Origin of the sequence: Actinomadura mexicana, from assembly GCF_900188105.1 — a bacterium.
GTDB classification, from domain to species: Bacteria; Actinomycetota; Actinomycetes; order Streptosporangiales; family Streptosporangiaceae; genus Spirillospora; species Spirillospora mexicana.
Window position 1 is genome coordinate 1 of sequence record NZ_FZNP01000018.1, and the last position, 115022, is coordinate 115022.

The window sequence follows — 115022 nt, forward strand, 5'->3', positions numbered from 1 at the left end:
GGTGGAGCGGATGATGCGCGACGCCAAGATCACCCAGATCTACGAGGGCACCAACCAGATCCAGCGCATGGTCATGGCCCGCCAGCTCCTGAAGTAGCACGCGGCGGCGCGGTCGAGGGGCGGGCCGTGCGGCCCGCCCCTCGGTTTCAGCGCCGTGAGTCGGATCAGTCGTGCGAGATGTCGAGGATCATGGCGCCGTTCTTGGCCCGGTGCGGCCGCAGCGTGAGGTTGTTGTAGGTCGCGTTGGAGCGGGACCAGGCCGCGTCGATCGAGGTGATCATGACCCCGTTGCGACCGCGCGAGGAGAAGGTCACCCGGCTGCCGTCGATCTTGATGTGCAGCGGGTCCAGCCCCAGCTTGCGGTCGAACGTGATCGTCTGACCGTCCTTGATCTCGACCTGGCACTCCGCGTCCTCGCAGGCCTTCAGGTCGGTGCCGTCCTTGGCCTCGGACCTCCCCCTGGGCGGCGACTCGGGCGCCGCGGCGTTCGGTTCCGGTGCGGTGTTCGGCTTCGGCTCGGCGTTGGCCGCCGCATTCGGGTCCGGCGCCGGGTCGGACACCGAGTTGATGGTGAACGGATCCATGTCGAACGCCGGGTTCGTGCCGGACGGGGCGTTCGCCTGCGGCGGGGCCGGCGGCGGCGCGGTGCGCTCGACGCTCGCGGCGGCGACGCCGCCGCTGAGCGCCACCGAGATGGCGGCGGTCGTGGTGAGCAAGCCGAGAATCCTTGTGGACATCTCTGCACTCCTGACGAGGTGGGAACTCTGCTCTCTGTGCTCTCTGACGCCCGGGCGCTACCCACCGTAGCAGAATGATGACACAGGGTGTTGACCAGGCCATTCTCGGCCGTGTCCGGCCGGGCCGCGCTCAGCCGGGCGGGCGCTCGTCCACGAGGAGGGTCTGCAGGACGCGGCCGAGCTCGCCGGAGCGGTCGGCGAGCGTCCCCTGGCAGAGCGCGCTGCCGCCCGGGGCGGCGTCCAGGGACGCGGCGAGGCACAGCCACTCGCCCACGGGGTCGCGGTGCAGCGCGACGGTCATGTCGGTGTTGATGATCAGCCACTCGGCCACATCGAGCTGGCTGCCGACGCCGGACGCGCTGTCGGCGAGCGTCAGCGCGCGGACGAGGGGCGTGTCGGCCTCGCCCGCCACCAGCGGTATCCGCGGCCGCGCCCAGACCGTCCCCGGGCCGGGTTCGCCGAAGGCGCCGCGGACGAGCCGCCACTCCATCGCGGACAGGTAGCCGTCCCGGTGCATGCCCGCCCACTCGCCGAAGGGTTCCGGCGTCCCGGGCAGGTCCGGCGGCGCGGCGGCGTGCACGACGGGCTCCAGCCGGGAGGGGGCCGCCATGATCCGCCAGGCGCTCGCGCGGACGACCGGCCGCCCCTCGTGCGTGATCTCGCCTTCGAGGAAGGCGACCCGCCTGCCGGGGCGGACCACGCGCACGCCCACCTCCAGCTCCGCCACGGGCACGGGGCTGAGGATCTCGACGGTCACCCGCGCCAGCCGGGTGCCGGGGACGGGTTCGTGCCGCTCGAAGGCACGCCCGATGAGTGCCGAGAACGGCCCGCCGTGCTGGAGGCCCGGCGACCAGGGGCCCGCCGTCGCGGGCGTGGAGGCGAACCTCCCGCCGCCGAGCGGCTCGTAGAACGATCCGGCCGGCACGTCCTCGCCCATGCTGCTTCCTCCCCGCTCGCGACTAGAAACGCATTCTAGAAGGCGGGGCGGCGGCGCGGACGCCCCGGCTCAGCCGCAGAGCTTCTGGGTGGCCGTGCCGGTCTCGATGGCGGACCCTCCCGACGGCGGCGCGCTCGGCGACTCCTTCACCTCGACCTCCTTCACGCCGGCCCAGTCCGCGCCGTCCCAGTCGGCACCGACCATCACCTGCACCTGGGAGCCGAGCGAGGAGACCTTCTTGCGCTTGGCGTCCGGGATCGCGGCGGCGAGGGTCCGGGCCGAGTCCTCCCGCCCCGGCCCGTAGAGGATCTGCGTCGTCTGCTGCCCGCGCCGCGCCACGCCCGGCACGACGGTCACCTTGAAGCCGGCCTCGCGGAGCTCGCCGCCCGCCTTGGTGGCCAGGCCGCGGGTGCCGATCGCGTTGAGGACGCGGACGGAGATGTCGCCCGGCGGCACCGTCGGCTCGTCCCCGGTCTTCTTCGTCGGCGTGGAGCTCGGCTTCGGGCTCTGCGTCGCGAGCGGCTGGTCGCGGCGGAGCCGGGTGAACAGGTCGCGCGCCTTGTGCTGGTCCCACTGGACGGTCGACTGCGGCGACGGCGCGTTCCACAGCACGGCGTCGTAGGCCGGGTTCGACAGCGGCACGTTCGCGAACGTGAGGTCGTCGGTCGACAGGTTCTTCATCTGGTCGGCGAGCCCCGGCAGGTCGTCGGCCAGCTTCTCGTCGACGCGCAGCGACTTCAGCGAGGCGTTCAGGAACCTCGTGGACTTGACCGGGTCGCCGAGCGTCTTCGTCGACAGCGCCTGCTTCATCATCGCCGCCATGAACTGCTGCTGCCGGTCGATGCGGCCGAGGTCGCTGCCGCCCGTCAGGGAGTAGCGGGCGCGGGCGAACGCGAGCGCCTTCAGGCCGTCCACGTGCGACTTGCCGGCCGGGAGCCGCAGTCCGCTCTTCTTGTCGTCGACGGCCTGCTCGGTGCACACGTCCACGCCGCCGATCGCGTCCACCATGCGCACGAACCCGTAGAAGTTCACCTCGACGTAGTGGTCGATCGACACGCCGGTCGCCTGCTTGACCGTGCTGACGGTGAGGTCGGGCCCCCCGAACTGGTAGGCCCAGGTCAGCTTGCCCGGACGGGCCGGGACCCGCGTCCCCTTGGCGCCCTCCGACCCGTTCGACCGGTGCCCCGGGATCGTCACGTAGGAGTCGCGGGGCAGGCTCACGACCGACACGCCGTCGTGGTCGCGGGACACGTGCACCAGCAGCATCGTGTCGGAGCGCTCGCCCGCCTCGTGCCCGAGCTTGGCCGCCTTCTGCTGTTCCTTCGTCAGGCCCTCGCGCCGGTCGACGCCCGCCACCAGGATGGTCATGGCGCCCTTCGGCGTGTCCCGGCCCTTGCCGAGCCCGCCGACCGACACCTTGTCGATCATTCCCGTGACGTAGTTCTGGAACGCCCACGCGCCGCCCGAGGTCAGCAGCACGAACGCCGAGGCCGTCCCGGTGAGGGTGAGGAAGCGCTTCTGCCGCCGCGCGCTCGTCGCCGCCCGCGGGCTCAGCCCCCGGCCGGGCCGGCGCGGCCCGCGCGGGCTCTCCACCGGGACGCGCGGCGCGGGCATCCCGTCGATGGTCACGCCCTCGATGTCGCCGTCGTCCTCGGCCGCGTGGGCGCCGGGACGCGGCCGGAAATAGCGCTCCAGGGGGTCGGCGTCGCCGCGACCCGAGTCGTGCCCGTCTGCCATGCCGGCCGCCGCCTCCCGATGATCACGTGCTGACGCGAGTCCACACCACTCTAAAGTGGGGGACACCCGTCCGTTCGCTACCTGGACCTCGTGTCCTTGCAGTAACGTGGCGCCGTCTTGACCACACCCCGGCGGCCCGCACGCAAACCTGGGTGGCGTGGGCTGCGTCAGACAAGCGAGCAAGAGAGAGGAAGGGGCGCCTCCCTCCGGTCCGCCGGACGGGTGCGCCCGCGAGCCCACATGAATTCGTCTCCCCATGCCCAGCGCGCCATGAACCAGGAAACCCGCTACGCCGTGAAGCCCCTTCCCGACTCCGGTCAGCGCACGTGGCCCGCCGTCTCGGTGGTGATGCCGGTCCTCAACGAGGAGCGCCACCTGACCGACGCCGTGCGCCGCATCCTCAGCCAGGACTACCCGGGCGAGCTGGAGCTCGTGCTCGCCATCGGGCCGTCCCGGGACCGCACCGAGGAGATCGCCCGCAAGCTGGCCGCCGAGGACGCGCGCGTCATCGTCGTCGCGAACCCGACGGGGCGCACCCCGCAGGGCCTCAACATCGCGATCAAGGCGTCGCAGTACTCGATCATCGTCCGGGTGGACGGGCACTCCCTGCTGCCCGCCGACTACGTGCGCGCCGCCGTGGAGACGATGGAGGAGACCGGCGCCGACAACGTCGGCGGGATCATGGCGGCCGAGGGCGTCACCCCGTTCGAGAAGGCCGTGGCGCGCGCGATGACCTCCAAGCTCGGCGTCGGCAACGCCCGCTTCCACACCGGCGGCGAGGCGGGCGAGGTGGAGACGGTCTACCTCGGCACCTTCCGCCGCAGCGCGCTCGACCGCGTCGGCGGCTACGACGAGACGTTCACCCGCGCGCAGGACTGGGAGATGAACCACCGCATCCGGCAGACCGGCGGCCGGATCTACTTCACCCCCCGCATGCGCGTCACCTACCGGCCCCGGCCCAACCTGCGGGCCCTCGCCCGGCAGTACTTCCACACCGGGCGCTGGCGGCGCGTCGTCGGGCGCGAGCACCAGGGCACGCTCAACCTGCGCTACCTCGCGCCGCCGATCGCCGTCGTGGCGATGGCGGCGGGCGTGGTCGCGGGGCTGTTCGGTTTCTGGCCCGGCTGGATCCTGCCCGGCGGGTACGCGGCCGCGATGATCGCCGGTGCCGCCGTGGAGGGGCGCGGGCTGCCCCCGGCCGCCTGGATCCGGCTCCCGCTCGTCTTCGCCACCATGCACGTGACCTGGGGTGTCGGATTCCTGACCAGCCCGCCTCGGCTCGGTCAGCCCGCTCCGATCAAACCCGGCGAATCCATCCAGTAGCGGGACAAAAAAGTACGACCACCACCGAACCGCCATGGTGCGCGGCCCGTCCGACCGTTAGGTTTGGCGGGATCTCGCCCGCCGCAGTACGGAGGTGGCCATGTCCAACGGAGCGCGCCACGGCCTGGGCGTGTTGATCGGGCTCGTGGTGACCCCCGTGATCGCGCTGTGCCTGATGTACAGCACGACCAAGTTCACGGAGTACTTCCGGTACTTCTTCACCCGGGGCGGCGAGGACCGCTGGATCGGCGCCGCGGTGGTCCTGGTGGCGGCGGTGCTGGTGGGCCTGGCCGCCGGGTCGCGCGTCTCGCCGCTCGCCTCGCTGATCCCGGGAGCCGCCTACACGGCGATCGGCGTCCTCTGGCTCGCGTCGCCGCGCTTCGCGGTCGGGCACTCCGGACGCGATCTGCTGGGCCGCGAGCTCTACCTCGGCTACGCGACGCTCGCCCCCTACGGGATCTTCCTGCTGCTGGGCGTCGCGCTCCTGGTCGCCTCGCTCGCGCCGTCGCGGTGGAAGGCCCGCACGGCCGCCGCGCCCCGCTTCGGCGGACCGCCGCCCGCGCCGATGGGCCCGCCGCCCATGCACGGCGCCCAGGCGCCCATGGGAGCGCCGCAGCCGCCTCCCTCGCCCGGACAGGGCCCGCCCTGGCAGGGCGGGCCGCAGTACGGGCAGCCGCCCGCTCAGCCGCACGGGCGGCCGTCCGACTCGAACCCGCCTCCACTGCCGCCGGCCCGGCGCGCCGAGAACGCCCGGCCCGAGCCGCCCGCCAGGAGCGGCTCGGACGACGACGAGCCCCCGGGCGAGTGGACGCAGATGTACGGCGGCAACCGCCCGAGCTGACCTCCCGCCACCGGCGCCTTGCCGCCGACGCCTCAGACGGCCGCGAGCACGCCGGGGACGTCGTTGACCACCATCGCGTCGAACCCGGCCGCCGCGTAGGTCGGGGCCGCCTCGGCCGACGGGCACCAGGCGACCGCCTCCAGGCCCGCCTTGTGCGCGATCTCCACGCAGTGCTCCAGCGGCCGCAGCCGGGTGTCGGGGTGCTCGGTGCCGCACGACCCGGTGTGCACGGCGACGACGTCCATGCCGAGGCCCGCCGCGGCCGGGACGGCGTGCCACAGCGGGAACCGCAGCCACGTCAGCAGCCCGAGCGGGACGCCCGGCGCCTCCTCGCGCAGGAACATCAGCAGCGACGGGTCGAACGAGGTGACGAGCAGCCGGCGCCGCTCCGCCTCCCGCCTCAGCACCGGGGCCAGGAGCGCCCCGGTGCGGCGGGACGGCTCGTCCAGCGCGTCCTCCAGCACGGTCTTGACGTCCACGTCCACCGCGACGTCCGCCGGCAGCGCGTCGAAGATCTCGGTGAGCCGCGGCAGGCCGCTCGCGGTCGCGGGCAGGTCGACCAGGTGGTCGCCGTCCACGGTCGTCGGGTCGTGCCGCAGGACGAGGACGTCGTCGGCGGTCCGCGTCACGTCGATCTCGATCCAGGACAGGCCCGCCTCCACCGCGGCGAGCATCGAGGGCAGCGTGTTCTCGGCGACGGCCTCCCGCGCCCCGGGCGGGGTGACCTCGCCCGAGCCGAAGCCGCGGTGGCCGATGACGGTGGGGGTGTTCTCGAAGATCACGGTGCTTCCTCGCTGGCGAGATGTTCGGCGATGACGGCGTCGAGCGGCTGGGTGACCTTGAGATTGCGCTCGCTGCCCGCCACGACCCGGATCGGGACGCCCGGCAGGTAGCGGTGCACGATCCCGCAGTCGTCGGTGGCGCGCAGCCCCGGGTCGGCGAGGGCGAGCTCGTAGGCCTTGCGGATCGTGCCGAGCCGGAACCCCTGCGGCGTCTGGAACCGGGTCAGCGTCTCGCGCGGCGGCATCGACGCGACCGTCCCGTCCTCGACCACCACGATCGTGTCGGACGACGGCACGCCGACCGCGACGGCCTCGCAGGCGTCCAGCGCGCCCAGCACGCGGTCGATGACCGCGCGGTCGACGAACGGGCGGGCCGCGTCGTGGAACAGGACGCGGACGTCGTCCGGACGGTCGTCCAGCAGGCGCAGCGCCGCCACCGTGGACGCGGTCCGGGTCGCGCCGCCCTCGATCACCGCCGCCGTCTTGGCGAACGGCGCGGTGATCGCGGCGGCCTCGCGCAGATGCCCGGGCGCCATCACCACCACGACCTCGCCGATGCCCGGATGGGCGTCGAACGCGCCGACCGCGTGCGCCAGGATCGGCCGCCCGCCGACCTCCATGAGCTGTTTGGGGCGCCCGGCGCCCATGCGCTCGCCGACCCCGCCGGCGAGCACCACCGCAACCGTCCGCGTCGCCATCTCTTCCCGGTTTCCATGACTCGACGTAGTCGATCCACTACGCTTTGCACTGCTCCAGCTTCTGTGACCGGCCCGGAGGCACCGATGGATCAGGCGCCCGCGCGTGAGCGGCCGGTCGCGCTCAACGTACCGGACCACCCCGCGATCACCCGCCCGGATCGAGAGGCCGCCGATGCCGTGGACACCGTGGATGCAGATGAGGAGGGCGCGCGCCCGCGCGGCCGCGCCGAGCCCGGCGACGGCCTCGTCGCCGCGTACCTGACCGGACCCTGCGCCGCGGCCGTCGCCCGGTGGGCCGGCGAGCGCGGGGTCACCGCCGGCGCCGTGTCGGCGTCCTCGCTCGCGCTCGCGGGCCTGGCGGCGGTGTGGTTCTCCGCCGGCGCGCGGAGCGGCCTCGTCGCCGGCGCGCTGATGCTGGCCGCCTCGCTCGTCCTCGGGCAGGCGGGTGCGGGCCTCGGCCGCCGGGCGAGCCCGTTCGCCGTCCGCCCGGACGCCGTCCTCGACCGCGCGGGGGAGCTCGCCGTCTACGCGGGCCTGGCGGCCGGGGCCGCGGCCTCCGGAGGGAGCGCGTGGTGGCCGGCGGTGGGCGCGGCGGCGCTGCTGTCCGTCCGCCACACGGTCTCGGCCTCGTACGCGGCGGGCCGGCACGCGCGCCGCCCCCGTCCGTCCCGGCGCGGCCGGTCCCTGCGGGGCGCGGTCGCGCGGCGGGCCGCCAAGAGCCTGCGGCTGCCGCTCGGCGAGCGGTTCGCGCTGATCGCCCTCACCGCCGCCCTCGCCGACGCGCGGCTGACGTTCGCCGCCCTGCTCGCGTGGGGCTCGGCCGCCGCCGCGCTGACCCTGGGCGGACGGGTGGCGAGGTCGCTGGCGCCATGACGACCGTGCGGACCCACCGCGACGACGGCCCGCTGTCGCACGCCCTCGGCCGGGTGGCGGGCGGGAGGCTCCCGCCGCTGCCGGTCGCCGTGCTCGCGGCGGCCGCCGCGGGCGTCCTGCTCGCCGCGGGCCCGCAGCCCGGAACGCGGCTCGGGCCCGAACCGGCGGTGTTCGCGCCGCTCGTCGTGCTGCTGCTGGCCGGGCCGGCGTCCGAGAACCCGCACGCCGGGCGGCTGGACTGGCTGGTTCCGCCCATTCTGCGCGGGATCGAGTATGGTTACCTCGCCGTGTTGGGGGACGCGCGGGCAGTCCCGGCGCCGCTCGTCTACGTGCTGCTCACGGTTCTCGCGCTCCACCACTACGACGCCGCCTACCGCACCCGCCAGGGGCGCCGGCCGCCGCGGTGGGTCCGCCTCGCCGGGCTCGGCTGGGAGGGCCGGATGCTGTTCACGGCCTTCGCGGGGGTGTTCGCGCCGCTTCCGTTCGCGTACGCGGCGCTGGCCGCCTACCTTGGCGTGTTGTCCGGCGGAGAGAGCGCCGCCACGTGGGCGCGGCACGGCCGCGCCGGCGGAGTGACGATCGACCTGACGAAGAAGTTGTCCGGGGGTGTGGGGGACGGTCCCCACGGCGAGAGGGAGAAGAGAGCATGATCGGCATGGTGCTGGCGGCGGGCGCGGGCCGGAGGCTGCGGCCGTACACCGACACCCTCCCCAAGGCCCTGGTCCCCGTGGACGGCGAGACCACCATCCTCGACATCGCCCTCGGCAACCTCGCCGAGGTCGGGCTGACCGACGTCGTGATCGTCGTCGGCTACCGCGCGGAAGCGGTGCGCGAGCGCAAGGCGGCCCTTGAGGAGCGGTACGGCGTGTCGCTCACGCTCGTCCACAACGACAAGGCCGAGGAGTGGAACAACGCCTACTCCATGTGGCTTGCTCGGGAGCACTTCTCCAAGGGCGTCCTGATGGTCAACGGCGACACGGTCCATCCGGTGAGCGTCGAGAAGACCCTATTGGCGAACCGCGGACCGGACATCCTCCTGGCGGTGGACGACGTGAAAACTCTCGCCGACGAGGAGATGAAGGTGATCCTCGACGGTGAGGGCCACCTGCGGACCATCACCAAGCTGATGGACCCCGCCACCGCGAACGGCGAGTACATCGGCGCCACCCTGATCGAGCCGGCCGCCGCCGGGCCGCTGGCCGACGCGCTCAAGGCCACCTGGGAGGGCGACCCCGACCTCTACTACGAGGACGGCTACCAGGAGCTCGTGAACCGAGGCGGCCGCATCGGCGCCGCGCCCATCGGCGAGGTCGCCTGGGTCGAGGTCGACGACCACGACGACCTGGAGAAGGCCCGCCGGATCGCCAAGGGCTACTGACCGCACGCCCGGCACGACGCGAGGAGGCCCATGCCCCTGCTGACGCGGATGCTGAACGCGCCGCTGTCCATCGACGTGCGGCGCGGAGCCGTGGCGACCCTCGGCGAGCTGCTCGCCGACAGGCGGATCGTCACCGAGGGGCGCGTCGCGATCGCCGTCGGCCCCGGCCAGGGCGACCAGATCGCCGAGCACGTCCGGCCGTCCCTGTCCGCCTGCGAGGTGTTCCACGTCGAGGGCGGCACCGTGGACGCGGCGGTCAGCCTCGGCTCCCGGCTGCGCGCCGGGTCCTACGAGGCGGTCGTCGGCATCGGCGGCGGCCGGACGATCGACGCCACCAAGTACGCGGCGACGCTGTCGGGCATCCCGATGGTGTCGGTCGCCACGAACCTGTCGCACGACGGGATCTGCTCGCCGGTCGCCTCCCTCGTCCACGACAAGGGCAAGGGCTCGTTCGGCGTCGTGATGCCGCTGGCGATGATCGTCGACCTCGACTACGTGCGCGCCGCGCCCGACCGGCTCGTCCGCGCCGGGATCGGCGACGTGGTGAGCAACTTCTCCGCCGTGGAGGACTGGCTCCTCGCGGCCGACGAGTGCGGCGAGCGGGTCGACCGGATGGCGCTCACCGTGGCGCGCACCGCCGCCGAGGCCCTGCTGCACCAGCCCGGCACGATCGACTCGGACCGGTTCCTGACCGTCCTCGCCGAGGGGCTCGTGCTGTCGGGGATGGCGATGGCGTTCGCCGGGGACTCCCGCCCGGCGTCCGGCGGCGACCACGAGATCCTGCACGCGATCGACCACCTCTTCCCCGACACCGCCAACCACGGCGAGCTGGCCGGGATCGGCGCCGCGTTCTGCTACCACCTGCGCGCCACCCGGCTCGGCACGGGGCACGAGCGGCTCGAAGAGATCCTCACCTGCCTCGGACGGCACGGACTGCCCCGGTTCCCGGCCGACATCGGGCTGTCCCCCGAGCAGTTCGCGGAGGCGGTGCGGTACGCCCCGCAGACCCGTCCCGGCCGCTATACGATCTTGGAACACCTCAGCCTCGACGAGGACGAGACGCGCAAGGCGGTGCACGAGTATGTCCAGGCCCATGGAGGCTGAGCTGTCCGGGCAGAACCCTTCCACGCAGCCCCCCGGCTCCCCCGAACCGTCCGGTGCCGCGGAGCCCCCGGGCGACGACCACCGGCCGCACCGCAAGGGTGCGAGGATCGCCGACATCCGCCGGTACGGCCAGCCGCCCGGTCTGAAGGACCGGCGCAACGAGGAGCACTGGGCGGGCCGCCTCTACATGCGCGACCTGTCCCCGTTCTTCGGGTGGATCGCGCTGCGGCTCGGGTTCAGCCCCAACCAGCTGACCTACCTGATGATGCTCAGCGGCGTCCTCGCCGGCGTCGCGGTGTCGCTGCCCGCCGACCCGCTGTGGACGGCGCTCGCCGGCGCGTTCCTCATCCAGGTCTACCTGCTGCTCGACTGCGTCGACGGAGAGGTCGCCCGCTACCTGCGGCAGACGTCGGTCGCCGGGGTGTTCCTCGACCGGATCGGCCACTACCTGTCGGAGGTGTCGCTGCTCGCCGGGCTCGGCTTCATGGCGCAGGGCGGCTGGGAGAACGGCGGCTGGGTCGAGCTCGGCCTGCTCGCCGCCCTCGGCGCCGCGCTGATCAAGGCGGAGACCGACAACGTCGTCGTCGCCCGCGCCAAGTCCGGGCTGCCCGCCGACCCGACCGGCGGCGACCGCGCGCTGCGGCCCCGCTCCACCGGCATCGCGCTGGCCCGGCAGGCGGCGTCCATGCTGCGCTTCCACCGCATCATCGGCGCGGTCGAGCTGTCGCTGCTGATCCTCGCCGCCGCCGTGATCGACACGCTCACGGGCGCGGACGACCCCGTCGCGGTCCGCGTCCTGATGGCCGCGGTCGCCGCCGTCGCCGTCCTCCAGACCCTGCTGCACCTGGTCAGCATCCTGGCCTCCCGGAGGCTGAAGTGAAACTGTCCGTCGTCGTCCTCACCATGGGCAACCGGCCGCAGGAGCTCGCCCGCGCCGTGCGCAGCGCCCTGGAGCAGGAGCACGTGGACGTCGAGGTCGTCCTCGTCGGCAACGGCGCCGACCCCGTCGGCGAGGCGGCGGGCGCGCCGCCGTTCGACGACGAGCGCGTCAAGACCCTCAGCCTCCCGAAGAACCTCGGCATCCCGGGCGGCCGCAACCGCGGCGTGGAGGCGTCCTGCGGCGACGTCATCCTCTTCCTGGACGACGACGGCTGGTACCGCTCGCCCCGCCTCGGCGCCCACCTGCGCGACCGGTTCTCCGCCGAACCCGACCTCGGCGTCGTCTCGTTCCGCGTCCGCGACCCCGAGGGCGGGCGCGGCGAGCGCCGCCACGTCCCCCGGCTGCGCGCGGGCGACCCGGAGCGCTCGTCCGCCGCCACCACGTTCCTCGGCGGCGCCTGCGCGATGCGGCGCGCCGCGTTCGACGCCGGCGGCGGCCTCCCGGAGGACTTCTTCTACGCCCACGAGGAGACCGACCTCGCCTGGCAGATCCTCAACGCCGGCTACCGCATCGTCTACGACGCCTCGGCGGTGATGTTCCACCCCGCCGTCCTGCCCACGCGGCACGCGATGTTCTACCGCTACAACGCCCGCAACCGCGTGTGGCTGGCCCGCCGCAACCTGCCGTGGCCCCTGGCGCTCACCTATCTCACCGTGTGGGTCGGCATGACCGTCCTGCGCGAGCGCAAGCCGAGCGCCCTCAAGCCCTGGTTCAAGGGCTTCCTGGAGGGCTGGCGCAAGCCCGCCGGCCCCCGCCGCCCCATCTCCTACCGCACCGCCTGGCGCATGACCCGCACGGGCCGCCCCCCGATCATCTAAGGGGTGGTCACGGCCGCCACGATGAGGTGGGTCAGTTCGGTCGTGATGTCGTCGAGGGGGACGTTCTGGTCGCGGGCCGACCAGTGGTGGACGAGGTTGTTCACGGCGCCGATGACGGCGATCATCGTGAGGCGGTGGTCGCGGTCGACGGCCTCGCCGCGGGCGGCGGCCTCGCGGACCAGCGCGAGCATCGCGTCCTCCCACTGGCCGCGCCAGCGGAAGCGGTGCCGCTCCAGGCCGGAGCTGACGCCGATCACCTCGACGAACGCGATGCGGGCCCAGCGCGGGTCGCTCGCGGTGACGGTGACGAACGCGCGGACGGCGCCCTCGACGCGGGCCGGGAAGCCGGCGCCCGCCGCCTGCGCGTACGCGGCGGAGACGGCCTCGGCGGCGCGCTCGTTGATGCCGCGGTGCAGCGCGGTGAGCAGTTCCTCGCGCCCGGAGAACTCCTCGTAGAAATTGCGGGTCGACACGCTCGCCGTCGCGCACAGCCGCTCGATGGACGTCGCCGCGTAGCCGCGCGTCCCGAACAGTTCGAGCCCGGCGGCCAGCAGCCGGTCGCGCCGCTCCGCGCGGCGCTCCTCGGCCGACCGGCCCGCGTAGCTGCGCCTGGGTGCGGGATTGCGGCCGCTCATCGATCTCCGTTCACCCGTGCGGATGGGGCAGCGCCAGCCTAACCCCGAGCAGATCGGCGGAGGGTCCCGTCAGCCGGTGATCAGCGCGTCCCTCCACTGCGGGTCGGCGGTGAGGACGGTCAGGCGCTGCGTGGCCCGCGACACCGCCACGTACAGCACGCGCAGCCCGCGCGGGGACTGGGCGGCGACGGTCTCGGGCGCCACGATGACGGCCGCGTCGAACTCCAGGCCCTTGGCCTCCAGGACGTCCAGCACCTGGACGCGCTCGGGCAGTCCGGCGCCGAGCCGGTCGCGGTCGGCGGCGTCCCAGGCGGTGGCGGGCTCGCCGAACAGCGAGGCCTGGCCGCCGGACTCCGCCAGGCAGAGCGGGACGATCAGGCCGATGGTGCCCTCGACCTGGCCGAGCAGCTCCTCGACGGCGGCGCGGGCGGCGGAGCCGAGACCGGGTTCGGGGACGACCTGGACGACCGGCTCGATCCCGGACGTGCGGACGGCGCGGGCCGGCCTCGCCTCCGGCAGCGCGCGGGCGAGCACCCGCGCGGAGACCGCCGCGATCTCGGTGGAGTTGCGGTAGTTCGTGGTCAGCTCGTACTCGTGCCGGGCGCGGGGCGGGGACGCCTTGCGGTTCCGGCGGCGGCCCCGGGACGAGGGGCGTTCGCCGCCGAGCGCGGCCTCCATCGCCCGCCGGGCGGCGGCCAGGTCCTCCCAGGCGCTCTGGGCGGGGTCCTCGACGATCGTCCAGCTCGCCTGGCGGCCGCGGCGGCCGAGCATCCGCCACTGCATGGGGGACAGGTCCTGCGCCTCGTCCACGACGAGGTGCGCGTACTCGGGGCGCTCCTCGACCACGCCGTCGTCCACCCGCCGGGAGCGCTCCAGCCGCTCCATGGACGTGGTGAGCTCCTGCATCTCCGGCTCCCACGTCTCGTCCGCGACCTCCTCGCCGGTGAGGATGTTGACGCCGTCCACGACGAACGGGTCGTCCTCGGACGGGGCCCTGCGGCGGCGGGACGGGCGGGGCGGGGAGCCGAGCAGCGCGTCGAGTTCGTCCAGCAGCGCGACGTCCTGGTAGCTGAGCGGCGCGCCGTCGCCGGCCCAGGACGCGGCCAGCGGCCCGACGTCGGCGCGGTCGAGGTCGCGTCCGGCGGCGGCGCGCAGCCGGGCCGGGTCGCCGAGCGAGCGCAGCACGTCCAGCGGGCCGCGGATCGGCCACCAGGCGACGAGGAAGTCGGTGAACGCGCGCTGCTCGCGGACCCGCGCGTCGAACCGGGCGCGCTTCGGGTCGCCGTTGCCGCCGCCGCTCCCGCGCGCGGGCTCCTCGTCGAGGGAGCCCAGCCCGTCGGCGGCGAGGATCGCGTTCCACAGGCCGGCCTCGGCGCCCTCCTCGGCCTCGGCCGCCTCGGGGCCACCGATCTCGCCGAAGCGGTGCCAGAGGGCGTCCAGGAGCATCTCCGCGGCCCTGCCGCGCGCCGCGTTCACGCTGCCGCGGCTGCGCCGGTGGACCTCGTTCCTGATGCGGTCGAGGCGGGCGCGGTCGAGGGTGACGACGACGCCCCTGAACACCACGCGCAGCTCGTCCGGGGCGCCGGGAGCATGGTCGGCCACGGCGCGCCGCAGCACCGTCACCATCGCCTCCGCGCCCTTGACGCGGGCGAGCCGCGGCGTGTCGTGGACGGTCGCGGTGACGCCGTCGACGAGGTCGCCGAGCGAGCGGAGGGTCGCCGAGCCCTCGCCGAGCGAGGGCAGCACCCGCTCGATGTAGGCGGTGAACCGGCGGTTCGGGCCGACGACGAGGACGCCGCGGGATCCGAACCGGCGGCGGTGCCGGAACAGCAGGTAGGCGACGCGGTGCAGCGCCACGGCGGTCTTGCCGGTGCCGGGGGCGCCGCGCACGAGGACCGTCCCGTCGGCGGGCGCGCGGATCACCTCGTCCTGCTCCCGCTGGATCGTCGCGACGATGTCGCGCATCGCGCCCTCGCGGGTGCGGGCGAGCGAGGCGAGGAAGGCGCCGTCGCCGATGACCGTCATCCCGTCGGACGCCTCCGGGTCGAGCAGGTCGTCCTCCAGGTCGACGACGGTGTGGCCGCGCGAGTGCAGCACGCGGCGGCGCACGACGCCGCGCGGGTCCTCGGGGGTGGCGCGGTAGAAGTCCTCGGCGGCGGGCGCCCGCCAGTCGATGACGAGGGAGTCGTGCTCGCCGGTGCGGACGCCGACGCGGCCGACGTAGCGGACCTCGCGGGAGGCGAGGTCGAGCCGGCCGAACACCAGGCCGTCGTCGGCCACGTCGAGGGCCTGGACGCGCAGGGCCGCCTGGTGGACCATCGCGTCCCGGTCCACGAGCGAGCCCTTGGTGCCGGCGAGCGACTGGCGGTAGCCCTCGCGGATCATGGCCTGGGCGTCCGCGCGCATCTCCTCCAGTCGCGCGTAGGCGGTGTCGACGTAGCGCTGTTCGACGGCGATCTCCCGATCCTTCACCGTGCCGCCGGGACCGGTCGGCCGCCCGTTGACCTGGGACGACATGCAGGCTGCTCCTCGCGCGTGTGTCATGCCGGGGACATCCCCCCGGCACCCCGAAGGCGAAAGAGACAGCTTATGCGGTTCCGGCGGCGCTCAGCGTCGGCCGAGCGTCGCCAGGAGCGGTCGGCGCGCCTGCCCGACCCGTACGTGGACGCCCTGGGCGGGGCGCGCGAGCGAGCGGTCCATCGCGTCGAGGACGAGGCCGTGCGGTGTGCCGGCCGCCGCGTGGACGCAGCGCAGCGTCACGCCCCGCCCGCCGTGCTCGGCCCACAGCGCGTCCGCGTAGGCGGCCACGGCCGCGGCGGACGGGCTCGCGGGCGGGCCGGAGGCGTCCGGGCAGAGGAACAGCTCCCCGGCCCGTCCCCGTGGGGGGCGACCCCCGGCACTCCCCGGCGAGGGCGGGTCCGACCCGGGCTCCTCCGCTCCGCCGGCGCTCCGCTCCGGGGACCGGGTCGAACGTTCCAGCATCCCCGGCAGCGTGGCCTGGACGACGTTGACGGTGCCGAGGACGTTGAGCCGCAGGACGTCCTCCACCTCGCCGAGGGGCTGCGCCAGAACCGGCCCGGACGGCGCGGCCGAAGCGGCGTGGACGACGCGGTGCACCGGGCCCGTCATCGCCAGCACCTGCGCCAACGCGTCGGGGTCGGTGACGTCGCACACCCGCACGTGCGTGTTGGGGGAGCGATGCGCCGTCTTGGCGAGGCCGATCTCGTCCACGTCCAACGCGACGACGTCCCACGCCGCCGCGGCCAGCCGGCGCGCCGCCACGGCGCCGAGCCCGTGCGCGGCGCCCGTCACCAGAGCCGTCCGCTTCACGTGCGCACCTCCTCGGCGCCCTGGAAGACCATCTGCAGGTGCCCGACCGTGCTCGTGGTGAGCGCCCGCGCCCGGTCGAGCCCGAGGCCGCGCAGATCGTCCGCCACCGGATGGTCGCCGAGGACGACCGTCGCGCCGCCCGGACGGGTCCGGACGGCGGACGGCGTGAGCGTCCAGGGGGTCCGGCGCGTCACACCGTCCAGGCAGGAGTAGGCGTCGACGCTCGGGGCGGCCGAGCCGGCCGGCATCGGCACGCCGGGGCGGATCGCCACCTCGATCGCCGTCCGCCCGCCGATCCGCACCGCGCAGCGCTTCACACGCCCGGCGAGGTCCATGGGGATGTCGGCGATCTCCTTGGGGAAGCCCCAGATCGACCGTCCGGCCTCCAGGGTGAACTCCTGGTTGACCGGCAGCCAGTGGATGAACGCCCCGATCCCGCGCATCCGCCCGAGCACGCCCGGCGACGGGGCCGCGTCGGGCGGGCGCACCAGGAACGCGACGGCGAACTCGTGGTACGGGCCGAGGTCGCCCTCGGCGTACCGGACGAACGCCAGCGAGCAGACGGCCCTGCCGGGCAGCGGCTCCGCCACGGCGAGCCCGGAGTAGGCGATGACGTCCTGGGCGGCGCCGGCGGGCACGGCGAACATCGCCGAGCCGACGGCGGCGTCACGGATCCTTACCGGGAGGGTGACCCGCTCCCCCTGGATCGCGTGCGCCTGCGCGGTCGTTGTCACACCGCTAAGTAGAACAGGTTCTTGTTTTGCTGCCAAGCGCCGGAGCCGGGGAAGGGGGGTCACCCCTTCTCGACGGCCGTCCGGATCCGGTCGAGCGTGGCGCGCATCCCCTTGCGGTTCACCTCGGCGCGCCCTTCGGCGGGGACGCCGGTGAAGAGCTTGCCGAGCAGCGACACGAACCCCGCGCCCCGGTGGTCGCGGCGCTGGTCCTCCCAGTACTCGGTGAGCCGGGTGCGGGGCGCGGACGGGTCCTGCGCGACGTCCTCGAAGCGGTATCCCCACAGCGCCACGGGCACCCCGAAGCTCGACACCCGGAAGGCGAACACCTCACCGGGCACCGCCGTGCTCACCTGGCACGTGGTGAACCACACGCGCCAGCCGATGCGGTTGAAGCCGACGAACCTCGTCCCCGGCCCGACGGCGCGCCCGCGCACCCACGTGGCGAACACCTCGGGGCTCCACTCGCCCATCCGCCGCAGATCCGCGACGGCCGCGTAGACGTCACGCGCCGGCGCGGCGACGACCACGCTCTCCTCGACGACCCACTCGCGCTCCATGGCTCCGCATCCTCCCACTTCATGACCGGCGGGTCACTGGAGGTGGGCGAAATGCCGCCGCCAGTCCGCGAACCAGGCCCTGAACCACGGCTCGGGCTCGGCGAGCGGGGCGATGTAGGTGAGGGTCTCGGCGTAGTAGCGGCGCTGGAAGTCCGGCGCCATCCGGTCGAGGGTCTGCACGTTGCTGGCGCGGTCGGCGAGCTTGACCAGGACCGCCTCGCGCGGGGCCTCGCCCAGACGCCGCAGGTAGGCGGCCCTGGCGGCGCGCTTGGCCTGGCGCCCGGCGCCGGCGGCCGGCGGCTTGGTGACCCAGTCGACCAGCTCGGTCACCTCCGGGCCGAACTCGGCCTCCACGTCGGCGAGGGAGGCGGGCGTGTCCTCGACGACGTCGTGCAGGACCGCGGCGGACAGGACGGCGGGCGCCGTCACCCCCGCCCCCCGCACCAGCACTTCGAGGGCTTCCAGCAGGTGCTCGACGTAGGGGGCGCCGGTCGGCCGCCGCTGGTCGCCGTGCCAGCGCAGGGCGGCGGCGACGGCCCGCTCCAGGCCGTCCAGCCCGACGGGCGCGCCGGACGCGGTGATGTCCGCGCGGGCCGTCTCCCAGGAGTGCCAGCGGGTGAAGACCTCCACGGGTTCGCTCCGTTCTTCCCGGCCGTGTCGCGCGGGAGCCCCGCACAGGGCATGGTGGGTGTCGTCCTTGTGGTTCACCGTACGTGGGGGGAGGCGGCGCGGTCGTGGTCGGGAGCCGGCAGCGGCCTGACGGCCGACCGGAGTCCGTGGGCAGGGTCCGCGTCACGCTCGGTCTGCTGTCCGGGGCGGTCGCCGTCGCGCTCTGCGTCGTCCTCGTCGACACCTATGTGCTGCGCGCCGAGTGGTGGCAGGTCCGCCACACCGTGACCGGGGAGCCCGTGGCGCCGCAGAGCGAGGTGGGCCCGCCGCCGGGCCCGCTCGCGGTGAGCTGGGAGCACGCGACGCGGACGCACCGCGGCTCGGTCGCCGGCTACGACGGCGTCGCCTACCAGGTCGCGCGGGGGCAGGTCGTGACGGCGTCCGGGCACGGGATCGAGGCGCGGGACGCGCGCACCGGCCGGGCCCGCTGGAGCTACCGCCGCGCCGGGTGGTCCCTGCTCGGCTGGACGTCCACGGGGTCGCGCGTCGTCGCCTACTTCGAGCGGGACGGCGACCGCGGCGCCCGGATGCTCGTCGCGTTCGACGCGCTGTCGGGCGGGCTGCTGTGGCGGCGCGAGGACGAGCGCCCCGCCGCGGTCTCCCGGACCACGCTGCGCTGGCCCGCCGGGTCCGACGTGCTGCTCACCGCCGACGAGGGGCGCCGGACCCTGTTCGGGGTGTCGGCCGTGACGGGGAACCGGGTGTGGCGGCTGGCGCTGCCGCGCGGCTGCCGCCTGTTCGAGGGCGGGGCGCACCCGTCCGACGGCCGGGAGGACCTCGCGGCGCTGGGCCTGCGCTGCGCGGGCCCCGGCAGCGACAGGGGACGACGAAGCCGGCTGCTGGCCGTCGACCCGGCGAAGGGCATCGTGCGCTGGGAGCGGTGGCTCGGCTCCCGGGAGTCGCCCGAGGTGTCGATGCTGGACGGGGTGGCGCTCGTCTCGGACGGGACGGCCCTGCGCGCGTTCGACGACGGCGGCCGCCAGTTCGGCGTCTGGAAGGGCGACGACGTCTGCGGCGACCTGATGTGCCCGGGCGTGCTGGCGCCGGGCCGGCTCGTGGTCGTCTACCACCCGGACGGGGCGGGCACCGACGGGGCGGGAACCGGGGGAACGGGCACCGAGGGCACGGGCACCGACGGGCCGGGCGAGGCCCGCATGGAGGCGGTGGACGTTCCGTCCGGGCGGGTCGGGTGGAGCCGCGACGTGCCCGCCTACACCGCGCTCGCGCAGGCCGGCGGGCAGGTGTTCGCGCTGCGCCCCCGGCTGTCGGAGGGGCTGCTGCCCGCGGGGCTCGACATCGTCGAGCCCGGCGACGGCAGCGCCACGACCGCGCCCGCGCCGTTCTCGATGGACCCGGACCTGCCGGGCGTCCGGCCCTGGCTGGCGGCCGCCGGAGGGCTGCTGTACGCGGCGCTGCCGCAGGCGGCGCCGCGCCCGGACGGCGGGGCGCGGCTGGTCGCCCTGCGCGGCGGGCTCGCCGGCGCCGGGCCGCCGGAGCTCGGCGGCGTGCCGGAGAAGGACTGGCCCGACGCGTGCTCCCTGCTCAGGAAGCCCGATCTGGCCGCGGCGCGCATGACCGGCTACGCCACCGAGCCGCGCCGCGCGTCCGCCGGGACGGTGCGCCTTCCGCAGCCGGTGTCCTGCACGTACATGCCGCGCGGCGGCAGGCGCGACCCGGCCGGGTCCGGCGCCCGGAGACCGCCCTCGCCCGAGCCGGGCGCGGCGGGTTCGGCCACGCCCGATCCCTCGGCGGGGCCGCGGGAGGGCGGCCCGGAGCAGGACGACGGGCCGGAGGCCGCCGTCACCGGCCTCACGGTGAGCGTCCGCTGGGTGGCCGACACCGACGCGGCGGCGTCGCGGATGCTGGAGACGCTGCAGGCCGCGCAGGCGCAGGCCCGGCGGCGGCGCGACATCGGGGGCGACGAGGCCTACGAGATCGGCCCGACCGCCGGGATGATCGCACTGCGGGTCGGCCGGTGCGTGGTGATGGTCGAGGCGAACCGGCCGCCGGGAGCCGCCGCCCGCCTCGCGCGCTCCATCGCCTACCGCCTGCGCCACCTGTCCCAGGCCCGCTCCTGACCGGGCCCGCCCCCGGTCCCGGCCGGCTCAGAACTCGGAGACCGGTTCGGCCTCCGGTTCGGGGACGGCGATGGGGGTTCGGCCCGCCCATGCCTCCAGCTGGGCGACGAAGCGTTCGGCGTGGACGGGCCAGTGGAAACGCTCTCGGGCGGCCTCGTGGCCGCGCCTGCCGAACGCGGTGCGCAGGACGGGGTCGTCCCGCAGCCGCAGGACCGCCTTGGCCGCGGCCTCCGGGGCGCGGAACGGGACGATCAGGCCGCACTCGGCGGGCTCCACGATGTCGACGGCCGGCGGGTTCGGCGTGCTGATCACCGGGATGCCGCGGGCCATGTACTCGACGATCTTCGTCGGCATCGAGTGCCGGTAGTTCGGCTCGTCGTGCAGCAGCGCGAGCCCGGCCATCGCGCCCTCGGCGATGCGCAGCGCACGGTCGTTCGGGACGAACCCGTACCAGCGCACGATCCCCTCGCGCTGCGCCGCGCGCAGGGCGTCCCGGACGTCGGGGTCGGCCGCGCCGATCAGCTCCACCAGCACGCCCGCGGCGGCCAGCGTCCGGGCCATCTCGATCATGTCGAGGGCGCCGCGGGCCCGCGAGAGCTGCCCGACATAGACGGCGCGGCGGTTGTCCGGCGGTCCGGGCGGCAGGTCGGACACGTAGGTGGTGTTGGGCACGACCGGGTGGTCCTCGCGGAACCGGGACCGGTAGCCCTCCTCGGCGAGCAGCAGCCGGTGCCGCCGCTCGCTGCGGCGCTCCAGGCGGCGCACGGCCGGGCGCAGGAGGGGGCGGGCCGGCCCGGGGACCCAGCCCTTGGCGGAGAGGGCGGCGGCGGTGTCCTCGTGGACGTCCCAGACGACCGTCCGCCCCAGCAGCTCGCGCGGGAGCGACACCAGCAGTTCGGGATCGTGCAGGAGGACCACGTCGGCGTACGCGGCGTGCTCGGCGAGCGCGCGGTGGGCGGCGCGCAGGGCCCGGACCCGGTGCCGTCCCGTGGCGCGCGGGACGTCCACCGGGCTGATCTGGCGCCACGGGGTCGCGTTACACGCCCGGAAAGGGGCGATGTAGGTGACCTCGTGACCGGCGTCGAGCAGGGCGCGTATCTGCCGGTGCAGAATGCGCGCGTCCTCGGGGTGGTGCACCACCGTGCAAACGCAGACCCGCATCACACTCACTCCGCAACGTCCGATTCGTTCATCACCGGCGAGTCTCGGGTGCCGATGGAAATTGCCGATGAATTCCCGTTGTCCGGGGCGTGGACGCTGCCGGGCGACTCTTCCCTGACTGAAAGGGAAGGCCGTCGGTCAGGCAAGCCCCACCGGATGGAGAAGTTTCGTCAAAGAAGCCCGCCACGGAAAGGAGCCCGCCGTCAGAGGAGCTCGACGGTGTCCTGCTGGACGTTGCGCGTCCGGCCGCGGGTGTCGAACAGCAGCCGGGCGTGCCGCGCCAGCGTCGCCGCGTCGTAGGCGGCGTGGTCGGCCAGCACGATCGCCAGGTCGGCCGCCTCCAGGGCCGCGGTCAGGTCGTCCCCGGCGGAGGCCACCGGCTCGCCGTCCACGTCCCACGCGGCGACGAACGGGTCGTGGAACGACAGGTCGGCGCCGAGGCGGGCCAGCCGCCGCGCCACCGGGCGGGCCGGCGACTCGCGCTGGTCGGCGATGTCGGCCTTGTAGGTGACGCCGAGCAGCAGGACCCGCGCGTCCTTGAGCGCGCGGCCCTCCCGGTTGAGCAGCTGCTGGGCGCGTTCCGCCACGTACCGGGGCATCCGGTCGTTGATCTCCTGGGCCAGCTCCACGAACCGGAACGGGTATCCCAGCGAGCGGACCTTGTAGGACAGGTAGTTCGGGTCGATCGGGATGCAGTGCCCGCCGACGCCCGGCCCCGGCCGGAACGCCTGGAACCCGAACGGCTTGGTGGCCGCGCAGTCGATGGCGTCCCACAGGTCGATGCCGAGCTCGTTGCAGAACACCGCCATCTCGTTGACCAGCGCGATGTTGACGTGCCGGTAGGTGTTCTCCAGCAGCTTGGCCATCTCGGCCTCGCGCGTCCCCTTGGCCTCCACGACCCGGTCGACGAACTTGCCGTAGAACGCCGAGGCCGCCGACGCGCAGGCCGGGGTCAGCCCGCCGACGATCTTCGGGGTGTTGCGGACGCCGTAGACCGGGTTGCCGGGGTCGATCCGCTCCGGCGAGAACGCCAGGTGGAACTCCTCCCCTGCGACCAGGCCGGACGTCTCCAGGATCGGCCGCACGACCTCCTCGGTCGTGCCCGGGTAGGTGGTGGACTCCAGCACCACCAGCGTCCCGGGCTCCAGGTGGCGGGCGACCGTCTCGGCGGCGCCGCGCACCGCGGTCAGGTCCGGTCCGCCCTCCGGCGAGAGCGGCGTCGGGACGCAGATGACCACGGTGCGGGCGCCGTCCAGGACGTCCTCGTGCAGGCTCGGGGCGAACCCCGCCTGCAGCATGTGCTCGACCTCCGCCGGCGCCACGTCGTCGACGTGCGACATCCCGGCCTTGAGGCCGGCGACCACGCGGGCGTCCCGGTCGAGCCCGCCGGCCCGCAGGCCGGCCCGGCAGGCCTCCCGCGCGAGCGGCAGCCCCACGTAGCCGAGTCCGATGACCACGAGATCCACGCGGCAGGCTCCCTTCGATCTATGTGCTCTGGCGTGTCGGGAAGCGATAGGCGGCCCGGTATCCGGTCGTCACGGCGCGCCAGGTCCGTTCCGCCGCGACCCATTCACGGGCCGACCGCCCGATTTTCTGTCTCCATTCGGGACTGTAAGCCAGATCTTCCAGACAATTCGCCCAGGCTTCCGGGTCTTCCGGAACTGTTAACGCCCCCGTCACGCCCGGTTCCACGATTTCGCGGAGAGCCTTGACATCACTGGCTATAACGGGGATTCCCCCCGCCATGGCCTCGATCGGTTTCAGAGGCGTCACCAACTGGCACACCCGGTCCGCCCGGCGCGGAACCGCGAAGACATCGAGGACGGCGTGGTACTGGCGAACGGACTCCATCGGCACCCGGCCGGTGAACACGGCGTGGACGCCGCGTTCGGCCGCGCGCCGTTCGAGCGCGCCCCGCTCGGGGCCGTCCCCGACCAGCAGCAGGGTGACCGGCGCGCCGCGGTCGCGCAGCAGGGCGGCCGCGTCGATGAGCGTGTCGATGCCCTCGTAGCCGTAGAACGAGGACGTGAGGCCGGCGACGGTGGCGCCGCGGTCGATCCCGAGCCGCTCGCGCAGCCCGGAGCCGTCCGGGAGCGGCGCGAGGAACGCCTCGTCCACCCCGTTCGGCACCGTGAAGATCTTCTCCTCGGGGACGCCGCGGGAGGCGATCTCCGCGCGCATCGCCTCGCCGAGCGTGACGACCGCGTCCGCCTCGGCCATCCGGCGGGTCTCCAGCTCGCGGGTCAGCCGGTAGAACTCGTCGTCCTCGCCGTGCGCGGGATCGCGGGAGAGCCAGGAGTCCTCCAGGAAGCCGCGCACCTCGTAGACGACCGGGACGCCGTGGCGGCGTCCGAGCTCCAGCGCGACGGCCGCGTTCAGGTGGTTGCTGACCGCGTGCAGGACGGACGGCCGCAGCTCCTCGACCAGCCGTCCGGCGAGGTCGGCGCTCTTCGCCACGGTGTCGCGCGGATCCGTCCGCGGGAACCAGGGCAGCAGCCGGTGGTAGGGGACGCCGTCCACGTCCACGCGCGCCCGCGCGTCGCCGATGCCCTGGCTGAGCGGGTATCCGAGCCGCGTCACGATGTGGGGGTCCAGCCCCATCCCGCGCTGGGCGAGGGCGATCCGGTGCGTCCGGACGGTGTAGCCCGCGTTGGTGCGCGGCAGAGCGTTGGTCACGAACTGCAGGACGGTCGTGCCCTGCCCGGCCCGGCGCGTGCGCGGCGGCGCGGGCTCGGCGAGCAGGAGCCGCAGGTCCCGCGTCTCGCGTCCCGCGTTCCGGGGCCTCGGCACGACGAGGCGGGAGCGCCGCAGCCGGGCGCCGAGCGGGGTCCGGGCGGCCAGCCGCACGGCGAGCCGCGACGCCCGTCCGGGGTCGTCGCGGAGCTGGCGCCAGGCGAGTCCGGCCAGGTAGACGGTTTTCTTCACGGGTTCGTCGGCCACAGGCCGGACGGTAGGCAACCCCGATGAACAGAAGGGAAATTGTGTTGGCACCCATCGTGCACGTCCTCGGGGCGAGGCCCAACTTCGTCAAGGCGGCGCCGGTGATATCGGCGCTCGCCGCGGCGGGCGCCGAGCAGGCGGTGATCCACACCGGCCAGCACTACGACGCGCGCATGTCGGAGATCTTCTTCGACCAGCTCGGGCTTCCCGAGCCCGACGTCAACCTCGGCGTCGGGTCGGGCGGACACGCCGAGCAGACCGCCGCGCTCATGATCGGGCTGGAGAAGGAGTTCACGGGTCGTTCACCCGCGCTCGTCATCGTGTACGGCGACGTGAACTCGACGATCGCCGCCGCCCTCGTCGCGGCCAAGCTGCACATCCCGGTCGCCCATGTGGAGGCCGGGCTGCGCAGCTTCGACATGACGATGCCGGAGGAGGTCAACCGCAGGATCACCGACCAGCTCTCCGCGCTGTGCCTGGTCACGAGCCCGGAGGGGATCGGCCACCTGGCCGCGGAGGGCGTCGCGGTGGAGCGGGCGCACCTGGTCGGCAACCCGATGATCGACACGCTGCTGGCCAACCTGGACCAGTTCGACACGGCCGCCGTGCGGGCGGCGCACGGGCTGCCGGAGCGCTACGTCCTCGCGACCGTGCACAGGCCCGCGAACGTCGACGCGCCGGAGACGGCCGCGGCCCTCGTCCGGCGCCTGCACGGCGTCGCCGACCTCGCCGACCTGGTCATCCCCGTCCACCCGCGCGGGCGGGCCAACCTGCTGGCCGCCGGGCTGGACGGGCACGACCGCGTGCACATCCTGGAGCCGCTCGGGTACATCGACTTCATCGCGGCCGTGCGGGGGGCGGCGGCGGTCGTCACGGACTCGGGGGGCCTGCAGGAGGAGACGACGATCCTCGGGGTGCCGTGCCTGACCGTCCGCCCCAACACCGAACGGCCGATCACGATCACCCACGGCACGAATCGGCTCGTCACGTTCGAGGAACTGGTGCCGGGGGTCCGCAAGTGCCTGGAAGGGGGATCGGCGCCCGGGGGCGGGCCGGGCGAGCGCAGGCCGCCGCTGTGGGACGGCCACGCCGGCCCCCGCATCGCCGAAGTGATCATGGAGTTCCTGGGTGAGTGACGAGGAGCGGAACGTCAAGGCCTACCAGCAGCTCGGGCGGCTGAAGTCCACGCTGCGCGAGCGCGAGGCGCGCCTCGACGAGATGGAGAGGCGGCTCGCGGCCCTGGAGGCATCGACGGCCGTCCAGTTCGGGCGGCTGGTCGCCGGCGCGGCGCGCAACCCCAAGCGCGGCAAGCGGCTGCCGAGGGAGCTGTACCGGCTCTGGCGCAAGCGCAGCGCCCCGGTCTCGGCGAGGGCGGCGCGCACCGGCGGCGGCGGCGTGCAGCCGGACCGCGTGAACCGGCCGGAGGACCGCCTGCTCGTCGCGGGCCCGTCCGACGTCCCGATCATCGCGGGCGTGCTCGCGCCCGGCACGGCCGCCGTCCTCGCCGAGCACGCCAAGGTCGTCGCCCTCTACCCGCACGACGCCGCGATCGCCCTCGAAGCCGCCGACGTGGACGCGCTCGTGGTGGACGCGGCGGCCGGCGAGCCCGGCGGGCCGTGGGCCTACCTGGGGGTCCCCGGCATGTACGACCGCGATCTGGCGCTGCACGAGATCCGCCGGATCGCCGCGGCCCGCTCGCTCCCGCTCGTCCTGTGGGGCGAGGCGCCGCCCGCCACCCTGGCGTCCCTGCACTGGGACGCGACCGCCACCGCGCCCGCCGGGCTCGCCCGGCTCCTCGACCCGGCGCCGCCGGACGGCCCGGGAGACCGCGCCGCCCCGAGCACAGCCGTGCCCAGGGGTCCGGCCCGTTGAAAGGAACCACAGTGCGACCACGTGCTCTCGTATACGGCGATGTCGACCTCAACATCATCGACGGCTCGGCCATCTGGGCCCAGGGCATGGTGCAGGCCCTGGTCCGGGCGGGTTGCGAGGTGACCCTGGTCCTCAAGGCCCCCGTCCGGACCGGCCGGCTCGTCGACCCGCTGCGCGCCCTGCCCGGCGTCACCGTCCGCAGCCCGCACGCCGAGGGCCTGTTCGAGGGCGCCGCCGGCATGGCCGCGCGGCAGGCCGCCGCGGTGCTCGCCCGCGTCGACGAGGAGGACCCGTACGACCTCGTCGTCGTGCGCGGCCGCCTCCTCGCGGGCAAGCTCGCCGCGGGCCCGATGGCCGGGCGGCTCTGGACGTACCTCACCGACGTCCCGCAGTCGGCCGCGGAGTTCACCGCCTCGGCCAAGGGCGACCTGCGCCGGATCGCGGACGCCTCCCGCATGCTGCTCTGCCAGACCGAGGAGCTGCGCGGGTTCCTGGAGGGCGCCGTCCCGGCCACGGCCGGCAAGAGCGTGCTGTTCCCGCCGGTGGTCGTGCTCCCGGACGGCCTGGAGACGCGCCGCCCCGGCCCCTCCGACGGCCCGCTCCGCCTCGTCTACACCGGCAAGTTCGCGCCGCGCTGGAACACCTACGAGATGACGTCCCTCCCGCGCCTGCTGGCCATGCGCGGCGTGCACGCCGAGCTGCACATGGTCGGGGACAAGATCCACGACGACCCGTCCGACCCCGGCTTCGCGTCCCGGATGAGGACCGCGCTGGAGACGGGCGAGGGCGTCGTCTGGCACGGCGGCCACCCGCGCGCCGAGGCGATGCGCCTGACCGCCGCCGGCGACGTGGGCCTGTCCTGGCGCGACGCCTCCATGGACGCCAGCCTCGAACTGTCCACGAAGGTGCTGGAGTGCGGGACGCTCGGCGTCCCGGTCGTCCTCAACCGCACCCCGATGCACGAACGGCTCCTCGGGACCGACTACCCGCTGTTCGCCGCCACCGAGGACGACGTGCTCGACGCCCTGACGCTCATCGGCAAGAACCCGGAGGTCTTCACGCTCGCCGCGGACCGCTGCCGCGCGGCCGCCGCCGGATTCACCCTCGACGCGGCCGCCGCCCGCCTCCGCGACCACCTGGCGCAGGCGTTCCCGGAGCCGTCCGAGAGGGTCCTCGCCGTGAAGGGGCGCCGCCTGCGCGTGGGGGTGGCGGGCCACGACCTGAAGTTCTTCTCCCGCCTGCTGGACTACCTGCGCTCCCGTCCCGACCTGGAGGTCCGGGTCGACCACTGGGCCGCGCTGAAGGCCCACGACGAGGAGCGCAGCCAGGCCCTGGTCGACTGGGCGGACGTCATCGTCTGCGAGTGGTGCGGCCCGAACGCCCTCTGGTTCGCCCAGCGCAAGCGCCCGGACCAGCGCCTCGTCGTGCGCCTGCACCGCTTCGAGCTGTACGCGGCCTGGCCGAAGCAGCTCGACATCGGCGCCGTCGACCAGGTCGTCTGCGTCAGCCCCCACTACAGCGCGCTGACCCGCGAGATCACCGGCTGGCCCGCCGAGAAGGTCGTCACGGTCCCGAACTGGGTGGACGACGCGCAGCTCGACCGCGCCAAGCTCCCCGGCGCCGAGCACCACCTCGGGATGATCGGCATCGCCCCGTCCCGCAAGCGCCTGGACCTGGCCCTGGACGTGGTCGAGGAGCTCCGCCGCGACGACCCCCGCTTCACCCTCTTCGTCAAGTCCAAGCTCCCCTGGGAGTACTGGTGGATCTGGCAGAAGGACGAGGAGCGGGCCCACTACGAGGAGGTCTTCCGCCGCATCCGCCGCTCCCGCCTACTTTCCGGCGGCGTCGTGTTCGACTCCTACGGCCGCGACGTGCCCTCCTGGCTGCGCCGCATCGGATGGGTCCTGTCCACCAGCGACGACGAGAGCTTCCACCTCGCCCCCGCCGAGGGCATGGCCTCGGGCGCCGTCCCGGCCCTGCTGCCCTGGCCCGGCGCCGACACCATCTACGAGCGCCGCTGGATCCACGACGACACCTCCGCCATGGCCGCGTCCATCGCCACCACGGTCTCCCTGAACCGCTGGCGGGACGATGCCGAGCAGGCCCGCGCCCAGGTGAAGGCCGCCTACGGCCTGGACGAGGTCTGCCGCCAGTGGACGGACCTCCTCACCGGCTAGACCGCTCCTCCCGTCCGGGCGGCACGGGGGACGGCGGCGAAGGGAGGGAGGGTGAACCACGTCGGGACGCCGCGGCGCAGGTGCTCCGGCCCGTGCAGCTCCACCGTCCCCGCCCGCAGGGCGTCGGACCAGGCCAGGTCGCCGCGCCAGATCTCGACCAGGGCGCGCAGGGGAGCGGCCACGGTGACGGAGACCTCGTGCCCGGGGTCCTCGTCGCAGAGGTCGGCCGTGCCGGAGTCCAGGACCAGCCACCAGTGGCGGGCGGCGGGCGGGACGTCCGGGAAGCCGAACAGGACCACGGTGCGGCCCTCGGGCGCCGCGCCGGCGTCCACGTGCCGGCACATGTCCCAGAGCAGGAGCTTGGGGTCCAGGTCGCGCTCGCCCAGCTCGCCGATCCAGCGCACGCCCCAGACGGCGAGGGCCTCCACCACCGGGCGCAGCTCCACGCCCGCCGGGGTCAGGACGTAGCGGTCGTCCCGCTTCTCGACGACCCCGGCGCGCACGAGCTGGTTCAGGCGCTTGGCCAGGAGGGTGGGCGACATGCGCGGCACGCCGCGCCGCACCTCGTTGAAGCGCTCGCTCCCCGACAGGAGCTCGCGGACGATCAGCAGCGTCCAGCGCTCGTCGAGCAGCTCCATCGCCTTGGCGACGGGACAGAACTGGTAGTACGAAGCCCCCATGACGGGCAGGCTAGGCGGCCGCGGCGCCGGCTGCCAGGGCCGGTACAGATCCTGTACTAGGAGCGCGCCCGGCCGATCCCTAGCGTGGACGTCCACGACACGAGGGGAGATGTCATGGGGGATGCGGTGAAGGCCGCGCATCGGGCGATGTGGGCGTCGGGCGACTACCCGGCGCTGGCGGACGAGGTGATCCCGGAGCTGGGGGCCGCGCTGGTGCGCGCCGCCGGGATCGGGCGCGGGCAGCGGGTCCTGGACGTCGCGGCGGGGACCGGGAACGCCGCCGTCGCGGCGGCGCTGGCGGGCGCGGACGTGGTCGCCGGCGACCTGACGCCGGAACTGCTCGACGCCGGGCGGGCCGCCGCGGCGCGGCGGGGCGCGGAGCTGGAGTGGCGGGTGGCCGACGCGGAGGCGCTGCCGTTCGAGGACGGGGAGTTCGACGCCGTGCTGTCCTGCGTGGGGGTCATGTTCGCCCCGCACCACGAGGCCGCGGCGGCCGAGCTGGTGCGCGTCTGCCGGCCGGGCGGCACGATCGGGCTGCTCAACTGGACGCCGGAGGGGTTCATCGGCCGGATGTTCGGCGTGATGAGGCCCTACGCGCCGCCGCCCCCGCCGGGGGCCCAGCCGCCCCCGCTGTGGGGGAGCCCCGAGCACGTCCGGGCGCTGCTCGGCGAGCGCGTCACCGACGTCGGCTTCCGGCGCGACGCGCTGCGGGTCGACCTGTTCGACAAGCCCGGCGACTTCCGCGACTACTTCAAGGGCCGCTACGGGCCCACGATCAGCGTCTACGACCGCATCGCCGGAGACCCGGGCAAGGTCGCGGCGCTGGACGAGGCCCTCGCCGGCCTGGCCCGCGAGCACGACCGGGGGGCGCCGACCCTGTCCATGGACTGGGAGTACCTCCTGGTGACGGCCCGCCGCGCCGGCTGAAGGGCGGCCCGGGAAGGCTCCGTCCATGAGAAAGGTCCCCGCGGCGCCGCCGCGGGGACCTTCCGGAGGTACGGGTCAGCCGGAGCTGCCGACGGCGGCGCCGGCCTGGACGGGCTCGGCGGGAAGCGCGGCGCGGTGGGTCTCGATCTTGGCGTTGAGCTTGGCGAGGCTGCGGCTGTAGTCGCGGCTGGAGAGCCAGAACTTGTAGATGATGATCAGCTCGAAGGCCAGCAGGCCGATGCCGCTGAGGATCACCACGGGGATGATGGCGCCCGGGACGATCGCGGCGGCGATCGGGGCGACGATGAAGACGCCCATCTGGAACTCGATGCCGCTGATCAGGTGGGGGCGGATACGGCCCGTCATGAGGACGTTGCGGATGCGGGCGTACCAGGGGAAGCGCTGGTTGAAGCCCGCCTGGAGGACCGCCGCGTTGGGGTCGTCGCCGACGACGCGGTTCTCCGCGTCGGCCTCGGGGTCCTCGGTGAGCGCTTCGGCGGAGCGCAGGTCCTCGTCGGCGTCCGCCAGGTCGCCGTTGGCGCGGCGGGCGGCGAGCTCCAGCGTCCGGGCCTCCTCGCGGGCCGCGGTGAGGGTCGTCCGCATCTGCGAGCGGACCTTGTATATCTCCAGCGCGTCCATGTAGCGCAGCATGTCGAGGAAGACGACGCCGAGCGCCGTCCAGACGTAGGCGACGTTGCCGGTGGCGGCGTACTGGCCGGCCATCAGGGCGATCGCGCAGGCCAGGACGCGGACGCGGTCGAAGATGTAGTCGAGCCAGGCGCCGAACACCGAGCCGGTGCCCTTCAACCGGGCGATCTTGCCGTCCATGCAGTCGAGCGTGAACGACAGGTGGTACAGCAGCGCGCCGGCGAGCAGCCACGGCCAGGACGCGACGGCGAAGCAGGCGCCGGCGGCGAGGCCGAGGACGAGCGCGCCGACGGTGAGCTGGTTCGGCGTCACGCGCGTCCGGTTGGCCGTGAACTTGACCAGCCTTGCGGCGAGGGGGTCGACCAGCAGCACGGTCCACCAGGCGTCACGCGCCTTGTACGTCCGTTGCCGAACGTCGTCGAGCGTGAAGTTCGCCATGGGGTTCCTTTCGTTCGCGGAGCGGTCTGATCGTATCGGCTGTCCGGTTCCGGTCACTGGCGATCTCCCGGATCGTGATCGTCCGGTCACTTGACGATCACCGCCGTGGGTGCAGGGGGCGGGGCGCGCGTACGTTCCGTCCTGCCCCACGTCCGGGCCGTCACCGTCCTCGGCCATCCGGCGCCGCAGTGGTTCGGCGATTCGCCCGGGTACTGGAGGCCGCGATCGGGTTCCGGACGACACGCGTCCCAGTGGATATCCGATCATGCTGTGGCCGCTCAACCCGTTCCACGGTTTCAGCCTGATCGTCCCGTTCGCGTGCGCCGCGCTCGGCCTGGCGTGCCGGCGGTCACCGGCCTCCGCCGTCCGCGCCGAAGACGCGGTCGACGGCGCGGGAGGCGGCGTGCCCGTCGTCGAGAGGGCAGAAGCGCGCGACGAAGTCCTTGTAGCGGTCCCGGTAGCCGTCCATGGCGGACTCCGCGTCGCGGACCGCCTCGATGAGGTCGTCGGAGGTCTCCACGAGCGGCCCGGGGGCCTCGGTCTCGAAGTCGAAGTAGAAGCCGCGCAACCGGTCCCGGTAGTCGGCCAGGTCGTAGGTGAAGAACAGCATCGGCCGGCCGGTGTTGGCGTAGTCGAACATCACCGACGAGTAGTCGCTGACAAGCACGTCGGAGATCAGGTACAGCTCGGTGATGTCGGGATAGGCCGACACGTCGCGGACGAAGCCGTGCCCGTCCTCGCGGACGCCGTCCACGACATTGGTGTGCAGCCGGACCAGCAGGACGTGGTCGTCGCCGAGCGCCGCGCGGGCCCGCTCCAGGTCGATCCGCATGTCGAACCTGTAGCGGCCCCGGCTGTAGTACTGGTCGTCGCGCCACGTCGGCGCGTACAGCACGACCCGCTTGCCCTCGGGGATGCCGAGCCGGGCCCGCACCCGCGCGGCGACCGCGCCGGCCTCCGGGCTGTACAGCAGGTCGTTGCGGGGGTAGCCGACCTCCAGCATCTCGCCCCTGAACGCGAACGCGCGACGGAAGATCTCCGTGCTGAACGGGTTGGGGGACAGCAGGTGGCTCCACTCGGGCAGGGCGGGCCCGGGGTCCATCGAGCGCGACTGGAGCGCCTTCTTCATGCCGGGCGCGTAGGCGAAGTGCACCTCCCTGATGTCACCGCCGATCTTCTTCAGCGGCGTGCCGTGCCAGGTCTGCAGGACGATCTGGTCCGGGTGCCGCCGGAACGCGTCGCCCAGCCGGTGGTTCGTCACGATGTAGCGGGACGTGGCGAGCGCCTCGTGCCACTCCCTGCCGTGCAGCCGGACGGGCCGCAGCGTGCCCGGCAGCTCCACCTGCGCGTCGTTGACGACCCAGAGCTGGTCGAGGTCCGAACCGCGGCGCATCAGCTCCTCGTGGACGGCCTTCGGGCTGTCGGAGTACTGCCGCCCGCCGAAGCAGGAGAACAGGACCGCGTCGCGCAGCCCGTCGCGGTCGACGCGGCGGCGCGCCTCCTCCCGGTACCTGGTGCCGGCGCTCTTCTCCTCCGGCGGCACGTCGCCCGTCACCGCCACGGCGAGCCGCCCGTCGCGCGCCTCCAGGGCGTAGCCGCGCCGCGCCGCCTCCAGCGGTCCGGGCAGGTCACGCTGCGCCTCCGGCGACAGCCGGACGGTCAGCGCCCGCCCGCCCGGGGGCCGGAACAGCACGTCCCAGCGGCCGGGACGCAGCGGCAGGACGCCCGCGACGCCCGGCACGGCCGCGACCGGGACCCGCCCGTGCAGGACGCCCGACGCCGGGTCGGCGACGAGGTCGAACGCGTACTCCTTGCGGTGCCACCGGCCGCGCAGCACGATCTGGCCGCCGCCGTGCGCGGGGTGCGCCGCGGTCAGCACGAGGGTCCCGTCCGGCCGCCAGGCGCAGGCGTCGACGGAGAGCCGCGCCGTGGTGCGCCGGACGCGCAGATAGCCGCCGGGCCCGCGCCCCGCGGCGACCTCCAGCGGGCCGAACGCCCGCCGGACGTCCTCGACCCCTTCGGCGAGCACCAGGGGGCGGCCCGCGACGCGGACCGTCCAGTCGCGGGTGTCGTCGATCTCCTCCGGCGGCGGCGGGGACCCTTCGAGGGCCTCCGGGGCGACGCGGGCGACGTACCGGCCGCCGGACGCCGTGACCGGGACGTCGACGCGGTCGTCGCCCAGCGTCAGCGACAGCCCGTCCGGCGCCTCGTCCGCCCGCACCTCGACGACCAGCGTGTCGCCGTCCCAGGACAGCGCGACGGCCGCCGCCCCGACCCGCTCGACCTCGATGACGAGGCGGCCGTCGTCGATGCGCGGGACGACGCGCACGCCGTCGGCGACGTAGCGGTAGGGCGGGTGGGCGCCGCTGCCGGAACTGCCGCCGCGCAGCGGCCCCCGCCGGAACACGCCCGCGTTCAGCACCGACGCCTCGACCGTCCAGACGCCCTCGACCCACCTCCCGTGGTCGCGGAGGCGGCTCACGTCGAAGGCGAACTCGAAGCCGGACCAGCCCGACCGCTTGCCCGGCGCCGGCACCTGCCGCGCCCGCGCGACGATCTTCCGTCCGGCGGATCGCAGCGTCATCGCCTTCACCGACGTCCAGCGGCGCCGCATGCTGACGGAGTTGATGTAGGCCTCGCCGGTGACGGTGAGCCGGTCGCCGTCCCAGCCGACCGCGTGGACCCGGCCCCGCATCCGCAGCTCGCCGCGGGCCCGGTAGACCTCGCGCGGGACGGCGACCTTGGCGTCCTTCCAGTACGGGTAGACGACGTACCGGCGCAGCGGGTCGCGGACGATCGACGGCGAGGCCTTCCCGCGCTCGTACCGGACGACCTTCACCAGCTCCGTCGTGTGCCCGGCGGACGCCAGATGCCACTTCAGCCGGGTCAGCGCCGGGACGTCGGCGAGCAGCCTGGCGGGCAGCCCGGACGCGTACGCGGCGGCCTGCGCGACGACCTGCTCGCGCTCGCCGGCGGGCAGGTCGGGCAGCGCGTCCAGGAACACCCGCAGCTCCTCGGCGGCCGCGAGGGACTGGAGCCGCCGCCGGGACCGGGCGTGGCCGTGCTCGCCGAGCCAGGCGACGGCGAGGGCGACGGCGCCGAACCCGTCCGCGATCTCCTGTGCCTCCGTCGTGGCGGGGAACCGCTCGCCCCGCCGGTGCAGGACGACGCCGGGCAGCACGTCGACGCCCTTCGCCAGGTGCAGCGCCCGCATCGCCGGCAGCAGTTCGTCGTAGCGGCCGAGATCGGGGAACGCCAGCCCGTGCGACGTCCAGAACGACCGCCGGAACAGCTTCCCGCGGACCCCGCGCTCGCGGACGAGACCGGGGGTGCGGCGCACGTCCGTGCCGGTGGCCGGGGCCGGGGACGGCTCGACGGGCCGCCACGCCGGCGCCCGGTCCGGCCCGCGGCGGACGGCCTCGCGGCCGAGCGCGATGTCGGACCCGGACGACTCCAGCGCCGCGACCAGCGACGCGGCGGCCTCCGCCGGCAGTTCGTCGCCGCCGTCCACGAACAGCAGGAAGTCGCCGTCGCTCTCCGCGGCGCCGAGGTCGCGGGCCGCGCCCCGGCTGGGCGCGCCCCGCCGCACGACGCGGAACCGGTCGTCGGGCAGGACGGCCCCGGCGGCGGCGCCCGCGCCGTCGTCCATCACCAGGACCCGCAGGTCCGCGTGCGTCTGGCCCGCGATCGACGCGAGGGTGCCCCCGAGCGACTCTCCGGCTCCGTGCGCGAGCACGACGACGCTGATCCTGCTGGAGGGCAAGCGACCCACTCCTTCGGGCGTGACGGGGTGTGCGCCGGACGGCGCGGCGGCGGCTCCGGCGCCGCGGCCTACTGCGGCGGGTTCGGGATCTTCTCCCCGAGGAACATGCGGCGGACGGCGCGCTCGGCCGCGTGCCCGTCGTCCCACGGGCAGAACCGCGCCCGGAAGTTCGCGAGGTCCTTCGCGGCGGCGTCGCTCCACGCGGCCCGCGACGTGAACGCCTCGACCAGCTCGGCCTCGGTCGCGGCGACGACGCCGGGAGGCGTCTCCAGCAGGTCGAAGTTGACCCCGCGGGTGAGCCGGTAGGTCTCCCAGTCGTTGGCGTAGACCACGATCGGCCGGTCGAGGTTGGCGTAGTCGAACATCACCGAGGAGTAGTCGGTGAGCAGCGCGTCCGAGGCGATCATGAGGTCCTCGACCGACGGGTGCCTGGACACGTCGATGACCCGGCCCTCCGGCCAGCCCAGGTCCGCCGCCATGTTCTTGATCTTGTAGTAGTAGTGCGCCCGAAGCAGCAGCACGTGCCCCTCGCCGAGCGCGGCCGCGACCCGCCCGATGTCGAACATGGGGGTGTAGCGGCGCTGGTAGTCGCGGTGCGTCGGCGCGTAGAGGATCGCGGTCGCGTCGTTCGGGACGCCGAGCTCGGCGCGCAGCCGGGCGCGCTCGTCCCCGTCCGCCGAGACGAGCCGGTCGTTGCGCGGGTAGCCGATCTCCAGCATCTCGTAGTCGCAGGGGAACCCGCGCTCCCACGCCTCCGTCGACAGCGGGTTGGACGAGACGAGGTAGTCCCAGCGGTCCGACCGGGCGATGAGGGCCTTGAAGTCCATGTCGTTGGCGCCGACCGGGTACTCCATCTGGTCGAGGCCCATCTTCTTCAGCGGCGTCCCGTGCTGCGTCATCATGTGCACCTGCCCCGGCCGCTTCACGTAGCCGTCGGGGAAGTTGACGTTGTTGACGAAGTACTTCGCGCGGGCCAGCGTCCGGTAGTAGTCGGCGGAGCCGGCGACCACGTAGTCGACGCCCTCCGGCATCGTCTTGCGCGCCCCGGGCTTGACGATCCAGACCGGGCGGACGTCCGGGGCCAGCTCCCGGACCTTCTCGTAGATCGCCGCCGGGTTGCAGGCGTACCCGCGGTACCAGTACGCGCCGAAGACGGCGAGGTCCTCCTCGATCGGGAGGCGCCGCTGCATCTGGTAGTAGCGCTCCTTGGCGAGCTCCTTGCCCAGCAGCACGCCGCGCCTGCGGATCTTGGCGGCCCTGCCGCCCCGGTTCCGCGCCCTGTCCTTGGCCTCGGCGGCGCGGACCCGCTCGAAGCCCCGGTGGTCGCCCGCCTTGATCATCCGGTGCTTGTCGGCGAGGAACGGCTTGTCGTCCGGCGGGACGTGCCCCGCCGGCTCGTACCTGCCGTACGTCTTCGACATCTCCGCGAAGAACCGCGCCTTCTCCGACTCGTGGACGCGGTCGGGCCGCTCGATGATGACGAGCAGGTGCCAGATCGTCCGGTCGAACATCAGCGGGCGGAACGGGTCGGCCTTCGCCCCCATCCCGTCCATGAACGCGAAGATGCGGTCGTACTGCGCGAACGCGTCGAAGTGCTTGGCGCTCGCGGTCTTGGTGATCGCTCCGCGGCGGCGCTGCCGGTAGACGTAGCAGACCCGGTCCAGCAGGCTCAGCCGCTCGGCGGCCATCAGGATCGGGTAGGTGACGTTGACGTCCTCGTAGTATCCGCCGCTGAAACGCAGCCCGAGGTCGAGCAGGAACTCGCGGCGGATGGCCTTGTTCCACGCCGTCATCATCATCTCGAGGACGCTCGGCCGCTCGGCGAGGGTGAACACCTCCGGCGCGGGCGGCTCGCGGAACAGGTGGTTGATGATGCTGCGCTTGACCTTGCCGTTCCAGTAGGACCGGGCGTAGTCGAAGACCAGCACGTCGGGGCGGGTCTCGGCGAGCCGGTCGCAGATCGCGCGGACGGCCCCGTCGGTCGCGTGGTCGTCGCTGTCGAAGAACCAGACGTAGTCGCCGGTCGCCATGTCGAGCCCGATGTTGCGCGCGCGGCCGAGCCCCACGTTCTCGGCGAGGTGCCGGACCTTGACGCGCGGATCGCGCTCGGCGAACTCGTCGAGGATCTCGCCGCACCCGTCCGGCGAGTGGTCGTCGACGGCGATGACCTCGAGATTGGGAAGATCTGGATCGAGGATGGAGTCGAGGCATTGCCGGATGTACCCCTGCACTTTGTGCACGGGCACGATGATGCTCAAAGAGATGTCGTGATCAGAGCTCACGCGAAGGCCAATCAACTACTCGGTGATTCTGGACTATACCCGCAGGTCGGGGCTGAACCTCAGGTCCTGCCGGGCGCGGATCGAAGGAGCCACCGCGCGTCGGGCTCGACCGCCCAGCGGGTGAGCCGCCGCACGGGTGCGGTGGCGAGGACGACGCCGAGCGCGGCGGCGGCCACGGTGACCGAGACGATCCCGAACGGGTGGTGCAGGACTGGCTTGTCCAGCACGCCGGTGTAATCGAGCGTCTTCATGACGAGCCCGTGCAGCAGGTACACGTACATCGTCCGCGTCCCCATCTCGGTGTACCGGGACCGTCCGCGCGGGATGCATGCGAGGAAGGCGGCGCCGAGGAGAACGGCGAAGACGAGGGCTGCGAGCCGCCACATCATGCCTTCGGCGGTGCCGAAGCCCATGGCATCGTAACCCTGGTTCCAGTAGAGGAGGCCGCTGTCGATCTTCGGGACGACCGTGCCGAGCTCCCAGACGTAGGCCGCGGGGAGGGCGGCGGCCAGCACGGCGAGCCCGGCCCACCGCGCCCGGCGGGCGCGCAGCCGCCGCACGTGCTCCGGGTCGACGGTCAGTCCGAGGACGAAGAGCGGCAGCAGCCCGGCGGTCCGGCTGAGCGTGGAGTCGGCGGTGAACGCCCAGCTTCCGCCGACGAGGCTGAACGCCACCGAGACGGCCACCGGATGGCGCAGGTGGCCCCACAGCGGCGCGCTCAGCCGCCAGAACACGAGCGCCACCAGGAACCACATCAGGAAATGCGGCCGGAGGAGTTCGCCCAACCGGAACTGCACCCCGTTGATGAGGATCAATTGCGCCCGGTACAGCAGGATGAAGATCACATAGGGGACGACGAGCGTGGGGAGAACGCTGCGGAACTTGTCCGTCGAGCGCATGAATCCGCGCGAGAAATAGCCGGAGATGAACACGAAAACCGGCATATGAAAGGCGTAGAGGACGACATATGCGGCGTGTGCCGCACGACTGTCCCCGAACTGGGACCAGAAGTGCCCGACCACGACCAGCACGGCCGTGAAGAACTTGGCGTTGTCGAAGAACGCGTCCCGGGGGCGCGCCGGCTTCGGCTGCGCCGCCGGGCCGGGCGCGGGACGCGGTGCGGGGGTGGACGGCGCTCCGGGCGTGGCGAGCGCACTGTCCGTGGCGAGCGCACTGTCCGTGGCGGGGGGCGCACTGCCCGTGGCGGGTGGCGGGGTGGCGAGGACGTCGGTCATATCTCCGGGGGGTCGGGTCTCTCAGCGGGAGCGCGAGCGGGAGCGGGCGTCAGCGGGAGCAGGAGCAGAAGCAGAAGCGGGAGCGGGAGCGGGAGCGGGAGCGGGAGCGGGAGCGGGAGCGGGAGCGGGAGCGGGAGCGGGAGGTCAGCGGGAGCGGGCGGGTCTTCTCAGCGGCGTGAAGACCCTTGTCATCTTCGGTTCCAGTGCCCAGCTCATCGTCCTGACGACGGGCTTGGAGCAGAGGAACGTTCCGACCACCAGAGCGCCGCCGACCACGATGACCACCCCGGCCGGGGTGTGCATCCAGTCGGCGCCCCACCAGCCGGTGAAGTTGAGCAGCCGGGTCACGAACCCGTGCAGCAGGTAGGCGTACAGCGTGTAGGAGCCGAGGGCGGTGAACCAGTACCGCCCGCGCGGGATGAGGCTGAGGAACGCGGCGACGAACACGACCGCGCAGGCGAACATCGCGATCCGCATCACGGTGCCGGTGAGGTTGCCCACGCCGAGCTCAAAGTTCGGGTGCTTCCAGTAGATCCAGCCCCGCGACATGTGGTTCATGACGAGAAAGGTGCCGGCGAGGCCGGCGGCGAGGACCGCCGCGCCGATCGGCCGTGCGACCGGTTTCTTCAGCAGCTCGAAGTGCTGCGGCTTCAGGGTGAGGCCGAGGACGTAGAAGGGCAGCAGCCCGATCACCCGGTGGATGTCGAACGTCCCGCCGAGGTCGCTCATGTACGACAGCAGCGCGAACACCGTCGCCACGGCGAGCGGCCAGCGGATCTGCTGCCAGACCGGGGTGGACAGCCGCCACATGAACAGCGCGCACAGGAACCACGTCAGGTAGTACGGGTTCAGCAGGCTGATCTCGAGGTGGTTGCGGCCCGCGAGCCAGTCGTAGAGCGAGTAGGCGAACTCGAACACCACGTACGGCACCCCGACGTTGGTGATCAGTTTGCGGGCCTTGCCGCCGGAGAACGTCCAGTTCCGGGAGAAGTAGCCGGTGATCACGATGAACAGCGGCATGTGGAACATGTAGATGAACAGGTAGAGGCCCTTGGCCAGCGGGACGTTCAGCAGGTTGGCCAGGGAGTGTCCCGCCACCACCAGCAGGATCGCGAAGTACTTGGCGTTGTCGAAGAACGGGTCGCGCACCTTGCGCGCGGCGCCTTGCGGGGCCGGGCTCCCAGAGGCGGCGGTGCCCGCGGCCTCCGGCGCCCCCGCCTCGGGGGGCGCCGCCGGGTCCGTGGACGACGGCCGTTCGGTCCGCTGTGCCGCGTCGGCCTCTGAGGGCCTGGTGGTGTAGGTCATACGGCTGCCCGGTCAGCTCTCCTTGCAGATGTCGTCGCTGGCGCGGATCTCACCCTGCTGCTTGGGGATGCCGCCGCCGGCGCTCTTGAGGTTCGTCCAGTTCTGGCCGACGATCAGGTCGACGACGCCCGGCGTGCCACCGGTGGTGCGCGCCGCGGCCTGCGGCTTGCTCGGGATCATCGCGGTCAGGGTCTGCGCCTGCTGGTCGGCACCGGCACCGTACAGCACCTTCGTGGCGGTCGTGGGCGCGGGGGCGTTCCCGCCGACGGTGACCTGGAAGCCCTGCGACTCCAGGTCGTCGGCGACGCGCCCGGCCTGGCCGTCGATGCCGCTGCCGTTGTAGACCCGCACGCGCACCTGGCTCGGCGGGATCTTCGTGGCGCCCGGCGTGGGCTCCTTCGGCACGGTCTTGTCGTTGCGGACGGCGGAGAAGAACGGCTGGGCGCCGGGGGAGAGCGCCACCCGGTTCGTGTCCAGCGGGTCGGGCCCGGACGGGACGGTCACGAACCGCAGCTTGCCGGTGGTCATGCCCTGCATCTCCTTGCCGATGTCCATCATGACCTGCGGCGTCAGCTCCTTGTCGGTGGTGAGCGACTTGGTCACGGCGTTCATCAGCTGGAGCATGCGCCGGGGGTTGCTGAGCACCCCCGCGCTCATCGCCTGGCCGGCGAGGGCGCCCATGAACTTCTGCTGGCGCTTGATGCGGTCGGTGTCGGAGCCGTCGCCGAGGCCGTGCCGCACGCGCACGTACGCCAGCGCCGTCTCGCCCTTGATCTTGTGCTTGCCCCTGCTCAGCTTGAGCTTGGACTTGGGGTCGTCGACGTCCTTCGGCAGGCACACCGGGACGCCCCCGACGGCGCTGGTAATGGACTTGAAGCCGTTGAAGTCGACCTGCATGAAGTGGTCGATGCGGATGTTGGAGATGCTCTCGATCGTCTTGATGACGCAGGCCGCGCCGCCGTTGGTGAACGCCGAGTTGATCTGCGCGCGGGTCTGCGCCGGGATCGTCCCGCCCTTGCGGTTCTTGCAGGACGGCATCCGGACCATCAGGTCGCGGGGGAAGCTGATGCCCATCGCCTGGCCGCCGCCCGGGGACAGGTGCAGCAGGATCATCGTGTCCGAGCGGGGCGGCTCGTTCTTCATCGAGCGGCCGTACTTGGCGTTCGAGCCCTCACGGGTGTCGGACCCGAGCATCAGGATGTTCATCGCGCTGTTCAGCTTCTTCGGCCGGTTGGGGCCGAGCTGGGCGTTGACGTCCTCGTGCGAGATGTTCCCGAACGCCCGGCGGTACAGGCCGTAGGCGGTGAGAGAACCGACCACCATGACCGCCGACAGTCCGATGCACACCCAGCCGAGGATGCGCCAGCCGCGTCGCGGCGCCGGCTGCGGGTCGGCGTCGTCGACGTACTCCATGTACATCGGGTTGCTGTTCATCGGCTCCGAGGTCCGGGGAGATAAGCGGTTCCGGGGGTCCGGGGGTCGTCCCCGCGAGGAGGGCGGCCCGTGGCTCATGGTCGAACGGACGGGACGAGGGCAAGGGAAGCGTAGGTCAGGGGAGGCGGTGTACGGAGCCGGATTCGTCATTCGGTCCGGGCGTACCGGCCACCACCGTCACATGCTCCAGGGTCAGGCGACGATCTAGGACGGCTTTGTCGAAGTTTCGTTGGATTATGACGGAAGCACCCGAGGCTAGTGGTGCGAGAAGGCAGGTCAGTACCCCGTCGAGTGTGGCGAAGGACATGTCAACCAGGAGCCGGTCGCGTGCGTCGAGCTCCCATTTCTCGACGGCCCCGCGCGCGGCGCCCACCAGCTCCGCCGCGCTGAATGTGGTCTTTGTCACACTCAGCGCGGGGCTCTGCGGCCCCACCCCGGGGCCGGGGGCGAACCGGTCGCCGTACGCGCGCACCTCCGCCGCGTAGTCGGTCACGCCGGGCGGGCAGTCGGCGAGCGGGCCGCCGAGCGCGTGCAGCGACAGGCCGACGATCTCCTCGGCCCCTCCTGCGAGCACGTCGTCCGCGAGCACGTCGTCCAGCACCTCCTGCGCCGCCGCCAGGATGTACGGATCGGACGCCCCCGCCGGTTCGGCGCCGCCGCGCCGGAAATCCTCCGGGTCGACCGGCTCGGCGACGAGACCCGCCGACCAGCAGGCCATCAGCCACACCGCGGTCTGCCAGTGCGGCGGCAGGACCAGGACGACGCGGGTCCCCGGCTCGGCGGCGAGGCCGTCCACCAGGAAGTTCGCCGTCTTGGCCACCCAGTTCCCGAACGTCCGCGCGGACAGTTCGACGCGTTCGCCGCTCGCGTCGTCGTAGAAGGTGACCAGCGGGCGGGACGGGTCGTCCGCGACCCGCCGCAGCAGCAGCTCGGCGGGCGTGCCGGCCCCGGCATGTGCGCTCATGGTCCGAGCGTATGCCCGCATGATCGTCCTGGCGCCGCCATCGCGCCGATGCCGCTACGCTCCGCACGGGTGAAGGACGGAACAGTGGCGGGCGAGCGCCCCGACGGCGGGCATGGGGCGAGAACATGAACGCTGGTCGGCTGCTCGTCCGGGTCACCGCGGCCCCGGCGCTGGTCGTCGTCGCGTGGCTGGCGGTGTCGCTTCCGCTGCTGATGGCGGGCGTGTTCCGCCCGGCCCCGGCGGTCGCGCTGTTCGTGCCGGTCGCGGCCCTGGTGCTGTGGCTCGGCCTGCGGACCCGGCCGGGGGAGGCCCCCGGCGGGCGTCCGGGGAGCCTGAACGCCCCGGGCGGACTCGACGCGGTGCAGCGCTGGCCGGTGTGGTCGGTGTTCGCCGTCACGGCCGCGTTCCTGGTGCTCCAGGTCGTCATGTGCGCCGAGCAGATCGTCGTCCGCCGCGACCCCGCGTCCTACGTCCAGTTCGCGACGTGGCTGGCCGAGCACGGATCGCTGCCGATCCCGCTGTCGCAGGGCGCCTTCGGCGGCCCGGACGCGGCCCTGAGCTTCGCGAGCCCCGCCTTCTACCAGGACGGCGGCGCCGTCGTCCCGCAGTTCATGGCGGGATGGCCGCTGGTGCTGGCGCCGGCCGGCTGGGTCGGCGGCGCCCACGGGATGGTGCTGATGGCGCCGCTGCTCGGCGCGTGCTGCGTGCTGTCGTTCGCCGGGCTCGTCGCGCGCCTCGTCGGCCCCCGCTGGGCGCCCGCCGGGGCGCTGCTGCTCGCGCTGACGCTGCCGATGCTCTACGTCTCCCGCAACACCTTCAGCGAGCTGCCCGCCATCGTCCTGCTGCTGGGCGGCCTGTCGCTGATGTACGACGTCCGCCGGGAGCCCCGCGACGGGCGGGTCGCCGGCGCCAAGGCGCTCCTCGCCGGGGCCGCGCTCGGGCTGATCGTGCTCGTCCGCATCGACGGGCTGCGGGACGTCCTGCCGGTGCTGGCGTTCGCGGGCCTGCTCATCGGGCGCGGGCGGGCGGCCGGCTACTGGACGGCCGGCGGCCTGCTGCTCGGCGCGGGCGCCGGCGTGGTCGAGGGCCTCACGATGTCCCGGCCCTACCTGTCCTACCTCCGCTCGTCGCTCGTGCCGCTGCTGGCCATCTCCGCGGCCGTACTCGTCGCGACGGTCCTCCTCGTCGCGGCGCTGCGCTGGGACCCGGCCGGGACCCGGCTGCGCCGCGCCGGCTCGGCGGTCGCGCGCGGCCGCCTGCCGGGCGCCGCCGCCGTCCTCACCGTGCTGGTGGTGGCGGGCTTCGCGCTCCGGCCGCTGGTGCAGACCGTCCGCCGCCCGCCCGCGACCCGCGACGACGCGATGAACGCCCGGTTCATCGAGATGATCCAGAAGATCCAGGACCTCCCGGTCGACGGCACCCGGCAGTACTCCGAGCTGTCGCTGTACTGGGTCGTCTGGTACGTCGGCGTCCCCGCGCTGCTGTTCGCCGCCTTCGGTGCGGCGCTGCTGGTGCGCCGGCTGCTGCGCGGGCAGTCCCCGGAATGGCTGCTGCCCTACGCGATGGTCGTCTGGACGACCGCGCAGGTGCTGGTCCGCCCCGGGATCACCCCCGACCACCCGTGGGCGTCCCGGCGGCTGATCGGCCTCGCCATCCCCGGCCTGCTGCTGTTCACGGTGTTCGCGTCGGCCTGGACCGTCAAGCGCGTCCGGCGGCTCGGCTACGGGCCGAGGATGGTGCGGACGGGCGCGATCGCCGGCGTCGCGCTGATGCTGGCGCCGATCGTGCTGACGTCCGGCGGCTACCTGGTGACCCGCACGGAGCAGGGCGAGGTCGCCGCCGTGGACGGGATGTGCCGCGCGCTGCGTCCGCGCGCCTCGGTCGTGGTGGTCGAGCAGGCCACCGCCGACCGGTTCCTCCAGGTCGTCCGCGGTGAGTGCGGGCTGCCCGCCGCGCGCACGACCGGCTCCGCCTCGCCCGCGGACGTGCGGCGCGTCGTCGCCGGGGTGCGCCGGGCCGGGCGGCGTCCGGTGGTCATGGCGGCGAGGCCCGAGCAGGTCGCCCCCTACGGGACGCCGCGGCACGTGCTGCACCTGGTGACGCGGCAGGACGGGCGCACGCTCACCGGTCCGCCCGGCGGCACCTGGGGGCTGACCATGGACGTGTGGACGGCCGAGCCCGCGCGGCCGTAGTTCCGCCGATGTGCGCGGGGGCGAGTATCCTCGCGCTGCGTGAGCACCCAGTCTGTCGAGCCGAAGTCCCAGCCGCCCGCCGATGTGGAGCCCGCGTCCGATCCCGCGCCCGTGCCGCATCCGGTGCCCGCGCCCGGTCCGCCGGCCGCGTCCGACACCGTCCACGTCACGATCGTCCTGCCCTGCTACAACGAGCAGGACCACGTGATCGACGAGGTCGAGCGCATCTGCGAGGCGATGGACGGCAGCGGCAAGACCTACGAGCTGTTGGCCGTCGACGACTGCTCGACGGACGCGACGCTCGCCCGGCTGGAGGAGGCGGCGCCCCGCTTCCCGCACATGCGCATCATGGCGTTCCAGCACAACAGCGGGTCGGGCACCGTCCGGCGCATCGGCTCCCAGCAGGCCCGCGGCGACATCGTCGTGTGGACCGACGCCGACATGACCTACCCGAACGAGCGGATCCCCGAGCTGGTCGAGGTCCTGGACTCCGAACCGGCGGTCGACCAGGTCGTCGGGGCGCGCACCTCCGAGGAGGGGACGCACAAGGCGCTGCGGGTGCCCGCCAAGTGGTTCATCCGCAAGGTCGCCGAGCGGCTCACCAACACCAGGATCCCCGACCTGAACTCGGGGCTGCGCGCGTTCCGCCGCGAGGTGTCGCTGCCGTACCTGCGGCTGCTGCCGCCCGGGTTCTCCTGCGTCACCACGATCACCATCGCGTTCCTGTCGAACCAGCACCCGGTCCGGTACGTGCCGATCGACTACGCCAAGCGGGCCGGCAAGTCGAAGTTCCACTTCACCAAGGACGCCTACCGCTACATCCTGCAGGTGCTGCGGATGGTGATGTACTTCAACCCGCTCAAGGTGCTGATGCCGCCCGCGCTGTGGCTGATCGTGATCGGGCTGCTCAAGGGCGTGTTCGACATGGTGGTGCACTTCGGCTACTTCGCCAACAACACCATCATGATCTTCGTCACGGGGCTGATCATCGCTTCGCTGGCGCTGCTGGCCGACCTGATCGTCCGTTCGCGCGGCGACGTCTAGCGGCATGCGCGTCGCGATCGTCGGGCCCGCGTTCCCCTACAAGGGCGGCGGCGCCCGGCACACCACCGAGCTGGCGCACCGGCTGGCGGCGGCCGGCCACGACGTCGTCATCGAGTCGTGGCGGGCCCAGTACCCCTCGTTCCTGTACCCCGGCCAGCAGACGATCTCCGAGCCGGAGGGGGAGCCGTTCCCCGGCACCCGGCGCCGGCTCGACTGGCGCCGCCCGGACGGGTGGTGGCGCACCGGCCGCGCGCTGCGCTCGTGCGACCTGGTCGTCCTGGTGGTCCTGAGCACCGTGCAGGTGCCGGCCTACCTGGGGATCCTCGCCGGGCTCCGGCGCCGGACCCCGGTGGTGGCGCTGTGCCACAACGTCCTGCCGCACGAGCGCAAGCCGTACGACGAGCCGCTCATGAGGCGCCTGCTGCGGAAGGCGGATAGCGTCCTCGTCCACACCGAGGCGCAGGCCGGCCTGGCGCGGGGGCTCACCCCGCGGCCCGTGCGGGTCGCCGAGATGGCCGCGCACCTGCCCGCGGCCGGCGCCGCCGCGCCCGGCGACGGGAAGGTGCGCCGGCGGCTGCTGTTCTTCGGGATCGTCCGCCCGTACAAGGGGCTGGACGTCCTGCTGCGCGCCCTCGCCGAGGGCCCGGACGACGTGGCGCTGACCGTCGCGGGCGAGTTCTGGGGCGGCCTGGAGGAGACCCGCGAGCTGGTCCGCTCGCTGGACCTGACGTCCAGGGTGGAGCTGCGGCCCGGGTACGTCCCGGCCGCCGACATCCCGGGGCTGTTCGCCGCGGCCGACGCGCTCGTCATGCCCTACCGGTCGGCGACCTCGTCGCAGAACGTGTGGATGGCCCACGAGCACGGCCTCCCGGTGATCGCCACCGATGTGGGCGGATTCGCCGGACAGATCCGCGACGGCGTGGACGGGCTGGTCTGCACGCCGGACGACGTGCCGTCGCTCGCCGGCGCCCTCCGCCGCTTCTACGCGCCGGGGGAGCCGGAGCGGCTGCGCTCCGGCGTCCGCCCGGTCGACCACGGCCCGGTGTGGGCCGCCTACCTCGACGCGCTCACAGGTGCGGTTCGATGACCTTCATCAGGGCGCGCTTCGGCTTGGCGCCGACGATCTGCTCCACGACCTCGCCGTTCTTGAGGAGCAGCAGGGTCGGCAGCCCCATCACGCCGTACTTGCCCGGCGTCTGCGGGTTCGCGTCGTAGTCCATCTTCGCGATCTTGATCTTGCCGTCCTGCTCGGCGGCGATCTGCTCCAGTACGGGAGCGATCATGCGGCACGGCCCGCACCAGTCGGCCCAGAAGTCGACCAGCACGGGGGTGTCACTGCTCAGGACCTCGTTGGCGAACGTCGCGTCGGTCACGGTGATCGGGGCCGTCACGGTCCCTCCTTCGTAGGCTGCGTGCCCGTCGTGGGCGGAGTACCCCTCACAAGCTCCTTGGTCCGCGGTTCATTCCCGGTGGCCGTGGCCGTCCTGCCCAGCAGGAAGGCCACGCCCGCGATCAGCAGGTCGGCGGCGGTCAGCAGCACCCGGGACGCGATCGCGACCACGACCGGCGCGCCCGCCGGGAGCACCGGCGTCAGCACGACCGTCAGCGCCGCCTCCCGGGCCCCGATGCCGCCCGGGGCGATGAAGACGAGGAAGCCGGCGACGAACGCCAGCGCGTACGCCCCGGTCGCCAGGAACGGCAGCCCCTTGCCGTCGCCGCCCACGGCCGCGCACAGCAGCCAGGTGTGCACGCCGAACAGGGCCCACCCGAGGACCGTCCACCCGACGGCCCTGAGCGTCGCGCCCAGGCCGACCGGGTGCTCCAGCGGCGGCCGCCGCACCAGCCTGAGCATCACGCCGAGCGCCCAGCTCACGATCCTCGGGTGCAGCATCGCCAGCAGGACGGGCGCCAGCAGGAACAGCCACCAGTACTCCCGGCGCGCCGCCGCGGACGTCAGGGGCAGCGTCACCGCCGCGACAGCGAGCCCGCACGAGGTGGACGTCGCGACCGCCAGCATCGTCGAGCCGAAGCTGCGCTCGGGCGGCACCTTGTGCTCGCGCGTCATCTCGATCTGCGTGACCAGCGCCCACACCTTGCCCGGGACGTACTTGCCGAGCTGGCTGATGCCCGAGATCCGGAAGACGGCCCGCACCGGCAGCGGCGACCCGAGCCCGGCGAGGAACTCCCGCCAGCCGAGCATCCAGACGAAGAGCCCCGCCAGTCCGGCGGCGAGCGCCCCGGCCAGCGTCATCCACGACATCTGCCGGAACGCGTCCACCGCGGCGTCCCACTGGGACGCCACGCTGTAGCCGCAGAACGCGAGCGCGAGCAGGACGAGGAGCACGCGCAGGCTCCGGACGGCGACGACCTTCATCTTCACGCGCCCAGCGTAGGCGAACGTGACCTTACGGCCGCCCGCTCCGCCTAGAGTTGGGGAGCGATGAAGATTTCGGATGTGGTCGCCTTCATGGGGCACCAGGTGCACGTGTGCAGGTACCGCGAGGCGGGGACGCTGCTCGACTGGATGGGGCGCGACCTGCGCGGCAGGCGGGTCCTCGACGTCGCGGGCGGTGACGGCTACTGGGCCGGCCGCGCGCGCCGGCGTGGCGCCGACGCCGTCTCGATCGACCTGGCCCGCGGCAAGATGGCCTACGGGCGGACGCTCGCGCACGCCCCCGCGCTGATCGAGTGTGACGCGCTGCGGCTGCCGTTCGCCGACGGCTCGTTCGACGCGGTCCTGTCGGTCTGCGCGATCGAGCACTTCGACGACGGCGGCAGGTCGCTGGACGAGATGGCGCGGGTCCTCAAGCCCGGCGGTGAGATCTTCATGTCCGCCGACGTGCTGAGCCGCGCCGACGCCTGGCCGAAACTGCGCGACGCGCACAAGGCCAAGTACCACGTCCAGCACACCTACACCCACGAGAGCCTGCGCAAGCTGATGGACGAGCGCGGCCTGGACCTCGTCGGGCACAGCTACCAGTTCCGCACCGCCGCCACCGAGCGCCTCTACCTGTCCCTTTCCACCTACGGCGGCAGGGTCGGCTTCAACGCGGCCGCGCCGCTCACGCCGCTCGTCGCGCTCGCCGACCGCGCCGCGCCGAACGAGCGCGGCAGCATCGTTCTGGTCCGGGCCCGAAAAAGACAGGGCGTGCGGGAGGCGGAGCGCGTAAGAGGTGGCCGTGTGGGGAGGGCCCCTCACGATGAATCGCGTGGAACGAGATCCGGCGAGTAACCGCCTTCCGGGCGTACGCTCGAAGAGTAAAGAGTGATCTACGCCACCGCGCTGGATGGGGGAGTGGACCGTGGCGCCTCGGATTCTGCTCGACGCCACCGCCGTGCCCGCCGACCGCGGCGGGCTCGGCCGGTACGTGGACGGGCTGCTGTGCGCCCTGCACCGGCAGGGCGCCGACCTCGCCGTCGCCTGCCAGCGTGCGGACGCCGAACGCTACGGGGGCCTCGTTCCCGGCGCGCAGGTCGTCGCCGGCCCGGCGACGCTCTCGCACCGCGCCACCCGGCTGGCCTGGGAGCAGTCGGGGCTGCCGCACGTGGCCCGGCGCGTCGGCGCCGAGGTCATCCACCTGCCGACCTACACGATGCCGGTGAGCGCCGGCCTGCCGACCGTGGTGACGATCCACGACGTCACCCTGTTCGCCGAGCCGGAGCTGCACGACCCGGTGCGCACCTCCTACATCAAGTCGGCGACCCGCAACGCGGCCCGCCGCGCGACCCGGCTGATCGCCCCGTCCCGCGCGACGCGCGACGAGCTGGTCCGCATCCTCGGCGCCGACCCGTCCCACATCGACGTCGCCTACCACGGCGTCGACCACGAGGTCTTCCACCGCCCGTCCGAGCCGGAGGTCAAGCACGTCTCGGACCGCCTCGGCCTGCACGGCCGCCCCTACATTGCGTACCTGGGCGCGCTGGAGCCGCGCAAGAACGTCCCGAACCTGATCCGCGGCTGGGTGCGGGCCTGCGCCGGCCGCGAGGACGCCCCGGCGCTGGTCCTCGCGGGCAGCGGCGGCTGGGACGACGAGGTCGACGCGGCCCTCGCCACCGTCCCGCTGGAGCTGCGCGTCCTGCGCCCCGGCTACCTGCCCTGGTCGGCCCTGCCCGGGTTCTTCGGCGGCGCCCTGGTCGTCGCGCTCCCGAGCCGCGGCGAGGGCTTCGGGCTGCCCGTCCTGGAGGCCATGTCCTGCGGCGCGCCCGTCCTGACCACCCACCGCGGGCCCCTCCCCGAGGTCGGCGGCGACGCGGTCGCCTACACCGAACTCGACCCGGACGGCATCGGCGCCGCCCTAGCCTCCCTGATCGACGACCCGTCCCGCCGCGCCGAGCTCGCCGAGGCCGCCCACACCCGCTCCGAGCGGTTCTCCTGGTCGGCGTCCGCGGAGGCCCACATCGCCTCCTACCAGCGTGCCGTGGACCAGTACGCCGCCGCACACACCCACTAGGCTCTCTCCGACCGCGCGTGGAGAAAGGAACCGAGTGGAAGCGATCCTCCTGGTAGGAGGTCAAGGCACCCGCCTGCGCCCCCTGACGATCTCCACCCCGAAACCCCTGCTCCCCACCGCCGGGGTGCCGCTGCTGGAGCACCAGTTGGCGCGTGCGCGCAATGCGGGCGTCACCCGGATCGTCTTCGCGACGTCGTACCGGGCGGAGATGTTCAACGAAGCCTTCGGCGACGGTGCGCGGCTCGGCCTGGAGATGGTCTACGTGACCGAGGACGAGCCGCTCGGCACGGCGGGCGCGATCCGCAACGCCTCCACCGCCCTGACATGCGACGCCGACAGCCCCGTCCTCGTTCTGAACGGCGACATCCTGTCCGGCCATGACATCTCCGCCCAGATCGCCGCGCACGAGAAGGGCGAGGCGGCGGTGACCCTGCACCTCACCCTTGTGGAGGACGCCCGCCGGTACGGCTCGGTGCCGACGTCGTCCGGCGGTCGGGTGCTGGACTTCGTGGAGAAGTCTCCGAACCCGCCGACGAACCAGGTCAACGCGGGCTGCTATGTGTTCCGCCGCTCGATGATCGACCGCATCCCTCCCGGACGCGTCGTGTCGGCGGAGTACGAGACCTTCCCCGGGCTGCTCGCGGACGGTGAACCGATCTGCGGTTACGTCGAGGCCGCGTACTGGCTGGACGTCGGGACGCCCGCCGCCTTCGTCCGGGGCGTCAACGACCTCGTCCTCGGTGCGCTGGCATCCCCGGTCGTCTCGGCGCACAAGCACGGCGTCCTCCTCCTCGACGGCGCTGCCGTGGCCGCCTCCGCCCGGGTCGGCGGCGGCACCGCGGTCGGCGTCGAAGCGAGCATCGGCGCCGACGCCAGGGTTGAGTCCAGCGTCCTGTTCGACGGCGCCGTGATCGAGGCCGGCGCCCGCGTCACCCGCTCGGTCGTCGGCCGCGGCGCCCGTATCTGCTCGGGTGCCGTCCTGGAGGACTGCGTCATCGGTGACGGCGCGACCGTGGGCCCCGGAAACCAGCTCCTCAACGGCGCCCGCGTCTGGCCGAATGTGGAACTGCCGCCGACGGCGATCCGCTTCTCGCCCGAGTAGCCTCAGACCCCGAGGATGGGTTGTTGCTTGAGTACTACTTACGCAATGACAGGCTGGACGACCTGTACCTGCTGATGGAGGGCAACCGCCGCCGGATCGAGCCTTTCCTGACCAAGCCGTCGTGGACGAACCACGACTTCGATGAGAACGTTCTGGTTCGGCAGGTGTCGCCTCATCGCCGGTCGGATAGCTCGGTGGACGAGGAGGTCCTGCGGCGACGCCGCGCCTACCGCGCGGTCGATGACGAGAACGGCGAGTCCTGGAACGACCTCTTGGCCGTGGTGCAGGAGGTGCGGGAGACCGATGACGGCCCTCGCATCAAACTGGCCCTGGCGGAGTACTTCCAGTTCTTGACGGCGTGCGGGGCGCTGGAGGACGAGACGTACGCCGCGGTCCGCAACCCGCGAAGCCCCACGCCGATCCGGGACGCGGTCCTCGGGAGCGTGGACGACGCGGCGCACGCGCGCAGGGGAGCGCATGGCTGGGTTTCGGCTTCGATGCACTGAACGGCGAAGTCGATATCTGTGGTCTCGCGTACATTAGGGATCCTCAGTTCGCGCGCCGTGAACTCCCTTTACTCAAAGCAACTGGGAGATCCAGGAGATCAGCTGCTGGGATCTCTGGGGCGAGGAGCTCACCGATGCCATGTTCGCGGGCGAGTTCTCGCCCGGAAGCGTCTACACCCTCGCCGAGGCCAGGCGTCACCTGGCGGAGGCGCCCTTCGACGTGATCACGATGATCGACGTGGTCGAGCATCTGCCCGATCCGGCCGGGGCCCTGCGGTGGGCAGCGAGCCTGGCGGCGACCGGGGCCACGATCGTGCTCCTCACGCCACGCTACGGCGGTCGCCTGCTCGCTGAACAGAAAGCCGGGTACGTCCACTTTGACAGCGATCACATGTACTACTTCACCGAAGAGACGCTGCGGGCAGTCCTCGCACGAGGCGCCGGCCAGAGCACGGCTTCGAACTCATCGCCGCGCAGGCGCTCCCCGAGGTCCCCTCGCGTCGACTGATCGAGCGCATGATGGAGTACATGAGATGACCTCCCCGGCGAACTGGCGTAAGTCGAGCTACAGCGGTATGACCGACAATTCGAGTTGTGTGGAGATCGTCCGGCTGACGGGCGCTGTGGGTGTCAGGGATTCCAAGGCCCCTAGCGCGGGAAGCCTGGCGCTCTCCGTTGAGTCGTTCGGTGGGCTGGTGGCTCGCATCAAACGGGGCGAGCTCGGTCATTGAGCCTTGCCGAAGCTCCGTCTGGAACGGCCGGGGAGGCGGCCGTCGAGCGAGGCCCGACGGCCATCCGCTTCTCCGCCGACGACTTGAGCACGGCCGAAGACCGCCTTGCGCGGCGGGCACAAGGCGGTCTCCAGGGTGCTCATGGTCAGCGGACGGAGCGGGTCCGTCCGCCAAGGCCGAGGACCGACACCGGGCGGTCGCGGGGGCGCAGCTGCACGAGGAGGCGGGAGCCTTTCCGGGGCGCCTGCACCGTGCTCCTGGCCGCAGGGGCGAGCTAGCGCGGCCGGGCTGACGGTCGCCGAGCCGGAGGGGGAAGCGCCGCGATTGGCGAAGGGGTTGTCGACTTGACAGCCGCGCCGCGGGTCTCTTTCCGCCTGTATTCCGGCCGCGCCGGTTGCTTAGAAGGTGCGGGTGGTGCTCCAGGTCGCCTGGCTGGAGGGGTGGTTCAGGTCGAAGGTGGTTCCTGACAGGCGCCTGTCGGCGCCCAGCGAGCCGACGTAGCGTCCCCGAGCCCCGTTGGACCATCCGATGTTGAAGGAGATGGTGAAGCCGTCCACCAGCCCTGTCTCGATCGTCCCGACCGTGCTGCCGGAGACCGCGGACCCGAAGAGTCTCCCGCTGCCGTCCTGGGTCACGTTGACCTGGGGGTTGCCCCCGCGGCTCTGGAAGATCGTGTAGATGCCGCTGGCGTTGAAGGCCGGCGCGGCGAGTGCCCTGCTCGGCGCGGTGGCCGGTCCCGCGGGCGCGGCGCTGGCGGCGGTGGGGGTCAGAGCCGGCCCGCTCGCGCTCAGGGCGAGGGCGAGGGCGGTCGTGGCGATCTTGCGGCGCATGATGCCTCCATGGGGCGACGACGAGACAGTGCGGGTACTCGCGCCGTCTCGGCCGGAGGCCTCCGCGGTACACCGCTCACCAGAGAATCCACTGAGACCAGAGGCCGTGCAAGCAGCAATTTGACGAACCTCATGACTGGAGTCATTTTCGGTTCGCCGGCCCCGATCTCCTCGGTGATATCGGCCGCGTTCCGGTGAGGTCGCCGGCTGGGCGCCGTGGTGGACCGCGCGACCGGGGAATCCTCTGGCAGCGGCCGGTGATCGGCGGGCTCGGCCCGCGCATGCCCGCCGGTATGAGAGCGTCAGCGTGATCATTTTTGGATCGGACGAAGAAAATCACCTTATGGTGATCATTTAATGGCCTGCCCCCGGGGGGAGTCCGGGCGAAGTCAGACCGCCTTGCGCCGGGGCGCAAGGCGGTCTCATGGATGCCGCGGGTCAGCGGAGGGAGCGGACCCGGCCGTCGAGGCCGAGCACCGTCGTGCGACCGCCGGGGCGCAGGTGCACCAGGCGGTGTGAGCCTTCCCGCGTCACCTGTATCCGCGGACTGGCCGGGGTGAGGCGCAGGCAGATCTGGCGTTCGCTGCGGATCTGGTTCGTGCAGTCCAGTTTGAGGTTGGGCATGCCCGGGCTCGGGTTGAACGGGTTGTACCGGACCGGCGTCGGCATGATCCAGCCGCAGAAGCCGCCGCCGCGCAGGGTGACGGCCTGCGCGTCCGGGCTGACGGTCGCCGTCCCGGAGGCGCCGGCGCCGCCGGTGGCGAATGCGTTGTCGACCTTGACGGCCGTGCCCCGCAGGTCGATGCCGCCCTCGCCGGCGGGAGTGCCGGTGCACGACATCGCGACGGCGTAGGGCATGCTCGTCACGGTCTCGGAGCCGGCGTGACCGAGCGAGCCGGTGGACGACGCGTACTTGAGATCGCCGATGTCCACGGTGAACGTCGCGGGGTCGAGCCGGACCCGGGTGAAGCGGGTCCTGACGTTCGTGCCGGGCGACGCGCCGCCGGCGGTGTATTGCGAGTAATTCTCGGACGAACCGGTCCTCTCGAGCGTCACGTACTCCTTGGGAATCGTCGTCATGTCGGCGCAGTAGACCGTGAAGAGTTTCGCGCCGTCGCTCAGCAGATAGGTCCCGTCCGGCGCGCTGGGGAAGTTCTGGCGCACCTGCTGGCAGCTTCGGTGCAGGACGCCTGCGTCGGCGTGCGCGGGCACGGTCGCGGCCAAGGGGAGGGCCGCGCAGGTGGCGGCGAGGATCACGGACGCCCGAAATGGCATGTTCGCCATGAACTCTTCCTTTTGTTGGGGGATGACGCTGCCCGGCAGATTAACAGCCATTTCCTGATCGCAATATGGCCGCAAGGTAAGGGCGCGGATGGGGGTCGCGTCAGAGTTCTTTCGGGGCAAAACTAGAAGAATTCTGCTTTATGGCGATATTTATATTTTGCCGTGGAACGGGAAGTGCATGCGCCGGGCGGTGGCAGACTGGTGCCGGAGTCCGCCGAGGCGCCGGCGTGCGGGAAGGCCCCGGTGGGGCATGTGAGGCAGGGAGACGGCTCGTTGAGTGTTGCTGAACCGTCCGGGGCGGCCGGGAAGGCGACCGCTGGGCGCCTTCCCGGCCGGGTCCGGGAGTGGCGGCCGCCGTGGGCGCTGGATCTGCGCGACGCGCTGGCGCCGCACCGGCGCGGGTCGCGCGATCCGGCGTGCCGGTTCGAGCCGGACGGGTCCGTCTGGCGGACGTCTCATACTCCCGACGGGCCCGGCACGCTGCGGGTCGCCTGGGCCGGGGACGCCGTCGAGGCCACGGCCTGGGGGCCGGGCGCCGAATGGCTGCTGGACGGGGTGCCCGAACTACTGGGGGCGGCCGACGAGCCGGACGGGTTCGTCGCGCGGCACGACGTCGTCCGCGACCAGGTGCTGAAGCGCCCGGGGCTGCGGATCGGACGGACGCGGCGGGTCTTCGAGGCGCTCGTGCCGGCGGTGATGGAGCAGAAGGTGCTGGGGCAGGAGGCGTGGCGCGCCTGGGCCTACCTGCTGCGCCGGTTCGGGCAGCCCGCGCCCGGCGCCCCCCACCTGCGGGTTTCGCCGCCGCCGGAGGTCTGGATCCGGATTCCCTCGTGGGAGTGGCACCGGTCCGGCCTGGAGGCCGTCCGGGCCCGGACGATCATCGGTGCGGCGCGGGTCGCGCGGCGGCTGGAGGAGGACCCGGGCGAGGCGCGGCTGCGGTCGCTGCCGGGCATCGGCGTGTGGACGGCCGCCGAGATCAGGCAGCGCGCGGTGGGCGATCCCGACGCCGTCTCCGTCGGCGACTACCACCTGCCCGGCCTGGTCGGCTGGGCGCTGGCGGGCCGCAAGGTCGACGACGCCGGGATGCTGGAACTGCTGGAGCCCTACGCCGGTCATCGCTACCGGGTCACCCGGCTGCTGGAATCGTCCGGGATGCACCCGCCGAGGCGTGGCCCCCGTCTGTCCGTCCGGGACTACCGGTCCTTCTGACCAGGGCCCGAGCCGTGCGGCAGCGGCGCAGCCAGAAGTTGTCCGGGGCCCGGTCGAGGCCGTCCCGGCTGTCGGCGCCGAGGAGGGGGCCGAGGACGGCGAGGGCGATGATGAGGCCGAGTACGTACAGCATGGTCTTCTTCCTTGGGATCGCAGTGGCGGCGTTCCCGCGCGGGGCGAATCGGAAGAGCCGGGGTCTCCGCCTCTTCCGGTCGCACCTACAGTTTGACTCCGTCCAACGTTCAGGTCCAGCGAGGCTTTCTGCATGGATCGTGTAAGAATCGCTTCACAGTGGTGGACCTGGACGTCTGCGGGCGCCGCGCGGGCTCCGCTCCGTCCCCCCCGTCGCTCACACGGGCCGGGACACCGGCGTCAGGTTGAGAGCCTGCCGTCCGAAGTGACCGATGCCGTCGGTGCGGCGGGACGCCTCCAGCCGCTCGGCGGGAACGTCCCCGTAGAGGGTGGTGCGCTGCCGCGAGGGACGGCCCGCGCGCGCCGCGATCGCCTCCAGTTCGCTGATGGGCTTGAACGACCCGTTCTCCGAGCCGGCCATCCGGCTGATGGTCTCCTCCATGAGGGTCCCGCCGAGGTCGTTCACCCCTCCTCGCAAAACCCGCGTGCACAGCTCGTCGCCGAGCTTCACCCAGGACGTCTGGATGTTGGAGATCGCGCCGTGCAGCAGGATGCGCGCCAGGGCATGGACGGCGACGTTCTCCCGCGCGGTCGGGCCCGGACGCGCCAGCCCGGCGAGGTAGATGGGCGAGTTGTGGTGGACGAACGGCAGCAGCACGAACTCGCTGAACCCGCCGGTCCGCTCCTGGATGGACCGCAGCAGCTTGATGTGCGCGACCCAGTGCGCGGGGGTGTCCACGTGCCCGTACATCATCGTGGACGTCGTCGGAATGCCGATCTCGTGCGCGGTGGTGACGACCTCGACCCACTGGTCGGTGGGCAGCTTCCCCTTGGTCAGCACCCACCGCACGTCGTCGTCCAGGATCTCGGCGGCCGTCCCGGGCAGCGAGTCGACGCCCGCCTCCTTCGCCGCCTCCAGCCACTCCCGGATCGACAGGTCCGTCCGGGACGCGCCGTTCACGACCTCCATCGGGCTGTAGGAGTGCAGGTGGATGCCGGGCGCGCGGCGCTTCACCTCGCGGGCCAGGTCGAAGTACGCGGTGCCGGGCAGGTCCGGGTGGATGCCGCCCTGCATGCAGACCTCGGTCGCGCCCGCCTCCCAGGCCTCGTCCACGCGGTCCCCGACCTGCTCCAGCGACAGCGTGTAGGCGTCGGCGTCCGTGCGGCGCTGCGCGAACGCGCAGAACCGGCAGCCGGTGTAGCAGACGTTCGTGAAGTTGATGTTCCGGGTGACGACATAGGTGACGTCGTCGCCGACGGTGTCGCGCCGCAGGCCGTCCGCCAGTGCGGCGAGCGCGTCCAGCTCCGGGCCGTCGGCGTGCAGCAGGGCCAGCGCCTCGTCGTCGGACAGCCCCGCCGGGTCCTGCTCCGCGCGCGCCAGAGCGGCCTTGACGTCGGCGTCGAACCGCTGCGGCGCCGCCATGCGGTCGCGCAGCGCGTCCCAGTCGCCGTACACCTCGTCGAAGTCGTCGCGGCGGTCCGCCGTGCGGCCCGTCGTGTCGATCCCGGTGTGCAGGTCGGTCCGGCCGAACGCCTCGAACCCGCCGTCGGGCTCCTGCCAGGGACGTCCCTCGACGACGGCGTCCTCCCGCGCCAGCCCCGTCGCGGGATCGGACAGGGCGGCGACGTGCGCGGTGAGGCGAGGATCCAGCCACGGTTCGCCGCGCCGCACGTACTCGGGGTAGATCGTGAGCCGCTCGCGCAGTTCGAAGCCCGCCCCGGCGGTCCTGGCGGCCAGCTCGTCGATCTGCGGCCACGGCCGCTCCGGGTTCACGTGGTCGGGCGTCAGCGGCGACACGCCGCCCCAGTCGTCGATCCCGGCGCGCAGCATCAGCGCGAACTGCTCGGCGACCAGGTTCGGCGGCGCCTGCACGCGCGCCTTCGGGCCGAGGACGAGCCGCGTCACCGCGATCGTCGCGGCCAGCTCCTCCAGCTCGGCGTCCGGGGTGTCGCGCATCCTGGTGTCGGGCTTGGCGCGGAAGTTCTGGACGATCACCTCCTGGATCGCCCCGTACTCGCGCATCGTCCGCCGGATCTCGAAGATCGCGTCCGCGCGCTCCTCGACCGTCTCGCCGATCCCGATGAGGATGCCGGTCGTGAACGGCACGTTGGTGCGGCCCGCGTCCTCCAGCACCCGCAGCCGGACGGCGGGGTCCTTGTCCGGCGACCCGAAGTGGGGGCCGCCGCGCTCGCTGAACAGCCGCGTCGCGGTCGTCTCCAGCATCATCCCCATGGAGGGCGCGACCGGCTTGAGCCGCTGGAAGTCGCGCCAGGTCAGCACCCCGGGGTTCAGGTGCGGCAGCAGCCCGGTCTCCTCCAGGACCCGGATCGCCATCGCGCGCACGTACGAGAGCGTGTCGTCGTAGCCGTGCGCGTCCAGCCATTCGCGGGCCGGGCGCCACCGGTCCTCGGGACGGTCCCCGAGCGTGAACAGCGCCTCCTTGCAGCCCGTCTCGGCGCCGCGCCGCGCGATCTCCAGCACCTCGTCGGGGCTGAGGTAGGGCGAGTCGAGCCGGTGCGGGACGGTCGCGAACGTGCAGTACCCGCAGCGGTCGCGGCACAGCCGGGTCAGCGGGATGAAGACCTTGCGGCTGTAGGTGATGACGCCGGGGCGGCCCGCGGCCTCCAGACCGGCGTCCCGGATGCGGGCCGCGTAGCCGAGCAGGTCGTCGAGCCGCGCCCCGCGGGCCTGCAGCAGTGTGGTGGCCTCGGATCGGTCCAGTGTCTTGCCGTCGCGCGCGCGGGCCAGGGCCCGGCGAAGAGCGGAGCTCGGGGCGTCCATGCGGGCACTCTATGCCAATCGTCATATTCCGCGCCGCGCCGGGGGTGCGAAACACCGGCGAAAGGAGAAGGCCCCGGCCGTAGAAGCCGGGGCCCGCCCGCGTCTATTCCCGCGCGGTCCCTGATCCGTTCATCTGACTTCGATGAAGGCGTCCGGGGCGCGCGGCGGGCGCTCGCGCGGGGGCGCGGCCGCGCGGCCCACCCCGACGGCGCCCATCGGGTCCCACGCGTCCGGCAGGTCGAGGACGTCGCGGACCACGTCGCGGCAGAACATCGTGCTCGACACCCAGCACGAGCCGAGCCCCTCCACGGCCAGCGCGACGAGCAGGTTCTGCACGCCCGCCCCGGCCGCCACCACGAACATCTCGCGCTCGGCGCGGGACCGCCGGTCGTCGGGATAGTCGTGCGATCCGTCCATGACCAGGCACGGGACGACGAGGTAGGGGGCCCGGCGCAGCACCTCGCCGCGCCGCAGCCGCCTGGCGACCGACTCCGCGGAGAAGCCGTCGCGGCGCAGGTCGGCCTCCCAGGCGTCGCGCATCGCGTCCAGCAGCCGCGTCCGCGACTCCGCCGACTCCAGCAGGACGAACCGCCACGGCGTGGTGTGGTGCGGCGCCGGCGCGGTGATCGCGGCGCCGACGGCCCGCCGCACCGCGGCCGGGTCCACCGGCTCGGCGGTGAACTCGCGGATCGTGCGCCGCGCGCCCAGCACGTCCGCCGAGCCGAACCGGAACATGTCCTCCGCGGGCGGGCGCACCAGCGCCCGGGCGCCGGGCCCGTCCTCCGGCGTGACCAGGCCGGACAGCCCGCGCACGACCGCGATCGGCACGCCCTCCAGCTTGCCCTTGACCAGCTCGCCGGCCGCCGCGATCTCGTCGGCGACCGCCGTGATCGTGGCCTCCAGGCGATTGCCGTAGGCGTCGTCGCGCCCGCGCAGGTCGCTGAGCGGGGCCAGGCCGGCGACGCCGATCGCCGCGTCCATGAGCCCGTTGCGCCAGGGCCGCCCGAGCGTGTCCGACACGATCACGGCCACGTCCGCGCCGGTCCGCTCCCGCACCCCGGCGCGGATGCGCCGGGCCGAGGCGTCCGGGTCCTCCGGCAGCAGCAGCACCGTGCCGGGCCGGGTGTTGGACGCGTCCACGCCGGCGGCGGCCAGCACCAGCCCCTGCCGCGTCTCCACGATCCGGGTCTCGCCGCGCGCGTGCGCCCGCCGCGCCACCACCCGCACGGTCTCGGCGTCGATGGCCTTCTCGCGGTCGTCGGCGACCAGGATCCGCCCCTCCGCCTTGCTGACGATCTTGGAGGTGACGACGAGCACGTCGCCGTCCTCGACCGTCCCGTCCGGGATCAGCGCGGCGATGTCGGCGCCCTCGGCGACCTCCGGCATGCCCGGCACGCCGAACACCTCGATGCGCTGCGGGGGGACGCCCCGCCGGTCCGCTCCGCTCGACCCCGCGCTCATTCCGCGACCCCCGCCCGCTTCAGCTCCACCGCCAGGTCCAGGGCCGCGCGCGCGATCGCGGCGGTCGTCTCGGCATCGCGCATCAGCAGCGGGCGCGAGCGCACCTCGATGCCCTCCACCCGCACGTCCGCGTCGGCCTCGTCGACGAGCCAGCCGTCCAGCAGCCCGAGGCCGTAGTGCTCGGCGACCGCGCGCGCCGACGTCTCCACCCCGATCGCGGTCAGGCACGCGTCGGCCATCCCGCGCACGGGCGCCCCGCCGACGATGGGCGACACGCCCACCACGGTCTTGGCCGCGACCGCGTCCCGGATGCCGGGCACCGCCAGGATCGTCCCGATGCTCACCACCGGGTTGGACGGCGGGAACAGCACCACGTCGGCCGCCTCGATCGCCGCCTGCACGCCCGGCGCCGGCGCGGACTCCGCGGCGCCCACCGCCGCGATCGACAGCGCCGGGACCGACGCGCGCATCCGCACCCACCACTCCTGGAAGTGGATCGCGCGCCGTCCCTGCTCGTCCTCGACCACCACGTGCGTCTCGACCTGGTCGTCGGTCATCGGCAGCAGCCGCACCCCCGGCCGCCACCGGTCGCACAGCGCCTCCGTCACCGCGGACAGCCGGTAGCCGGCCGCCAGCATCTGCGTCCGGACGATGTGCGTCGCGAAGTCGCGGTCGCCGAGCCCGAACCATCCCGGCCCCACCCCGTAGGCGGCCAGCTCCTCCTTGACGGTGAAGGTCTCCTCCGCCCGTCCCCAGCCCTGCTCCTCGTTGATGCCGCCGCCGAGCGTGTACATCACGGTGTCCAGGTCGGGGCAGACCCGCAGGCCGAACAGGGAGATGTCGTCCCCGGTGTTGCCGATGACGGTGATCTCCGCCTCCGGGGCGGCCGCCAGGAGCCCGCGCAGGAATCGGGCGCCGCCGATCCCGCCCGCCAACGCCACGATCTTCATGTCCTCAACCCTACGGTGATCCCCATAGGAGAGCAGAGGGGTCGCCGCTCCGGGCGACACTATGCAAAGCTTTGCCTGCTATCGGAGAACACCCGGTCCCGAGTCTGGAGATGCCACCGTGAACAAGGAAGCCGTCCAGCGCCTGCGCGAACCGGCCGCCTGGGTCCTGCTCGCCGCGGCGGGCGTCCACCTTCTCGCGGGCATCATTTCGCTTCTCGGCGGCGGGGGCAGCTTCACGCTGCGCGCCCTCGGCCAGACCAACGACGGGACGTTCCTGCAGGTCGCGATGGTCGGTCTCGTCGTCCTGGCGATCGCGCTGACGACCTCGGGCGCCACCCCGACCCCGCAGGCGCGGACGATCACGATGGGGGCGCTCGGCGTCCTCGGCGGCATCGGGCTGTTCGGCGTGGTCTCGTGGCTGAGCGGGATGCTCGCCGACTCCGACTACGCGGGCGCGGTGACCAAGCTCACGACCTTCCTGGTCGGCGCGGGCGATCTGGCCGTGGTCGGCGTCGGCGGCTGGTTCGCCTTCACGGTCTTCAAGGGGATGCAGCCGCCCCGCCCGCAGCCGCAGATGCAGCAGCAGGGGGGCTACCCCGACTTCGGCTACCAGCAGGGCCAGCCGGGCCAGCAGCAGTACGGCCAGCAGCAGTACGGCCAGCCCGGCCAGCCGGGCTACGACCAGCAGCAGTACCAGCAGTACCAGCAGTACGGGCAGCAGGCCGGTGAAGGGCAGCAGCCCGCTCAGCAGGGGTACGAGCAGCAGCAGTACGGCCAGCAGCAGTACGGCCAGCCCGGTCAGCCGGGCTACGAGCAGCCGCAGTACGGCCAGCCGCAGGAGTACCAGCAGTACGGCGGCCAGGGCGGCTACCAGCCGGGCCAGCAGGGGCAGCCGCCCGCCGAGCAGGAGGACATGGGCGAGTGGACCCGTGCCTACGGCGGCAGCGGCGGCTCCGGCCAGGACCCGCAGGGCACCCAGCCCGCCCCGCCGCAGGGCGGCGACCAGGAGGGCGGCGACTGGTACCGGGACAACCGTCCCCCGCCGCCGCAGTAAAAAACCCACGGAGGGGGCGCGGCCCCCGGTGGTGACCGCCCGATTAACTGATCTTCATCCAAAGGTCAGCATGCCCATCCCGGCAAAACCCGCTATGTCGCCCGGGAATGCCTTCCGGCTTGACGAGGCGGCTACTACACGCGTGTAATTTCGTCGGTGTAGTTTCAATGCCGTCTCGGGGGAAGGAACTCGTGGGAGGGCATTGACCAGGGGGTTCCACGGGCAGGGAGGTGCGCTGTGAGCGAGGTGGTCATCCCGCTGGCGCACGGCACAGACGGCGAAGAGTTGGGCTGGCAGGAGCGCGCCCTGTGCGCGCAGACGGACCCGGAGGCGTTTTTTCCGGAGAAGGGCGGCTCCACTCGCGAGGCCAAGAAGGTGTGCCGGGCATGCGAGGTGCGTATGGAGTGCCTTGAGTACGCGCTGCAGCACGACGAGCGGTTCGGCATCTGGGGAGGGCTCTCCGAGCGGGAACGCCGGAAGCTGAAGCGGCAGGCCGTCTGACCCGCGGGCCGCGTCCCCGGATCTCGGTGGATCCGGAGCGTGCCCGGCGCGGCCACGCGTACAGTTATCAGCCGTGCCGGCCCCAGGGCCGGCACGGCTGCTGTCCGTCCGGCACCGCGTGCCCGTCGCGCACCGCCCGTCCGGCCGGCACCGACACCGTCCGTCCCACAGATCGAGCGACCCTTGGCCCCCACCCTCGATCGCCATGTCGTCACCGCCGTCCTCGTCGCGCACGACGGCGCGCGGTGGCTTCCGGAGGCGTTGAAGGCACTGCTGACGCAGTCGCGCCCCGTGCAGCGCCTCGTGACCGTCGACACCGGCAGCGCCGACCGCGGCCCCGCCGTCCTCGCGGAGGTCGTCGGCGAGAACGAGGTCCTCACGCTGCCGCGCACCACCGGCTACGGCGAGGCCATCGCCGAGGCGCTGCGGCAGGACGCCGCGTCCGCGCCCGTCCCCGAGGACGAGTCCGCCCCCGCCCATCACGCCCATCACGCCGACCAGGCCCAGGGGTCCCGCAAGCCCCGCACGGAGTGGATCTGGCTGCTGCACGACGACTGCGCGCCCGAACGCGACGCGCTCGACCGGCTGCTGCGGACGGCCGACGCCGACCCCAACGTGGCGGTGCTCGGCCCCAAGGTCCGCGACTGGGAGGACCGCCGCGTCCTGCGCGAGCTCGGCGTCACCGTCGACGCCGCCGGCCGCCGCCACACCGGCCTGGACCGGCGGGAGTTCGACCAGGGCCAGCACGACGGCGTCCGGGACGTCCTGTCGGTCGGCAGCGCGGGGATGCTGGTCCGCCGCGACGTCTGGGAAAGGCTCGGCGGCTTCGACGTCGAGTACGGCGTCTTCCGCGACGACCTGGACTTCTGCTGGCGCGTCCACGCCGCCGGCTACCGGGTCGTCACCGCGAGCGACGCCGTCGTGTACCACGCGGAGGCGTCCCGGCGCGGGCTCCGCGAGATCGGCATGACCGCCGAGCACCCCGCCCGCCGCGACCGCCGCAACGCGCTGCTCACCCTGCTCGCCAACCAGCCGCTCGGGGCGATGCCGCGGGCCCTCGTCCGCAACGTGTGGGCCTCGCTCGCGCACGCCCTCGTCCTGGTGGTGACCAAGCGGCCGGGCATGGCCCGCGAGGAGCTGCGCGCGCTCGGCGACGTGCTGCGCTCGCCCGGCCGGCTCCGGCGCGCACGGGCCGCCCGCGCCGAGGGCCGCACGCGCGCGCGGCGCAGCGTACGGCGGTTCCAGACGCGCTGGGTCGTGCTGCGCCGGGCCGGCGAGGCGGTCTCGGAGTACTTCGCCGCCCACGAGCGCGACCGCGAGGACAGGGACGACGACCTCACTGCCGACGAGCCCGGCCCGATCCGCCGCTTCCTCGCCCGTCCCGGCGTGATGGTCGTGCTCGGCCTCGCCGCCGTCGCGGTCGCCGCCGAGCGCTCCCTGGCGACGGCCGCCGGGCGGCTCGGCGGCGGCGCGCTCGTCCCCGCGTGGGGCGGCGCGAGCGACCTGTGGGCGCAGTACCTGTCCGGCTGGCATCCGGTGGGGCTCGGCACCGACGCGGGCAGCCCCCCGTACGTCGGCGTCCTGGCCGTGCTGTCCACCGCGGCGTTCGGCAAGCCCTGGCTGGCGGTGTCGGTCCTGCTGCTCGGCGGCGTCCCGCTGGCCGGGCTCACCGCCTACCGCGCGTCGCGGCTGCTGGTGGTGGAGGCGCCACGGACGGGACGGCGCGCCCGCGCGTCCGGCCGCCGCGTCCCGGTGTCGGCCGTCCGCGCCTGGTTCGCCGCCGTGTACGCGCTGCTCCCCGCCGCGACCGGCGCCGTCGCGGGCGGGCGGATCGGGACCTGCGTCGTCCTCGTCCTCCTGCCGCTGATCGCCGTGCACGCCGCCCGCCTCTACGGCTTCCCCCGGTCGCAGGCCGCCGGGCTGGACGCCCGGACGCGCCGCAAGCGCGCGGGACGGGCCGCCTGGACGGTCGCGCTGCTGCTCGCCGTCGCGATGTCCTTCGTCCCGCTGATCTGGCCGGTCGCCCTGCTGGCCGCCGGGATGGTGCGGGCGCTGCTGGACCGGCCGGGGCGGCAGGGCCTGCGCGGCCTTTCCATCGCGCTCGGCGTCCCGCCGCTGCTGACGCTCCCGTGGACCGCCGGCCTGCTGCTCCACCCCTCCCGCTTCCTGACCGAGGCGGGGCTGCACCGGCGGTTCGACCCCGCCGCCCCGGCCGACCTGCTGGCGCTCGACCCGGGAGGGCCGGGCACGCCCGCGCGGTGGGCGCTCGCCGGGCTGCTCGCCGTCGCCGTGTGCGCGCTGCCGCTGCGCAGCCGCCGGGGCCACGTGCTCGCTGGCTGGCTGCTGGCGGTCTTCGGGCTCCTCGTCGCGGTGCTGACCAGCGCCGCCACCGTCACCAAGGGGGCGGACGAGGCGCCGGTGTGGCCCGGGGCGGCGCTGCTGTTCGCCGGCGCCGGAGTCCTGCTCGCCGCCACCGCCGCCGTCCAGCGCGCCACCGAGGCACTGGCGGGCCACCACCTGATCTACAAGGCGGGCGGAGCGGCCGTGCTCGCCGCCGCGCTCACGGCCCCCGTCCTCGCGGCCGCGCTCTGGGTGGCCGGCGGCGCGGGCGGCCCGCTCGGGAGGCTCGACCCCGACACGGTTCCCCAGTTCGTCCAGGGGACCGGCGGAGTCAGGACGCTCGTCCTGCACCGGGAGCCGACCGGACGGGTCTCCTACACGGTCCTCAGGGGCGCGCGCCCCCGCCTGGGGGAGTCGGAGGTCACCGTCGAGGGCGGCCGGGCCCGCGACCGCATGGACGACCTCGTCGCCGGCCTGTCCGCCGGCCGGGAGGGCGACGACGGGCCCGCGCTGACGCGGATGGGCGTCCAGTACCTGCTGGTGCCGCATCCCGCGAAAGACCCGCTCACCAGGGTCCTGGACGCGTCGCCCGAACTGACGCGCCTCAGCCGCACGGGCACGTTCGCCGTGTGGCGGCTCCAGGCGACGTCCGCCCGGATGATGCTCCTGGAAGGCTCAACGGTCACGCCCCTGTCCGCCGGGCGCGTCAACGCCCGCGTGCAGATCCCGCCGGGAACGGGCCCGCGCACGCTTCTCCTGGCAGAACCAGCCGACGGTGGTTGGCGGGCCGCGCTGAACGGCGACGAGGTCAAGGCCCGGACGGTGGACGGCTGGGCGCAGGGGTACGACCTCCCCACCGCCGGAGGAGAGTTCGAACTGACCCGGTCGATGACGATGCGGCACATCTGGGTCGCCATCCAGGGGATCGCCGTCCTGCTGGTGGCCGTCCTGGCGCTGCCGGGCGCGCAGACCGACACGCTCATGCTCGCCGGGGAACGGGAACGCCGCCGCCGCGGGCGGCGGGGACGGCGCCGCGCTCCCCGCGCCCGCGCCCAGCGCGCGCTGCCGCCCGCCTCGACCGTAGAGCCGCCGGAGCAGCCGGAACCCGCGGAGGAGCCCAGCACGGAGGAGGTGTCCTGATGGACAAGGTCCTGCGCCTCCTCGGCATGCGCTACGCCACCGCCGCCCTCATGCTCGTGGCCGTCGCCGCCCTCTACGGCGCCGCGACGTTCTCCCGTCCGGGCGAGGCGTCCGAGAAGGGCCGCGAGGCGCCGGTCACGCACGCCGTGGCGGTCTGCCCGGGACACGAGGGAGGCCGCCTCGCCGTCCAGTCCCTCGCCCGCAGGAAGGGCGGCGGGCGCGTCGACATGGCGCCGACGAAGGGCGGGCCGCCGCTGGGGTCCGTGACGTCCCCCGGTCAGGGCTGGGGCAAGGACACCAAGTCCGGCGAGGACTCCTACACCCTGCGCGCCACCGGCCCCATCGCCGGCGGGCTGGAGGCGGAGCAGACCGCCTACGAGGACGGCGGCGACGACCGCGGCCTCGCCGGCGCCCGCTGCGCCGCCCCCGGCACCGACCTGTGGTTCATGGGCCCCGGGCCGGTCGCCGCCGACGAGCTCGACCTCTACCTGACCAACGTCGACGCGCAGCCCGCGTCCGTCGACGTCTCCGCCCTGTCCGGCGAGGGGCCCCTCGACACCACCGAGGGACGCGGCACGCCCGTCGAGCCCTACACCACCCGCGTCGTGAAGATCGGCGGGTCGCCCGAAGGTCTCGGCGACATCGTGAAGACCGCCGCCGACCTCGCCCTGCGCGTGCGCACCACCAGCGGCCGCGTCGCCGCGTCCCTGCGCGTCCGGGTCGGCGAGAAGAAGGGCGTCGAGTGGCTGCCGCAGTCGGCCGCGCCCGCGGCCTCCGCCCTCGTCCCCGGCGTGCCGGGCGGCTCCGGCGGGCGCCGCCTGCTGGTCGCGGTCCCCGGCGAGGCCGACGCCCGGATCGAAGTCCAGGTGATCACCGCGGACGGCGCCTTCGCCCCGCAGGGCCAGGACGTCCTGGACGCCCCCGGCAAGACCGTGACCTCCGTCGCCCTCGACGGCGCCCTGTCCGGCAGGGCCGCCGCCGTCCGGCTCGTCGCCGACCGGCCCGTCCTGGCGGGCTTCGCCGCCGACCGGGGCGCCGACGTCGCCTTCGGCGCCGCCACACCGCCGCTCGGCGCGGCCGGCCCCGGCGTCGTCGCCGACAACCGGTTCGACTCGTCCCTCTCCCTGACCGCCCCGTCCGGCGCGGCGAGCGTCCAGGTCACGACCGTGAACGCGCAGGGCGCCGGCACCCCCCGGCAGGTCGAGATCCCCGCCGGGCGGACGGTCGAGACCGAACTCGCCGCCCCCGGCACCGGTGCGGACGCCCCCTTCGGTGCGGTGATCATGCCGAGGCCGGGCTCGGCCCCCGTCTACGCGTCCCGCATCCTCGCCACCGGCAAGGGCGGCGACTACCTGTTCACGGTCCTGCCGATCGTCCCGGCCCCCACGTCCCTGCGCCTCCCGGCCACCGCCGACTCCCAGACGGCCCTGACCCCGAACTGATCCCGGGCGCCCGGCCGACCGGGCTAGTCGTCAGGAGTGTCGTAGCTGGGGTCGACGGACTCCGGGGAGAGGCCGAGCAGGTCGGCGACCTCTTCGACGAGCAGGTCGCGGATCATCTGGGAGAGTTCGGCATCGCCGGCGGCGCGGGACTCGACGGGGCGGCGGTAGACGACGATGCGCACCGGCCGGCCGCCGTCGCCGGGGAGGGTCTGGCCGAGCGGGACGGGCCCGTCGAACGGCGCCTCGACCCCCGGCACCTCCTCGACCGTGAACTCCACCCGGGCCAGCTCGCGGCTCCAGCGCGCACCGAGCCGCCGGACCTCGTCGTCCACGAGGTCGGCGAACCGTTCCGCTCGGGTGCGCGAGACCGGCGCCTGCGGGGGCGTCAGAGGACCACGGAGGCCACGACCGTGCCGGTCGCGGCGCCGTACGCCTGCCACACGGGATCGCACGCCCCAAGAGTACCTCCGCTCGCGCGGCGGCCCTCACACGAGGCCCGCACCGGAACGGTCCGTGCAGCGGATCGTTACGGAATGTAGTTGTTGCCAAGGAAATCGCCCGGTAACGGCGACACGTGTGCCGGGGTGGTGGCGGAGCCGAGTGGGGGGAGGTACGGTCAGCCATCGTGAGCCCCGTCCGCACTTGCTCCCGCACCGCCTGCAAGGCGCCCGCAGTGTTCACGCTCACGTACGTCTACCGCGACTCCACCGCGGTCCTGGGGCCGCTCGCAACGTACGCCGAGCCGCACTGCTACGACCTGTGCGCCGAGCATTCCGAACGGCTCACCGCCCCCATGGGGTGGGAACTGGTGCGGCTCCCCGTCGAGGAGGAGTCCGAGCCCAGCGCCGACGACCTGGAGGCCCTCGCCGACGCGGTCCGCGAGGCCGCCAGGCCCGCCCCCGGGTCCGGCCACGAGCCGGTCGGCCAGGGCACCGAGGTCGGCCGCCGCGGCCACCTGCGCGTGCTGCGCTCCGAACCCGCCGGAACGCAGCCCGGCCAGGAGTGACCGCGGGGCTCCGCTCCCGTCCCGATCCCCGTCCCGATCCCCGGTCCGACGTCGCGGCGGGTCGCGCCCGTGCTTCCCGGTAGGCTCGTGAGCCTGCCGTTTTCCGCGCACGGTTCTTCGGACAGGGAGCAGGAGTGGGCGACCTCGCCAAGATCTTCAAGGCGTACGACATCCGCGGCGTGGTGCCGGACGAGCTCGACCCCGCGACCGCCGAGGCGACCGGCGCGGCGTTCGTCCGCGTCACCGGGGCGAGCGCGGTCGTCACCGCCCACGACATGCGGGAGTCGTCGGTTCCGCTGGCCGAGGCGTTCGCCCGCGGCGCCACGTCCCAGGGCGCGGACGTCATCGAGGCCGGGCTCGGCTCCACGGACATGCTCTACTACGCCAGCGGCAGCCTCGACCTGCCCGGCGCCATGTTCACCGCCAGCCACAACCCGGCCCGGTACAACGGGCTGAAGCTGTGCCGCGCCGGCGCCCGGCCCGTCGGCCGCGACACCGGCCTCGGCGAGATCCGCGAGATGGTCGAGAACGGCGTCCCCGCCCACGACGGCGAGCCGGGCACCGTGACGCGGCGCGACATCCTCAAGGGCTACGCCGACCACCTCAAGACGCTGGTCGACCTGTCGTCCATCCGCCCGCTCAAGGTCGTCGTGGACGCGGGCAACGGCATGGGCGGCCACACCGTCCCGCCGGTGTTCGAGGGCCTGCCGATCGACCTGGTCCCGCTGTACTTCGAGCTGGACGGCACCTTCCCCAACCACGAGGCGAACCCGATCGAGCCGGAGAACCTGCGCGATCTGCAGGCCAAGGTCCGCGAGACCGGCGCCGACATCGGCCTCGCCTTCGACGGCGACGCCGACCGCTGCTTCGTGGTGGACGAGCGCGGCGAGATCGTCTCCCCGTCCGCGATCACGGCGCTGGTGGCGACCCGGGAACTGGCCAAGCACCCGGGCTCCTCGATCGTGCACAACCTGATCACCTCCAGGGCGGTACCGGAGATCATCACCGAGCACGGCGGGACGCCCGTGCGGACGCGGGTCGGGCACTCGTTCATCAAGCAGACGATGGCCGAGACCGGCGCGGTGTTCGGCGGCGAGCACTCGGCGCACTTCTACTTCCGCGACTTCTGGTTCGCCGACTCCGGCATGCTGGCGGCGATGCACGTCCTCGCCGCCCTCGGGGAGCAGGACGGGCCGCTGTCGGAGCTGCTCGGCGAGTACACCCGCTACGTCGCGTCCGGTGAGATCAACAGCGAGGTCGACGACCAGGCCGCGGCTGCCGCGAAGGTCAAGGAGGCCTTCGCCGGGCGGCCCGGCGTCGAGGCCGACGAGATGGACGGGCTGACCGTGCGCGACGACGCCGCGGGATGGTGGTTCAACCTGCGGCCGTCCAACACCGAACCGCTGCTGCGCCTGAACGCCGAGGCCGGCGACGAGGACACCATGGCGGCGATCCGCGACGAGGTCCTGGCCCTGGTCAGGGAGAAGTGACCGGGTTCAGCGAAAAGTGACTGCAAGGGAGATGTGACGCTGCCATGACGATGAAGCTGGACTCCTGGCTGCTGGAGATCCTGGCCTGCCCCAATTGCGGCGGCGACCTGCGCGCCGACGAGGAGGCCGACGAGCTCGTGTGCACCGGCTCCTGCGGCTACGCCTACCCGGTGCGCGACGACATCCCCGTCCTCCTCGTTGACGAGGCCAGGACCCCCGCCCCGTGAGCGTCTCCCTCGACCCCTCACGGCTGCAGAGCGCGGAGGCGGCCGAAGCGGCGGACCCCGGCGGGATGCTCCGGCAGGTCGCGTCGTCGGCCGCCCAGGTGCGGGAGGCGCGGCGCGCCGCGGCGGAGGCCGGCGTCTCCGGGCTGGCCGAGGACGGCCGCCCCCGCGCGGTCGTGGTCGTCGGCACCGGCTCCTGCGCCGTCCCGGGCGACGTGCTCGCGGCGGTGTGCGGCACGGGCTGCGCCGTCCCGATCTCGACGGTGCGCGGCGACCGGCTGCCCGGCTGGGTGGGCGCGGCCGACCTGGTCGTCGCGGTCTCGTCCTCGGGAACCGCCGAGGAGACGCTGGAGGTCGCCGCGGAGGCCGCCCGGCGCGGCTGCCGCCTGCTGGCCGTCGGCGGTGAGGACTCGCCGCTGGCGGACCTGGCCGGCAGGAGCCGCGGCGTCTTCGTGCCCGTCCGGTCCGCCGGGCTGCCGCGCTCCGCCCTGTGGGGCCTGACGGTCCCGCTGCTCCTCGCCGCCCGGGCGCTGCGGCTGACGGACGTTCCCGACGCCGTACTGGAGTCCACGGCGGAGCTGCTGGAGGACGTCGCGCACCGGTGCCGTCCGTCCAGCGAGCCGTTCGTCAACCCGGCCAAGCGCCTGGCGCTCGACCTGGCGGGCGACGTGCCGCTGGTGTGGGGCACCTCCGACCCGTCCGTCGCGGCGGCGTACCGGATGTGCTGCCAGCTCAACGAGAACGCCAAGTACCCGGCGATCTTCGGGGAGCTCCCGGAGGCCGGCCGGAACCAGGTCGCGGTGTTCGACGGCTTCTTCGCGCGGGCCGGCTCCCCGGCCGACCCGGACGACTTCTTCCGCGACCGGTCGGACGAACCGGAGCACGGCCTGCACCTGGTCACGTTGCGGGACGCGGAGGAGACTCCGCGGGCGCGCCGGCGGGCCGAGGCGTCCTCCGCGCTGGCCCGCGCCCGGGGCGTGGCGGTCACCGAGATGCGGGCGGAGGGCGACCATCCGCTGGAGAGAGTCGCGTCGCTGATCGCGTTGGTCGACTATGTCACGGTTTACTTGGCTATCGCGCTCGGTGTGGACCCCGCGTCCGAGCCTGCCGTCCAAGAGTTCAGAGCGAGGATTGCGTAGATGAGTGCTGAGGGCGGAACGAAGGCCATCGTCGCCGCGTTGGCCGCCAACCTCGGGATCGCGGCGTCGAAGGCCGTCGCGTTCGCGTTCACCGGTTCGTCGTCGATGCTGGCCGAGTCCATCCACTCGGTGGCCGACTCCGGGAACCAGGGGCTGCTGCTGCTCGGCCGCAAGCGGTCCGAACGCGACCGGACGCCCCAGCACCCGTTCGGTTACGGGCGCGAACGCTACTTCTACGCGTTCGTCGTCGCGGTCGTCCTGTTCACCGTCGGCGCGGCGTTCTCGCTCTACGAGGGCTACCACAAGATCTCCCACCCGGAGGAGGTCAAGTCCCCGGTCTGGGCGTTCGCGGTGCTGATCATCGCGATCGGGCTGGAGTCGTTCTCCTTCCGGACGGCGATCAAGGAGTCGAACGAGGTCCGCGGCGAGCAGTCGTGGTGGGCGTTCATCCGCCGCGCGAAGGCCCCCGAACTGCCGGTGGTGCTGCTGGAGGACCTCGCCGCCCTCGTCGGCCTGTTCCTGGCCCTGTTCGGCGTCTCCATGGCGGTGGCCACCGGCGACGGCATCTGGGACGGCATCGGCACCGTCGCGATCGGGCTGCTGCTCGGCGTGGTCGCGACGATCCTGGCGATCGAGACCAAGAGCCTGCTGATCGGCGAGGGCGTCGACCCGCAGACCGAGCGGCGGATCATCGAGGCGCTGGAGTCGGTGGAGGAGGTCGACCACCTCATCCACATCAGGACCGAGTACATGGGCCCGGACGAGCTGCTCATCGCCGCGAAGATCGCCGTCAACCACGACGACACGGCCGCCGATGTGGCGCGCGGGATCGACGCGGCGGAGGCGAGGGTCCGGGCGCAGATCCCGGAGGCGAAGCTCATCTACCTGGAGCCGGCACTGGACGAGGCGTCCCGCACGCACGCCGTGGGGGCGCAGCAGCCGGAGACCCCCGCGTCGTCCTGACCGAGATGCTCCGCGCGGCCCGTCCCGCGGGCCGCGCAGGACATGGGACCCCTCGCCGGGCGGTCGCCGCAGGCGCCGGCCGAACCCCAGCCCAGGCGAGAACCGGCGAGTGCCTCCGAGGAGGCGAGCCGCGGCCGTCCGGCGAGGTGCTTTCCCATGCCTCCCCGCCCGGACCCCTGAAACCGGGCGGTTCTGGTGTGACCGCGGCGGCCCCGCCGAACCCCCTAGGTCGGCGATGCCACCGTTGCGGCCACGGTTAAGACACTACGTTCGCGGCTCTCGTCCGCACGTCCCCCTCAAGGAGGGAACGCGGGTGGTACTCCAGGCGGATCTCCGCGATCTGCATACACCCGCGTGGTGAGGCCAAGGCCCGCCTCAGCGGTCAGTATTGAAGGGTGACCACCGATGACAAGGCCCGGACCGGACCCGACCCCGCGGGGTTCGGCCCAGCCGTCGCGCACCACGCGTGGCGGCTGTCCGGCCGGATCGTGGCGGGGGTCGGGCAACTGCTGCTGTGGATCCTCACCGGCATCGGCACGCTCCTGCGCCCGCTCGCGGTCCGGCTCGGCGCGCGGCTGAACGGCGGGGCGGGACGCGGCCCCGGGGCCCCGCCCGGGCAGACGGCGCCGCTGCCCCGCTGGATCAACACGTGGCGGGAGGTCGTCGGAGCCTGGTACTTCGCGCCGCTGACCGGGCTCGCCCTGACGATCGCGGCGCTCGCGGAGCTGGCGCCGCGCGTCGACTCCCCGATCAGCCTGGCGGGCGGCTTCGCGGTCGCGGCGACGTTCCCGCTCGTGTGGCGCCGGGAGAACCTGCGCGCCGTCGCGGCGGTCGTGCTGAGCGCGGTCGCGGCGAGCCTCCTCACCGGTCAGCTCCTGCTGGTCACGACCAGCTTCGCGGCCCTCTACACGCTGTACGCGCTGGGACGGCGGCTGCCCCGCCAGTCCACCGGCGTCCTCGCGGTCGGCAGCGTCGCCGCCCTCGGGGTCGTCTACCTCGCGACCGGCACGCTCGACGACATCCCCTGGCCCGCGCCGATCGTCGCCGTCCTGGCCGCCATCGGGCTCGGGGACGCGCGGCGCGTCGTGGAGTCCGCCGGCCGGACGGAGGCCGAGGCGGCCGAGCGCACCAACGAGACCCTCACCCGGCTCACCGCCGTCCAGCGGGAGCAGGCCGTCATGCGGGAGCGCGCCCGCATCGCGCGGGAGCTGCACGACGTCGTCGCGCACTCCGTCTCCATGATCGCTGTGCAGGCGGAGACCGCCCCGTACACGATGGAGAACCTCTCGCCCGAGGCGCGCGCCGGCTACACCGAGATCGCCAAGACGGCCCGGGACGCGCTGGTGGAGATGCGGCGGCTGCTCAACGTGCTGCGCGCCGACGCCACGCCCGAACCGGAGGCGGCGAACTCCCCGCAGCCGCGCCTGGACCGGCTGCCCGACCTGATCGAGCAGCACCGCGGCGCCGGCGGCCACGTCGACCTCGCCGTGCACGGCGACCCGCGCGCCCTGTCCACGACGGTGGAGCTGTCGGCGTACCGGATCGTCCAGGAGGCGCTGACCAACGCGCGGCGGCACGCGCCCGGCGCCGGCGTCCGCGTCGACCTGACGTTCCTGCCCGACCGGCTCGCGGTCCGCGTCCAGGACAACGGGGCCTCCGCGTCCACCCAGGTCCTGAACCCGCGCGGTCCCGGCTCCCGTACAGGTGGACCGAGCCCCGCGGCCCCGCCCCCGGCGGACGCCGGGCGCACCCGGCTGGAGCCGTCCGGATCGGGTGGCGGACACGGCCTCGTGGGGATGCGGGAACGTGCGACCATGCTGGGCGGGCGGTTCTCCGCCGGCCCGGCCACCCAGGGCGGGTTCCTGGTGCAGGCCGAGCTTCCGGTGACGAGTGAGGGGAATTCCACACGTGGACACGGTTCGCAGGCGCCGCCCGGCCGCCCCTGACCCCGTCGTCCCCCCGCCACCGGGGCGGCCGCTGTGATCAACGTGCTGATCGTCGACGACCAGACGATCGTGCGGGCCGGGTTCGCCGCCCTGCTCGCCGCCCAGGAGGACATCACCGTGATCGGCGAGGCCGGCGACGGGCGCGAGGCCGTCGCGCTCGCCGAGCGCCGCCGCCCGGACGTCGTCGTGATGGACATCCGGATGCCCGGCATGGACGGCATCGAGGCCACCCGCCGCATCCTCGCGCTGCCCGGCTCGGAGAGCGTCCGGGTCCTGGTGCTCACCACGTTCGACGTGGACGAGTACGTCTACGAGGCGCTCGCCGTCGGTGCCAGCGGCTTCCTGCTGAAGGACGCGACCGCGGACGAGCTGGTGTCGGCGGTCCGGGTGGTGGCGCGCGGCGACTCCCTGCTGGCCCCGCAGGTCACGGGGCGGCTCATCCGCGAGTTCACCAAGCAGCGGCGCAACCGCCCGCAGGCGCCGTCGGAGCTGGCGACGCTGACCGCCCGCGAGACCGAGGTGCTCGTCCTGATCGCGGGCGGGCTGTCCAACGGCGAGATCGCGCAGCGCCTGTTCGTCAGCGAGCACACGGTGAAGACGCACGTGGCGCGCGTCTTCACCAAGCTCGGCCTCCGCGACCGCGCCCAGGCGGTCATGCTCGCCTACGAGTCCGGCGTGGTGGTCCCCGGAAAGAGCGGGAGCTGAGACGCCGTCAGGGGCGGCGGCGCAGGAGGCGCATGGCCTTCTCCTTCTCGAAGTCCAGGGCCCGGGCGGGCGGGGCGGAGAGGCGGCCTATGCGTTCGCCCAGTTCGCGTACGTGGGCCTGGACCTGGGGTTCGGCCAGGACTCGCAGGCCGAAGGCCAGTTCGGCGGGGCCGATGTCGTAGCGCTTCTCCAGAGCCAGGGCCAGCGCGACCGCGCGCAGCTCGGCGTCCCCGAAACGGCGGTGGCCGCCTCCGCGCCTGCTGAGGGCGGCTTCCCGGGTGACGGGCAGCAGCCCGAGGGCCTCGCGGTAGCGGAGCATCCGGGGCGAGGTGCCGAGCCGCCGGGCGGCCTCCGTGATACGCATAGGGCAATTCTGACAAATTAGTGTCAGGAAGTCCTCCCCGACCGTGCCTTGGGACGCGCACCGCCCGTAGACTCGCCCCCGTTGACGCGGCCGTGCACTCGCCCGTCACGACCTCGCGTACCCGACGGCGCGCACATGACCAAGGGAGCAACGAAAGCATGGACTACAAGGTCGCCGACCTGTCGCTGGCCGACTTCGGGCGCCGGGAGATCCGGCTCGCCGAGCACGAGATGCCGGGCCTGATGGCGGTGCGCGAGGAGTACTCCGCCGCCAAGCCGCTGCGCGGCGCCAAGATCATGGGCTCGCTGCACATGACGATCCAGACGGCCGTGCTGATCGAGACGCTGGTCGAGCTCGGCGCCGACGTCCGCTGGGTGTCCTGCAACATCTTCTCCACCCAGGACCACGCGGCCGCCGCGGTCGTCGTCGGCAAGGAGGGCACCGTCGACGACCCGAAGGGCGTCCCGGTGTTCGCGTGGAAGGGCGAGACGCTCGAAGAGTACTGGTGGTGCACCGACCAGGCCCTGCAGTGGCCGGACGGCACCGGCCCCAACATGATCCTGGACGACGGCGGCGACGCGACGCTCCTCGTCCACAAGGGCGCCGAGTACGAGAAGGCGGGCGCCGTGCCGGCCGCCACCGAGGACGACCCCGAGGAGTGGGGCATCATCCTCGACACCCTGCGCCGCACGATCGCCGACAAGCCCGGCCGCTGGACCGAGGCCGCCGCCGCCATCAAGGGCGTCACCGAGGAGACCACCACCGGCGTCCACCGCCTCTACGAGATGGCGAAGGCCGGCACCCTCGCGTTCCCGGCGATCAACGTCAACGACTCGGTCACCAAGTCGAAGTTCGACAACAAGTACGGCTGCCGCCACTCGGTCATCGACGGCCTCAACCGCGCCACCGACGTGCTGATCGGCGGCAAGGTCGCCGTCGTCTGCGGTTACGGCGACGTGGGCAAGGGCTGCGCCGACGCGCTGCGCGGCCAGGGCGCCCGCGTCATCGTCACCGAGATCGACCCCATCTGCGCGCTGCAGGCCGCGATGGACGGCTTCCAGGTCACCACCCTGGACGACGTCGTCGACAGCGCCGACATCTTCGTCACCACCACCGGCAACTTCAACATCATCACGGCCGAGCACATGGGCCGGATGAAGCACCAGGCGATCGTGTCCAACATCGGGCACTTCGACAACGAGATCGACATGGCCGGCCTCGCCAGGACCCCGGGCATCGAGAAGATCGAGATCAAGCCGCAGGTGCACGAGTGGCGCTTCCCCGACGGCCACTCCATCCTCGTCCTCGCCGAGGGCCGCCTGATGAACCTCGGCTGCGCCACCGGGCACCCGTCCTTCGTGATGTCCAACTCCTTCACCAACCAGGTCATCGCGCAGATCGAGCTGTTCACCAAGACCGACGAGTACCCGATCGGCGTCTACGTCCTGCCCAAGCACCTGGACGAGAAGGTCGCCCGCCTCCACCTCGACGCCCTCGGCGTCAAGCTCACCGAGCTCACCAAGGAGCAGGCCTCCTACATCGGCGTCCACGTCGAAGGCCCGTACAAGCCCGACCACTACAGGTACTGAATTTATTGCTTTTATCTCCTCCTTCGGGCCTGGCGGCCCTCCATCGTCGATAAAAGCGGGCGATCGCTGGCATCGCTCCGTCTCGCCTGGCGGCTCGCTGCGCGATCAGATTCTTGCTTCGCTCGAATCTGCCTTCGGACGCGATCGCGGGTGTCGAGGTCGTTGCGGGGTTGCTGTGGCGGTTGAGGGCGTTGCGACGTGACAATCGCTGGCATCGGCCCGTCTCGCCTTGGCGGCTGGGCCGGGGGAGTGGGCGTTTGCTTGAGGCTGCCGGACGGGGGTCGCCCCGTCCGGCAGCCGCTTCGTGAGGTGTGGTGATGAGCGATATCGCGGATCGGTCGTTGGCCTATGAGGGCGTCAAACGGATCGAGTGGGCGGATCGGAGCATGCCGGTGCTGCGGCAGATCCGGGAGCGGTTCGCCGCCGAGCGGCCGCTGGCCGGGTTGAAGGTCGCGGCGTGCATGCACATCACGACCGAGACCGCGGGGCTCATCCGCACCCTCCAGGCGGGAGGTGCGAGCGTGGCGCTGGCGGCGTCCAATCCGCTGTCCACGCAGGACGACACCGCCGCGGCGCTTGTGGAGGAGTACGGGGCCGAGGTGTTCGCGCGCGCGGGCACCGACCGTGAGGGGTACTACGCGCACATCCACCAGGCGCTGGAGACCGAGCCCGACTTCGTCCTGGACGACGGGTGCGACCTGGTCAACACCCTGCACACCGACCGGACGGATCTGCTCGGCACCGTGAAGGCGGGATGCGAGCAGACGACGACGGGCGTCATCAGGCTGCACCAGATGGCCCGCGAGGGCGCGCTGAGGTTCCCCGTGGTCGCGGTGAACGACACCGACACCAAGCACATGTTCGACAACCGGTACGGGACGGGCCAGTCGACGCTCGACGGGATCGTGCGCGCGACCAACACGCTGCTGGCCGGCAAGACCGTGGTCGTCGCGGGCTTCGGCTACTGCGGGCGCGGCCTGGCCGAGCGGGCGCGCGGCCTCGGCGCGCGCGTCGTCGTCACCGAGATCGACCCGGTGAAGGCGCTGGACGCGACGATGCAGGGTTTCGCCGTCCTGCCGATGGCCGAGGCCGCCGCGGAGGGCGACGTCTTCATCACGGTCACCGGGAACCGCGACGTCGTGAACGCCGACCACCTCGCCGCGATGAAGGACGGGGCCATCCTCGCGAACTCCGGGCACTTCGACGTCGAGATCGACGTGCGGGCCCTCAGCGACATGGCCGTGGAGGTGCACCACGGGGTCCGGCCGCAGACCGACGAGTACGTGCTGGCCGATGGGCGGCGCCTGGTGCTGCTCGCGGAGGGCCGTCTGGTCAACCTCGCCGCCGCGGAGGGGCATCCGGCGGCCGTGATGGACATGTCGTTCGCCGACCAGGCCCTCACGTGCGCGTGGCTCGCCACGTCCCACGCGTCGCTGCCCCCGGCCGTCCACGACGTGCCGAAGGAGATCGACACGGAGGTCGCGCGGCTCAAGCTGGCCTCGATGTCGGTCTCCATCGACCTGCTGACCCCGGACCAGGAGGACTACCTGCACTCCTGGCGCATCGGATCCTGAGCCGTGCCGGCCGGGACGTACCTGCACCTCGACGAGGGGCTTGAGGAGCGCTTCCAGTGCGCGCCCGGGCCCGCCGGGTGGCGGTACACCTCCACGCGCTCCGACGGCGTCCGCGTGGACCTCGTCGTGGACGCGCGCTGGCGCCAGATCCGCGTCGAGGTCGTCACGTCCGGCTGGTGGGTGCGCGGCGGCGTGACCGGGCGCGAGCTGGCCTGGGTGCGCGCGGCCGGCGAGACGGGCACCGAGCACAGCGAGCGGGCGTCGGGCTTCCTTCACGACTCGCCGGGTTTCCTCGTCGCCGTCGCCCGCTCCCTGGAACTGGACGAGGGCGCGCAGACCGAGGTCCGCCTCGTCCGGTTGAGCGGGACGTCGCTGTCGGCGCTGACGGCCCTGTGGCGCTGGCGGCTGGCAGGGACGTCCGCCCACGAGACGGAGACCGGGCCGCTGCCCGTCTCGGCGTACGAGGTGACCGATCTGTCCACGGGCGAGGTCGAGTCGGTGCATCTGGCCGGGGACGTCGTGCTGGCCGCGCCCGGGATCGAGCTCACCGCCCTGGAATCCCCGCCGAACCTGCCCTGACCTGGCATGCGGTATCTTCTCGTACTCGTCCGACAAGATCAGGTGTAGGGGGTTGTGGCGTGTACGGGCAGGTTCCGGAAGGGCAGGGACAGGGCCAGGGCCAGGGAAGGCCGCCGATGCCCGGCCAGCCGATGAGCGGTCCGCCGGTGAGCGGCCAGCCGATGAGCGGCCCGTTTCCGCCCTCCGGGCCGCCGGGCCCGCCGCCGGTGAAGCGGCCCTCGCCGATCGTGTGGGCGGCCGTGGCGGTTGCGGGCGTGGTCGCGCTGGCGGGCGTGGCCTTCCTGGCGCTCCACGGGACGGGCGCGCCGGCCGGCCCGGTGAAGGCAGAGCAGTGCGTGGACACCGGTTTCGGGATGGACGATGGCAAAAGGATCCCGCCGAGCCTCCGGGTGAGCTGCGACGACGCGAAGGCGAAGGCCAAGGTGCTGAAGGTCGTCGGCGAGAAGGAGGCGTCGGCCTTCCAGTTCGGCTCGCGCGCCGAGCCCGACTGCCCGAGCGGCACGGACGGCTTCACGAACGTCCGCGCCGAGAAGGAGGACAAGACCTACTACGAGGCGTGCGTGCGCAACCTCAAGGGCTCCCACCCGGGCGATCCCGGCGCGGGCGGGGCCTTCCTTGCGGCGGGAGACTGCGTGAGCAGCGGCTCCATCGGCTTCGGCAAGGAGCAGCCGTGCTCCAAGCCGGACTGGTACGGCAAGCTGGTCGCGCGCGTCGGCGCGGAGAACGCGTGCCCGGCCAAGACGGTGGAGACCATGAAGATGCGGTCCTTCGGCGGCGGGAACGTGGCGAACCCGGTGCTGTGCCTGGGCGCGGGCGGCGGCGTGCTGTCCCCGGGCGACTGCATCGAGGACCCCTCGTTCAACGTCGGTGACCTCGACAAGGCCCAGTGCGAGTCCAGCGAGGCCGTAGCGAAGGTCGTCGGCAGGGTGGCCACGACGAAGGAGTGCCCGGCCGAGGCCACCAACTACATGACGAGCGAGGGCTCCTTCCGGCCGGTGCTGTGCCTGAAGAAGCTGCGCCCGACGCTGACCGAGAAGCTGCGCTCGCTCCCGGGCTAGGGTCCCGGATACGGGCGGCCCGCCGGCGGACCGCCGGCGGGCCCCGCCGGATACGGCGCGGGCGGCCCCGCCGGATAGGCCGCGGGCGGCCCCGCCGGATAGGCCGCGGGCGGCCCCGCCGGATAGGCCGCGGGCGGCCGGGGCGCGTTCAGCACGTTCTGGTACGGCCCCGCGCCGTAGTCGTTCGGCGGGAGGAAGCGCGGCCGGCCGGGCTGGGGAGCGCTGAACGGCGGCGGAGCGGGGGGCCCCTGCCGCGGCGGGCCGTACGGCGCGGGCCCTGCCATCGCCAGGACGGGCACGGGCGCGCCGGGGCCCCACGCGGGAAGGCCGAAGCGGCGCATCCGGCGCGCCCGGCGCTCGGCGAGCCGCAGCTCCTCGCGGTGGCGGCGTTCGGCCAGGACGGCCGACAGCAGGATCTCGGGCCGCACCCCCGGCGGCGGGGGCGGGCTCACCACCGCGACGACCTGCGAGGCGATCCGCCGGCCCAGCGAGTCGCGGACCTCCGGCAGCAGCTCCCAGAACCGCGACAGGTACTGCCGGGCCGTCATCGCCAGCTCGTCCGAGAGCATGGAGATCTCCAGGTTCCGCGCCCACCAGGCGAGCTGCGGCGGCATCACCGCGACGGGGCCCAGCAACACCGACGCGGGCACCCGCTCCTGGATGACGATCGTCCCGGCGAACAGGTCGCCGAGCCGCTTGCCGCGCCGGTTGCAGAACGACGTGATCAGCGCGGGCGAGCCGTAGAACATCCAGAACTCGACGAACCCGGCGAGCGCCCGTACCAGCGCCTGCCGGAACCGGACCGGCCCGCCGTCGTCGCCGACGACGCGGAGCCCGACGGCCATCTTGCCCAGCGTCCGCCCCCGCGACAGCGTCTCGAACGCGCACGGGTATCCGACGATCACCGCGACGACGGCGAGCAGCGTCAGCCCGACCGTCCAGGCATCGTCGGCCACCAGCGAGGTCATCGCCGTGACGTAGACGACGATGTTCAGCAGCACCATCTGGAAGAGCAGGTCGAGGAGGATCGCGCAGGCCCGGCTGGCCGGCCGCGCGACCCGGATGTCGAGCGCGACGGCCTCGCCGGTCACGAGATCGGCCATGTCCTGTCCCTCCAACGCGGGCGGATTGACCATTGTGCCGGTTCGGCGGGCCGAGGCGTTAGTCTCGCCGGGTGGACGTCGACGCCTACGTGGCCGCGCACAACGCCGAGTGGCTGCGCCTCGAACGGCTCATCAACCGTGGCCGCAGGCTGACCGGCGCGGAGGCCGACGAACTGGTCGATCTCTACCAGCGCACGGCGACGCACCTGTCGGTCGTCCGCTCCAGCTCGCCCGACCCGCAGCTCGTGGGGCGGCTGTCGTCGCTCGTGGCGCGCGGCAGGGCCGCGGTGGGCGGCGCGCAGGCGCCGCTCTGGCGCGACGTCACCCGCTTCGCGACCGTGTCGTTCCCGGCGGCCGCGTACCGGATGCGGTGGTGGTGGCTCGGCAGTGCCGTTCTCGGCAACCTGGTGTCGCTCGCCCTGGCGATCTGGGTCGTGCACAGCCCCGACGTGCAGGCGACCATCGGGACGCCGGACGAGATCCGCGAACTCGTCGAGCACGACTTCGCGAACTACTACACCGAGCACTCCGCGTCCTCGTTCGCCTTCCAGGTGTGGGTCAACAACGCCTGGGTGTCGGCGACCGCGCTCATCTTCGGGATCCTGCTCGGCATCCCGACCGTCTACGTCCTGCTGCTGAACCAGGTCAACCTCGGGATCAGCGGCGGCCTGATGTTCGCCTACGGCAAGGGCGGCGTGTTCTTCGGGCTGATCCTTCCGCACGGCCTGCTGGAGCTGACCGCCGTCTACCTCGCCTGCGCCGGGGGCCTCAAGCTCGGCTGGACGATCGTCGACCCGGGCCCGCGCAGCCGCGGCCAGGCCCTCGCCGAGGAGGGCCGCGCCGCCGTCAGCATCGCCCTGGGCCTCATCGCGGTGCTGCTCGTGTCCGGCCTCATCGAGGGCTTCGTGACGGGCTGGGTGCACATCACGTGGCTGCGCATCACCATCGGCGTCATCGCCGAGGCCGCGTTCCTCGCCTACGTGATCGTCCTGGGCCGCCGCGCCGTCCGCCAAGGCGAAACCGGCGACTCAGACCTCCACCCGGACCTGGCTCCCGTTTCCGGCTGAACCGCCCTCCCCAGCGACCCCGCGACAACCTCAAGGTCGCGATCGCGTCCGAAGGCAGATTCGAGCGAAGCAGTTACAAGCGCCCGGCCGCTTTGAGGGCCAGGTAGGCGTCGGCCAGTGCGGGGGCCAGGTCTGCGGGCGGAGCGTCCACCACCTCTACGCCGTGGCGCCGTAGTTCGGCTGTCAGGCGGCGGCGTTCGGCTCGGGCGCGCTCGGCGGCGGCGGCGTCGTAGACGGACGCGAGGTCGCCGCGGCCCTCCGCCATCTCCGCGACCCGCGGGTCCGACACCGCGGCGATCATGACGAGGTGCCGGGCGGTGAGCTGCGGCAGCAGCGGCAGCAGCCCCTCCTCGATCGCGGCGGTGTTCAGCTCGGTGAGCAGCACGACGAGGCACCGCTGCCGGACGCGCGCCATCAGCGTCGACACCATCCCGGCGGCGTCGCATTCGAGCAGCTCCGGGTCCAGCGGCGCGAGGGCGTGCACCATCGCGGGCAGCAGGTCGGTGCGGGACGCGCCCTCGACGCGGGCGCGGACGCGGCGGTCGTAGGCGAGCAGGTCGACGCGGTCGCCGGCGCGGGACGCCAGGGCGCCGAGCAGCAGCGCCGCGTCCATCGAGCAGTCGAGCCGGGGGACGTCGCCGACGCGGCCCGCGGACGTGCGGCCGGTGTCGAGGACGAGGTAGATGCGCCGGTCGCGTTCGGGGCGCCAGGTCCGCACGACCACGTCGCCGCGCCGCGCCGTGGCGCGCCAGTCGATGGACCGGACGTCGTCGCCGTCCACGTACTCGCGCAGGGAGTCGAACTCGGTGCCCTGCCCGCGGATCAGCGCGACGTGCGCGCCCGTCAGCTCCCGCAGCCGCGCGAGCTTGGCGGGCAGGTGGCGGCGGGACGGGAACGCGGGCAGCGCCCGGACGGTCCAGGGCGCGGGACGCGAGAGCTGCCGCGCGGCCAGTCCGAGCGGCCCCACGGAGCGGACGACGACGGTGACGGCCTTCCGGTCGCCGCGCCGGGTCGGCGTCAGCGCCATCTCGACGCGGCGCCGTTCCCCGGCGGGCACGTCCACCTTCACCACGCGGGGCGCTGCGCCCGCGCTGGGCGGCCACACGTCCCGCAGCCGGGCCTTGAGGCGCCGCCGGCCGAGGTTCTCAACGATCAGCGCGACCTGGGCCGTCTCGCCGAGGCGCACGTTGGTGTCGCCCGCGCGGTGGAAGCGCAGGGCCCGCACGTTTCCCGCCAGGGCGAGGTCGGCGGCGACCCCGAGCAGCAGGACGCCCCACACCGCGAGGAGCGTCCACCAGCTCGGCGCGATCAGCGGGACGACCGCGCCGAGGAGGGCCAGCAGCCCGAGACGCCCGGTCAGCGCCATCAGCGCGGTGCGGGGACGTGGGCGAGGATGCCCTCCAGCACGCCGTCGGCGGTCGCGCCCTCCAGTTCCGCCTCGGGACGCAGCTGGACGCGGTGCCGGAGCGTGGGCCTGGCCAGCGCCTTCACGTCGTCCGGCGTGACGTAGTCGCGGCCCGACAGCCACGCCCAGGCGCGGGACGTGGCCAGCAGCGCCGTCGCACCGCGCGGCGACACGCCGAGCTGGAGGGACGGGGACTGCCGGGTGGCCCTGCACAGGTCCACCACGTAGGCGGCGACCTTGGGGTCGAGGTGCACGGTCCTGACGGCGGCCTGCCCGGCGGCCAGCTCGGCCGCTCCGGCGACCGGCTTCACCTCGGACAGGTCGCGGGGGTCGAACCCGGAGGCGTGCCGCTGGAGCATGGAGATCTCCTCGTCCCGCGTGGGGACGGGCACCGTCAGCTTGACCAGGAACCGGTCGAGCTGGGCCTCGGGCAGGGGATAGGTCCCCTCGTACTCGATCGGGTTCTGCGTCGCGCACACCACGAACGGGTCGGGCAGAGGCCGCGCGGCGCCCTCCACCGAGACCTGGCGCTCCTCCATGGCCTCCAGGAGGGAGGCCTGCGTCTTGGGAGGCGTCCGGTTGATCTCGTCGGCGAGCAGGAGGTTGGTGAAGACCGGACCCTCGCGGTACTCGAACTCCGCCGTCCGGTTGTCGTACACCAGCGAGCCGGTCACGTCGCCGGGCATCAGGTCGGGGGTGAACTGGACGCGCTTGAAGTCCAGGTCGAGGGCCCGCGACAGGGTCTTGACGAGCAGCGTCTTGGCCGTGCCGGGGACGCCCTCCAGCAGCACGTGGCCGCGGCAGAGCAGCGCGATCACCATTCCGGTGACCACGGAGTCCTGGCCGACGACCGTCTTGGCGACCTCACCGCGCAGGGCCGCGAGCGCCGCGCGGGCCGTCTCGGCCTGGCGCCGGGCGTCCTCGGAGATCGTGCCCGGCCCCGCGCCGCCGGGGGCGCCGCCGGGCACGTCGTCCTTCCCGAGCTCTACAGGGGGGTTCAAGACTGGCGTACCTGCCTTTCCAGGTCGTCGAGGACGTCGGTGAGGGCGATCAGCCCGGCGTCGTCCAAGGGTTCAGGACCGTACAGGGCCGCTCCGACGTACGTCTCTGCGTACGCCGTGCGGCGGGCGACCGCCGCGACGATCTCCCGTGCGGCGGAGGGGTCCTGCGCGCTGCTGCGGGGGAGTCCGAGGAGCGGCACGAGCCGTTCGCGGGCGCCGGAGCGCAGCGCGTCGGAGGCCCGGTCGCGGGCGTGCCCGGCGCGGTACAGGCGGGAGAGGCCCTCGACCGTCTCGGCGGACCGGACGACGACGGGCAGCGCCTCCGCCACGACCGGGCCGAGGCGGCGGGCCCGCCACAGGGCCACCAGCAGTACCGCGACGAGCAGTTGGAGGACGAGCAGCTTCACGCCGAACGGCAGCAGATCGCCGAGCGAGCGCTGCCCCGCGCCGGAACCCGTCGTCGGCAGGTCCGGGGCGAGCCAGACCGCGGACGTGCCCGCACCGGCCAGGTTCATGCCGAGGGCCGCGTTGCCCTCCTCGGTGAGCCGCCGGTTCGTCAGCGGCGCCGTCGAGCCGAGCACCGTCACGGTGTGCGCGCCGGTGCTGACCTGGACGAGCCTCGCGTCGCCGTAGTCGGTCCGGTAGCAGGCCGTGCCGGCGCCCGTGACCTCGTAGGTCTCCGACTCGTGGAAGTCGACCGCCCCCGCGAGCGACGCCACGGGCAGGTTGCAGCGCGGCCCGGCGATCTCCTCGGACGACGGGCCCCGCCTGCGCACCTGCGGGGCGAACGCCTCCAGCGCGAACGACGTCGGCCGGACGAGCAGAACGTCCGCCGGGACGCCGCCCAGCCGGGCGAGGTCCTCCTCGGTGAGCCGCTCCGTGCGGGTCACCACCAGGACCGTGCCCGGCCCGGCCGCGCCGAGGGCGTCGCCGGTGTTCCGGGCCACCGTCACCGGCGTGCCGTGCTCCCGGAGGATCTCCGCGAGCGCCCGGCTGCCGTCCTGCTTCGGCGACTCCGGGTCCAGCGCCTCGGCCGAGGCGGAGGGGCGCAGCGCGGCCAGTACCACCGCGACCACGATCATCGCCAGGACCGCCGCGACGACGCCGCGCGCCGACCGCCAGCGGCGCCCCGCGACCTGCCGGGCGGACGCCTCCGCGGCGGGCCGCGTGTCGCGCGGCGGGGAGGCCGTCACCACCGCGGCCCCCCTTCGTCGCCGGTTCCGGCCAGAGTGAGGTCGCCGGACTCCAGGGGCTTCGGCCGCGCCGCGCGCAGCCGCTCGTCCAGTTCCTTCATCCGGGCGTATCCCTCGGGGGTGCCGGGGCGGTCCCCGTACCAGACGTCGTCGAAGATCCGCACGCCCGCCGCCAGCTCGCCGGCCAGCTCCGGCACCGCCTCGCCCGCCTCGGCCGCCAGCTCGTCGGCGGTCCGGCCGGGGTGCGCCGACAGCACCGCGCGTTCCTCGAGGTCGCGGGCGACGGCGCGCAGCCGCTCGCGGATCGCCTCGGCCCACCGCCCGGCCTCCGCGTGCCGCTCCGCCGCCTCCCGGTGGTCGAGCGCCGTGGACGGCGCGTCCTCCAGCAGCGGGTCCTTGCGGGAGCGCGGGTTCCGGCGCCCCCACATCAGCCACACCACCAGCGCGACCGCGACCAGCACGACGGCGACGACGACGGCGATGGAGATCCACCCGCCGCCGCTGCTCTGGGACTCCGAGGTGGGCGCCTTGTCGAACAGATGGCGCAGCCACTCGGCGAAGTCCTCCCAGGCCCGCTCCAGCCAGGACGGCTTGTCGCGCTGGTAGACCTGCTTCTCCAGCTCGCGGCGGGCCATCTCGCGGGCCTCGTCGCGGCCGATCGGATCGAGAATCACGTGCCCGCCCCCGTCCACGGACGTGCCTGCGCATAGCCGGTCTGCGCAGGGCCGGTCTGCGCAGGGCCGGTCTGCGCAGGGCCCGTCCGCCACAGGCCGATGAACCCCTCGTCCCGCTCGCCGTCGCCCTGCTCTCCCGCGGCTCCCCGCTCCCCGGCGGCGACGGCCGCGGCCGAACGTCCCCGGGTGCGCAGGTCCAGGTCGAAGCCCTCGCGGCGCATGCGCCGGTCCATGTAGAGCAAAGCGATCACACCCGCGTCGAACGGCATCACCACGGACCAGCTCACGATCCGCCCCACGGTGTCCACGGCGAGCGCGCCCATCGTCGACCCGCTGCCGGAGGAGTCGCCAAAAAAGATCAACTGTGCGAACAGGAACGGGATCCGCAACGCGAAGAAGCCCATGAAAACGGTCACGAGCAGGGCCAGCAGGAGCGTCCCGCACGTCCGGAACCATCGCCCCTTGGACAGGGTCATCGCGCGGCGCAGCGCGCCGCCGACCGTCCGCCGCTCCAGGACGACCGCCGGAACCGCCTGCACGAACAGGATGTACAGCCACACCATCAGCCCGATGCCGAGGGGGAAACCGAAGATCCCCGCGAGCACCGCGAACGCCGGACGCTCCCCGGCGGCGATCAGGAGGAGGAACGGGACGACCGGCAGGACCAGCGCGCCCAGCGAGACGCCCATGACGGCCGACGCGGTGGCGACCAGCCGTCCGAGCCGCGGCCGGGCGTCCCGCCACGCCTGCCCCGGCGCGGCCGGCATTCCGAGGAGCTCGCGCCCCAGGATCGGCGCCACCAGCCCCGCCAGCAGCAGGATCCCGAACGCCGACAGCACCAGCCCCAGCAGCGACAGGGTCAGCTGGGCGCCGAGGGACTCCATCAGCAGGTCGGGGGTGACCTCGTCGCGGGCCTCGTCGCCGATGAAGAAGTACGCGGCGACCGAGCTCGTCACCTGGATCACCGTGCAGACCGCCACCGACAGGCCCAGCGTGGCGCGCGGCCTGCGCCGGATGCCGGCGATCGCGCCGTCCAGCATCTCCGAGATGGACATGGGACGGAACGGAACGCCCCGCGCCACACCGGTGGCGCCGGCGTCGTCGTCCCAGCCGTCCGGTCCCGGCATCCCGTCTCCCTGCGCTCTCCGGCGGGTCGGCGGCCCGTCCGATCTGGCCCGATCCGGGCCGGTACGCGGCCGCCGGTCAGGTCATCCTGTCACGGGCGCGGCCTAGATCTTGCGCCGGTTTCGGGACTCGCGTCTACGATGGCGAGTCGCCCGGACGATGCGGAGGAGCGCCGTACGACGCAAACGCGGGTAACCTTGCACGCCAAGGCATAACTCTCCCTGGTGAGGTGGCGCAGGAGCATCGCGCCCCACTCCACCGAACCCCGACTGTGACGATGAGGGCCATGAGAGGACGTGTACTGGTCGTCGACGACGATCTCGCGCTCGCCGAGATGCTCGGCATCGTGCTGAGGGGCGAGGGCTTCGAGCCGTCGTTCGTCCACGACGGCGACAAGGCGCTGGAGGCGTTCCGGGAGACCCGGCCCGACCTCGTGCTGCTCGACCTGATGCTGCCGGGGGCCGACGGCATCGACGTGTGCCGGCAGATCCGCGCCGAGTCCGGCGTGCCGATCGTCATGCTGACCGCCAAGAGCGACACGGTGGACGTCGTCCTCGGCCTGGAGTCGGGCGCCGACGACTACATCGTCAAGCCGTTCAAGCCCAAGGAGCTGGTGGCGCGCGTGCGCGCCCGCCTGCGCCGCACCGACGAGCCCGCGCCCGAGACCCTGCAGATCGGCGACATCACCATCGACGTCGCCGGCCACTCGGTCAAGCGCGGCGACCGGCACATCCCGCTCACGCCGCTGGAGTTCGACCTGCTGGTCGCCCTCGCCCGCAAGCCCCGCCAGGTGTTCACCCGCGAAGTGCTGCTGGAGCAGGTCTGGGGCTACCGGCACGCCGCCGACACCCGGCTGGTGAACGTGCACGTCCAGCGGCTCCGCGCCAAGATCGAGAAGGACCCGGAACGGCCCGAGATCGTCGTCACCGTGCGCGGGGTCGGCTACAAGGCCGGCCCGGCCTGAGGCCGTCCCGCCGTCCGCCGCGATCCCCGTGACACGCCGATGACCGACCAGCGCCCTTCCGGACCGCCGCGCCGCCTCGCGGACCTCCCATGAACGTCGACCTGGGGAGGGCGAAGCGGTTCGTCCGGCGCGCGCTGGGCGCGGTCCGCCGCGTCGTGCAGGGCGCCGCGGGCGCCGGCTACCTGCGCTGGCGCCGGTCGATCCAGGTCCGCGTCGTCACCTCCACCCTGTTCATCTCGGCGATCGTGGTGGCGATCCTGGGCGCGTTCCTCATGCAGCAGGTGTCGTCCGCGCTGATGGACGGCAAGGTCAAGGCGGCCCGTCTGCAACTGGACGACGGCCTGGCGCAGGTCCAGCGCGACCTGGGCAACTCGGCAGGGGACGGCAGCAGGCTGAACTCGACCATCGACCGGCTCAAGGCCCGCAGCGGCCCCTCCGGGCTCTACGAGGTCTACATCCGCGACACCACCGAGCAGTACTTCGACGGGTACACCACCAACGAGCTGCGCCGGGAGAGCGTCCCCAAGCGGCTCCGCGAGGAGCTGAAGAACGCGCCCGCCGGGTCCCGCGCCTACACCTACGGCAAGCTCTCCTACATCGGAGACCGCTCTGACGAGCGCGGCCTCATCGTCGGCGGCAAGACCGGCCAGTTCGAGCTGTACTACCTGTTCCCGCTGACGCAGGAGCAGCAGACCCTGACCAACGTCAGCCGCTCCCTGGCCGGAGTGGGCATCGTCCTGGTGCTGCTGCTGGCCGCCATCGCCTCCCTGGTCACCCGGCAGGTGGTCATCCCGGTGCGACTCGCCGCCCAGGGCGCGCAGAGGCTCGCGGCCGGACGCCTCGAAGAGCGCATGCGGGTCCGGGGCGAGGACGACCTGGCCCGGCTCGCCCGCTCCTTCAACGACATGGCCGCCAACCTCCAGGAGAAGATCGGCGAGCTGGAGGACCTGTCGCAGGTGCAGCGCCAGTTCGTCTCGGACGTCTCCCACGAGCTGCGCACGCCCCTGACCACCATCAGGATCGCCGCGGACATGCTCTACGAGAACCGCGACGGCTTCGCCGACCCGTCCGTCGGGCGGTCCGCGGAGCTGCTGCAGAGCCAGCTGGAGCGGTTCGAGTCGCTCCTGGCCGACCTGCTGGAGATCAGCCGGCACGACGCCGGCGCCGCGACGCTCGACGCCGAGTCCCTCGACATGCGCGACCTCGTGCTGCGCGTCGTCGGCGACATCCAGAACCTCGCCGAGCGCAAGGGCAGCAAGGTCGTCCTCCAGTTGCCGGGCGAGCCCTGCATGGCCGAGGTCGACCGCCGCCGCGTCGAGCGCATCCTGCGCAACCTCCTCGTCAACGCCGTCGAGCACGGCGATGGCGAGGACATCATCGTCTCCGTGGGCGCCGACCGCGACGCCGTAGCCGTCTCCGTCCGCGACCACGGGGTCGGGCTGAAACCGGGGGAGGGGCAGATGGTCTTCGACCGCTTCTGGCGCGCCGACCCGGCCCGCGCCCGCACCACCGGCGGCACCGGCCTCGGCCTGTCGATCTCCCGGGAGGACGCGCAGCTGCACGGCGGCTGGCTCCAGGCGTGGGGGGAGCCCGGCGCGGGCTCGCAGTTCCGCCTCTCGCTGCCGCGCGTGGCCGGGGCCGAACTGAGGGGCTCGCCGCTGCCGCTCGTCCCCCCGGGGGCCGGTGACGCCCGCCCGCTGTTCGCGGAGCTGGAGGCGGGCGAATGAGCCCCTGCGCGGGAACCCGGCGGATCACGAGCCTGCTCGCCGTCGCCGTCCTGGTCCTGGGCGGCGCCGGCTGCGCGACCGTCCCGAGCGGCGGGCAGGTCGTCTCCGGCAAGCCCGCCGAGCGCGCCGAGCGCGTCGACGACCCGTACGTCCGGCTGATCCCGGTGAAGCCGCGCCCCGAGTGGGGCCCCGCCCAGATCGTCTCGGGCTTCCTCTCCGCGTCCGCGAGCTTCGACGACGGCCACAAGGTCGCCAAGCAGTACCTGTCCGGCCAGACCTCCTGGAACCCCGGCCTGCGGCCCTTCGTGACCGTGCTGGCGGGCCGCATCACCGACCCGCACGTGATCAAGTCGTCCGGGAACCAGGCGACCGTCCGCGTCACCGGCGAGGAGCTCGGCACGATCACCGCCGACGGCCAGTACACCGCTTCCCCGAAGGCGCTCGACGCCACGTTCCAGCTCTCCAGGACCCCGCAGGGCGTCTGGCGTATCACCGGCCTGCCCGGGGACGACAAGGCCGGCCTGCTGCTCACCAAGGACGACGTCGAGCGCGCCATGCGCACCGTCAACCTGTACTTCTTCGCGCCCGACCGGCGCACCCTCGTCCCGAACGGCATCTTCCTGCCCGTCGTGAACCGGCAGACGCTGCCCACCCAGCTCGTCCAGGCCCTGCTGGCCGGCCCGACCTCCTGGCTGAACGGCGCGGTCGACACCGCCTTCCCCGAGGGCACCCGGCTCCGCCGCGGCGTGCGGATCGACAAGGACGTCGCGACCGTCGACCTCACGGGCCAGGCCCGCGGCGGCGACGTCGAGCGCATGTCGGCGCAGCTCTCGTGGACGATGCGGCAGCTCTCGGAGATCAAGTCGTGGCGGCTGTCGATCGAGGGGAGGACCGTGGCCCCCGACGGCGCGGACGCCGCGCAGTCCGTGAACGGCTGGGAGGGCAACTCGCCCGACGGCCAGGTGCCCACCGGGGGCGTCCAGCAGAGCGCCTACGTCGTCGGCCCCTCCGGCTTCCTCGGCACCCTGGAGAGCGACCGCGCCCAGCCCGTCGTGACCGGCGCCGCCGGCCGCCTCTCCCGTCCCACCGTCGCCCCCGACCACCAGGAGTTCGCGGGTTTGAGCGCCGACGAGAGCCAGGTCCTCGTCGCCGCCCCCGTCACCGGCCAGCCCGCGCCCCGCGTCCTGCTGACCGCGCGTCCCGGGGCCCACTTCACCGCGCCGACCTGGAGCCACGACGGCACCCTGTGGGTCGTGGAGACGAAGAAGGACGAGTCCTCGCTGTGGGTGCGCAAGCGCGGCCGCCCGCCCGTCCGCGCCGCCCACTGGGGCCTCGGCGGCCGCGAGGTCCTCGCCTTCCGCGTGGCCCGCGACGGCGTCCGCGCGGCCGTGATCGCCCGCGTGGACGGCCGCCCCCAGGTCCAGGTGGGACGCATAGTCCAGGCGGCCGGGGGCGCCCTGGACGTCGGCTCCTTCCTGCCGGTGAGCTCGGAGCTCCAGGACGCCGTCGACCTCGCCTGGCGCGACTACGGCACCCTCGCCGTCCTGGGCCGCGCCAAGCGCGACTCGCAGACCCTGCCGTTCCTGATGCCGATCAGCGGCAGCGCCATCACGTCCCTGGGGGTCGGCTCCCTCGGCGAGCCCCGCACGATCGCCGCCGCCCCCGGCGCCCCGATCCTCATCGGCACCCGCTCGTCCGGCAGGGACCAGGTCTGCCGCCAGCGCTCCCCGAGCAACTCCTACAGCGCCTGGATCTGCCCCACCCCCGCCAAGGACCCCGCCTACCCGGGCTGACGCCGCCCCCCAGGACGTGCCGCGACACGCCGAAGCGGCGTCACCATCGTCCGATCGCTCGCCCGCCGCTTGATCACTGAGAGTTGTCCACAGTTCGGGGAGTGCGGGGCGGTGGGCGGGCGCGCCCGGCATCGTCGGGGGCATGAGCGTTCTCACCGATCTGATCGACCTGCTTCTTCCGCAACGCTGCGCCGGGTGCGGGCATCACCCAGGGCTGCTGTGCGAAGCGTGCGCGCGCCCCTTGCGGGCGGCGGCGCGTCCGGCGGGGCAGGCGCCCGCCGGGCTGCCCCCTCCGTGGACCGTGGCGGCCTATGAGGGGCCGCTCCGCACGATCCTGGCCTCCTACAAGGAGCGCGGCCGCGCGGCGCTCGCCGTCCCGCTGGGGGAGGCCCTGGCGACGGCCGTCCATGCCGCCCTCCCGTCCGGCCCCGGCCCGCCGGTGGTGGTGTGGGTGCCGTCGGGGCGCGGAGCCGTGCGTCGACGCGGCCACGACCCCCTGCGGGGGGCGGTGGACGTCGCGGTCCGGCGGCTCCGCGCGGGCGGTGTTCCCGTGTCCGCGCTCGGCGCCCTGCGGCAGCGAGGGCGTGTCGCCGACCAGGCGGGGCTCTCGGCCAGGGAGCGGGCCGCCAACCTCGCGGGGGCCATCGAGGTGCGCGCCGAGGTCGCCGGGTGCCCCGTCCTCCTGGTGGACGACGTGGTCACGACGGGCGCCTCCCTGGCCGAGGCCGCGCGAGCCCTGCGGGCGGCCGGCGCGGACGTGACCGGAGCGGCAACCATCGCGGCGACGCCCCGGCACCGGCTCTGGTGACTCCGTGTAGTGGCACTTGTCGGGCCTGTGTGTTGTGAGGGGACAGTGTGAAGTTAATCGAGTCACATTAGGACATGGGGCGGCAGGGATTTCGGAAACTCACCGTGGGGTCAGTCTCAGCTGACCTGGGCGGGCGTCAGGCCCGTGAGCGGCGCGCACACGGGGGTTTCGCCTCCGTGACGGGGCCCCGGAGAGGGGGCAGAAGACCCCGCTGAGGCAGTCAACGATGACGGTCAGTGAGTTTTTCCTCGCCGCACCCCCCTGACATTCGCGGCGTAAGGGGTTAGCGTTCCTGACATGGCACCCGCCCGGGTCCGTGGTTGCGTTGGATCGCAGTGCCCGTCAGGGGCATGGCAGACGATCCGGCTAGCCGATGCCAGGCGCAGGCGAAACGGCCCACGTAAGGCGACTTCTCGTCGACCGATCACGGTGCGCCTTAGAGGTAAGTCCTGCCCCGTCGTGGGATCCGACATCCCCCGAAACGGGAGAAGGGCAGTAGTGGCGAAAGCGCCGCGAGCCCCTCAGCAGGCGGATGTGGGGACGAAGACCAGGTCGGCCGGGCGGGTGCGACCCACCGTCCTTTGGTACCCGTCCGGGGCTGTCAGGGGCCCCGGAACGGGCAGGAAACGTAACCGGGAGAAGGGGGGTCCCACGTGAACATCACCGTGAGGGGCCGGCACACCGACGTCAACGACAGGTTCCGTCGGCACGTCGACAGCAAACTCGCCAAGATCGAGCGGCTCGACCAGAAGGTCATCCGCGTGGACGTGGAGGTGTCAGAGGAACGCAACCCCCGCCTTGCCGACCAGCGCGAGCGAGTGGAGCTCACGATCCGCTCCCGCGGTCCGGTGATCCGGGCCGAGGCCGCCGCCGACGACCGCTACGGAGCCCTCGACCTGGCGCTGGACAAGCTGGAGTCGCAGCTCCGCCGCGACGCGGAGCGGCGCAAGGGGCACGGCGCGAAGCACCACGGCAAGGGCCGCGCCAAGCTCGCCACGATGGAGACGCTCCCCGAGGCACTCCCCGCCGTCGCGTCCGAGACCGTCGAGTCGGCCGCACCGCCCGTGGAGGCCGAGGCCGAAACCGCGGGGGTGCCGCAGGAGGAGAACCTCGTCCCCATCCCCATGGACGGCGACGGCCCCCTCGTCGTCCGCGAGAAGTTCCATGAGGCCGAGCCGATGGGCATCGAGCAGGCCCTCTTCGAGATGGAACTCGTCGGCCACGACTTCTTCCTGTACCGCGACAAGTCGACGGGGCACCCCTCGGTCGTCTACCGGAGGCGAGGCTGGGACTACGGAGTCATCAGGCTTGTCGAAGAGTGATGCGGTACTCGCGTCACGTCACCGCTCGAACCATGTCATGATCTGAAAAGGCGCATCGGCCGACCGCGACGCGGCGCGTCCCGGGAACCTCCCGGGGCGCGCGGCGGTTAACCGGGAGACACCCCGGTCTGAAATCCCCCGGGTTCGTCCCCGGACCCCGTAGGTTCCCGAGGACGACCCGTAGGAGAACGACCCTCCGGCAGTTCCATATCGCTGAATAGTGAAGGGGGGAAGCGGCGTCTCCTCCACGCCGCGACTCTGGTGAGCGAGAAGCCCGAGACTCGCGACGCCGCGGCGGTACCCCGCCAGTCCGGCGCCGGCACCGCCCCCGCCGGCCGGGAGGCGAAAGCGCCGACCGGAGCGGCAGACCCCATCGGCGTGCTCATCGTCGACGACCACGCGCTGTTCCGCCGTGGCCTGGAGATGGTCCTCCAGGGCGAGGACGACATCGAGGTCATCGGCGAGGGCGGCGACGGGCAGCAGGCCGTGGAGATGGCCGGCGACCTGCTGCCGGACGTCGTCCTCCTGGACATCCGGATGCCGCGCCGCAGCGGCATCGAGGCGTGCACCGCGATCAAGGACGCCGCGCCCAGCGCGAAGATCGTCATGCTGACCATCAGCGACGAGGAGGAGGACCTCTTCGAGGCGATCAAGGCCGGTGCCAGCGGCTACCTGCTCAAGGAGATCTCGATCGACGAGGTCCCGCAGGCCGTCCGCGCCGTGCACGGCGGCCAGTCGCTGATCAGCCCGTCGATGGCGTCCAAGCTCATCACCGAGTTCGCCTCGCTGGCCAAGCGCAGCGAGGAGCGCACCCAGCAGGTCCCCGCGCCCCGCCTCACCGAGCGCGAGATGGAGGTGCTGCGGCTCGTCGCGCGCGGCCTCGGCAACCGGGAGATCGCGCGCGAGCTGTTCATCTCCGAGAACACGGTGAAGAACCACGTGCGCAACATCCTGGAGAAGCTCCAGCTCCACTCCCGGATGGAGGCCGTCGTCTACGCCGTCCGCGAAAAACTCCTAGAGATCACCTGACCCAGAACGCCCCCCGGCCCATGCCACCACCGGGCCGGGGCTCCGCCTGGCGAAGCCCTCCCCCGCGCGCCCGTGCCCCATGCGCCCCGGCGCGGTCACCAGCAAGGAGAGGACGACCAGCCCGGCCTATACCGCCGCGCGGTCGTGCCTCTACCCGGAGGCCAGGAAGCCTTCCGTGAGGGACGTCTACGGGGCGTGACCGTGCCGTACCCCGCGACGCTGCGCGCCCCGCGTGCCCCGCGTGGTCTGCGTGGCTTTGGGTGGTCGGGGCGGTTGCCTTGCGGGGAGGGCGACCGGCAATCCGGGTTTGTCGGTGTTGTGCCGTAGCATCGCCGGCGTGGTGGAACTCAGCGCGGACGAGGCACGGCGGCTTCAGCTGCGCGCCCAGGGTTTTCTGGGGGCGCGTCCGAAGGGGGGCGTGCCGGCGATGCTGGAACGGCTCGGCGCCGTCCAGCTCGACACGATCTCGGTCCTGGCCCGGTCCCATGAGCTGGTGCCCTACGCGCGCCTCGGGCCGGTCGGGCGCGACAAGATCGAGGCCGCCTACTGGGGCAGGCGCCGGGCCGTCGGGCCCGGAGCACGCCGCTCCGCGAAGCCCGCGCCTCCCGGACCGGCCACCGGCGGTCCTGCTCTCGGCGGTCCTGCTCTCGACGGTCCGGCTCTCGGCGGGGCGAGCGCCGACGGTTCGACCACCGGCGGGACGTTCGAGTACTGGGCCCACGCCGCGTCCATCCTGCCCATGGCCGACTGGCCGCTGTTCGCGTTCCGGCGCCGCGCCTACCTGCGCCGCGGCTGGCGCTGGCACAAGGTGCCCGAGGGCGTCTGCGACGAGATCCGCGGCCGGCTCCGTGCGGACGGACCGCTCACCACCAAGGAGCTCGGCGGCGCCAAGGCCAGCGCCGACTGGTGGGACTGGAGCGACCACAAGATCGGCATCGAGTGGCTGCTGGACATCGGTGAGGTCGTCTGCGTCGAGCGGGTCGGCTGGCGCCGCGTGTACGACCTCGCCGAACGCGCCGTCCCCGCCGGTCTCCTCGCGCTGGATCTCGACGACGACGCCTGCCTGACCGCCCTCGTCGCCCGCGCGGGACGGGCCCTCGGCGTGGCCACCCGCGGCGACCTCGCCGACTACTACCGGATCAAGCAGGACCAGGTCGACCGCGTGGTCGAGGCGGCCGGGCTCGTCCCCGTCGAGGTCGCGGGATGGGCTCAGCGCGCCTGGGCCGACCCCGGCGCGCTGGCCTCGCCGCCCAAGGGCAGGCACGTCACCGCGCTGCTCTCGCCCTTCGACTCCCTCGTCTGGGACCGCTCCCGCGCCTCGCGCGTGTTCGGCTTCGACCATCGCCTGGAGGCGTACGTCCCGAAGGCCAAGCGCGTCCACGGCTATTTCGCGATGCCGCTCCTGGCCGGCGGGCGCATCATCGGCCGCGTCGACCCCGCGCGGGAGGGCCGCACGCTCATCGCCCGCCAGGTGTCCTTGGAACCGTGGGCGACCCGCACGGCCGTCCGGACGGAGTCGTCGGCGACGGCCCTCGCCACCGCCCTGTGGCGCGCCGCTGCGTGGGTCGGCTGCGACGACGTCCGCGTAGAGCGCACCACCTTGCCCCCGATCCTCCTCAAAGCCGCTCTGAGCGCCACAGGCCCCTCGTAAGATCTACCCGGTCTGCGCTCAGGCTTCGAGTGCGAGTGCGAGGGGCCTTTTGGAAACGCGCAGCCGCTCGGTGCTCAGGTTCCGGACGCGGCAACGCGCGAGGGTGATGGGCCCAGGCCGGAGTCGTTGGCCGAGTCGGGGCCTTCTGAAACGCGCAACCGCTTGGTGCTCAGGTTTCGGTAGGGCCAACGCGCGAGGGCGGGCGGCGCCGAAAATCCGAGAAGCCGCCCGCCGAGACCGGCGGGCTCCCGCGGACGAGGAGCGGCCGGGGGCCGGGGGCGGCCGTCAGGGCTTCGGGCGAGGGGCTCAGCCGTGGGGGGTCTGCTGGGTGTCGGTCGCCACGGGGACGTCCAGGACCTCGCCGGCCTCGCCGCCGCGCCGCTTGTCGGACTGGGATCCGAACAGCGAGTAGTCGACGATCTCGGGGATGACGCGGGGCGCGTCCACGACGACGTCGGAGAACAGGTGGACGACCCAGCTGACGAGCATGCCGAGCACGACGATGCCGGCGCCGGCCCAGAACATGACCCACAGGGGGCCCAGGCAGAGCCCGACGCCGCCCACCACGAATCCGATGAAGATGACGGTGACGGCGATCCACGAACTCGGCCGACCGGCGTGCGAACCGTGCGACTCTTCCGACATAGCGGCTCCTTCCTGAGGTGTGACACATCTTCTCCGGGGCCCCGTCCGTCAAACGGGGTGCCGTGTGGATTGCGCTCCGGAGTGACCTAGACCATTCTGGGTCTCGCCTACGATGGGCATCGTACGTGTGGTGTGCGCGCCGCCTGGAGCGGTGACCCACGATCTGCAAGGAGCCTTCGAGAGTGCCGCCAGTCATCGACAAGATCCTTCGTGCGGGCGAGGGAAAAACTCTGCGCAAGCTCAAGAAGCTCGCGGATCAGGTCAACTCGATCGAGGAGGACTTCCTCGAGATGAGCGACGCCGAGTTGCGCGAGCTGACCGACAAGTACCGGGAGCGCCTCGCCGACGGCGAGTCCCTGGACGAGCTGCTGCCGGAGGCTTTCGCGACCGCACGCGAAGCCGCCAAGCGCGTGCTCGGCCAGCGGCACTACGACGTCCAGGTGATGGGCGGCGCGGCGCTGCACCTCGGCAACATCGCCGAGATGAAGACGGGTGAGGGCAAGACCCTGACCTGCGTGCTCCCCGCCTACCTCAACGCCCTCACGGGCGACGGCGTCCACGTGGTCACGGTGAACGACTACCTGGCCAAGCGCGACGCCGAGTGGATGGGCCGCATCCACCAGTTCCTCGGCCTCGAGGTCGGTGTCATCCTCCCGCAGATGACCCCGGACGAGCGCCGGGCGGCCTACAACGCCGACATCACCTACGGGACGAACAACGAGTTCGGCTTCGACTACCTGCGCGACAACATGGCGTGGAGCCTGGAGGAGTGCGTCCAGCGCGGCCACAACTTCGCGATCGTGGACGAGGTCGACTCGATCCTCATCGACGAGGCCCGCACGCCGCTGATCATCTCCGGTCCGGCCGAGCAGAACTCCAAGTGGTACTCGGAGTTCGCCAAGATCGTCCCGCGGCTGAAGCGCGCCGAGCTGATCAGCACGGCCGGGCAGGTCGACGAGTACGGGCCCGGCGACTACGAGGTGAACGAGAAGAAGCGCACGGTCGGCGTCACCGAGCCCGGCGTGGAGAAGGTCGAGGACTGGCTCGGGATCGACAACCTCTACGACTCGGTGAACACGCCGCTGGTGAGCTTCCTCAACAACGCCCTGAAGGCCAAGGAGCTCTACAAGCGAGACAAGGACTACGTCGTCATGAACGGCGAGGTCCTGATCGTGGACGAGTTCACCGGCCGCATCCTCCACGGCCGCCGCTACAACGAGGGCATGCACCAGGCCATCGAGGCCAAGGAGGGCGTGGCGATCAAGGACGAGAACCAGACGCTCGCCACGATCACCCTGCAGAACTTCTTCCGCCTCTACGACAAGCTGTCCGGCATGACCGGCACCGCCGACACCGAGGCGGCGGAGTTCAACAAGACCTACAAGATCGGCGTGGTGCCGATCCCGACGAACCGGCCGATGATCCGCCAGGACGTCGCGGACGTCGTCTACAAGACCGAGCAGGCCAAGTTCGAGGCCGTGGTGGACGACATCGCCGAGCGGCACGAGAAGGGCCAGCCGGTCCTGGTCGGCACGACCTCGGTGGAGAAGTCCGAGCGGCTGAGCAAGATGCTCAAGCGGCGCGGCATCCCGCACGCGGTGCTGAACGCCAAGCACCACGAGCAGGAGTCGGCGATCGTCGCGGAGGCGGGCCGCAAGGGCGGCGTCACCGTCGCGACGAACATGGCGGGCCGCGGTACCGACATCATGCTCGGCGGCAACCCCGACTTCCGCGCCGACCTGGCGCTGCACCAGCGCGGGCTATCGCCGCTGGAGACGCCGGAGGAGTACGAGGCGGCCTGGCCCGAGGCGCTGGAGAAGGCCAAGGAGGACGTCAAGGGCGAGCACGAGGAGGTCGTCGACGCCGGCGGCCTGTACGTCCTGGCGACCGAGCGGCACGAGTCGCGGCGCATCGACAACCAGCTGCGCGGGCGCTCCGGCCGGCAGGGAGACCCGGGCGAGTCCCGGTTCTACCTGTCGCTCGAGGACGACCTGATGCGGCTGTTCAACTCGGCCCGCGTCGAGTCGATCATGACCCGGCTGAACATCCCGGACGACGTGCCGATCGAGTCCAAGATCGTCAGCAATGCGATCAAGTCGGCGCAGAGCCAGGTCGAGCAGCAGAACTTCGAGATGCGCAAGAACGTCCTGAAGTACGACGAGGTGCTGAACCGGCAGCGCAAGGTCATCTACGCCGAGCGCCGCAAGGTGCTGGAGGGCGAGGACCTGCACGAGCAGGTCCGCCGGATGATCGACGAGGTCGTCGCCGGCTACGTCGCGGGCGCCACCGGCGAGGGCTTCGCCGAGGAGTGGGACCTCGACAAGCTGTGGAAGGCGTTCAAGCAGCTCTACCCGATCTCGATCACGGTGGACGAGCTGGTCGAGGAGGTCGGCGGCGACATCTCCGGCCTGGACGCCGAGACCCTCGCGGAGAAGATCCGCGAGGACGCTCTGGCGGCCTACGACAAGCGCGAGGAGGAGCTCGGCGCGGAGGTCATGCGCGAGCTGGAGCGCCGCGTCGTGCTGTCGGTGCTGGACCGCAAGTGGCGCGAGCACCTCTACGAGATGGACTACCTCCAGGAGGGCATCGGCCTGCGGGCCATGGCGCAGCGCGACCCGCTGGTGGAGTACCAGCGCGAGGGCTACGACATGTTCAACGCGATGCTCGACGGCATCAAGGAGGAGTCGGTCGGCTACCTCTACAACCTCGAGGTCGAGGTGGAGGACCAGCCGGAGACCCCGGTCGTGGGCGCCGAGCCGGTGTCGGTCGCCAAGTCCGCCCCCGCGGTGGACATGGAGAAGACCGACGAGGCGGAGGTCGAGGAGGCCGAGGAGGCCGTCGCGATCAAGGCGAAGGGCCTCGACGAGCCGAAGCGCCCGAAGAAGCTGGAGTACTCGGCCCCGACCGTCGACGGCGAGGGCGGCGTCGAGCACCACAGCGAGGAGACCGCGGACGAGTACGCGGGCGTCAACCGCAACGACCCGTGCCCCTGCGGGTCCGGCAAGAAGTTCAAGCGCTGCCACGGCGACCCGCGCAGCAAGGCCAAGTAGGGCGCCCGCGAGCACGAGCAGGGCGCGCGGAAGCGGCCTCCCGAAGCCTCGGGAGGCCGCTTCCGCATGTCAGGGCCGTTTTCGCGGGTCAGGCCGCGGTCGTCTCCAGCGCCGTGCAGCGCCACCGCCCCCGCGCGTGCTCCAGCCGCAGGGCCAGCGCGTGGACGCGTCCCGCCACGACCACCAGGGCGACCGCCTCGGCGACGGCGGGCGCCGGCCGTTGCGACCGCGTCGACAGCACCTTCGGCGGGACGACCCGCCCGCCGCGCGCCCTCCGCCCGAGCTGGGCGGCGATCTCCCGGCACACCGCCGGGACGGCCACGAGCGACAGCTGGTGCGCCGGCCGCATCCCCGCCAGGACCTCCACGGCGAGCCGCACGGCCGCCTCCGCGACGGCCTGGACCTCCGCGTCCTCCCCGTCCGCCGGACGGACGAGCCGCAGCCCCGGCCCTCGGGGTGCGGGCCCCGCCACGGGCCGCAACGCCAGCGCACCCTGCACGGCGGGGACCGGACGGTACCGAACGAACCGAACTGCCCCGGTTCTGACCGGACGCACCATGGAACCTCCTGAATCGCTTTTTGAAACAGGAGTCACGAAGCTTGTGGAAAATACGTCCTGACCGCATACGGCCGCTCCCGTAACGGGAATGAGAAAGGCGGCGGGACGCGAGGTGCGTCCCGCCGCCTTTCGGGAGCGAGTCCCGGGGTGCGGGGCCCGGGACTCGGGAAGGGGGCTCAGCCCGCCGGGGAGTCCTGCGCCTCGGCGGTGCCCTTGCGGCTCTTCTTCGGCTTCCCGCCGGCGAGTTCGGGGTCGGCGCCCGCGTCGACGGCCGTCGACTCCTCGTCCTCGGGTTCGCGTCCCGGGGTCGCGAAGTTGAACTTCGTGATCAGGAACTTGAAGATGAAGTAGTACAGGAAGAAGTACAGGACGCCCATGCCGAGGATGAGCCACAGCCCCTTGGTGTTGTCCTTCGAGGCGTTCAGCAGCAGGTCGATGCCGCCCGCGGAGAAGCCGAAGCCGAGCTGGGCGCCGGCCGCCTCCAGGACCGCCATCGAGATGCCGGTGAGGACGACGTGCACCCCGTACAGGACGGGCGCGACGAACATGAACGCGAACTCGATCGGCTCGGTGACGCCGGTGACGAACGCGGTGAGCGCGGCGGAGATCATGATGCCGCCGACCGCGGGGCGGCGGTGCGGGGGAGCGGCGCGCCAGATGGCGAGGGCCGCGCCGGGCAGGCCGAACATCAGGACGGGGAAGAACCCGGCGAGGAAGCCGCCCGCGTGCGGGTCGCCGGCCAGGTACCGGTTGATCTCGCCGTGCACGGTGCCGTCCGGGCCGTTGTAGGAGCCGAACACGAACCAGATCAGCGAGTTCGGGATGTGGTGCAGGCCGAACGGCAGCAGCAGGCGGTTGATGACGCCGTAGATGCCGGCGCCGGCCGCGCCCGCGCCGGTGATCCAGTTGCCGAAGTCGGTCAGCCAGCTGCCGAACACCGGCCAGATGAAGCCGATCAGCACGCCGAGCACCAGGGCGGCGAGCGCCGTGATGATCGGGACGAACCGCCGGCCGCCGAAGAACGCCAGGTAGGTGGGCAGCTTCACCCGGTAGAAGCGCTGGTAGAGCAGTGCGGCGACGACGCCGATGAGGATGCCGCCGAGGACGTCGGTGGGGTTCTTGGCCCCGAAGTCGATGACCTCCTTGGGCGCCCCGTCCACCACCTTGGTGATCAGCACGTTGCCCTTGAGCTCGTCGCTGTGCGAGAACATGATCTTGGAGACCTGGTCGAACACCAGGTACCCGACCACGGCGGCGAGCGCGGTCGAGCCGTCGGACTTGCGGGCGAACCCGATCGCCACGCCGACCGCGAACAGCAGCGGCAGGTAGCTGAACAGGGCCTGGCCGGCGCCGCCGACGACCTCGGCGACGCGGTTCCAGCCGAGGCCGTCCGCGCCGAGCATGTCGGGCTGGCCGAACCGGAGCAGCAGGGCGGCGGCGGGCAGCACGGCGATCGGCAGCATCAGGCTGCGGCCGATCCGCTGCAGCACCGCGAGGGCGCTCGACCCTCGGCGCGGCGCGGAGTCCACTGTTGTCGCAGTCATCGCGAGGTTCCTCCTCAGGGGTTTCAGGAGTGCGGCGGGGGATTTCCGAGGGCCGTGTGGATCTGGTACCGGTCCGCTCTGTAGGTCGACACGCCCAGCTCGGCGCACACTCCTCCGGTGTAGGAGCGCCGTTGCAGGAGCAGCACGGCACTGCCCCGGGCGATCTGCAGGTGCCTGGCGTCGGTGGCGTCGGCCAGGCTGGCGTCGATGGTCTGGTCGCCCGCGTCGAAGACGAGCCCGTAGACCGCTTCGAGGACGCCGTACAGGGAGCGGTCGGCGAGCCTGCGATCGAGCAGGTCAGGAGCGAGTGAGGCCAGGATATGCGCGCGTTCGAGTGCCATGGGCTCGCCGTCGGCGGTGCGCAGCCGCTCGATGACGTGGATCTGCGTGCCCGGCTCGACGTCGAAGACGCGGGCGAGGCGGGCGTCGGCCGGGACCGTGCGCCGGTCCAGGTCGACGGCCCCGGGGCGCAGCCCCCGGGCCAGCATGTCCTCGGTGAACGAGACGAGCCGCAGCGGCATCTCGATCTTGGGCCGGGCGACGAAGGTGCCCTTGCCGGGGACGCGGTAGAGCCGCCCCTCGGACACCAGCTGGTCGACGCCCTGCCGGACGGTCATGCGGGACAGCCGGTACCGGACGCACAGCTCGCGCTCCGAGGGGATCGGGGCGTCGACGGGCAGTTCCGCGCTCTCGATGAGGTCGAGCAGGATGGCGCGGAGCTGGAAGTACTTCGGTACCGGGCTGTGCGGGTCGATGGTCGTCACGGGGATGTCCTCGATGGCCGGTGGCCGGATCGATGGGATTCGCCGGGTTTCGACGGATGGGTGGGCTGGTCGGTTGTTCGACGGTATTCGATTTGGTTCGTACTGGTCTAGGCCGGACTAGACCACAGCCTCGAAAGGCGTGTCAATGCACGAATGCGTAACGGCCCGATCACGCGCCGGCGACGTCAAGATCGACGAAATGCCAGGTCAGACCGCGGGTACCGGACGGCGCCTCCGGTTCCGAGCCGAGCGTCATGACCATTTCCGGCTTCCGTTCCCGTGCCTCGGCGGCCGGAACTCCCGCGGCGGTCCGGTGCCGGACGAAGTTCCGCCCCGCATCTTCATCTCCCTCCGATTCGTGGAGTATGGTGCGTACTGGTCTAGTCCGGACTAGACCAGTTGTTCCCGGAGGAACCCACCCGCGATCATCGCGTCACAGAGAGCGCGCCCCCATGGCATCACTGCTGATCACGGCCGACCGCATGATCCTTACCCCGGCGGCCGGTCCCCACCGCGTCGTGTCCCCGGGATACGTCCGCGCGGTGGACGGCGTGATCGTCGAAGCCGGAGAAGGGCGCGGGCACAGCAGCGACGCCACCGCCGCGCAGGTCGCCGCCGCGGCCGACGCCGGCGCCCGCAAGGTCACCCACGTCTTCAACGCGCAGACCGGCGTCCACCACCGCGACCCGGGCGTGGCCGTGCGGGCCCTCATCGACGAGCGGCTGAGCCCCGGTCTCATTCTCGACCTGCACCACGTCGGGCCCGAGGTGGCGACGCTGGTGCTGCGGGCCGCGGCGGGACGGGTCGTGCTCGTCACCGACGCGGCCTCGGCCGCCGGGATGCCGCCCGGCACCTACGACCTCGGCGGCGAGCCCATCACCATGCCCGAGCAGGGCCCGCCGCTGCGCGCCGACGGCACCATCGCCGGATCCGGCCTCCGGCTGGACGAGGCGGTCGGCAACGCCGTCGCGCTCGGCGTCGACCCGGCCGACGCGGTCGACGCCGCGACCCGGATCCCGGCCGACCTCGTCGGCCGGCCCGATCTCGGCCGGATCGCCCCCGGCGCGGCGGCCGACCTGGTCTGGCTGGGGCCGGACCACCGGGCGCTTGCGACGTGGGTCAACGGGCAGGAAGTCTTCGGAGGGGGATCATGACCAGTCAGATGCGCGCCGAGATCGGCGAGCAGCCGGACGCGCTGCGCCGGACGATCGACGCGCTCCTCCCGCGCACGAACGACATCGGGGCGCTGGCGCGGGAGACCCGGCAGGTCCTGTTCATCGCGCGCGGGTCGTCCGACAACGCCGCGGTGTACGGGCGCTACCTGGTGGAGGCGCACGCGGGGCGGCTGGCCACGCTCGCCGCGCCGTCCATCGCGACCGCCTACCGGCGCCGGCTGGACCTGTCCGGCGTGCTGGCCGTGGCGATCAGCCAGTCCGGCAGGACCGAGGAGATCGTCGAGACCCTCGACTGGGCGCGCGACTGCGGCGCCCGGACGGTCGCGGTCACCAACGGCGCCGGGTCGCCGCTCGCCGAGGCCGCCGAGGTCGCGCTGGTCACGCAGGCGGGCGCCGAGATCGCCGTGCCGGCCACCAAGACCTACACGACGCAGCTCGCCGCGCTGTCGGTGCTCGGCCTCGGGCTCGGCGCGCAGGTCGCCGCCGACGACCTGCGCCGCGTCCCCGACGAGGTCGCCCGGATGGTCGCGCTGACCGAGGCCTCGCCCGCGCTGCCGGAGATCGTCGAGGAGCTGGCGAAGGTCCCGGGTACGGTGGTCTCCGGACGCGGTATCGCGTTCGGGACCGCGCTGGAGCTGGCGCTGAAGATCAAGGAGGCGTGCTACCTGCACGCCATGGGCCTGTCCTACGCCGACCTGCTGCACGGCCCGATCGCCGTGGTGGACGCGCAGACCCCCGCGCTGCTGGTCGCCGCCGACTCCGGCCCGACGCTGCCCGGCACCGTCGCGCTGGCCCGCCGGGTGCGCGGCGCCGGGGCCCGCGCGTTCGGCGTGGGCGGCGGCGCGGAGCTGGCGGAGGCGTGCTCGGCCGCGCTGCCGGGTCCCGGCCTCCCCGAGTGGGTGGCGCCGCTGGGCCTCATCGTCCCCGGCCAGATCATGGTCGAGAACCTGGCCCGCCGGCTCGGGATCGACCCCGACGTCCCGCGCGGCCTCAACAAGGTCACCCAGACCGACTGAGCGACCCGGATCCGAGAAGAGAGAACGAGCATGGACAAGGCCGAGGCCATCATCGCCGCCCTGGGCGGGGCCGACAACATCGTCGAGATCGAGCCGTGCGCGACCCGGCTGCGCACCGAGGTCTCCGACGCCGCGAAGGTCGACGAGCCGGCGCTGAAGAAGGCGGGCGCGTACGGCGTCATGCGCAGCGGCACCGTCGTGCAGGTCGTCGTGGGTCCGGAGGCCGACACCATCGCCAGCGACATCGAGGACATCCTCGACTGACAGCCAGCCAGCCAGCCGCCGCCAAGGGAACCCCTCTGTTGACTTCCTCTCCCACCTAGCGGCGGAGGGGTCCAGCGGTCGCCCGCTGGGTTTCCTGCTTCGCCGACGAGTGCCCCGTCCGGGAGGAGTCCCGTTGAGGTCTTACACCGTCTCCACAGGCGGACGCCGCCAGCCCGGCGGCCAGGATGTTGCGCGCGGCGTTGACGTCGCGGTCATGCACGGCGCCGCAATCGCACGTCCACTGGCGGACGTCCAGCGGCAGCCTCTCGCGGACGGTGCCGCAGGTTCCGCACAGCTTGGAGGAGGGGAACCAGCGGTCGATCACGACCAGGTCGCGCCCGTACCAGTCGCACTTGTACTCCAGCAGGCAGTGCGGCTCCCGCCACGCCGCATCGGAGGTGGCGCGGGCGAGCGTGCGGTTCTTGAGCAGGTTGCCGACGGTGAGGTCTTCGATCACGACCGTTCGGTTCTCACGGACGAGACGGGTCGACAGCTTGTGCAGGAAGTCGCGGCGCCGGTCGGCGATCCGGGCGTGCACGCGGGCGACCCTGCGGCGGGCCTTGTCCCGGTTCGCCGAACCCGGGGTCTTGCGCGACAGGTCCCGCTGCGCTCTGGCCAGGCGGGCGCGGTCACGTCGCTCGTGCCGGGGGTTGGCGATCTTTTCCCCGGTGGACAGGGCCACGAGGGACGAGATCCCGGCGTCGGCTGGGGTGCGGGCGCAGGCGCCGAATCCTCCTGGAGGCGACAAGCCTTTCCTTACTCTGCTCGGCGAGGGCTTGGTTTCCTCCCCTGCCGGAAGTCCGAGGTATCCACGAAGGAGAACCGATGACCCGAGTACTGTCCCCGGTCGCCGGCCGGGTCGTCGGCCTCGCCGGCGTCCCGGACCCGGTGTTCGCCCAGGCCATGGTCGGCCCGGGCACGGCCGTCGACCCCGAGCGCGGTCCCGGCCACGCCATCGCGCCCGTCACCGGGAAGATCGTCAAACTGCACCCGCACGCCTACGTCGTGGTGGACGCCGAGGGCCACGGGGTCCTGGTCCACCTCGGCATCGACACCGTCAAGCTGAAGGGGCAGGGGTTCGAGCTCCTGGCCGCCGAGGGCGACGAGGTCACCGCCGGGCAGCCGCTCGTCGGCTGGGACCCGGCGGTGATCGAGGCGGGCGGCCGCTCGCCGATCTGCGCGGTCGTCGCGCTGGACGCGGGCGCCGACGCCCTGTCGGACGTGCGCGAGTCGGGCGAGGTGGCGAAGGGGACCGAGCTTTTCACATGGAGCTGAGCGCATGGCGGTGATCGGTATCGGCGCGGCGGTGTTCGATCTCGACGGCACCCTCATCGACACCGAGCCGCGCAACCGAGTGATGTGGTCGCGGCTGTTCGACGCGCACCGCGTCCCCTACGACGAGGCGCTGATCGGCTCGTTCGCGGGGCGCCGCGGGATCGAGGCGCTGGCGGACCACGTGCACCTGTTCCCCGGCCGGACGGTCGAGGAGCTGTTCGAGCAGGCGGTCTCCTACGAGTCGCTGCCGGGGATGCCGGTCGTGGCGCCCGTACCCGGCGCGGTCGACCTCGTCCGGTCGCTGGCGGACGCGGGCGTGCCGCTCGCGGTGGTGACGTCGGGGCAGCGGCCCTACGCCGAGCGCCTGCTGGACATGCTGGGCATCCGCGGCCTGCTCGACCTCGTGGTGACCGCCGGGGACGTCGTCACCGGCAAACCGCACCCCGAGGGGTACCTGGCCGCCGCGCGCGACCTGGACGTCGCGCCGCAGGAGGCGGTCGGGTTCGAGGACGCCCCGGCGGGCGTCGCGGCCGTCAAGGCCGCGGGAATGACATGCGTGGGGGTCGTCACCACGCAGCCGGTGGGAGCGCTGGCGAAGGCCGACCATGTGGTGGCCGATTTCATGGAAGTGGACGTCGTGCCGGGCCCCGCACTGCGGGTGCCCCGGACGGTAACGAGCTGATGGGGAGTATGCGGTGACCGAGCGCAACGTCAAGATCGAGTCCAGGGTGGGGCTGCACGCGCGGCCGGCGGCGCTGTTCGTCCAGACCGCGGCCAAGGCCCGGATGGACGTGACGGTGTCCAAGCGCGGCGGCGCCCCGGTGAACGCCAAGAGCATCCTCGCCGTGCTCGGGCTGGACGCGCGGCACGGTGAGGAGATCGTGCTGTCCGCCGAGGGCGAGGGGGCCGACGAGCTGCTCGACAGCCTGGAGACGCTGCTGTCCACCCCGGAGCCCGAGGGGGCGTGAGGTGGGCGAGGTGATGCAGGGCGCGGGCGTCAGCCCCGGCGTCGGGACCGGGCCGGTGCGCACCATCGCCGGGGCCGTCCCGGAGCCGCCCGCCGGGTCGCGGCACGGCGGCGACGCCGGCGCCGAGCGCGACTCCGCGCTGGCCGCGCTGGAGGCCGTCGCCGCCGACCTGGAGGAGCGCGGGGAGCGCGCCGCCGCGGCCGGCAACACCGACGGGCGCGACGTGCTGAACGCGCAGGCGCTGATGGCCCGCGACCCCGGTCTCGCCGACGGCGTCCGGGCCGCGATCGGCGAGGGGACCTCGGCGGCCCGCGCCGTGTTCGAGGCGTTCGGCGTCTACCGGGCGATGCTGGCCGGGGCCGGCGAGTACATGGCCGCTCGGGTCACCGACCTCGACGACATCCGCGACCGAGCGATCGCGCGGCTGCTCGGCCTGCCGGTGCCGGGCGTCCCGGAGTCCGACGAGCCGTTCGTGCTCGTCGCCCGCGACCTCGCCCCGGCGGACACGGCCGTCCTCGACCCGGCGCAGGTCGTGGCGTTCGTGACGGAGGAGGGCGGCCCCACCAGCCACACCGCGATCCTGGCCCGGACGATGGGCGTCCCCGCCGTGGTCGCGCTGCCCGGCGCCACCTCGCTCGCCGAGGGCACCCGCGTGCTGGTCGACGGCGCGGCGGGGACGGTGCTCCCCGACCCGTCCGAGGCGGAGGTGGCCGCGGCGCGGGCCACCGCCGCCGCCCGCGCGTCCGCGCTGGGGGAGTCCACCGGGCCGGGCGCCACCAGGGACGGTCACCGGGTGCCGCTGCTGGCGAACGTCGGCGGCCCCAAGGACGTGGAGGCGGCGCTGGCGAACGGCGCCGAGGGCGTCGGCCTGTACCGGACGGAGTTCCTTTTCCTCGACCGCGCGGCGCCGCCGTCCGACGAGGAGCAGGAGGAGGCGTACCGGACGGTGCTGGCGGCGTTCCCGGAGGGCCGCGTGGTCGTCCGGACGCTCGACGCCGGCGCGGACAAGCCGCTGGCGTTCCTGCCCGCCCCCGGCGAGGAGCCGAATCCGGCGCTCGGCGAGCGGGGCCTGCGGATGATGCGCCGGCACCCGGACGTGCTGGCCTCCCAGCTCGCCGCGCTGACTCGCGCCGCTGCGGGTCTGAGCGTCGAGCTGCAGGTCATGGCGCCGATGGTGACGGATGCCGAGGAGGCCGCCTACTTCGCGGCCGCGTGCCGGGAGGCCGGCGTGGAGCATCCCGGCGTCATGGTGGAGGTGCCCGCCGCCGCGCTGCGCGCCCGCGACCTGGCGGCCGAGGTGGAGTTCTTCAGCATCGGCACCAACGACCTCACCCAGTACGCGTGCGCGGCGGACCGGCAGGTCGGCGGCCTCGCGCATCTCCAGGACCCGTGGCAGCCCGCCGTCCTCGACCTGGTCGTCCCGGCGGCCGGTGCGGGCGTCCCGTGCGGGGTGTGCGGGGAGGCGGCCGGCGATCCGGCGCTGGCGTGCGTGCTGGTGGGCCTCGGCGTGACGTCGCTGTCGATGAGCGCGCCGTCCCTCCCGCTGGTGCGGGCCGCGCTCGTGCGGCACACGCTGGAGGAGTGCCGCGCGGCGGCCGCGGCGGCCCGCGCCGCCCGCTCCGCCGGGCAGGCCAGGGAGGCGGCCCGCGCCCACCTGCCCCGTCTGGCGGACCTCGGGCTGTGACCCGCGGTCAGCCCGCGACCTGCCAGCGGTTCCCGTGCCCGCGCAGGACGAAGTTCGCGGCGAGCAGGCCGCCGGGACGGGCGGGCGCGCCCTTCCACCGCAGGTGCTCGAACCGGACGGTGTAGTCCCCGGCGCCCGGCCCCTCCTCGCAGGTCGGGACGGTCACGCCGCGCAGCGCCGCGAGGTCCTGCGGGCGCAGCCTCGCGCGGGCCCGGCCGAGCCCCGACGGGCAGCGGCCGGGCCCGCCGAACACGCGCCGCTCGTAGGCGGGCGCCAGGTACGCGCACGCCGTGGCGCTGCCCGCCGCCATCGCGCGCAGGTACTTGTAGAGCGCCAGCCGCGCCGGGAGGGTCTGCCGCGGCGCCGCGGCGGTGGAGGTCTCGGCGGGCCGCGAGTCGCCGGGTTCGGGGGTGAGCGGCGGCATCGTGACCTCGTTCCCGCCCCCGCAGGCCGCCAGCAGCGGGAGCAGCGCCAGGGCGGCGAGGGATCGGCGGACGCGCACGGGACCTCCTGGGGGCACGAAGGCGGCCCGATCTTCCCAGCAGAGCGGCCCTCTCGTCCATCGCTTCCTCGGGGAGGGCCGGCGGTGCCTACCGGTAGCCCATCCCGTGCCCGGCGGGCTTCCCGCCCGCCGGCACCGGCAGCCTGCCCGTGGGTTTCACCGCTCCGCCCAGCACCCTGGCCAGGGCCTCCACCGAAACCCGGCTGGAGGAGTAGGTGGCGATCGCGGCCTTCGCGCCGCTGGCCGAGTCGAGGTCGTAGGGGCGGCCGAGCGCGGCGACGACCACGGGCTTGGAACCGAGCGCCCGGATCCGGGACGCGGTCGCGGCGCCCGCGTTCACAGTGGTCAGCACCATGACGTCAGCCGAGCCGGGGGCCGTCACCGCGACGCCCTGGCGGCGCAGTGCCGCCTGGAGCCGGCCGCTGTCCGGACCGGACACGGCGACCTTCCTGCCCTTGAGCGGCAGCAGGCCCCCGTCGTTGCGGACGAGGGTGACCGCGTGCTCGGCGACGCCCCGGGCGACGGCCTTGTTCGCGGGCGTGCCGATGGCCGCCGCGGCCTCGGCGGGATCGGCGGAGGCCCCCTGGAACAGGCCGCGGCGCTGCTTGAGCCTGAGGATCCGCGTCACCGACTCGTCCAGCCGGCTCTGCGTGATCTTCCCGGTCCGGACGGCCTTCACCACGGCGTCGTAGGCGCGCGGAAGGTCCGGCGGCATCAGCAGCTGGTCGGCGCCCGCGTTGATCGCCCGAACCGGGACGACGGCGTCGCCGTACTTCTCGCGGACCCCCGCCATCTCCAGCGAGTCGGTGGTGATGACGCCCTGGTAGCCCAGCTTGCCGCGCAGCAGCCCCGTCAGGACCGTCGTGGAGAGCGTGGACGGATCGCCGGACCTGTCGAGCTTCGGCACGACGATGTGCGCGGTCATGATCATGTCGACGTCCGCCCCGATCGCCGCCTCGAACGGGGGCGCGTCCAGCCGTTCCCACGTCCGCGGCGAGTGCCGGATCACCGGCAAGCCGGTGTGGCTGTCGGTCGCGGTGTCGCCGTGGCCGGGGAAGTGCTTGGCCGCCGCCGCGACTCCGGCCGCCTGGAAGCCGCCGATCGCGCCCCGCACCAGCGTGGACGCCAGGGCCGGGTCGGACCCGAAGGAGCGCAGCCCGATCACCGGGTTGCCCGGGTTCACGTTCACGTCGGCGTCCGGCGCGTAGTCGAGGTTGATGCCGACCGCTCGCAGCTCGGCGCCGGTGACCCGGGCGGCGGCGCGGGCGTCGGCCGGGCTGCGGGTCGCGCCGAGCGCCATGTTGCCGGGGAACGTCGTGACGAACGGGGTCCGCGACACGATGCCCTGCTCCTCGTCCACGCCGAGCAGCAGCGGGATCTTCGAGGCCTTCTGCAGCGCGTTGGACTGCGCGGCCGTCCGCGCCGGGGTGCCGATGTTGCCGGGGAAGTAGATCAGTCCGCCCACGCGGTACTTCCTGATCTTCGTGAGCGCGTCGGCGCGGCTGGAGAACGTCGGGACGAACAGCTGCCCGACCTTCTCGGCCACGCTCATCTTCGCGACCCGGCCGGGGATCCAGGCGTCCGGCGCGGGCGTGCGCGGCGCACCGGGCGCGGCGGACCCTGCGGACGGCGCCCGCCCGCCCCTGCCGCTCTCGCCCCCGCCGCAGCCCGCGGCCCCCGCGACCAGCGCGGTCACCGCCGCCGCGAGCGCGAGTGAACGTGAAGCACGCACCTGACCAGGCCCCCCGACGTGGTCTCGGTTACTCGGTCGCATCGGACGCCCGCGACCGTAGCCGCTCCCCGCGCCGCTGTCGACTCCGGCGCCCCGGACGACTCCGGCGCCCCGGACGACTCCGGCGCCCCGGACGACCCGGACCGGTCGGACGACCCGGACGGGCGGTTCGGCTCAGGCGGCTCTGCGGTCCCGGGGGTCACACGGTGATCACGATGGACCCCGGACCGCGAGCGGTGGCGGATCATGTGGGGTCCATCGCGATGGACCGGTGGCCGGGCCGGGTCGGCCGGGCCGGGGCCGGGCGGGCCCTTCGCCGTACGGCGGGCGGTGTCAGCCCGGCAGGGGGTGGCCGAGGCGGCGCAGCGCCATCCCGGCCGCGCCGACGGCCCCGTCGCCGGCGCTGCGCGGCGCTTCGGCGAAGCGGGCGCGCAGCCCGGAGCGGACGGCCTCGGCGACGGGGCCTTCACGGAGCACCGAGCCGTGCATGACGACCGGTGCGCAGGGATCGGACAGGGCCGGGCGCACCGCGTCGACGTCGGCCAGCAGCCACTGGGCGGCCTCGTCGGTGATGCGCCTGGCCACGGGATCGCCGGCGGCCGCGGCGGCGGCGACCACCGGGCCGAGGCGGCCCAGGGCCGCGGGCGGGCGGCCGTACACCTCCTTGATGATCGCCTGGGCGAGGCGGGGATTGGGCGGGGTGCCGGGAGACTCGGGATGGCACGGCGGCCCGTGCGGGCCCGGCGGCCCGTCGCCGGGAGCGGGGTGGCGGGCGGACGGCGGGTAGGCGGATCCGTGAGCGAGGACGGCGGTTCCGGTGGCGCGCCCGCCGGAGGAGCCTCCGCCGGCGGACAGCGCGGCGGGCTGCGGCAGCGCAGGAGGGCCCGGTGGCGAGTGGGCGCCGGCCATGGCCAGCGCCCTCGGGTGGCGGGGTCTTCGCCGTTCCGAGTCGATCTGCGCGACCACGGTGGGGCCGAGCAGCGCCCGGGGGACCGAATCGGTGAGCAGCGTCGGGGAGCCGCGGCCGTCGTAGGCGGCGAGCGCGGCCCGGACGGCCTCCTTCCCGAGCCATACCGCCGAACCCTCGTCCCCGACGAGCCAGCCGTAGCCGTCCGCGCGCTGCACGATCGCGCCGTCGTTGATGACCGCCGCGCCGGCGCCCGTGCCGGAGAACACCACGATGCCCTTGGGCTCGCTGGTCCCCGCGGCGAACGCCACCGCGATGTCGGTCACCACCGCGGGCGAGCCGCGCAGCCCGACGGCCTGCCAGGCCCGCCGGGCCGCCGCGACCGCGGCGGGCCGGCCGGCCGAGCCGGCGCCGGCGATGCCGAACACGCCGGTGAGAATGTGGGTACGGTCTAGGTCACCGAGTGCCTCCCGCAGGGCGGTGGTCAGCGCCCCGGCGGTGTCGCCTCCTGAGTTGGGGTTGGCCCCTGGGCCGGTGCCGGAACCGGCCAGGGCTCCCCCGAGCGTCAGCACGACGCAGCGGGTCTTCGTGCCACCCGCGTCGATACCGACCACGTAAGGACCGGCCAAATGGGTCAACACATGGCGACCGTAGCCTTTCCTAACGTTGACGTGACATCCAGCGCGTAAGAAAATTTCCTCCATGAGGAAACCCATCGGCCCCGACCGGGGCCCCGAGCGGGGGAACACGGGGGAGCCCGCTGCGCCTAGGGACGACGCGGCCGGCAAGGACAGGGACGCCACGCCGCTGAGCACGGTGGTGCGGGTCCGTTCGCTGCTGCCCTCGCTGCCCCCCGCGGAGCGAAGAGTCGCTCAACGCGTCATCGACGACCCCGAAGGGGTCGCCAACTCGACCATCACCGAGCTCGCCCAGAACTGCGGCACCTCCGAGACCACGGTCATCAGGTTCTGCCGGGCGATCGGGTTCCATGGTTATCCAGAGCTGCGGCTGACCCTCGCCACCGAGGCGGGACGGGCCCAGAGCGCCAGCGGCGGCCGGGTCATCGGCAGCGACATCAGTCCCGACGACTCGCTCGAACAGATCGTGGAGAAGGTCACCTTCGCCGACGCGCGGGCCGTCGAGGAGACCGCGTCCCAGCTCGACATCAAGATGCTGGAGCAGGTCGTGGACGCGGTCGTCGCCGCCGACCGGGTCGACGTCTACGGCGTCGGCGCGAGCGCGTTCGTCGCGGCCGACTTCCAGCAGAAGCTGCACCGCATCGGTCGGGTCTGCTCCGCCTGGGCGGACGCCCACATCATGCTGACCAGCGCCGCCGTCCTGAGCCCCGGTGACGTGGCGATCGGCATCTCGCACACCGGGGCGACCGTGGAGACCATCGACGCGCTGGAGGTCGCCAAGACCCGGGGCGCCAGGACCGTCGCGCTCACCAACTTCCCGAAGTCCCCCATAGCGGAGGTCGCGGACCTGATCCTCACGACCGCCGCCCGGGAGACCACGTTCCGCTCGGGCGCCACCGCCAGCCGGCTGGCGCAGCTCACAGTGGTGGACTGCCTCTTCGTCGGAGTTGCGCAGCGCACCTACGGGTCTACCCGCAAGGCCCTCGAAGCCACGTACCAGGCGGTCCGCGGACGGACCGTGCGACCCGACCGGAGGCGTCGGTGATCGATTGCGAGCTCCCCACGGAGGGACGGAACCCCCGGACTCTCGATGTCGACACGCTGCCGACCATGGAGGTGCTACGCCTGATCAACTCTGAGGACGCGACCGTGCCGTCGGTCGTCGGCTCCGTGCTGCCCGAGGTCGCCCGGCTGGTCGACCTCGCGGTGGAGTCCCTGCGCGCGGGCGGCCGCGTGCACTACTTCGGCGCCGGCACGTCCGGCCGGCTCGCGGTGCTCGACGCCGCCGAGCTTCCCCCGACGTTCGGCATCTGGGGCCGGGTCGTGGCCCACCACGCCGGCGGGCCCGGCGCGCTGTCGCAGGCCGTCTCCGGCGTGGAGGACGACGTCGAGCTCGGCCGCCGGGACGCCGTGGACGTCCGGCAGGGCGACGTCGCGGTCGGCATCGCGGCGAGCGGCCGCACCCCGTACGTGGTGGGGGCGCTGCGCGCCGCCGCCGCGGTCGGGGCGCGCACGGCCCTGATCAGCTGCAACCCGCACACGCCGTACGGGGACGAGGTGGAGGTGCACATCGGGCTCGCCACCGGGCCCGAGGTGATCAGCGGTTCCACCCGGATGAAGGCGGGCACCGCGACCAAACTGGTGCTCAACTC

Annotated in this window: 101 protein-coding genes and 1 pseudogene (1 of these 102 running past the window's edge); 57 read left to right on the plus strand and 45 right to left on the minus strand. The window is 73.3% G+C overall.

Features of this window, described 5'->3' with window-relative positions; genetic code table 11:
- Positions 1-97 (plus strand): acyl-CoA dehydrogenase family protein (locus tag CHC11_RS33350; RefSeq protein WP_131764087.1); only part of this gene is annotated, 97 nt, incomplete at its 5' end.
- A gap of 67 nt (positions 98-164) precedes the next feature.
- On the opposite strand, the gene CHC11_RS33355 is transcribed toward CHC11_RS33350, so the two are convergent.
- The 3 genes from CHC11_RS33355 to CHC11_RS33365 all read right to left on the minus strand — a co-directional run bounded on the left by CHC11_RS33355 (position 165) and on the right by CHC11_RS33365 (position 3411).
- Positions 165-737 carry an RAD23 family protein gene (locus tag CHC11_RS33355; protein ID WP_143227414.1) on the minus strand — a complete coding sequence of 191 codons (573 nt, stop codon included), beginning with the start codon at positions 735-737 and terminating at the stop codon, positions 165-167.
- Between the two features lie 130 nt (positions 738-867).
- Complete coding sequence (locus tag CHC11_RS33360) at positions 868-1674, minus strand: thioesterase family protein (protein ID WP_089315866.1); 807 nt, start codon at positions 1672-1674, stop codon at positions 868-870.
- A gap of 69 nt (positions 1675-1743) precedes the next feature.
- Complete coding sequence (locus tag CHC11_RS33365; protein ID WP_089315867.1) at positions 1744-3411, minus strand: LCP family protein; 1668 nt, start codon at positions 3409-3411, stop codon at positions 1744-1746.
- A 270-nt stretch (positions 3412-3681) separates the two neighbouring features.
- On the opposite strand from CHC11_RS33365, the gene CHC11_RS33370 reads away from it, so the two are divergent.
- Both CHC11_RS33370 and CHC11_RS43595 read left to right on the plus strand, forming a co-directional pair.
- Complete coding sequence (locus tag CHC11_RS33370; RefSeq protein WP_089315868.1) at positions 3682-4734, plus strand: glycosyltransferase family 2 protein; 1053 nt, start codon at positions 3682-3684, stop codon at positions 4732-4734.
- A 100-nt stretch (positions 4735-4834) separates the two neighbouring features.
- A complete protein-coding gene (locus CHC11_RS43595) occupies positions 4835-5575 on the plus strand; it encodes a hypothetical protein (RefSeq protein ID WP_089315869.1) in 741 nt (246 codons plus the stop codon).
- Positions 5576-5607: 32 nt separating this feature from the next.
- Here CHC11_RS43595 and CHC11_RS33380 read toward each other — a convergent pair whose 3' ends face one another.
- Together CHC11_RS33380 and ispD are read right to left on the minus strand one after the other, a co-directional pair.
- Positions 5608-6357 (minus strand): glycerophosphodiester phosphodiesterase, encoded by a 750-nt coding sequence (locus CHC11_RS33380; RefSeq protein ID WP_089315870.1) that lies wholly within the window; start codon positions 6355-6357, stop codon positions 5608-5610.
- Positions 6354-7055 carry a 2-C-methyl-D-erythritol 4-phosphate cytidylyltransferase gene (gene ispD, locus CHC11_RS33385; protein ID WP_089315871.1) on the minus strand — a complete coding sequence of 234 codons (702 nt, stop codon included), beginning with the start codon at positions 7053-7055 and terminating at the stop codon, positions 6354-6356. The genes CHC11_RS33380 and ispD overlap by 4 nt, the downstream gene beginning before the upstream one ends.
- An 84-nt stretch (positions 7056-7139) precedes the next feature.
- Here ispD and CHC11_RS43720 point away from each other — a divergent pair, with 84 nt between their 5' ends.
- From CHC11_RS43720 to CHC11_RS33415, 6 genes are read left to right on the plus strand one after another with little or no spacing between them, the layout of a single operon-like run.
- Entirely contained in the window at positions 7140-7928 is a 789-nt protein-coding gene (locus tag CHC11_RS43720; protein WP_089315872.1) for a DUF5941 domain-containing protein, read from the plus strand.
- Positions 7925-8578 carry a DUF5941 domain-containing protein gene (locus CHC11_RS43725; RefSeq protein ID WP_089315873.1) on the plus strand — a complete coding sequence of 218 codons (654 nt, stop codon included), beginning with the start codon at positions 7925-7927 and terminating at the stop codon, positions 8576-8578. Before CHC11_RS43720 ends, CHC11_RS43725 begins: the two co-directional genes overlap by 4 nt.
- Positions 8575-9306: a phosphocholine cytidylyltransferase family protein gene (locus CHC11_RS33400; RefSeq protein ID WP_089315874.1), complete on the plus strand. Its 732-nt coding sequence runs from the start codon at positions 8575-8577 to the stop codon at positions 9304-9306. The genes CHC11_RS43725 and CHC11_RS33400 overlap by 4 nt, the downstream gene beginning before the upstream one ends.
- Positions 9307-9354: 48 nt before the next feature.
- Positions 9355-10410: an iron-containing alcohol dehydrogenase family protein gene (locus CHC11_RS33405; RefSeq protein ID WP_179279137.1), complete on the plus strand. Its 1056-nt coding sequence runs from the start codon at positions 9355-9357 to the stop codon at positions 10408-10410.
- A complete protein-coding gene (locus CHC11_RS33410) occupies positions 10400-11290 on the plus strand; it encodes a CDP-alcohol phosphatidyltransferase family protein (protein WP_089315876.1) in 891 nt (296 codons plus the stop codon). Before CHC11_RS33405 ends, CHC11_RS33410 begins: the two co-directional genes overlap by 11 nt.
- Positions 11291-11313: 23 nt before the next feature.
- On the plus strand, positions 11314-12168 hold the full coding sequence (locus CHC11_RS33415) for a glycosyltransferase family 2 protein (protein WP_089315976.1): 855 nt from the start codon (positions 11314-11316) through the stop codon (positions 12166-12168).
- Here CHC11_RS33415 and CHC11_RS33420 read toward each other — a convergent pair.
- The 6 genes from CHC11_RS33420 to CHC11_RS33445 all read right to left on the minus strand — a co-directional run bounded on the left by CHC11_RS33420 (position 12165) and on the right by CHC11_RS33445 (position 18054).
- A complete protein-coding gene (locus tag CHC11_RS33420; RefSeq protein ID WP_089315877.1) occupies positions 12165-12803 on the minus strand; it encodes a TetR/AcrR family transcriptional regulator in 639 nt (212 codons plus the stop codon). The two genes, CHC11_RS33415 and CHC11_RS33420, sit on opposite strands and share 4 nt — an antisense overlap.
- A gap of 69 nt (positions 12804-12872) precedes the next feature.
- On the minus strand, positions 12873-15320 hold the full coding sequence (locus CHC11_RS33425) for a HelD family protein (protein ID WP_089315878.1): 2448 nt from the start codon (positions 15318-15320) through the stop codon (positions 12873-12875).
- A gap of 90 nt (positions 15321-15410) precedes the next feature.
- Complete coding sequence (locus CHC11_RS33430) at positions 15411-16133, minus strand: SDR family NAD(P)-dependent oxidoreductase (RefSeq protein WP_089315879.1); 723 nt, start codon at positions 16131-16133, stop codon at positions 15411-15413.
- On the minus strand, positions 16130-16867 hold the full coding sequence (locus tag CHC11_RS33435; RefSeq protein ID WP_245920100.1) for an acetoacetate decarboxylase family protein: 738 nt from the start codon (positions 16865-16867) through the stop codon (positions 16130-16132). Before CHC11_RS33435 ends, CHC11_RS33430 begins: the two co-directional genes overlap by 4 nt.
- Before the next feature lie 59 nt (positions 16868-16926).
- The gene (locus CHC11_RS33440; protein WP_089315880.1) at positions 16927-17424 is read right to left on the minus strand and encodes an SRPBCC family protein; all 498 of its coding nucleotides are present in this window, start codon (positions 17422-17424) and stop codon (positions 16927-16929) included.
- 33 nt (positions 17425-17457) lie between these two features.
- Positions 17458-18054, minus strand: coding sequence for an HD domain-containing protein (locus CHC11_RS33445; protein WP_089315881.1), 597 nt, complete (start codon positions 18052-18054; stop codon positions 17458-17460).
- 146 nt (positions 18055-18200) lie between these two features.
- On the opposite strand from CHC11_RS33445, the gene CHC11_RS33450 reads away from it, so the two are divergent.
- Entirely contained in the window at positions 18201-20171 is a 1971-nt protein-coding gene (locus CHC11_RS33450; RefSeq protein WP_143227416.1) for an outer membrane protein assembly factor BamB family protein, read from the plus strand.
- Between the two features lie 27 nt (positions 20172-20198).
- Here the strand turns inward: CHC11_RS33450 and CHC11_RS33455 are convergent, their stop codons facing one another.
- From CHC11_RS33455 to CHC11_RS33465, 3 genes are all read right to left on the minus strand, one after another.
- On the minus strand, positions 20199-21332 hold the full coding sequence (locus CHC11_RS33455; RefSeq protein ID WP_089315883.1) for a glycosyltransferase family 4 protein: 1134 nt from the start codon (positions 21330-21332) through the stop codon (positions 20199-20201).
- 203 nt (positions 21333-21535) lie between these two features.
- A complete protein-coding gene (locus CHC11_RS33460) occupies positions 21536-22798 on the minus strand; it encodes a nucleotide sugar dehydrogenase (RefSeq protein ID WP_089315884.1) in 1263 nt (420 codons plus the stop codon).
- A 19-nt stretch (positions 22799-22817) separates the two neighbouring features.
- A complete protein-coding gene (locus CHC11_RS33465) occupies positions 22818-24272 on the minus strand; it encodes a glycosyltransferase family 4 protein (protein ID WP_245920102.1) in 1455 nt (484 codons plus the stop codon).
- A gap of 23 nt (positions 24273-24295) precedes the next feature.
- Here CHC11_RS33465 and wecB point away from each other — a divergent pair, with 23 nt between their 5' ends.
- The 3 genes from wecB to CHC11_RS33480 all read left to right on the plus strand — a co-directional run bounded on the left by wecB (position 24296) and on the right by CHC11_RS33480 (position 28321).
- Positions 24296-25408, plus strand: coding sequence for a non-hydrolyzing UDP-N-acetylglucosamine 2-epimerase (gene wecB / locus CHC11_RS33470; RefSeq protein WP_089315886.1), 1113 nt, complete (start codon positions 24296-24298; stop codon positions 25406-25408).
- The gene (locus tag CHC11_RS33475; RefSeq protein WP_089315887.1) at positions 25401-26144 is read left to right on the plus strand and encodes a hypothetical protein; all 744 of its coding nucleotides are present in this window, start codon (positions 25401-25403) and stop codon (positions 26142-26144) included. Before wecB ends, CHC11_RS33475 begins: the two co-directional genes overlap by 8 nt.
- A gap of 86 nt (positions 26145-26230) precedes the next feature.
- Positions 26231-28321: a glycosyltransferase family protein gene (locus CHC11_RS33480; protein ID WP_245920130.1), complete on the plus strand. Its 2091-nt coding sequence runs from the start codon at positions 26231-26233 to the stop codon at positions 28319-28321.
- On the opposite strand, the gene CHC11_RS33485 is transcribed toward CHC11_RS33480, so the two are convergent.
- A complete protein-coding gene (locus CHC11_RS33485) occupies positions 28318-29001 on the minus strand; it encodes a winged helix-turn-helix transcriptional regulator (protein WP_089315889.1) in 684 nt (227 codons plus the stop codon). The two genes, CHC11_RS33480 and CHC11_RS33485, sit on opposite strands and share 4 nt — an antisense overlap.
- 114 nt (positions 29002-29115) lie before the next feature.
- On the opposite strand from CHC11_RS33485, the gene CHC11_RS33490 reads away from it, so the two are divergent.
- Entirely contained in the window at positions 29116-29928 is an 813-nt protein-coding gene (locus tag CHC11_RS33490) for a class I SAM-dependent methyltransferase (RefSeq protein WP_179279133.1), read from the plus strand.
- A gap of 75 nt (positions 29929-30003) precedes the next feature.
- On the opposite strand, the gene CHC11_RS33495 is transcribed toward CHC11_RS33490, so the two are convergent.
- The 7 genes from CHC11_RS33495 to CHC11_RS33530 form a co-directional block, all read right to left on the minus strand.
- Entirely contained in the window at positions 30004-31014 is a 1011-nt protein-coding gene (locus CHC11_RS33495) for a CDP-alcohol phosphatidyltransferase family protein (RefSeq protein WP_089315890.1), read from the minus strand.
- Positions 31015-31363: 349 nt separating this feature from the next.
- On the minus strand, positions 31364-34777 hold the full coding sequence (locus tag CHC11_RS33500) for a bifunctional glycosyltransferase/CDP-glycerol:glycerophosphate glycerophosphotransferase (protein ID WP_179279134.1): 3414 nt from the start codon (positions 34775-34777) through the stop codon (positions 31364-31366).
- A gap of 68 nt (positions 34778-34845) precedes the next feature.
- Positions 34846-37059: a bifunctional glycosyltransferase/CDP-glycerol:glycerophosphate glycerophosphotransferase gene (locus tag CHC11_RS33505; RefSeq protein ID WP_342750025.1), complete on the minus strand. Its 2214-nt coding sequence runs from the start codon at positions 37057-37059 to the stop codon at positions 34846-34848.
- A gap of 59 nt (positions 37060-37118) precedes the next feature.
- The gene (locus tag CHC11_RS33510; protein WP_089315892.1) at positions 37119-38294 is read right to left on the minus strand and encodes an acyltransferase family protein; all 1176 of its coding nucleotides are present in this window, start codon (positions 38292-38294) and stop codon (positions 37119-37121) included.
- A gap of 144 nt (positions 38295-38438) precedes the next feature.
- Positions 38439-39599: an acyltransferase family protein gene (locus CHC11_RS33520; protein ID WP_089315894.1), complete on the minus strand. Its 1161-nt coding sequence runs from the start codon at positions 39597-39599 to the stop codon at positions 38439-38441.
- Positions 39600-39611: 12 nt separating this feature from the next.
- Positions 39612-41033, minus strand: a complete 1422-nt coding sequence (locus CHC11_RS33525) for an LCP family protein (RefSeq protein ID WP_089315895.1) — start codon at positions 41031-41033, stop codon at positions 39612-39614.
- Between the two features lie 115 nt (positions 41034-41148).
- The gene (locus CHC11_RS33530; RefSeq protein ID WP_218826358.1) at positions 41149-41997 is read right to left on the minus strand and encodes a TIGR03089 family protein; all 849 of its coding nucleotides are present in this window, start codon (positions 41995-41997) and stop codon (positions 41149-41151) included.
- Between the two features lie 125 nt (positions 41998-42122).
- Between CHC11_RS33530 and CHC11_RS33535 the strand changes: the two genes are divergently transcribed.
- Genes CHC11_RS33535 through CHC11_RS33545 form a run of 3 tightly spaced genes read left to right on the plus strand, consistent with a single transcriptional unit; the run spans position 42123 to position 46320 of the window.
- Positions 42123-44189, plus strand: coding sequence for a hypothetical protein (locus CHC11_RS33535; RefSeq protein WP_089315897.1), 2067 nt, complete (start codon positions 42123-42125; stop codon positions 44187-44189).
- 39 nt (positions 44190-44228) lie between these two features.
- Positions 44229-45233 carry a glycosyltransferase family 2 protein gene (locus CHC11_RS33540; RefSeq protein WP_425427370.1) on the plus strand — a complete coding sequence of 335 codons (1005 nt, stop codon included), beginning with the start codon at positions 44229-44231 and terminating at the stop codon, positions 45231-45233.
- Positions 45234-45237: 4 nt separating this feature from the next.
- Positions 45238-46320: a glycosyltransferase family 4 protein gene (locus tag CHC11_RS33545; protein WP_089315899.1), complete on the plus strand. Its 1083-nt coding sequence runs from the start codon at positions 45238-45240 to the stop codon at positions 46318-46320.
- Here the strand turns inward: CHC11_RS33545 and trxA are convergent.
- Together trxA and CHC11_RS33555 are read right to left on the minus strand one after the other, a co-directional pair.
- On the minus strand, positions 46301-46624 hold the full coding sequence (gene trxA / locus CHC11_RS33550; RefSeq protein ID WP_089315900.1) for a thioredoxin: 324 nt from the start codon (positions 46622-46624) through the stop codon (positions 46301-46303). The two genes, CHC11_RS33545 and trxA, sit on opposite strands and share 20 nt — an antisense overlap.
- Positions 46621-47607: a lysylphosphatidylglycerol synthase transmembrane domain-containing protein gene (locus CHC11_RS33555; protein ID WP_089315901.1), complete on the minus strand. Its 987-nt coding sequence runs from the start codon at positions 47605-47607 to the stop codon at positions 46621-46623. The genes trxA and CHC11_RS33555 overlap by 4 nt, the downstream gene beginning before the upstream one ends.
- A gap of 66 nt (positions 47608-47673) precedes the next feature.
- Here CHC11_RS33555 and CHC11_RS33560 point away from each other — a divergent pair, with 66 nt between their 5' ends.
- The 6 genes from CHC11_RS33560 to CHC11_RS33585 all read left to right on the plus strand — a co-directional run bounded on the left by CHC11_RS33560 (position 47674) and on the right by CHC11_RS33585 (position 52023).
- Complete coding sequence (locus tag CHC11_RS33560) at positions 47674-48465, plus strand: class I SAM-dependent methyltransferase (protein WP_245920104.1); 792 nt, start codon at positions 47674-47676, stop codon at positions 48463-48465.
- A gap of 70 nt (positions 48466-48535) precedes the next feature.
- Entirely contained in the window at positions 48536-49684 is a 1149-nt protein-coding gene (locus CHC11_RS33565; RefSeq protein WP_089315980.1) for a glycosyltransferase family 4 protein, read from the plus strand.
- Between the two features lie 34 nt (positions 49685-49718).
- Complete coding sequence (gene manB, locus CHC11_RS33570; RefSeq protein WP_089315902.1) at positions 49719-50786, plus strand: mannose-1-phosphate guanylyltransferase; 1068 nt, start codon at positions 49719-49721, stop codon at positions 50784-50786.
- A gap of 23 nt (positions 50787-50809) precedes the next feature.
- Positions 50810-51292: a hypothetical protein gene (locus CHC11_RS33575; RefSeq protein WP_143227417.1), complete on the plus strand. Its 483-nt coding sequence runs from the start codon at positions 50810-50812 to the stop codon at positions 51290-51292.
- A 139-nt stretch (positions 51293-51431) separates the two neighbouring features.
- Positions 51432-51800: a methyltransferase domain-containing protein gene (locus CHC11_RS33580; protein WP_089315904.1), complete on the plus strand. Its 369-nt coding sequence runs from the start codon at positions 51432-51434 to the stop codon at positions 51798-51800.
- A gap of 25 nt (positions 51801-51825) precedes the next feature.
- Positions 51826-52023: a DUF397 domain-containing protein gene (locus CHC11_RS33585; RefSeq protein ID WP_089315905.1), complete on the plus strand. Its 198-nt coding sequence runs from the start codon at positions 51826-51828 to the stop codon at positions 52021-52023.
- Between the two features lie 398 nt (positions 52024-52421).
- On the opposite strand, the gene CHC11_RS33590 is transcribed toward CHC11_RS33585, so the two are convergent.
- Complete coding sequence (locus CHC11_RS33590) at positions 52422-52853, minus strand: hypothetical protein (RefSeq protein ID WP_089315906.1); 432 nt, start codon at positions 52851-52853, stop codon at positions 52422-52424.
- A 438-nt stretch (positions 52854-53291) separates the two neighbouring features.
- Positions 53292-54257, minus strand: coding sequence for a GON domain-containing protein (locus tag CHC11_RS33595; protein ID WP_143227418.1), 966 nt, complete (start codon positions 54255-54257; stop codon positions 53292-53294).
- A 153-nt stretch (positions 54258-54410) separates the two neighbouring features.
- On the opposite strand from CHC11_RS33595, the gene CHC11_RS33600 reads away from it, so the two are divergent.
- Positions 54411-55346 (plus strand): DNA-3-methyladenine glycosylase family protein, encoded by a 936-nt coding sequence (locus CHC11_RS33600; RefSeq protein ID WP_089315981.1) that lies wholly within the window; start codon positions 54411-54413, stop codon positions 55344-55346.
- A gap of 349 nt (positions 55347-55695) precedes the next feature.
- Here CHC11_RS33600 and CHC11_RS33605 read toward each other — a convergent pair whose 3' ends face one another.
- From CHC11_RS33605 to cofD, 3 genes are all read right to left on the minus strand, one after another.
- A complete protein-coding gene (locus tag CHC11_RS33605; RefSeq protein WP_089315908.1) occupies positions 55696-58260 on the minus strand; it encodes a bifunctional FO biosynthesis protein CofGH in 2565 nt (854 codons plus the stop codon).
- Between the two features lie 129 nt (positions 58261-58389).
- On the minus strand, positions 58390-59721 hold the full coding sequence (locus tag CHC11_RS33610) for a coenzyme F420-0:L-glutamate ligase (protein WP_089315909.1): 1332 nt from the start codon (positions 59719-59721) through the stop codon (positions 58390-58392).
- Complete coding sequence (gene cofD / locus CHC11_RS33615; RefSeq protein ID WP_089315910.1) at positions 59718-60671, minus strand: 2-phospho-L-lactate transferase; 954 nt, start codon at positions 60669-60671, stop codon at positions 59718-59720. The genes CHC11_RS33610 and cofD overlap by 4 nt, the downstream gene beginning before the upstream one ends.
- A gap of 118 nt (positions 60672-60789) precedes the next feature.
- On the opposite strand from cofD, the gene CHC11_RS33620 reads away from it, so the two are divergent.
- From CHC11_RS33620 to CHC11_RS33635, 4 genes are all read left to right on the plus strand, one after another.
- On the plus strand, positions 60790-61725 hold the full coding sequence (locus CHC11_RS33620; RefSeq protein WP_089315911.1) for a hypothetical protein: 936 nt from the start codon (positions 60790-60792) through the stop codon (positions 61723-61725).
- A 237-nt stretch (positions 61726-61962) separates the two neighbouring features.
- Complete coding sequence (locus CHC11_RS33625) at positions 61963-62226, plus strand: WhiB family transcriptional regulator (protein WP_089315912.1); 264 nt, start codon at positions 61963-61965, stop codon at positions 62224-62226.
- Positions 62227-62409: 183 nt separating this feature from the next.
- Positions 62410-65706, plus strand: coding sequence for a glycosyltransferase family 2 protein (locus CHC11_RS33630; RefSeq protein WP_089315913.1), 3297 nt, complete (start codon positions 62410-62412; stop codon positions 65704-65706).
- Positions 65706-67148: a DUF5719 family protein gene (locus tag CHC11_RS33635; RefSeq protein WP_089315914.1), complete on the plus strand. Its 1443-nt coding sequence runs from the start codon at positions 65706-65708 to the stop codon at positions 67146-67148. Before CHC11_RS33630 ends, CHC11_RS33635 begins: the two co-directional genes overlap by 1 nt.
- 23 nt (positions 67149-67171) lie before the next feature.
- Here the strand turns inward: CHC11_RS33635 and CHC11_RS33640 are convergent, their stop codons facing one another.
- Complete coding sequence (locus tag CHC11_RS33640; protein ID WP_245920106.1) at positions 67172-67600, minus strand: metallopeptidase family protein; 429 nt, start codon at positions 67598-67600, stop codon at positions 67172-67174.
- A gap of 173 nt (positions 67601-67773) precedes the next feature.
- On the opposite strand from CHC11_RS33640, the gene CHC11_RS33645 reads away from it, so the two are divergent.
- The 7 genes from CHC11_RS33645 (at position 67774) to CHC11_RS33675 (ending at position 74621) form a co-directional block, all read left to right on the plus strand.
- Positions 67774-68154, plus strand: coding sequence for a DUF3499 domain-containing protein (locus CHC11_RS33645; RefSeq protein WP_089315916.1), 381 nt, complete (start codon positions 67774-67776; stop codon positions 68152-68154).
- 134 nt (positions 68155-68288) lie between these two features.
- A complete protein-coding gene (locus CHC11_RS33650) occupies positions 68289-69644 on the plus strand; it encodes a phosphomannomutase/phosphoglucomutase (protein WP_089315917.1) in 1356 nt (451 codons plus the stop codon).
- Between the two features lie 44 nt (positions 69645-69688).
- Positions 69689-69871 carry a Trm112 family protein gene (locus CHC11_RS33655; RefSeq protein WP_089315918.1) on the plus strand — a complete coding sequence of 61 codons (183 nt, stop codon included), beginning with the start codon at positions 69689-69691 and terminating at the stop codon, positions 69869-69871.
- Positions 69868-71007 (plus strand): SIS domain-containing protein, encoded by a 1140-nt coding sequence (locus CHC11_RS33660; protein ID WP_179279135.1) that lies wholly within the window; start codon positions 69868-69870, stop codon positions 71005-71007. Before CHC11_RS33655 ends, CHC11_RS33660 begins: the two co-directional genes overlap by 4 nt.
- Positions 71008-71970 carry a cation diffusion facilitator family transporter gene (locus tag CHC11_RS33665; RefSeq protein WP_089315919.1) on the plus strand — a complete coding sequence of 321 codons (963 nt, stop codon included), beginning with the start codon at positions 71008-71010 and terminating at the stop codon, positions 71968-71970.
- Between the two features lie 395 nt (positions 71971-72365).
- Positions 72366-73916 carry a sensor histidine kinase gene (locus CHC11_RS33670; protein ID WP_089315920.1) on the plus strand — a complete coding sequence of 517 codons (1551 nt, stop codon included), beginning with the start codon at positions 72366-72368 and terminating at the stop codon, positions 73914-73916.
- A gap of 33 nt (positions 73917-73949) precedes the next feature.
- Positions 73950-74621: a response regulator gene (locus tag CHC11_RS33675; protein ID WP_089315921.1), complete on the plus strand. Its 672-nt coding sequence runs from the start codon at positions 73950-73952 to the stop codon at positions 74619-74621.
- Positions 74622-74628: 7 nt separating this feature from the next.
- Here the strand turns inward: CHC11_RS33675 and CHC11_RS33680 are convergent, their stop codons facing one another.
- Positions 74629-74985: a MerR family transcriptional regulator gene (locus CHC11_RS33680; protein WP_089315922.1), complete on the minus strand. Its 357-nt coding sequence runs from the start codon at positions 74983-74985 to the stop codon at positions 74629-74631.
- A 158-nt stretch (positions 74986-75143) separates the two neighbouring features.
- Here CHC11_RS33680 and ahcY (CHC11_RS33685) point away from each other — a divergent pair, with 158 nt between their 5' ends.
- The 4 genes from ahcY (CHC11_RS33685) to CHC11_RS33700 all read left to right on the plus strand — a co-directional run bounded on the left by ahcY (CHC11_RS33685) (position 75144) and on the right by CHC11_RS33700 (position 79785).
- Positions 75144-76574 (plus strand): adenosylhomocysteinase, encoded by a 1431-nt coding sequence (gene ahcY, locus CHC11_RS33685; protein WP_089315923.1) that lies wholly within the window; start codon positions 75144-75146, stop codon positions 76572-76574.
- A 317-nt stretch (positions 76575-76891) separates the two neighbouring features.
- Complete coding sequence (ahcY, locus tag CHC11_RS33690) at positions 76892-78148, plus strand: adenosylhomocysteinase (protein WP_089315924.1); 1257 nt, start codon at positions 76892-76894, stop codon at positions 78146-78148.
- Positions 78149-78151: 3 nt separating this feature from the next.
- Entirely contained in the window at positions 78152-78727 is a 576-nt protein-coding gene (locus tag CHC11_RS33695; RefSeq protein WP_089315925.1) for a hypothetical protein, read from the plus strand.
- A gap of 116 nt (positions 78728-78843) precedes the next feature.
- Positions 78844-79785, plus strand: a complete 942-nt coding sequence (locus CHC11_RS33700; RefSeq protein WP_089315926.1) for an LppU/SCO3897 family protein — start codon at positions 78844-78846, stop codon at positions 79783-79785.
- Here CHC11_RS33700 and CHC11_RS33705 read toward each other — a convergent pair.
- Complete coding sequence (locus CHC11_RS33705; RefSeq protein ID WP_089315927.1) at positions 79782-80888, minus strand: RDD family protein; 1107 nt, start codon at positions 80886-80888, stop codon at positions 79782-79784. The two genes, CHC11_RS33700 and CHC11_RS33705, sit on opposite strands and share 4 nt — an antisense overlap.
- Before the next feature lie 71 nt (positions 80889-80959).
- Here CHC11_RS33705 and CHC11_RS33710 point away from each other — a divergent pair, with 71 nt between their 5' ends.
- Positions 80960-81955 (plus strand): stage II sporulation protein M, encoded by a 996-nt coding sequence (locus CHC11_RS33710; RefSeq protein WP_089315928.1) that lies wholly within the window; start codon positions 80960-80962, stop codon positions 81953-81955.
- Positions 81956-82028: 73 nt separating this feature from the next.
- On the opposite strand, the gene CHC11_RS33715 is transcribed toward CHC11_RS33710, so the two are convergent.
- The 5 genes from CHC11_RS33715 to CHC11_RS33735 form a co-directional block, all read right to left on the minus strand.
- The gene (locus tag CHC11_RS33715) at positions 82029-83321 is read right to left on the minus strand and encodes a DUF58 domain-containing protein (protein ID WP_089315929.1); all 1293 of its coding nucleotides are present in this window, start codon (positions 83319-83321) and stop codon (positions 82029-82031) included.
- Positions 83321-84289, minus strand: coding sequence for an AAA family ATPase (locus tag CHC11_RS33720; protein ID WP_245920132.1), 969 nt, complete (start codon positions 84287-84289; stop codon positions 83321-83323). The genes CHC11_RS33715 and CHC11_RS33720 overlap by 1 nt, the downstream gene beginning before the upstream one ends.
- 68 nt (positions 84290-84357) lie before the next feature.
- Positions 84358-85557: a DUF4350 domain-containing protein gene (locus tag CHC11_RS33725; RefSeq protein WP_245920108.1), complete on the minus strand. Its 1200-nt coding sequence runs from the start codon at positions 85555-85557 to the stop codon at positions 84358-84360.
- Positions 85551-86228 carry a DUF4129 domain-containing protein gene (locus CHC11_RS33730; RefSeq protein ID WP_089315984.1) on the minus strand — a complete coding sequence of 226 codons (678 nt, stop codon included), beginning with the start codon at positions 86226-86228 and terminating at the stop codon, positions 85551-85553. The genes CHC11_RS33725 and CHC11_RS33730 overlap by 7 nt, the downstream gene beginning before the upstream one ends.
- Entirely contained in the window at positions 86225-87355 is a 1131-nt protein-coding gene (locus tag CHC11_RS33735) for a hypothetical protein (RefSeq protein WP_089315931.1), read from the minus strand. The genes CHC11_RS33730 and CHC11_RS33735 overlap by 4 nt, the downstream gene beginning before the upstream one ends.
- 284 nt (positions 87356-87639) lie before the next feature.
- Here CHC11_RS33735 and mtrA point away from each other — a divergent pair, with 284 nt between their 5' ends.
- The 7 genes from mtrA (at position 87640) to CHC11_RS33775 (ending at position 96647) form a co-directional block, all read left to right on the plus strand.
- Positions 87640-88317: an MtrAB system response regulator MtrA gene (mtrA, locus tag CHC11_RS33740; RefSeq protein ID WP_021598338.1), complete on the plus strand. Its 678-nt coding sequence runs from the start codon at positions 87640-87642 to the stop codon at positions 88315-88317.
- A gap of 89 nt (positions 88318-88406) precedes the next feature.
- Positions 88407-90044 (plus strand): MtrAB system histidine kinase MtrB, encoded by a 1638-nt coding sequence (gene mtrB, locus CHC11_RS33745; protein ID WP_089315932.1) that lies wholly within the window; start codon positions 88407-88409, stop codon positions 90042-90044.
- On the plus strand, positions 90041-91837 hold the full coding sequence (locus tag CHC11_RS33750; RefSeq protein ID WP_089315933.1) for an LpqB family beta-propeller domain-containing protein: 1797 nt from the start codon (positions 90041-90043) through the stop codon (positions 91835-91837). The genes mtrB and CHC11_RS33750 overlap by 4 nt, the downstream gene beginning before the upstream one ends.
- A gap of 142 nt (positions 91838-91979) precedes the next feature.
- Complete coding sequence (locus CHC11_RS33755; protein WP_089315934.1) at positions 91980-92645, plus strand: ComF family protein; 666 nt, start codon at positions 91980-91982, stop codon at positions 92643-92645.
- A gap of 653 nt (positions 92646-93298) precedes the next feature.
- The gene (hpf, locus tag CHC11_RS33760) at positions 93299-93967 is read left to right on the plus strand and encodes a ribosome hibernation-promoting factor, HPF/YfiA family (protein WP_089315935.1); all 669 of its coding nucleotides are present in this window, start codon (positions 93299-93301) and stop codon (positions 93965-93967) included.
- 261 nt (positions 93968-94228) lie between these two features.
- The gene (locus CHC11_RS33765) at positions 94229-94996 is read left to right on the plus strand and encodes a response regulator (RefSeq protein ID WP_089315936.1); all 768 of its coding nucleotides are present in this window, start codon (positions 94229-94231) and stop codon (positions 94994-94996) included.
- A 337-nt stretch (positions 94997-95333) separates the two neighbouring features.
- Positions 95334-96647: a winged helix-turn-helix domain-containing protein gene (locus CHC11_RS33775; protein ID WP_245920110.1), complete on the plus strand. Its 1314-nt coding sequence runs from the start codon at positions 95334-95336 to the stop codon at positions 96645-96647.
- Positions 96648-96953: 306 nt separating this feature from the next.
- Here the strand turns inward: CHC11_RS33775 and CHC11_RS33780 are convergent, their stop codons facing one another.
- On the minus strand, positions 96954-97292 hold the full coding sequence (locus tag CHC11_RS33780) for an HGxxPAAW family protein (protein WP_089315937.1): 339 nt from the start codon (positions 97290-97292) through the stop codon (positions 96954-96956).
- Between the two features lie 182 nt (positions 97293-97474).
- On the opposite strand from CHC11_RS33780, the gene secA reads away from it, so the two are divergent.
- Positions 97475-100342: a preprotein translocase subunit SecA gene (secA, locus tag CHC11_RS33785; RefSeq protein ID WP_089315938.1), complete on the plus strand. Its 2868-nt coding sequence runs from the start codon at positions 97475-97477 to the stop codon at positions 100340-100342.
- Between the two features lie 88 nt (positions 100343-100430).
- On the opposite strand, the gene CHC11_RS41765 is transcribed toward secA, so the two are convergent.
- The 3 genes from CHC11_RS41765 to CHC11_RS33800 form a co-directional block, all read right to left on the minus strand.
- On the minus strand, positions 100431-100841 hold the full coding sequence (locus tag CHC11_RS41765; protein WP_179279136.1) for an Rv3235 family protein: 411 nt from the start codon (positions 100839-100841) through the stop codon (positions 100431-100433).
- Between the two features lie 236 nt (positions 100842-101077).
- Positions 101078-102445 carry a PTS transporter subunit EIIC gene (locus tag CHC11_RS33795; protein ID WP_089315940.1) on the minus strand — a complete coding sequence of 456 codons (1368 nt, stop codon included), beginning with the start codon at positions 102443-102445 and terminating at the stop codon, positions 101078-101080.
- A gap of 23 nt (positions 102446-102468) precedes the next feature.
- Positions 102469-103209 (minus strand): GntR family transcriptional regulator, encoded by a 741-nt coding sequence (locus CHC11_RS33800; protein WP_089315941.1) that lies wholly within the window; start codon positions 103207-103209, stop codon positions 102469-102471.
- 452 nt (positions 103210-103661) lie between these two features.
- On the opposite strand from CHC11_RS33800, the gene CHC11_RS40780 reads away from it, so the two are divergent.
- The 3 genes from CHC11_RS40780 to CHC11_RS33815 are packed head-to-tail and all read left to right on the plus strand — an operon-like array spanning position 103662 to position 105664.
- Complete coding sequence (locus tag CHC11_RS40780; protein WP_245920112.1) at positions 103662-104363, plus strand: amidohydrolase family protein; 702 nt, start codon at positions 103662-103664, stop codon at positions 104361-104363.
- Positions 104360-105400 carry an SIS domain-containing protein gene (locus CHC11_RS33810; protein ID WP_089315942.1) on the plus strand — a complete coding sequence of 347 codons (1041 nt, stop codon included), beginning with the start codon at positions 104360-104362 and terminating at the stop codon, positions 105398-105400. Before CHC11_RS40780 ends, CHC11_RS33810 begins: the two co-directional genes overlap by 4 nt.
- A gap of 30 nt (positions 105401-105430) precedes the next feature.
- Positions 105431-105664: a PTS sugar transporter subunit IIB gene (locus CHC11_RS33815; protein WP_089315943.1), complete on the plus strand. Its 234-nt coding sequence runs from the start codon at positions 105431-105433 to the stop codon at positions 105662-105664.
- Positions 105665-105719: 55 nt separating this feature from the next.
- On the opposite strand, the pseudogene CHC11_RS33820 reads toward CHC11_RS33815, so the two are convergent.
- Positions 105720-106367, minus strand: a pseudogene (locus CHC11_RS33820) (RNA-guided endonuclease InsQ/TnpB family protein); the annotation flags it as partial.
- Between the two features lie 122 nt (positions 106368-106489).
- Between CHC11_RS33820 and CHC11_RS33825 the strand changes: the two are divergent.
- The 4 genes from CHC11_RS33825 to ptsP are packed head-to-tail and all read left to right on the plus strand — an operon-like array spanning position 106490 to position 109591.
- Positions 106490-106939, plus strand: a complete 450-nt coding sequence (locus CHC11_RS33825) for a PTS sugar transporter subunit IIA (RefSeq protein ID WP_089315944.1) — start codon at positions 106490-106492, stop codon at positions 106937-106939.
- A gap of 4 nt (positions 106940-106943) precedes the next feature.
- Positions 106944-107621, plus strand: a complete 678-nt coding sequence (locus CHC11_RS33830; RefSeq protein WP_089315945.1) for an HAD family hydrolase — start codon at positions 106944-106946, stop codon at positions 107619-107621.
- Positions 107622-107634: 13 nt separating this feature from the next.
- The gene (locus tag CHC11_RS33835; RefSeq protein ID WP_089315946.1) at positions 107635-107907 is read left to right on the plus strand and encodes an HPr family phosphocarrier protein; all 273 of its coding nucleotides are present in this window, start codon (positions 107635-107637) and stop codon (positions 107905-107907) included.
- A 13-nt stretch (positions 107908-107920) separates the two neighbouring features.
- Complete coding sequence (gene ptsP, locus CHC11_RS33840; RefSeq protein WP_089315986.1) at positions 107921-109591, plus strand: phosphoenolpyruvate--protein phosphotransferase; 1671 nt, start codon at positions 107921-107923, stop codon at positions 109589-109591.
- Positions 109592-109598: 7 nt separating this feature from the next.
- Here the strand turns inward: ptsP and CHC11_RS33845 are convergent, their stop codons facing one another.
- The 3 genes from CHC11_RS33845 to CHC11_RS33855 all read right to left on the minus strand — a co-directional run bounded on the left by CHC11_RS33845 (position 109599) and on the right by CHC11_RS33855 (position 113373).
- A complete protein-coding gene (locus CHC11_RS33845) occupies positions 109599-110093 on the minus strand; it encodes a hypothetical protein (protein ID WP_089315947.1) in 495 nt (164 codons plus the stop codon).
- An 88-nt stretch (positions 110094-110181) separates the two neighbouring features.
- Complete coding sequence (locus CHC11_RS33850) at positions 110182-111825, minus strand: glycoside hydrolase family 3 protein (protein ID WP_089315948.1); 1644 nt, start codon at positions 111823-111825, stop codon at positions 110182-110184.
- Positions 111826-112158: 333 nt separating this feature from the next.
- Positions 112159-113373 (minus strand): N-acetylglucosamine kinase, encoded by a 1215-nt coding sequence (locus CHC11_RS33855; protein WP_245920114.1) that lies wholly within the window; start codon positions 113371-113373, stop codon positions 112159-112161.
- Between the two features lie 61 nt (positions 113374-113434).
- On the opposite strand from CHC11_RS33855, the gene CHC11_RS33860 reads away from it, so the two are divergent.
- Both CHC11_RS33860 and murQ read left to right on the plus strand, forming a co-directional pair.
- Positions 113435-114415: a MurR/RpiR family transcriptional regulator gene (locus CHC11_RS33860; RefSeq protein ID WP_245920116.1), complete on the plus strand. Its 981-nt coding sequence runs from the start codon at positions 113435-113437 to the stop codon at positions 114413-114415.
- Positions 114412-115022: the 5' portion of an N-acetylmuramic acid 6-phosphate etherase gene (murQ, locus tag CHC11_RS33865; protein ID WP_089315949.1), read on the plus strand. It continues 286 nt past the right edge of the window; only the first 611 of its 897 coding nucleotides appear in the window; it begins with the start codon at positions 114412-114414; its stop codon lies beyond the right edge, outside the window. Before CHC11_RS33860 ends, murQ begins: the two co-directional genes overlap by 4 nt.

Excerpts from the sequence above, each read along its gene's own strand:
- CHC11_RS33355 (WP_143227414.1), bottom strand. The coding sequence starts at position 737 with ATGTCCACAAGGATTCTCGGCTTGCTCACCACGACCGCCGCCATCTCG.
- CHC11_RS33360 (WP_089315866.1), bottom strand. The coding sequence starts at position 1,674 with ATGGGCGAGGACGTGCCGGCCGGATCGTTCTACGAGCCGCTCGGCGGC.
- CHC11_RS33365 (WP_089315867.1), bottom strand. The coding sequence starts at position 3,411 with ATGGCAGACGGGCACGACTCGGGTCGCGGCGACGCCGACCCCCTGGAG.
- CHC11_RS33370 (WP_089315868.1), top strand. The coding sequence starts at position 3,682 with ATGAACCAGGAAACCCGCTACGCCGTGAAGCCCCTTCCCGACTCCGGT.
- CHC11_RS43595 (WP_089315869.1), top strand. The coding sequence starts at position 4,835 with ATGTCCAACGGAGCGCGCCACGGCCTGGGCGTGTTGATCGGGCTCGTG.
- ispD (WP_089315871.1), bottom strand. The coding sequence starts at position 7,055 with ATGGCGACGCGGACGGTTGCGGTGGTGCTCGCCGGCGGGGTCGGCGAG.
- CHC11_RS43720 (WP_089315872.1), top strand. The coding sequence starts at position 7,140 with ATGGATCAGGCGCCCGCGCGTGAGCGGCCGGTCGCGCTCAACGTACCG.
- CHC11_RS43725 (WP_089315873.1), top strand. The coding sequence starts at position 7,925 with ATGACGACCGTGCGGACCCACCGCGACGACGGCCCGCTGTCGCACGCC.
- CHC11_RS33400 (WP_089315874.1), top strand. The coding sequence starts at position 8,575 with ATGATCGGCATGGTGCTGGCGGCGGGCGCGGGCCGGAGGCTGCGGCCG.
- CHC11_RS33405 (WP_179279137.1), top strand. The coding sequence starts at position 9,355 with ATGCTGAACGCGCCGCTGTCCATCGACGTGCGGCGCGGAGCCGTGGCG.
- CHC11_RS33410 (WP_089315876.1), top strand. The coding sequence starts at position 10,400 with ATGGAGGCTGAGCTGTCCGGGCAGAACCCTTCCACGCAGCCCCCCGGC.
- CHC11_RS33415 (WP_089315976.1), top strand. The coding sequence starts at position 11,314 with ATGGGCAACCGGCCGCAGGAGCTCGCCCGCGCCGTGCGCAGCGCCCTG.
- CHC11_RS33420 (WP_089315877.1), bottom strand. The coding sequence starts at position 12,803 with ATGAGCGGCCGCAATCCCGCACCCAGGCGCAGCTACGCGGGCCGGTCG.
- CHC11_RS33425 (WP_089315878.1), bottom strand. The coding sequence starts at position 15,320 with ATGTCGTCCCAGGTCAACGGGCGGCCGACCGGTCCCGGCGGCACGGTG.
- CHC11_RS33440 (WP_089315880.1), bottom strand. The coding sequence starts at position 17,424 with ATGGAGCGCGAGTGGGTCGTCGAGGAGAGCGTGGTCGTCGCCGCGCCG.
- CHC11_RS33455 (WP_089315883.1), bottom strand. The coding sequence starts at position 21,332 with ATGCGGGTCTGCGTTTGCACGGTGGTGCACCACCCCGAGGACGCGCGC.
- wecB (WP_089315886.1), top strand. The coding sequence starts at position 24,296 with ATGAACAGAAGGGAAATTGTGTTGGCACCCATCGTGCACGTCCTCGGG.
- CHC11_RS33480 (WP_245920130.1), top strand. The coding sequence starts at position 26,231 with ATGGTGCAGGCCCTGGTCCGGGCGGGTTGCGAGGTGACCCTGGTCCTC.
- CHC11_RS33485 (WP_089315889.1), bottom strand. The coding sequence starts at position 29,001 with ATGGGGGCTTCGTACTACCAGTTCTGTCCCGTCGCCAAGGCGATGGAG.
- CHC11_RS33490 (WP_179279133.1), top strand. The coding sequence starts at position 29,116 with ATGGGGGATGCGGTGAAGGCCGCGCATCGGGCGATGTGGGCGTCGGGC.
- CHC11_RS33495 (WP_089315890.1), bottom strand. The coding sequence starts at position 31,014 with ATGGCGAACTTCACGCTCGACGACGTTCGGCAACGGACGTACAAGGCG.
- CHC11_RS33510 (WP_089315892.1), bottom strand. The coding sequence starts at position 38,294 with ATGACCGACGTCCTCGCCACCCCGCCACCCGCCACGGGCAGTGCGCCC.
- CHC11_RS33520 (WP_089315894.1), bottom strand. The coding sequence starts at position 39,599 with ATGACCTACACCACCAGGCCCTCAGAGGCCGACGCGGCACAGCGGACC.
- CHC11_RS33525 (WP_089315895.1), bottom strand. The coding sequence starts at position 41,033 with ATGAACAGCAACCCGATGTACATGGAGTACGTCGACGACGCCGACCCG.
- CHC11_RS33530 (WP_218826358.1), bottom strand. The coding sequence starts at position 41,997 with ATGAGCGCACATGCCGGGGCCGGCACGCCCGCCGAGCTGCTGCTGCGG.
- CHC11_RS33535 (WP_089315897.1), top strand. The coding sequence starts at position 42,123 with ATGAACGCTGGTCGGCTGCTCGTCCGGGTCACCGCGGCCCCGGCGCTG.
- CHC11_RS33545 (WP_089315899.1), top strand. The coding sequence starts at position 45,238 with ATGCGCGTCGCGATCGTCGGGCCCGCGTTCCCCTACAAGGGCGGCGGC.
- CHC11_RS33555 (WP_089315901.1), bottom strand. The coding sequence starts at position 47,607 with ATGAAGGTCGTCGCCGTCCGGAGCCTGCGCGTGCTCCTCGTCCTGCTC.
- CHC11_RS33560 (WP_245920104.1), top strand. The coding sequence starts at position 47,674 with ATGAAGATTTCGGATGTGGTCGCCTTCATGGGGCACCAGGTGCACGTG.
- CHC11_RS33580 (WP_089315904.1), top strand. The coding sequence starts at position 51,432 with ATGTTCGCGGGCGAGTTCTCGCCCGGAAGCGTCTACACCCTCGCCGAG.
- CHC11_RS33585 (WP_089315905.1), top strand. The coding sequence starts at position 51,826 with ATGACCTCCCCGGCGAACTGGCGTAAGTCGAGCTACAGCGGTATGACC.
- CHC11_RS33590 (WP_089315906.1), bottom strand. The coding sequence starts at position 52,853 with ATGCGCCGCAAGATCGCCACGACCGCCCTCGCCCTCGCCCTGAGCGCG.
- CHC11_RS33605 (WP_089315908.1), bottom strand. The coding sequence starts at position 58,260 with ATGGACGCCCCGAGCTCCGCTCTTCGCCGGGCCCTGGCCCGCGCGCGC.
- CHC11_RS33610 (WP_089315909.1), bottom strand. The coding sequence starts at position 59,721 with ATGAGCGCGGGGTCGAGCGGAGCGGACCGGCGGGGCGTCCCCCCGCAG.
- cofD (WP_089315910.1), bottom strand. The coding sequence starts at position 60,671 with ATGAAGATCGTGGCGTTGGCGGGCGGGATCGGCGGCGCCCGATTCCTG.
- CHC11_RS33635 (WP_089315914.1), top strand. The coding sequence starts at position 65,706 with ATGGACAAGGTCCTGCGCCTCCTCGGCATGCGCTACGCCACCGCCGCC.
- CHC11_RS33655 (WP_089315918.1), top strand. The coding sequence starts at position 69,689 with ATGACGATGAAGCTGGACTCCTGGCTGCTGGAGATCCTGGCCTGCCCC.
- CHC11_RS33665 (WP_089315919.1), top strand. The coding sequence starts at position 71,008 with ATGAGTGCTGAGGGCGGAACGAAGGCCATCGTCGCCGCGTTGGCCGCC.
- CHC11_RS33680 (WP_089315922.1), bottom strand. The coding sequence starts at position 74,985 with ATGCGTATCACGGAGGCCGCCCGGCGGCTCGGCACCTCGCCCCGGATG.
- ahcY (WP_089315923.1), top strand. The coding sequence starts at position 75,144 with ATGGACTACAAGGTCGCCGACCTGTCGCTGGCCGACTTCGGGCGCCGG.
- ahcY (WP_089315924.1), top strand. The coding sequence starts at position 76,892 with ATGAGCGATATCGCGGATCGGTCGTTGGCCTATGAGGGCGTCAAACGG.
- CHC11_RS33700 (WP_089315926.1), top strand. The coding sequence starts at position 78,844 with ATGCCCGGCCAGCCGATGAGCGGTCCGCCGGTGAGCGGCCAGCCGATG.
- CHC11_RS33705 (WP_089315927.1), bottom strand. The coding sequence starts at position 80,888 with ATGGCCGATCTCGTGACCGGCGAGGCCGTCGCGCTCGACATCCGGGTC.
- CHC11_RS33715 (WP_089315929.1), bottom strand. The coding sequence starts at position 83,321 with ATGGCGCTGACCGGGCGTCTCGGGCTGCTGGCCCTCCTCGGCGCGGTC.
- CHC11_RS33735 (WP_089315931.1), bottom strand. The coding sequence starts at position 87,355 with ATGCCGGGACCGGACGGCTGGGACGACGACGCCGGCGCCACCGGTGTG.
- mtrA (WP_021598338.1), top strand. The coding sequence starts at position 87,640 with ATGAGAGGACGTGTACTGGTCGTCGACGACGATCTCGCGCTCGCCGAG.
- mtrB (WP_089315932.1), top strand. The coding sequence starts at position 88,407 with ATGAACGTCGACCTGGGGAGGGCGAAGCGGTTCGTCCGGCGCGCGCTG.
- CHC11_RS33750 (WP_089315933.1), top strand. The coding sequence starts at position 90,041 with ATGAGCCCCTGCGCGGGAACCCGGCGGATCACGAGCCTGCTCGCCGTC.
- CHC11_RS33755 (WP_089315934.1), top strand. The coding sequence starts at position 91,980 with ATGAGCGTTCTCACCGATCTGATCGACCTGCTTCTTCCGCAACGCTGC.
- CHC11_RS33780 (WP_089315937.1), bottom strand. The coding sequence starts at position 97,292 with ATGTCGGAAGAGTCGCACGGTTCGCACGCCGGTCGGCCGAGTTCGTGG.
- CHC11_RS33795 (WP_089315940.1), bottom strand. The coding sequence starts at position 102,445 with ATGACTGCGACAACAGTGGACTCCGCGCCGCGCCGAGGGTCGAGCGCC.
- CHC11_RS40780 (WP_245920112.1), top strand. The coding sequence starts at position 103,662 with ATGGCATCACTGCTGATCACGGCCGACCGCATGATCCTTACCCCGGCG.
- CHC11_RS33810 (WP_089315942.1), top strand. The coding sequence starts at position 104,360 with ATGACCAGTCAGATGCGCGCCGAGATCGGCGAGCAGCCGGACGCGCTG.
- CHC11_RS33815 (WP_089315943.1), top strand. The coding sequence starts at position 105,431 with ATGGACAAGGCCGAGGCCATCATCGCCGCCCTGGGCGGGGCCGACAAC.
- CHC11_RS33825 (WP_089315944.1), top strand. The coding sequence starts at position 106,490 with ATGACCCGAGTACTGTCCCCGGTCGCCGGCCGGGTCGTCGGCCTCGCC.
- CHC11_RS33830 (WP_089315945.1), top strand. The coding sequence starts at position 106,944 with ATGGCGGTGATCGGTATCGGCGCGGCGGTGTTCGATCTCGACGGCACC.
- ptsP (WP_089315986.1), top strand. The coding sequence starts at position 107,921 with ATGCAGGGCGCGGGCGTCAGCCCCGGCGTCGGGACCGGGCCGGTGCGC.
- CHC11_RS33860 (WP_245920116.1), top strand. The coding sequence starts at position 113,435 with ATGAGGAAACCCATCGGCCCCGACCGGGGCCCCGAGCGGGGGAACACG.